Source organism: Bacteroides bouchesdurhonensis, from assembly GCF_900155865.1.
GTDB lineage: Bacteria > Bacteroidota > Bacteroidia > Bacteroidales > Bacteroidaceae > Bacteroides > Bacteroides bouchesdurhonensis.
Window position 1 is genome coordinate 3,364,002 of the sequence record NZ_LT707006.1, and the last position, 114,273, is coordinate 3,478,274.

The 114,273-nt window shown below is 47.0% G+C and carries 128 protein-coding genes and 3 pseudogenes (2 of these 131 running past the window's edge); 68 read left to right on the plus strand and 63 right to left on the minus strand.

The genetic code is table 11. The features are described 5' to 3' along the window. The 11 genes from CZ225_RS14235 to CZ225_RS14285 form a co-directional block, all read right to left on the minus strand. Positions 1–725, minus strand: partial view of a carboxypeptidase-like regulatory domain-containing protein gene (locus CZ225_RS14235; RefSeq protein WP_077154554.1) — the 5' portion only. 622 nt of this gene lie to the left of the window's left edge; only the first 725 of its 1,347 coding nucleotides appear in the window; its start codon is at positions 723–725; the stop codon falls past the left edge of the window. Between the two features lie 10 nt (positions 726–735). After that, a complete protein-coding gene (locus CZ225_RS14240; RefSeq protein ID WP_077154555.1) occupies positions 736–2,007 on the minus strand; it encodes a hypothetical protein in 1,272 nt (423 codons plus the stop codon). A 305-nt stretch (positions 2,008–2,312) separates the two neighbouring features. Beyond that, complete coding sequence (locus CZ225_RS14245; protein WP_077154556.1) at positions 2,313–3,281, minus strand: PCMD domain-containing protein; 969 nt, start codon at positions 3,279–3,281, stop codon at positions 2,313–2,315. A 17-nt stretch (positions 3,282–3,298) separates the two neighbouring features. Beyond that, positions 3,299–4,405 (minus strand): sulfotransferase family protein, encoded by a 1,107-nt coding sequence (locus CZ225_RS14250; RefSeq protein ID WP_077154557.1) that lies wholly within the window; start codon positions 4,403–4,405, stop codon positions 3,299–3,301. Between the two features lie 20 nt (positions 4,406–4,425). Next, on the minus strand, positions 4,426–5,886 hold the full coding sequence (cysN, locus tag CZ225_RS14255) for a sulfate adenylyltransferase subunit CysN (RefSeq protein WP_077154558.1): 1,461 nt from the start codon (positions 5,884–5,886) through the stop codon (positions 4,426–4,428). A 13-nt stretch (positions 5,887–5,899) separates the two neighbouring features. Next, positions 5,900–6,808, minus strand: a complete 909-nt coding sequence (gene cysD / locus CZ225_RS14260; protein WP_077154559.1) for a sulfate adenylyltransferase subunit CysD — start codon at positions 6,806–6,808, stop codon at positions 5,900–5,902. Between the two features lie 16 nt (positions 6,809–6,824). Next, the gene (gene cysC / locus CZ225_RS14265) at positions 6,825–7,442 is read right to left on the minus strand and encodes an adenylyl-sulfate kinase (protein ID WP_077154560.1); all 618 of its coding nucleotides are present in this window, start codon (positions 7,440–7,442) and stop codon (positions 6,825–6,827) included. Positions 7,443–7,458: 16 nt separating this feature from the next. Further along, positions 7,459–9,012: an SLC13 family permease gene (locus CZ225_RS14270; protein ID WP_077154561.1), complete on the minus strand. Its 1,554-nt coding sequence runs from the start codon at positions 9,010–9,012 to the stop codon at positions 7,459–7,461. 11 nt (positions 9,013–9,023) lie between these two features. Then, on the minus strand, positions 9,024–9,848 hold the full coding sequence (cysQ, locus tag CZ225_RS14275) for a 3'(2'),5'-bisphosphate nucleotidase CysQ (protein ID WP_077154562.1): 825 nt from the start codon (positions 9,846–9,848) through the stop codon (positions 9,024–9,026). Positions 9,849–10,100: 252 nt separating this feature from the next. Beyond that, positions 10,101–10,589 carry an SPOR domain-containing protein gene (locus CZ225_RS14280; RefSeq protein WP_073350192.1) on the minus strand — a complete coding sequence of 163 codons (489 nt, stop codon included), beginning with the start codon at positions 10,587–10,589 and terminating at the stop codon, positions 10,101–10,103. Positions 10,590–10,706: 117 nt separating this feature from the next. Next, positions 10,707–11,477: an SDR family oxidoreductase gene (locus CZ225_RS14285; protein ID WP_077154563.1), complete on the minus strand. Its 771-nt coding sequence runs from the start codon at positions 11,475–11,477 to the stop codon at positions 10,707–10,709. A 174-nt stretch (positions 11,478–11,651) separates the two neighbouring features. Between CZ225_RS14285 and CZ225_RS14290 the strand changes: the two genes are divergently transcribed. From CZ225_RS14290 to CZ225_RS14305, 4 genes are all read left to right on the plus strand, one after another. Continuing rightward, positions 11,652–12,902, plus strand: a complete 1,251-nt coding sequence (locus tag CZ225_RS14290) for a DEAD/DEAH box helicase (protein WP_077154564.1) — start codon at positions 11,652–11,654, stop codon at positions 12,900–12,902. Between the two features lie 76 nt (positions 12,903–12,978). Continuing rightward, positions 12,979–13,188: a YtxH domain-containing protein gene (locus tag CZ225_RS14295; protein WP_025075632.1), complete on the plus strand. Its 210-nt coding sequence runs from the start codon at positions 12,979–12,981 to the stop codon at positions 13,186–13,188. Between the two features lie 29 nt (positions 13,189–13,217). After that, complete coding sequence (locus CZ225_RS14300; protein ID WP_025075633.1) at positions 13,218–13,580, plus strand: phage holin family protein; 363 nt, start codon at positions 13,218–13,220, stop codon at positions 13,578–13,580. 3 nt (positions 13,581–13,583) lie between these two features. After that, on the plus strand, positions 13,584–13,841 hold the full coding sequence (locus CZ225_RS14305) for a hypothetical protein (RefSeq protein ID WP_077154565.1): 258 nt from the start codon (positions 13,584–13,586) through the stop codon (positions 13,839–13,841). A 48-nt stretch (positions 13,842–13,889) separates the two neighbouring features. Here CZ225_RS14305 and CZ225_RS24385 read toward each other — a convergent pair. From CZ225_RS24385 to CZ225_RS14315, 3 genes and pseudogenes are all read right to left on the minus strand, one after another. Then, a pseudogene (locus tag CZ225_RS24385) lies at positions 13,890–14,093 on the minus strand (AAA family ATPase); the annotation flags it as partial. A gap of 98 nt (positions 14,094–14,191) precedes the next feature. Further along, on the minus strand, positions 14,192–14,284 hold the full coding sequence (locus CZ225_RS23705; protein ID WP_159441774.1) for a smalltalk protein: 93 nt from the start codon (positions 14,282–14,284) through the stop codon (positions 14,192–14,194). Between the two features lie 40 nt (positions 14,285–14,324). Further along, positions 14,325–14,846, minus strand: coding sequence for an HU family DNA-binding protein (locus tag CZ225_RS14315; RefSeq protein ID WP_077154566.1), 522 nt, complete (start codon positions 14,844–14,846; stop codon positions 14,325–14,327). A 279-nt stretch (positions 14,847–15,125) separates the two neighbouring features. Between CZ225_RS14315 and CZ225_RS14320 the strand changes: the two genes are divergently transcribed. Next, complete coding sequence (locus tag CZ225_RS14320) at positions 15,126–15,461, plus strand: hypothetical protein (RefSeq protein ID WP_077154567.1); 336 nt, start codon at positions 15,126–15,128, stop codon at positions 15,459–15,461. A 73-nt stretch (positions 15,462–15,534) separates the two neighbouring features. Beyond that, a pseudogene (locus tag CZ225_RS24705) lies at positions 15,535–15,753 on the plus strand (nucleotidyl transferase AbiEii/AbiGii toxin family protein); the annotation flags it as partial. 14 nt (positions 15,754–15,767) lie between these two features. Here the strand turns inward: CZ225_RS24705 and CZ225_RS14330 are convergent. The 16 genes from CZ225_RS14330 to CZ225_RS24390 all read right to left on the minus strand — a co-directional run bounded on the left by CZ225_RS14330 (position 15,768) and on the right by CZ225_RS24390 (position 31,493). Then, the gene (locus CZ225_RS14330) at positions 15,768–16,160 is read right to left on the minus strand and encodes a WbuC family cupin fold metalloprotein (protein ID WP_077154568.1); all 393 of its coding nucleotides are present in this window, start codon (positions 16,158–16,160) and stop codon (positions 15,768–15,770) included. Between the two features lie 776 nt (positions 16,161–16,936). Continuing rightward, entirely contained in the window at positions 16,937–17,062 is a 126-nt protein-coding gene (locus CZ225_RS24590) for a hypothetical protein (RefSeq protein WP_262483209.1), read from the minus strand. Positions 17,063–17,073: 11 nt separating this feature from the next. Next, positions 17,074–18,270, minus strand: a complete 1,197-nt coding sequence (locus CZ225_RS14335) for a glycosyltransferase family 4 protein (protein WP_077154569.1) — start codon at positions 18,268–18,270, stop codon at positions 17,074–17,076. Between the two features lie 15 nt (positions 18,271–18,285). Continuing rightward, positions 18,286–19,140, minus strand: a complete 855-nt coding sequence (locus CZ225_RS14340; RefSeq protein WP_077154570.1) for an NAD-dependent epimerase/dehydratase family protein — start codon at positions 19,138–19,140, stop codon at positions 18,286–18,288. A gap of 4 nt (positions 19,141–19,144) precedes the next feature. Further along, positions 19,145–20,179 carry an ATP-grasp domain-containing protein gene (locus CZ225_RS14345; RefSeq protein ID WP_159441775.1) on the minus strand — a complete coding sequence of 345 codons (1,035 nt, stop codon included), beginning with the start codon at positions 20,177–20,179 and terminating at the stop codon, positions 19,145–19,147. Positions 20,180–20,191: 12 nt separating this feature from the next. Further along, a complete protein-coding gene (locus CZ225_RS14350; protein WP_077154572.1) occupies positions 20,192–21,415 on the minus strand; it encodes a type III PLP-dependent enzyme domain-containing protein in 1,224 nt (407 codons plus the stop codon). A gap of 9 nt (positions 21,416–21,424) precedes the next feature. Beyond that, positions 21,425–22,051, minus strand: a complete 627-nt coding sequence (locus CZ225_RS14355; protein ID WP_077154573.1) for a sugar transferase — start codon at positions 22,049–22,051, stop codon at positions 21,425–21,427. A gap of 81 nt (positions 22,052–22,132) precedes the next feature. Further along, a complete protein-coding gene (locus tag CZ225_RS14360) occupies positions 22,133–22,810 on the minus strand; it encodes a PIG-L deacetylase family protein (RefSeq protein ID WP_077154574.1) in 678 nt (225 codons plus the stop codon). Between the two features lie 16 nt (positions 22,811–22,826). Then, positions 22,827–24,020 (minus strand): glycosyltransferase family 4 protein, encoded by a 1,194-nt coding sequence (locus CZ225_RS14365; RefSeq protein WP_077154575.1) that lies wholly within the window; start codon positions 24,018–24,020, stop codon positions 22,827–22,829. Between the two features lies 1 nt (position 24,021). Then, on the minus strand, positions 24,022–24,912 hold the full coding sequence (locus CZ225_RS14370; RefSeq protein ID WP_394334022.1) for an ATP-grasp fold amidoligase family protein: 891 nt from the start codon (positions 24,910–24,912) through the stop codon (positions 24,022–24,024). A gap of 45 nt (positions 24,913–24,957) precedes the next feature. Next, positions 24,958–25,986, minus strand: a complete 1,029-nt coding sequence (locus tag CZ225_RS14375) for a glycosyltransferase (protein ID WP_077154577.1) — start codon at positions 25,984–25,986, stop codon at positions 24,958–24,960. Positions 25,987–26,024: 38 nt separating this feature from the next. Beyond that, a complete protein-coding gene (locus CZ225_RS14380) occupies positions 26,025–27,113 on the minus strand; it encodes a hypothetical protein (RefSeq protein ID WP_129585810.1) in 1,089 nt (362 codons plus the stop codon). A gap of 307 nt (positions 27,114–27,420) precedes the next feature. Further along, the gene (locus tag CZ225_RS14385; RefSeq protein ID WP_083714651.1) at positions 27,421–28,536 is read right to left on the minus strand and encodes a polysaccharide pyruvyl transferase family protein; all 1,116 of its coding nucleotides are present in this window, start codon (positions 28,534–28,536) and stop codon (positions 27,421–27,423) included. Beyond that, positions 28,533–29,717 (minus strand): Coenzyme F420 hydrogenase/dehydrogenase, beta subunit C-terminal domain, encoded by a 1,185-nt coding sequence (locus CZ225_RS14390; protein WP_077154579.1) that lies wholly within the window; start codon positions 29,715–29,717, stop codon positions 28,533–28,535. Before CZ225_RS14390 ends, CZ225_RS14385 begins: the two co-directional genes overlap by 4 nt. Beyond that, the gene (locus tag CZ225_RS14395) at positions 29,710–31,035 is read right to left on the minus strand and encodes an oligosaccharide flippase family protein (protein WP_129585811.1); all 1,326 of its coding nucleotides are present in this window, start codon (positions 31,033–31,035) and stop codon (positions 29,710–29,712) included. The genes CZ225_RS14390 and CZ225_RS14395 overlap by 8 nt, the downstream gene beginning before the upstream one ends. A 302-nt stretch (positions 31,036–31,337) precedes the next feature. Further along, positions 31,338–31,493: a hypothetical protein gene (locus tag CZ225_RS24390; protein ID WP_004314171.1), complete on the minus strand. Its 156-nt coding sequence runs from the start codon at positions 31,491–31,493 to the stop codon at positions 31,338–31,340. Positions 31,494–31,507: 14 nt separating this feature from the next. Between CZ225_RS24390 and CZ225_RS23910 the strand changes: the two genes are divergently transcribed. From CZ225_RS23910 to CZ225_RS14455, 11 genes are all read left to right on the plus strand, one after another. Next, on the plus strand, positions 31,508–31,918 hold the full coding sequence (locus CZ225_RS23910) for a hypothetical protein (protein WP_181981457.1): 411 nt from the start codon (positions 31,508–31,510) through the stop codon (positions 31,916–31,918). Positions 31,919–31,980: 62 nt separating this feature from the next. Continuing rightward, positions 31,981–32,316, plus strand: a complete 336-nt coding sequence (locus CZ225_RS14410; RefSeq protein ID WP_004310306.1) for a hypothetical protein — start codon at positions 31,981–31,983, stop codon at positions 32,314–32,316. 7 nt (positions 32,317–32,323) lie between these two features. Further along, positions 32,324–32,539, plus strand: a complete 216-nt coding sequence (locus CZ225_RS14415; RefSeq protein WP_005643957.1) for a hypothetical protein — start codon at positions 32,324–32,326, stop codon at positions 32,537–32,539. 11 nt (positions 32,540–32,550) lie between these two features. Beyond that, positions 32,551–32,772: a hypothetical protein gene (locus CZ225_RS14420; RefSeq protein ID WP_005643956.1), complete on the plus strand. Its 222-nt coding sequence runs from the start codon at positions 32,551–32,553 to the stop codon at positions 32,770–32,772. Between the two features lie 23 nt (positions 32,773–32,795). Continuing rightward, positions 32,796–33,215, plus strand: a complete 420-nt coding sequence (locus CZ225_RS14425) for a PcfK-like family protein (RefSeq protein ID WP_004310304.1) — start codon at positions 32,796–32,798, stop codon at positions 33,213–33,215. After that, positions 33,212–34,477 carry a PcfJ domain-containing protein gene (locus CZ225_RS14430; protein ID WP_004310303.1) on the plus strand — a complete coding sequence of 422 codons (1,266 nt, stop codon included), beginning with the start codon at positions 33,212–33,214 and terminating at the stop codon, positions 34,475–34,477. Before CZ225_RS14425 ends, CZ225_RS14430 begins: the two co-directional genes overlap by 4 nt. A 24-nt stretch (positions 34,478–34,501) precedes the next feature. Next, on the plus strand, positions 34,502–34,759 hold the full coding sequence (locus CZ225_RS14435) for a hypothetical protein (RefSeq protein ID WP_005827305.1): 258 nt from the start codon (positions 34,502–34,504) through the stop codon (positions 34,757–34,759). Between the two features lie 31 nt (positions 34,760–34,790). Beyond that, positions 34,791–35,009: a DUF3873 domain-containing protein gene (locus CZ225_RS14440; protein ID WP_008770680.1), complete on the plus strand. Its 219-nt coding sequence runs from the start codon at positions 34,791–34,793 to the stop codon at positions 35,007–35,009. Then, positions 34,949–35,254 (plus strand): DUF6956 domain-containing protein, encoded by a 306-nt coding sequence (locus CZ225_RS14445; protein ID WP_004310302.1) that lies wholly within the window; start codon positions 34,949–34,951, stop codon positions 35,252–35,254. The genes CZ225_RS14440 and CZ225_RS14445 overlap by 61 nt, the downstream gene beginning before the upstream one ends. A gap of 53 nt (positions 35,255–35,307) precedes the next feature. Then, the gene (locus CZ225_RS14450) at positions 35,308–35,616 is read left to right on the plus strand and encodes a hypothetical protein (protein WP_004310301.1); all 309 of its coding nucleotides are present in this window, start codon (positions 35,308–35,310) and stop codon (positions 35,614–35,616) included. Between the two features lie 116 nt (positions 35,617–35,732). Next, complete coding sequence (locus tag CZ225_RS14455) at positions 35,733–35,954, plus strand: DUF7688 family protein (protein WP_004310300.1); 222 nt, start codon at positions 35,733–35,735, stop codon at positions 35,952–35,954. Between the two features lie 62 nt (positions 35,955–36,016). Here the strand turns inward: CZ225_RS14455 and CZ225_RS14460 are convergent, their stop codons facing one another. The 18 genes from CZ225_RS14460 to CZ225_RS14550 all read right to left on the minus strand — a co-directional run bounded on the left by CZ225_RS14460 (position 36,017) and on the right by CZ225_RS14550 (position 49,674). After that, complete coding sequence (locus CZ225_RS14460) at positions 36,017–36,544, minus strand: glycoside hydrolase family protein (protein ID WP_005827312.1); 528 nt, start codon at positions 36,542–36,544, stop codon at positions 36,017–36,019. Then, entirely contained in the window at positions 36,541–37,047 is a 507-nt protein-coding gene (locus tag CZ225_RS14465; protein WP_005827314.1) for a DUF3872 domain-containing protein, read from the minus strand. Before CZ225_RS14465 ends, CZ225_RS14460 begins: the two co-directional genes overlap by 4 nt. Then, positions 37,047–37,946, minus strand: coding sequence for a toprim domain-containing protein (locus CZ225_RS14470; protein ID WP_077154581.1), 900 nt, complete (start codon positions 37,944–37,946; stop codon positions 37,047–37,049). The genes CZ225_RS14465 and CZ225_RS14470 overlap by 1 nt, the downstream gene beginning before the upstream one ends. Further along, positions 37,919–38,530 carry a conjugal transfer protein TraO gene (locus CZ225_RS14475; RefSeq protein WP_077154582.1) on the minus strand — a complete coding sequence of 204 codons (612 nt, stop codon included), beginning with the start codon at positions 38,528–38,530 and terminating at the stop codon, positions 37,919–37,921. The genes CZ225_RS14470 and CZ225_RS14475 overlap by 28 nt, the downstream gene beginning before the upstream one ends. A 2-nt stretch (positions 38,531–38,532) precedes the next feature. Then, the gene (gene traN, locus CZ225_RS14480) at positions 38,533–39,519 is read right to left on the minus strand and encodes a conjugative transposon protein TraN (RefSeq protein WP_005827318.1); all 987 of its coding nucleotides are present in this window, start codon (positions 39,517–39,519) and stop codon (positions 38,533–38,535) included. 69 nt (positions 39,520–39,588) lie between these two features. Next, on the minus strand, positions 39,589–40,944 hold the full coding sequence (gene traM / locus CZ225_RS14485; RefSeq protein ID WP_053397342.1) for a conjugative transposon protein TraM: 1,356 nt from the start codon (positions 40,942–40,944) through the stop codon (positions 39,589–39,591). Beyond that, positions 40,925–41,233 carry a TraL conjugative transposon family protein gene (locus tag CZ225_RS14490; protein WP_004308924.1) on the minus strand — a complete coding sequence of 103 codons (309 nt, stop codon included), beginning with the start codon at positions 41,231–41,233 and terminating at the stop codon, positions 40,925–40,927. Before CZ225_RS14490 ends, traM (CZ225_RS14485) begins: the two co-directional genes overlap by 20 nt. A 6-nt stretch (positions 41,234–41,239) precedes the next feature. Further along, complete coding sequence (gene traK, locus CZ225_RS14495; protein WP_004308925.1) at positions 41,240–41,863, minus strand: conjugative transposon protein TraK; 624 nt, start codon at positions 41,861–41,863, stop codon at positions 41,240–41,242. Positions 41,864–41,894: 31 nt separating this feature from the next. Next, positions 41,895–42,899 carry a conjugative transposon protein TraJ gene (traJ, locus tag CZ225_RS14500; RefSeq protein WP_004308926.1) on the minus strand — a complete coding sequence of 335 codons (1,005 nt, stop codon included), beginning with the start codon at positions 42,897–42,899 and terminating at the stop codon, positions 41,895–41,897. Between the two features lie 3 nt (positions 42,900–42,902). Beyond that, positions 42,903–43,532: a DUF4141 domain-containing protein gene (locus CZ225_RS14505; protein WP_004308927.1), complete on the minus strand. Its 630-nt coding sequence runs from the start codon at positions 43,530–43,532 to the stop codon at positions 42,903–42,905. 30 nt (positions 43,533–43,562) lie between these two features. Next, the gene (locus CZ225_RS14510; RefSeq protein ID WP_004308928.1) at positions 43,563–43,946 is read right to left on the minus strand and encodes a DUF3876 domain-containing protein; all 384 of its coding nucleotides are present in this window, start codon (positions 43,944–43,946) and stop codon (positions 43,563–43,565) included. Between the two features lie 37 nt (positions 43,947–43,983). Continuing rightward, positions 43,984–46,488 (minus strand): TraG family conjugative transposon ATPase, encoded by a 2,505-nt coding sequence (locus CZ225_RS14515; RefSeq protein ID WP_077154583.1) that lies wholly within the window; start codon positions 46,486–46,488, stop codon positions 43,984–43,986. Continuing rightward, entirely contained in the window at positions 46,485–46,817 is a 333-nt protein-coding gene (locus CZ225_RS14520) for a DUF4133 domain-containing protein (protein WP_004311206.1), read from the minus strand. Before CZ225_RS14520 ends, CZ225_RS14515 begins: the two co-directional genes overlap by 4 nt. Positions 46,818–46,827: 10 nt before the next feature. Next, a complete protein-coding gene (locus tag CZ225_RS14525; RefSeq protein WP_004311205.1) occupies positions 46,828–47,139 on the minus strand; it encodes a DUF4134 domain-containing protein in 312 nt (103 codons plus the stop codon). Between the two features lie 201 nt (positions 47,140–47,340). Continuing rightward, a complete protein-coding gene (locus tag CZ225_RS14535; RefSeq protein ID WP_005643920.1) occupies positions 47,341–48,081 on the minus strand; it encodes a hypothetical protein in 741 nt (246 codons plus the stop codon). Beyond that, the gene (locus CZ225_RS14540) at positions 48,078–48,467 is read right to left on the minus strand and encodes a DUF3408 domain-containing protein (protein WP_310591316.1); all 390 of its coding nucleotides are present in this window, start codon (positions 48,465–48,467) and stop codon (positions 48,078–48,080) included. The genes CZ225_RS14535 and CZ225_RS14540 overlap by 4 nt, the downstream gene beginning before the upstream one ends. Further along, positions 48,464–48,913: a DUF3408 domain-containing protein gene (locus tag CZ225_RS14545; RefSeq protein WP_004311202.1), complete on the minus strand. Its 450-nt coding sequence runs from the start codon at positions 48,911–48,913 to the stop codon at positions 48,464–48,466. Before CZ225_RS14545 ends, CZ225_RS14540 begins: the two co-directional genes overlap by 4 nt. 5 nt (positions 48,914–48,918) lie before the next feature. After that, complete coding sequence (locus CZ225_RS14550; protein WP_005643916.1) at positions 48,919–49,674, minus strand: ParA family protein; 756 nt, start codon at positions 49,672–49,674, stop codon at positions 48,919–48,921. 146 nt (positions 49,675–49,820) lie between these two features. Between CZ225_RS14550 and CZ225_RS23915 the strand changes: the two genes are divergently transcribed. The 4 genes from CZ225_RS23915 (at position 49,821) to mobC (ending at position 54,055) form a co-directional block, all read left to right on the plus strand. Continuing rightward, complete coding sequence (locus tag CZ225_RS23915) at positions 49,821–50,042, plus strand: hypothetical protein (protein ID WP_049100626.1); 222 nt, start codon at positions 49,821–49,823, stop codon at positions 50,040–50,042. 313 nt (positions 50,043–50,355) lie between these two features. Then, on the plus strand, positions 50,356–50,784 hold the full coding sequence (gene mobA / locus CZ225_RS14565; protein ID WP_077154585.1) for a conjugal transfer protein MobA: 429 nt from the start codon (positions 50,356–50,358) through the stop codon (positions 50,782–50,784). Beyond that, entirely contained in the window at positions 50,763–52,013 is a 1,251-nt protein-coding gene (gene mobB / locus CZ225_RS14570) for a conjugal transfer protein MobB (protein WP_077154586.1), read from the plus strand. Before mobA ends, mobB begins: the two co-directional genes overlap by 22 nt. A gap of 32 nt (positions 52,014–52,045) precedes the next feature. Continuing rightward, positions 52,046–54,055, plus strand: coding sequence for a conjugal transfer protein MobC (mobC, locus tag CZ225_RS14575; protein WP_005643908.1), 2,010 nt, complete (start codon positions 52,046–52,048; stop codon positions 54,053–54,055). 94 nt (positions 54,056–54,149) lie between these two features. Here mobC and CZ225_RS14580 read toward each other — a convergent pair whose 3' ends face one another. From CZ225_RS14580 to CZ225_RS14595, 4 genes are all read right to left on the minus strand, one after another. Continuing rightward, entirely contained in the window at positions 54,150–54,563 is a 414-nt protein-coding gene (locus tag CZ225_RS14580) for a hypothetical protein (RefSeq protein ID WP_005643906.1), read from the minus strand. Between the two features lie 5 nt (positions 54,564–54,568). Continuing rightward, entirely contained in the window at positions 54,569–56,023 is a 1,455-nt protein-coding gene (locus tag CZ225_RS14585) for an ATP-binding protein (RefSeq protein WP_004309736.1), read from the minus strand. A gap of 128 nt (positions 56,024–56,151) precedes the next feature. Further along, positions 56,152–56,763: an RteC domain-containing protein gene (locus tag CZ225_RS14590; protein WP_004309735.1), complete on the minus strand. Its 612-nt coding sequence runs from the start codon at positions 56,761–56,763 to the stop codon at positions 56,152–56,154. A 245-nt stretch (positions 56,764–57,008) separates the two neighbouring features. Next, positions 57,009–57,422, minus strand: a complete 414-nt coding sequence (locus CZ225_RS14595) for a dihydrofolate reductase family protein (protein WP_004315319.1) — start codon at positions 57,420–57,422, stop codon at positions 57,009–57,011. Between the two features lie 381 nt (positions 57,423–57,803). Here CZ225_RS14595 and CZ225_RS14600 point away from each other — a divergent pair, with 381 nt between their 5' ends. From CZ225_RS14600 to CZ225_RS14730, 25 genes are all read left to right on the plus strand, one after another. Then, the gene (locus tag CZ225_RS14600) at positions 57,804–58,949 is read left to right on the plus strand and encodes a site-specific integrase (RefSeq protein ID WP_004301355.1); all 1,146 of its coding nucleotides are present in this window, start codon (positions 57,804–57,806) and stop codon (positions 58,947–58,949) included. A 199-nt stretch (positions 58,950–59,148) separates the two neighbouring features. Continuing rightward, positions 59,149–59,853, plus strand: a complete 705-nt coding sequence (locus CZ225_RS14605) for a hypothetical protein (protein WP_004301353.1) — start codon at positions 59,149–59,151, stop codon at positions 59,851–59,853. Positions 59,854–60,053: 200 nt separating this feature from the next. Further along, positions 60,054–60,428 (plus strand): helix-turn-helix domain-containing protein, encoded by a 375-nt coding sequence (locus tag CZ225_RS14610; protein WP_005944205.1) that lies wholly within the window; start codon positions 60,054–60,056, stop codon positions 60,426–60,428. Further along, positions 60,406–61,506, plus strand: a complete 1,101-nt coding sequence (locus CZ225_RS14615) for an AAA family ATPase (RefSeq protein WP_004301351.1) — start codon at positions 60,406–60,408, stop codon at positions 61,504–61,506. Before CZ225_RS14610 ends, CZ225_RS14615 begins: the two co-directional genes overlap by 23 nt. A gap of 103 nt (positions 61,507–61,609) precedes the next feature. Then, positions 61,610–62,497: a toprim domain-containing protein gene (locus CZ225_RS14620; protein WP_004301350.1), complete on the plus strand. Its 888-nt coding sequence runs from the start codon at positions 61,610–61,612 to the stop codon at positions 62,495–62,497. Positions 62,498–63,408: 911 nt separating this feature from the next. Beyond that, positions 63,409–63,855: a hypothetical protein gene (locus CZ225_RS14635; protein ID WP_018452175.1), complete on the plus strand. Its 447-nt coding sequence runs from the start codon at positions 63,409–63,411 to the stop codon at positions 63,853–63,855. 1 nt (position 63,856) lies between these two features. Continuing rightward, a complete protein-coding gene (locus tag CZ225_RS14640) occupies positions 63,857–64,183 on the plus strand; it encodes a DUF4134 domain-containing protein (RefSeq protein ID WP_004301348.1) in 327 nt (108 codons plus the stop codon). Between the two features lie 54 nt (positions 64,184–64,237). Then, the gene (locus CZ225_RS14645) at positions 64,238–64,615 is read left to right on the plus strand and encodes a DUF4134 domain-containing protein (protein ID WP_004301347.1); all 378 of its coding nucleotides are present in this window, start codon (positions 64,238–64,240) and stop codon (positions 64,613–64,615) included. Positions 64,616–64,630: 15 nt separating this feature from the next. After that, positions 64,631–64,927, plus strand: coding sequence for a hypothetical protein (locus CZ225_RS14650; RefSeq protein WP_005944213.1), 297 nt, complete (start codon positions 64,631–64,633; stop codon positions 64,925–64,927). Between the two features lie 111 nt (positions 64,928–65,038). Beyond that, the gene (locus tag CZ225_RS14655; RefSeq protein ID WP_077154587.1) at positions 65,039–67,747 is read left to right on the plus strand and encodes a TraG/VirB4 family ATPase; all 2,709 of its coding nucleotides are present in this window, start codon (positions 65,039–65,041) and stop codon (positions 67,745–67,747) included. Positions 67,748–67,758: 11 nt separating this feature from the next. Beyond that, complete coding sequence (locus CZ225_RS14660) at positions 67,759–70,305, plus strand: coiled-coil domain-containing protein (protein ID WP_004301344.1); 2,547 nt, start codon at positions 67,759–67,761, stop codon at positions 70,303–70,305. Then, a complete protein-coding gene (locus tag CZ225_RS14665) occupies positions 70,302–71,027 on the plus strand; it encodes a hypothetical protein (protein ID WP_004301343.1) in 726 nt (241 codons plus the stop codon). Before CZ225_RS14660 ends, CZ225_RS14665 begins: the two co-directional genes overlap by 4 nt. A gap of 18 nt (positions 71,028–71,045) precedes the next feature. Then, positions 71,046–71,813 carry a DUF5045 domain-containing protein gene (locus tag CZ225_RS14670; protein WP_004301342.1) on the plus strand — a complete coding sequence of 256 codons (768 nt, stop codon included), beginning with the start codon at positions 71,046–71,048 and terminating at the stop codon, positions 71,811–71,813. Between the two features lie 12 nt (positions 71,814–71,825). Next, complete coding sequence (locus CZ225_RS14675) at positions 71,826–72,959, plus strand: hypothetical protein (RefSeq protein WP_004301341.1); 1,134 nt, start codon at positions 71,826–71,828, stop codon at positions 72,957–72,959. Positions 72,960–73,000: 41 nt separating this feature from the next. Further along, positions 73,001–73,396 (plus strand): hypothetical protein, encoded by a 396-nt coding sequence (locus CZ225_RS14680; protein ID WP_004301340.1) that lies wholly within the window; start codon positions 73,001–73,003, stop codon positions 73,394–73,396. A 3-nt stretch (positions 73,397–73,399) separates the two neighbouring features. After that, positions 73,400–74,014, plus strand: a complete 615-nt coding sequence (traK, locus tag CZ225_RS14685; protein WP_004301339.1) for a conjugative transposon protein TraK — start codon at positions 73,400–73,402, stop codon at positions 74,012–74,014. A gap of 12 nt (positions 74,015–74,026) precedes the next feature. Beyond that, the gene (locus CZ225_RS14690) at positions 74,027–74,407 is read left to right on the plus strand and encodes a hypothetical protein (protein ID WP_004301338.1); all 381 of its coding nucleotides are present in this window, start codon (positions 74,027–74,029) and stop codon (positions 74,405–74,407) included. Between the two features lie 10 nt (positions 74,408–74,417). After that, positions 74,418–74,900: a DNA N-6-adenine-methyltransferase gene (locus CZ225_RS14695; protein WP_052588035.1), complete on the plus strand. Its 483-nt coding sequence runs from the start codon at positions 74,418–74,420 to the stop codon at positions 74,898–74,900. A gap of 7 nt (positions 74,901–74,907) precedes the next feature. Then, on the plus strand, positions 74,908–76,059 hold the full coding sequence (gene traM / locus CZ225_RS14700) for a conjugative transposon protein TraM (protein ID WP_077155841.1): 1,152 nt from the start codon (positions 74,908–74,910) through the stop codon (positions 76,057–76,059). A gap of 11 nt (positions 76,060–76,070) precedes the next feature. Then, positions 76,071–76,874, plus strand: coding sequence for a DNA-methyltransferase (locus CZ225_RS14705; RefSeq protein ID WP_004301335.1), 804 nt, complete (start codon positions 76,071–76,073; stop codon positions 76,872–76,874). 28 nt (positions 76,875–76,902) lie between these two features. Further along, positions 76,903–77,754 (plus strand): conjugative transposon protein TraN, encoded by an 852-nt coding sequence (gene traN, locus CZ225_RS14710; protein WP_005944228.1) that lies wholly within the window; start codon positions 76,903–76,905, stop codon positions 77,752–77,754. Further along, positions 77,751–78,275, plus strand: coding sequence for a hypothetical protein (locus CZ225_RS14715; RefSeq protein WP_004301333.1), 525 nt, complete (start codon positions 77,751–77,753; stop codon positions 78,273–78,275). Before traN (CZ225_RS14710) ends, CZ225_RS14715 begins: the two co-directional genes overlap by 4 nt. 26 nt (positions 78,276–78,301) lie before the next feature. Then, on the plus strand, positions 78,302–78,958 hold the full coding sequence (locus tag CZ225_RS14720) for a hypothetical protein (RefSeq protein ID WP_004301332.1): 657 nt from the start codon (positions 78,302–78,304) through the stop codon (positions 78,956–78,958). A 13-nt stretch (positions 78,959–78,971) separates the two neighbouring features. After that, complete coding sequence (locus CZ225_RS14725; RefSeq protein ID WP_005944229.1) at positions 78,972–79,706, plus strand: DNA-directed RNA polymerase subunit alpha C-terminal domain-containing protein; 735 nt, start codon at positions 78,972–78,974, stop codon at positions 79,704–79,706. Positions 79,707–79,709: 3 nt separating this feature from the next. Beyond that, entirely contained in the window at positions 79,710–81,896 is a 2,187-nt protein-coding gene (locus tag CZ225_RS14730) for a type IV secretory system conjugative DNA transfer family protein (RefSeq protein WP_004301330.1), read from the plus strand. Positions 81,897–82,003: 107 nt separating this feature from the next. On the opposite strand, the gene CZ225_RS14735 is transcribed toward CZ225_RS14730, so the two are convergent. Next, a complete protein-coding gene (locus CZ225_RS14735) occupies positions 82,004–83,218 on the minus strand; it encodes a PDDEXK nuclease domain-containing protein (protein ID WP_004301329.1) in 1,215 nt (404 codons plus the stop codon). Positions 83,219–83,327: 109 nt separating this feature from the next. Between CZ225_RS14735 and CZ225_RS14740 the strand changes: the two genes are divergently transcribed. Both CZ225_RS14740 and CZ225_RS14745 read left to right on the plus strand, forming a co-directional pair. Next, positions 83,328–83,561 carry a putative DNA binding domain-containing protein gene (locus CZ225_RS14740; protein WP_234983058.1) on the plus strand — a complete coding sequence of 78 codons (234 nt, stop codon included), beginning with the start codon at positions 83,328–83,330 and terminating at the stop codon, positions 83,559–83,561. After that, positions 83,558–83,770 carry a Fic family protein gene (locus CZ225_RS14745; RefSeq protein ID WP_004301327.1) on the plus strand — a complete coding sequence of 71 codons (213 nt, stop codon included), beginning with the start codon at positions 83,558–83,560 and terminating at the stop codon, positions 83,768–83,770. Before CZ225_RS14740 ends, CZ225_RS14745 begins: the two co-directional genes overlap by 4 nt. An 89-nt stretch (positions 83,771–83,859) precedes the next feature. Here CZ225_RS14745 and CZ225_RS14750 read toward each other — a convergent pair whose 3' ends face one another. The 9 genes from CZ225_RS14750 to CZ225_RS14800 all read right to left on the minus strand — a co-directional run bounded on the left by CZ225_RS14750 (position 83,860) and on the right by CZ225_RS14800 (position 95,279). Continuing rightward, entirely contained in the window at positions 83,860–84,234 is a 375-nt protein-coding gene (locus CZ225_RS14750; protein WP_004301326.1) for a hypothetical protein, read from the minus strand. A gap of 33 nt (positions 84,235–84,267) precedes the next feature. Further along, complete coding sequence (locus CZ225_RS14755) at positions 84,268–84,540, minus strand: hypothetical protein (RefSeq protein ID WP_004301325.1); 273 nt, start codon at positions 84,538–84,540, stop codon at positions 84,268–84,270. 7 nt (positions 84,541–84,547) lie between these two features. Continuing rightward, complete coding sequence (locus CZ225_RS14760) at positions 84,548–84,823, minus strand: hypothetical protein (RefSeq protein ID WP_005944231.1); 276 nt, start codon at positions 84,821–84,823, stop codon at positions 84,548–84,550. A gap of 444 nt (positions 84,824–85,267) precedes the next feature. Further along, positions 85,268–86,995: a ParB/RepB/Spo0J family partition protein gene (locus tag CZ225_RS14765; protein ID WP_005944233.1), complete on the minus strand. Its 1,728-nt coding sequence runs from the start codon at positions 86,993–86,995 to the stop codon at positions 85,268–85,270. Between the two features lie 430 nt (positions 86,996–87,425). Next, positions 87,426–87,680: a hypothetical protein gene (locus CZ225_RS14775; protein WP_004301320.1), complete on the minus strand. Its 255-nt coding sequence runs from the start codon at positions 87,678–87,680 to the stop codon at positions 87,426–87,428. A gap of 7 nt (positions 87,681–87,687) precedes the next feature. After that, positions 87,688–88,443 (minus strand): ParA family protein, encoded by a 756-nt coding sequence (locus tag CZ225_RS14780; RefSeq protein WP_005944236.1) that lies wholly within the window; start codon positions 88,441–88,443, stop codon positions 87,688–87,690. Positions 88,444–88,802: 359 nt separating this feature from the next. Continuing rightward, a complete protein-coding gene (locus CZ225_RS14785; protein WP_005944238.1) occupies positions 88,803–93,776 on the minus strand; it encodes an N-6 DNA methylase in 4,974 nt (1,657 codons plus the stop codon). A 588-nt stretch (positions 93,777–94,364) separates the two neighbouring features. After that, positions 94,365–94,997 (minus strand): hypothetical protein, encoded by a 633-nt coding sequence (locus CZ225_RS14795; RefSeq protein WP_004301315.1) that lies wholly within the window; start codon positions 94,995–94,997, stop codon positions 94,365–94,367. Between the two features lie 57 nt (positions 94,998–95,054). Next, a complete protein-coding gene (locus CZ225_RS14800; protein ID WP_004301314.1) occupies positions 95,055–95,279 on the minus strand; it encodes a DUF7688 family protein in 225 nt (74 codons plus the stop codon). Between the two features lie 480 nt (positions 95,280–95,759). Between CZ225_RS14800 and CZ225_RS14805 the strand changes: the two genes are divergently transcribed. From CZ225_RS14805 to cobO, 4 genes and pseudogenes are all read left to right on the plus strand, one after another. Continuing rightward, entirely contained in the window at positions 95,760–96,482 is a 723-nt protein-coding gene (locus CZ225_RS14805) for a DUF6577 family protein (RefSeq protein ID WP_004301310.1), read from the plus strand. Further along, entirely contained in the window at positions 96,479–97,552 is a 1,074-nt protein-coding gene (locus CZ225_RS14810; protein WP_004301309.1) for a nucleotidyl transferase AbiEii/AbiGii toxin family protein, read from the plus strand. The genes CZ225_RS14805 and CZ225_RS14810 overlap by 4 nt, the downstream gene beginning before the upstream one ends. Positions 97,553–97,569: 17 nt before the next feature. Beyond that, positions 97,570–98,283 (plus strand): Dph6-related ATP pyrophosphatase, encoded by a 714-nt coding sequence (locus CZ225_RS14815; RefSeq protein WP_032931883.1) that lies wholly within the window; start codon positions 97,570–97,572, stop codon positions 98,281–98,283. A gap of 33 nt (positions 98,284–98,316) precedes the next feature. Further along, positions 98,317–98,835, plus strand: a pseudogene (cobO, locus tag CZ225_RS14820) (cob(I)yrinic acid a,c-diamide adenosyltransferase). Positions 98,836–98,983: 148 nt separating this feature from the next. Here cobO and CZ225_RS14825 read toward each other — a convergent pair. Then, a complete protein-coding gene (locus tag CZ225_RS14825) occupies positions 98,984–99,637 on the minus strand; it encodes a M23 family metallopeptidase (RefSeq protein ID WP_077154588.1) in 654 nt (217 codons plus the stop codon). Between the two features lie 219 nt (positions 99,638–99,856). On the opposite strand from CZ225_RS14825, the gene CZ225_RS14830 reads away from it, so the two are divergent. The 16 genes from CZ225_RS14830 to CZ225_RS14900 all read left to right on the plus strand — a co-directional run. Then, positions 99,857–100,615, plus strand: a complete 759-nt coding sequence (locus tag CZ225_RS14830) for a DUF4099 domain-containing protein (RefSeq protein ID WP_004301304.1) — start codon at positions 99,857–99,859, stop codon at positions 100,613–100,615. Positions 100,616–100,635: 20 nt separating this feature from the next. Continuing rightward, complete coding sequence (locus CZ225_RS14835; RefSeq protein ID WP_004301303.1) at positions 100,636–100,860, plus strand: hypothetical protein; 225 nt, start codon at positions 100,636–100,638, stop codon at positions 100,858–100,860. A gap of 16 nt (positions 100,861–100,876) precedes the next feature. Beyond that, positions 100,877–102,454, plus strand: coding sequence for a hypothetical protein (locus tag CZ225_RS14840; RefSeq protein WP_004301302.1), 1,578 nt, complete (start codon positions 100,877–100,879; stop codon positions 102,452–102,454). Between the two features lie 3 nt (positions 102,455–102,457). Further along, positions 102,458–103,846, plus strand: a complete 1,389-nt coding sequence (locus CZ225_RS14845; RefSeq protein WP_004301301.1) for a toprim domain-containing protein — start codon at positions 102,458–102,460, stop codon at positions 103,844–103,846. Continuing rightward, positions 103,843–104,340, plus strand: coding sequence for a PH domain-containing protein (locus CZ225_RS14850; RefSeq protein ID WP_004301300.1), 498 nt, complete (start codon positions 103,843–103,845; stop codon positions 104,338–104,340). The genes CZ225_RS14845 and CZ225_RS14850 overlap by 4 nt, the downstream gene beginning before the upstream one ends. Next, on the plus strand, positions 104,321–105,010 hold the full coding sequence (locus tag CZ225_RS14855; RefSeq protein WP_004301299.1) for a hypothetical protein: 690 nt from the start codon (positions 104,321–104,323) through the stop codon (positions 105,008–105,010). The genes CZ225_RS14850 and CZ225_RS14855 overlap by 20 nt, the downstream gene beginning before the upstream one ends. A gap of 14 nt (positions 105,011–105,024) precedes the next feature. After that, complete coding sequence (locus tag CZ225_RS14860) at positions 105,025–105,708, plus strand: hypothetical protein (RefSeq protein ID WP_004301298.1); 684 nt, start codon at positions 105,025–105,027, stop codon at positions 105,706–105,708. A gap of 14 nt (positions 105,709–105,722) precedes the next feature. After that, positions 105,723–106,388: a hypothetical protein gene (locus tag CZ225_RS14865; RefSeq protein ID WP_008759633.1), complete on the plus strand. Its 666-nt coding sequence runs from the start codon at positions 105,723–105,725 to the stop codon at positions 106,386–106,388. 24 nt (positions 106,389–106,412) lie between these two features. After that, positions 106,413–107,243 (plus strand): M23 family metallopeptidase, encoded by an 831-nt coding sequence (locus tag CZ225_RS14870; protein WP_004301296.1) that lies wholly within the window; start codon positions 106,413–106,415, stop codon positions 107,241–107,243. A 23-nt stretch (positions 107,244–107,266) separates the two neighbouring features. Beyond that, on the plus strand, positions 107,267–107,548 hold the full coding sequence (locus CZ225_RS14875) for a hypothetical protein (RefSeq protein WP_004301295.1): 282 nt from the start codon (positions 107,267–107,269) through the stop codon (positions 107,546–107,548). Positions 107,549–107,556: 8 nt separating this feature from the next. Further along, complete coding sequence (locus tag CZ225_RS14880; protein WP_004301294.1) at positions 107,557–109,356, plus strand: hypothetical protein; 1,800 nt, start codon at positions 107,557–107,559, stop codon at positions 109,354–109,356. A 27-nt stretch (positions 109,357–109,383) separates the two neighbouring features. Further along, positions 109,384–111,645 (plus strand): MutS N-terminal domain-containing protein, encoded by a 2,262-nt coding sequence (locus CZ225_RS14885; RefSeq protein ID WP_004301293.1) that lies wholly within the window; start codon positions 109,384–109,386, stop codon positions 111,643–111,645. Positions 111,646–111,657: 12 nt separating this feature from the next. After that, positions 111,658–113,214, plus strand: coding sequence for a glucosaminidase domain-containing protein (locus tag CZ225_RS14890; RefSeq protein WP_004301292.1), 1,557 nt, complete (start codon positions 111,658–111,660; stop codon positions 113,212–113,214). 20 nt (positions 113,215–113,234) lie between these two features. Further along, positions 113,235–113,399, plus strand: a complete 165-nt coding sequence (locus CZ225_RS23920) for a hypothetical protein (RefSeq protein WP_192923087.1) — start codon at positions 113,235–113,237, stop codon at positions 113,397–113,399. Between the two features lie 86 nt (positions 113,400–113,485). Then, positions 113,486–114,094 carry a hypothetical protein gene (locus CZ225_RS14895; protein WP_005944254.1) on the plus strand — a complete coding sequence of 203 codons (609 nt, stop codon included), beginning with the start codon at positions 113,486–113,488 and terminating at the stop codon, positions 114,092–114,094. A gap of 5 nt (positions 114,095–114,099) precedes the next feature. Beyond that, a protein-coding gene (locus CZ225_RS14900; RefSeq protein WP_004301287.1) for a zincin-like metallopeptidase domain-containing protein crosses the window boundary here: on the plus strand, positions 114,100–114,273 show its beginning. 1,515 nt of this gene lie beyond the right edge of the window; the window shows 174 of its 1,689 coding nt (coding positions 1–174); it begins with the start codon at positions 114,100–114,102; the stop codon falls past the right edge of the window.

The following is a 114,273-nucleotide window of genomic DNA, read 5'->3' on the forward strand; positions in this document are numbered from 1 at the left end:
CCGTTTACTTCATAATATACTTTTAAAGCCTGACCAGGTTTATCAGTGAAAGTAAACACCAAAGGCTTGTCAAATGAAGTACCGTCAGGTTTACCTTCCCATACACGGACTGCATCATTCTCTATTTCTTCTTCCTGTCCTTCACGTACCAATGTAATAGTTTTAACTTCTCCGTCAGGGAACAAGTTAGCCGGAACAAATACCTTATCCTCTGAAGGTTTTCCCTCACTATCTACACCTTGGAAAGTTTCCGTTTGATCTTCTTTACCAGCTACAATTTCAACTTTCTCACCTTGGATTTCATTTGATTTCAAAGCAAAGTCCATATGAGTAACAATTGTCTGATTATCAGCTTTTTCAAAGAAGATTGTAACATTAGTCTTTCTATCCTTATAACCTTCAGCTTTTACTGTTAAAGTATAATCTCCACGATCTGCATCAGTAAGACCAGACAAAGTAATGGCAAACTGACCACCATCTTTAGTCACTGTTGTAGCCTTCTCTGTATCCGCTTTGGTTAAAACAACAGACGCACCATTAATACCTGCCAAACTTGTGTAGTTATACACAGAGCCTGAAATAGTGTAAGTCACAGTTTTAGGAGTAGTATCAATCACTGTTTTGATGTCCTCCTTTTCATAGCAGCTTGTCAATGTTCCCAAGACAGCTACAAAGCATAACGCTAACTTAGCGCCTAGCCCGAAAAATTTACTATTCATTTTCATCTCAATAAAATTAATAATTCACTAATTCCGATTTAATAAAATATGGGTTTAAACTATTATTATGCATTATATTATCACTTGGTGACGTTCTATACGTCTTATAATAATTTCGCTCATTACCCGCATTGTACACCATTCCAAAATTTTCAGAAGGAGTCACCCGCGGAATATATCCTTTTCTCTTATATCTATATGGAGGCAAAGCAATCTGAAAACGGAAACCGGCATTCGCTCTAATCCCCCTATTTGCTTTTTCCCCATAAAATCCGATTGACACATATTTAAAATGACGTATCATATCACACCGGATACTTTTTTCACCTTGTATATGTTGAATCAACTTCACGCTTGTTTGTAAGTTATAATAAGGCCAAAAGAAATTGGCTCCTATATGCCAAGTCCAAACTTTCCTAGAATCAAAGTGACAAGTAAAGCCATCCCAATAACAAGCTCCTGTATACCCCACCCGTCCTTCAAAAGAAAAACGTTGATCCATTTTCAACACATGCCTAGCACTTAAATCAACCCCATAACGATTCGCCATAAAATGTCCAACTGACAATGTAGCCCATGTATTATAAGGAAGCCGTACCGTTTGTGATAAACTCACACATCCCGGATGAACCCTATCATAAACATTATGAACCGCCTCGGACATCATTTCAAATCCATCATTATATATAGGTATAACCATTTGTGCTGTTAATGACATACCCTTCCAGAAAGAGACCTCTATTGTAGGAGATAGATTGAATAACACCTGATACACTTGCGTAATCACCAAATTCTTCAATGACAACTCCGGATATACTACAATATCCACCTTAAATAAAGAGCTATTTTCTTTTTTTATCTTTCGCGCTTGTTTCCACGCATCACCTAAGTTGTAACTAACATTCCAATCTTGGCGACTTGCTTCCAGCAGACTATCTTTCTTAGTTGGTTGGTAAAATAGAGAAATCTGAGGTACATTATTATCCAGAACTATGATCCGACATGATTTACCATCTGGTAATCCAGTTTTTTGAATAACATCAACCGCTTTACCAATTCCGACACCTTGCAAACGATATGCGGAATTCTGTATCGTATATATCCGTTCATTATCATCTTCTGTACACCCAACATTTTCAAATCCCATCTTTACTAAAGTGCTAACCGTACCTTCCCCACTCTGGCAAACTCCCTTAAGAGAGAAGAAACAGAATAGAAAGAACACAGCATTACGCGTCAAGTCTTTAGTAATTAGGCATTTATTCATGTTTGAGTTGATATATCTCATTAGTTTTATTTTATATTCCCCCCTTCGTAAAAAAAATACAACGCAAAAATAGGCAGATTTTTAATAATGGCAAAGAAATTTATATGAAAAAATAACATATTGTACTATTTTTCTCACTGATTGACTATAAAAACATAAAATATAGGGATATCCCCCAATAAATAAGCGAAAGAGCGGGGTAAGATTCAGAATTAAAAACAAAAAAGAAGCTGCCGCGAATACCAACGCAACGATTGGTTTCAGTGACAGCTCCATTTTTAAGTTATTAGTTCCTTAAAATTCGAAAATCCACCCAAAAAATGACTTTAGTAGACCATTTTCACGTTATCAATCCATAATGAGTTACCGGGAGAACCTACATATGCTCCTCCATGACTCGACGTAAACTGAAGATACAAATGAGTAGGAACATCATTTTCATCTCCCCACGCAACCTCCTGTATAGGAACGCTTTCTCCTTTACTATTCACTGTATAGTTTTCCGTAACCCCCAAACGCATCATGTGTGACTTATATTCAGGGCGTTTTGTGATATCACCATACATAATTTCATACGTAGCATTGTTTTTCCAATCTGTAGTATGATAATAATAAGTCACCATGGTCCCAATACGCTTTGCGTATACGTTTCCATCCGCATCCTCCCAACGTTTTTGTAGAAACAAAATAGCAGCCGGAAAGTCTTTACCCGGCACATCTGTGATTTTACTGAACCCAGTAGCCCGAATACGATTCTTCCTATCAGACATCTTCACTTTATAATCAAACTGAAGAGCAACCGGCTTCTTCGTAAACGGAATTCCTGTTTGCAACATCTTCTGCGGATTTTTCGTACCTTTAATAGGTTCGTTCACAGATCCTGTGAAAATAGAACCGGCAGCCAGCACAGTTATATTAACCACCCCCAATACCTTCACACTTTCCATGCGCGTATCTAACCGGGCACAATAACCATTTCCTCTTTTCTCAGGAAAAACAGATGTGTTCGTTTTCGTAATACCCGCAACTTTAGCCATTACGTTCGAAGTAGCCCACGGCGAACCGCCCATGTTTTTATAAGGCTGATCCCCTTTGACCACAGCCGTCGGAGCTATTTCATATACATTCTTCGTATTTCCTCCGATAATTCCCGATTCCTTAATCTGGCGATCAACCCATTGGTCCATATTACCAAAAGGGAGCATTTCAACCACTGGCTGAGCCATTAAAGGTAAAGAGATAAAAAATGCCATAAAAACGACAAAATACAAGCGATGAACCATATTCTGAATCATTAATACCTTTCCTTTCTTTATAAGTTATAATCCCATTGTTTCAAAGCAAAGTCCCAGTTATCTTCTACCAATCGGATAGTTCGATCATCATATTTATACTTATTCTTTTTATATCCCTTCTTCCCACCAACATATTTTTCAATATCAGCCTGTGCTTCAGTAAAACCCGGAATAGAAAGAGATTTATAAATATTCTCCGTCATCCCCATAGCATCCGCCTCAAAATCTTCAAATTTCACTTCTATCAGATTGCCTTCAGGAATAAACTTTTTATCCGATTCATATTTATGATAAAGCTTTGCATAAATAGAAAGGATATTTTCCTCAATTTGTTCATTACTGATATCTTCCAATTTCAAAGGTTGAATCGTATTTGTAAAGAAACTACGAGTCGATTCAAACACCGTATACGGATTACGCATCAGATAAATAAATTTAGCGTTGGGAAACATCTTCACTAACTCCTTCACTCTACCCGTATGAGGTGGATTCTTGCTAAGGAATTGAGTCCCCTTGGTATTCCATAATGAAATCTTAATCAATTTAGTAAACACTTCCTCAAAAACTTTCAATTCAGTTTCTGTTATATCATTAAACAACAGATATTTATCTGCATACTCTTGCTGATACTTAGGAAGAAACCAAAAATTATAATAAGTATAAGGCATCATATTGGCCAATGCAAATTCCTCCTCCTGAGGAAGATCTACTGCCAATTCCATATTATCTGTCGGACGTTTATCCGGCATCAGCCAACTCATATTTTTTTTGAAGAAAGGCTGTCCCCACATCATCAAATGCGGAAACACCGTTTGATAAGTGGTATTATAGCCAAAATGTTTATCACAAGAAAAAACATTATGAACAAAAGTTGTCCCACTCCTCCAATGCCCCAGAATAAACACAGGATCATGCTCCAAAGGCTGATTTGCCAATAACTTCTCATAGCGTTTATTCTGTAACGAAGCCAGAGGAGACAATAACTGACACACCGCTTTAGTCAATCGATACTTTCCTTTATAGGCAGCATCAATTTCACGATTAGCAGTAATGGACTTAAACGTTTTCCAATCAGCCCCTACCAAGGTATTAATCGGAAGTTTATTAAATTCAAGTAATCCCATTTTATATAATTTCTCTATCTTTATTTTATCACCTTCACAGCGAAGCCCTGACGTTTTAATTCCTCTACGGTTTTTTCCACAGCCTCATAATGTTCAGGAGCAATTCCTAATTTCGATAAATCCAATACGGGAATATCATCCGTATTATTCATATCCTTCATCTCAACCCGATCAATAATCATACCTACAGCAGAAGTATTATTAGTAATCGGATCAATTAATATAAAAGAGCCACAAGACTTGTTCTTCTGATACGGATCAAAGAAAAGTTCTTTAGCAGTCGTCAGAACAACACGTGCTATCTGATTCAATTGCAAAGGCAAAGTCTCTTTAGTTAATTGGCCGTTCTCCAAAGATAAATGTTCCATCGTATTCACATCTACCTTATATTTAACCGAATCAATTCGCGTACGGCTCAGATTCGTAGTCTGTTTGATAAAGAAAGACTTATTAACATCCATCGGTTCTTCATCCATCCAAACCATCATTGCCTCAAAGTTACGATCTACAATAGGCAGATTATCAGGATGCACCAACATCTCACCACGAGAGACATCAATCTCATCCTCCAAAGTCAATGTAACAGATTGAGGTGGAAAAGCATAATCCAACTCACCGTCATAAGTAACGATACTTTTGATTTTCGAAGTCTTACCGGAGGGCAGTGCCATCACCGTATCTCCTTTACGTATAATACCTGACGCAACTTTACCGCAAAAACCTCTAAAATTAAGATTCGGACGAAGTACATACTGTACCGGAAAACGGAAATCTTTAAGGTTATGATCATTATCAATATGAACCGTTTCCAAGAAATCGAGCAAAGAAATACCTTTATACCATGGAGTACGTTCAGATTTGTCAACTACATTATCACCGTCCAAAGCAGATAACGGAATACAATTCACATCCGGAATACCTAACGGAGCTACAAATTTCTTATATTCTGCAACGATCTCATTAAAACACTCTTCAGAAAAACCGACCAAGTCCATCTTATTTACAGCCAACACCACATGCTTAATCCCCAGTAAAGAAACTAGGAAAGTATGACGACGCGTTTGCGTAATCACTCCCGTACGAGCATCCACCAGAATAATTGCAAGGTTAGCAGTAGAACCACCTGTAATCATATTACGAGTATACTGTTCATGCCCCGGAGTATCTGCAATAATAAACTTACGACCATTGGTAGAAAAATAACGGTATGCCACATCAATCGTTATTCCCTGCTCACGTTCTGCTTTCAAACCGTCAAGCAATAAAGCATAATCTATATGTTCTCCAGCATTACCAACACGTTTACTATCACGTTCCAACGCATCCAGCTGATCTTCATACAATTTCTTACTATCAAACAACAAACGTCCGATCAATGTCGATTTACCATCATCCACCGATCCGGCTGTCAGCAATCTCAATAAGTCTTTCTGTTCATCCTTATCCAAAAAAGCCTTTATATCTAACTTGTTTTCTGCCATCACTTACTAGAATTTAAAAATATCCTTCACGTTTTTTCTGCTCCATACTCGCCTCCTGGTCAAAGTCAATCACACGAGTTGTACGCTCACTCTTAGTTGTAGTCATCATCTCTTCTACAATCTCCTCAATAGTAGCTGCTTCACTTTCAACAGCACCTGTCAGTGGCCAGCATCCCAAGGTACGGAAGCGAACCATCTTCATTTCAATCTGATCACGATATTTCTCCGGCAAACGATCGTCATCCGCCATTATCAGATTACCGTCAATAGTAACAACCGGACGTTCTTTCGCATAATATAAAGGAACGATAGGAATATTTTCCAAACGAATATATTGCCAGATATCCAACTCAGTCCAGTTACTCAACGGAAACACACGAATACTTTCCCCTTTATGTACTCTGGCATTATAGATATCCCACAATTCCGGACGCTGATTTTTGGGATCCCACTGATGAAACTTATCACGGAAAGAAAATATTCTCTCTTTAGCACGAGATTTCTCCTCATCCCGACGTGCACCTCCAAAGGCAGCATCAAACTTATATTTATCCAATGAATGAAGCAAGGCTTGTGTTTTCATCAAGTCCGTATGCACTTTACTTCCATGCGTAAAAGGTCCTACCCCTGCGTGAAAAGCCTCCATATTACTTTCTACAATCAGATTCCAACCATATTTCTTTGCATATTCATCCCGGAACTGAATCATTTCCTTAAACTTCCATTTCGAATCGATATGCATTAACGGGAATGGTACTTTTCCCGGATAAAACGCTTTTTCAGCCAGACGTACCATCACCGAAGAATCCTTACCGATACTATAAAGCATCACAGGATTCTCAAATTCCGCAGCCACCTCGCGGATAATATGAATAGACTCAGCCTCGAGTTCCTTCAAGTGGCTTAATTTATATTCTTCCATTACTTTAATAATGCTTTTATTCTACTTCAACTGTTCTTTTCACCTTAGGCAAAACAAGTTCCAACAGACGTTTTACTGATTCTTCCAAAGTCAGCTTTGACGTATCTAATGACAAAGCCGGATGTTCCGGTATTTCAAATGGAGCCGATATTCCCGTAAAATTCTTTATTTCCCCTTTTCGTGCTTTGGCATACAAACCTTTCACATCACGTTTTTCACACTCTTCCAAAGGAGTACTCACGAAAATCTCTAAAAAATCATCCTGCCCGATAATAGTAGCCGCCATCTCACGAATATCATTATTTGGACTGATAAATGCGGCAATAGTGATAATACCACTATCTAGAAATAATTTAGAGACTTCAGCAATACGGCGGATATTCTCCACTCGATCATCTTCCGAAAATCCCAAATTATTATTAATTCCACTGCGGATATTATCTCCATCCAGAATTCTGCAAAGCAAGCCACGCTTATGCAGTTCCCGTTCCAAAGCAATAGCAATCGTACTCTTCCCCGAGCCACTCAACCCGGTGAACCAAATCATCACACTATGCTGACCTAACAGTTCTTCTTTGTCCTGCCGTGTCATCATACGGTCAAATATAGGATATATATGATTTTTCTCTTCCATCTATACAATTAGTTTATTAAAACTTCCAAATCATTGGAATCAGAATCACAGAAATTAAAAATGTTATAATATTAAGTGGCAGTCCAATCTTGACAAAATCCGTAAACTTATAATTGCCAATACCTTGAACAATTAGATTAGTCTGATAACCAATCGGGGTTGAGAAACTGGCAGAAGCAGCCATACAGATCACCACAAAGAATGGTGTCGGACTTACTCCCAATTGAGAAGCTATCGATAAAGCCAACGGAAAAGAAAGAGCAGCCGCAGCATTGTTAGTAATCAATTCCGTAAACAAATTAGTTATAATAAACAGCATAGCAAGCAACACATGTGGTCCGTAATCGTCACTCAATCCGATAATAAACCTAGCTACACTATCAGCCACCCCCGAATTAACCATCGCCTTACTAATTGCAAATGCACAAGCAATAGTAATAAGAATATCCCAGGAAATATACTTAGTATACTTACGAGCAGGGAAAATATTAGTCCACGCCATTATAATAGTAGTAATGGAAACAAAGAAAAACATATCCAGCTTAATATCCGGAAACATTTCTTTGGTTACAGGAAGCTCGCCTACCGTAGCACCAACGATCATCAATACCAATAAAATCAAAGCAAGCCAACGTTTCTTCTTACCTGCAGCATCCGGATCATTACCATTTGTCAACAGCACAAACACCGAAGACTCTCCCCATGTCGGAATAAACGTATCATCAGCCATTACCACAAGCGTATCACCTTCACGAAGCACTACCTCATTCAGATTCGCAACATACCGCTGTCCGCTACGAGTCTTTATCTCTTTCACTTCAGCTCCATAATGACGTTGGAAATTAAAATCACTTAGTTTTTTATTGATACCGGGGAAACGTGCACCCAACACAGCTTCCACGCGATGTAGCTTTTCTCCTTCTTCTATTTCCTCATCAGGAACAGCCATATCCGGACGAGCATCCGGTAAAAGTCGTTTGGAAAAAAGAAAAATATAAATAATACCGGCAATAGCAATAAAAATTCCTACTTTACCCAACTCAAACATGGCGAAACCTTCAAATCCCGCCTCCAAAATCATCCCATGCACCACCAGATTGGTAGAGGTCCCAATCAGAGTACAAATACCTCCGAGAATTGTTACATAAGAAAGTGGAATCAGAAATTTAGTTGCCGGAAGTTTAACAGACTTAGCCCAATGTTTAATGATAGGAGCAAATATAACAACTACCGGAGTATTATTAAGAAAAGCAGAAATAAATGCGACCGAAGGCAAAATACGCAATTGAGCCTTAAAAACAGAAGTACGCCCTTGTGGAAGTAACTTCTTAATCACTTGTCCCAATGTACCTGATTGGCGAATACCCTCACTCACCAAGAACAATAAAGCAACAGTAATCATACCTTTATTACTAAACCCTTCAAGCATTTCTTTCGGAGTCAGAATTCCGGCACACAAAAACAGGACTACTACAGAAAAAAGTACCATACCCGGACGCATCTTATCAGCAACCAGAGCAGCTACCATCCCTAATAAGGATAACAGTACAAATACAATTTCAAATGTCATATAAACATTAATTAGTGTTCTCTTTTTTTCTCAACGATGAACCACGGGTTCAATAAATCTTCCTTGTTATATTGGAGAGGTTCCTCTTTACCTGCTTGATATAATTCCATTCCGGCAGCCCTGGCTATCGCATGCCCGGCAGCTGTATCCCATTCCATAGTCGGAGCAAAACGCGGGTATACATCAGCTTTACCTTCAGCAACCAAACAAATCTTAATAGAACTTCCACTCGATATTAATTCAATAGCACCGTGTTTCTTCTTTAAATCTTTAATATATGTCTCAGTCTCAGATGTCAAATGTGAACGGGAAGCAACCACTACAAAATGATCCCGAACTTCCTTTACCGGTAACTTTTCCGATTTCCGTATCAACTGTTCCAACGTTATCATATTATCTTCCAAACAGCTAATCCCCTTACATTTATAAGCCCCTACTCCATCCACAGCAAAATAGAGTTCTTTTGTCACAGGAACATAAATCACACCGGCTACAGGTATAGACTCGTGCACCAAAGCGATATTCACCGTAAATTCTCCATTACGTTTAATAAACTCTTTTGTTCCGTCCAACGGATCTACTATCCATAAAGTATCCCAACCGCGTCTTACTGCATATTCCAGCTGCTTACCTTCCTCACTAAGAACAGGAAAAGGAGTCTCATTCAAAATTGAGACGATCACTTCGTGTGCTTTTCGGTCTGCTAACGTTAAAGGAGAATTATCCGCTTTCCTCTCTATTTCAAAATCCGATGTCGGATCATTATAAATAGAAAGAATTTTCTCGCCAGCTTTCAAAGCCGCATCAATAGCAGCCATCACATATTTTTGTTCCATCAGAATCTTTATATTAAAATTGACCTATCAATCAAGGTCATAAATCTCCTAAATTAAGAATTGACAAAAGTAAAAACTTTCTTTGCTAAAAAAGTTTCACATCCCTTTTTTATAACTTCTTTTAGTAGATAGCTAAATAAATCTAAAAATATATTCATACAACTCTAATAAAAAAGCAGTAACTTCCCAGTTACCGCCTTCTTATTCGGGAAACAATACACATTCCTCCCGATATATATTACCAAAAAGAAATTAATTAATACGATATAACAACCAAGCGTCCTTAAAACGGCTCGGATATTTAGCTTTGATAGCATCACGTGCCTCAGCAGCAGAAGGTTTATCAGCGAACGAGCTTGCAACAACACGATACATAGCTTTTTCAGCATTGAATACGATTGTAGCCTTATACCCTTGTGCATCCAACCAATCTCTCAGTCCCTCAGCATTTGCTTTCACGCTAAAGCTACCCACAATGACGCTGAAATCCTTCAACCCTTGATTACCGGAGATAACAGTAACCTTTTCCTGACGAACCCCAGAAGTATCCGTAGTCTTAGTTGTAGTAACAGGAGCAGTCACTACCGGAGTCACTTCTACCGGAGCCTCCACCTGCGGTTCAGCCAACTCTTGTTGTTTAGCTTTCTCATAAGCTTTTTTATAGGCGCTTTCGCTAGATTTACAAGAGGCAAATGCCAGCACTATGCATACCCCCATTCCTAATACGACCAATTTTTTCATACCTTTATACTCTGTTTTAATTAATAATTCAATGTTATCGTCTACTTATATTTAGTTTCCGGCAACAAAATAATAGAAATTTTATCATCCGGCAAAAGAAATCCAACGAAAAAACGTTTATTCCTCCTTCTTCTTATAAGAAATAGTTCCCGTTGCCTGATAAGTCGGCATCAAAAGCACTTCAGCTATTTGAATGTGTGCAGGAGCCGACGCTGCAAAATAAACCGTTTCAGCAATATCATCTCCCGTCAAAGGGCGAATACCTTTATAAAAATTATCAGCAGCCTGCTTATCACCCCTATAACGTACTACTGTAAAATTCGTCTCCACCATACCCGGCTTTATATTCGTCACCCTCAGCGGAGTATCTACCAGATCAATCCGGAGACCATCCGAAAGTGCCTTCACAGCCGCCTTGGTAGCACAGTAAACACTACCTCCCGGATATGCTGCGTCACCGGCAATAGAACCGATATTAATAATGTGTCCACGTCCACGCTCGACCATTCCCGGCACAACCAAACGTGTCATAGCCAACAAAGCTTTGATATTCGTATCTATCACAATATCCCATTCATCCAGATTTCCTTCAAATTCCTTATCCACTCCGATTACCAGTCCGGCATTATTTACCAGCACATCAATAGATTTCCATTCTTCAGGCAGAGTTTCCAATGCCACAGCAGCCTGTTTTCGGTCACGTACATCGAAAGGCAATATATACACCCGGACACCATTAGCAGCCTCCAATTCCGATTTCAATTTTTCAAGTTTCGACACAGTACGTGCATTCAAAATCAGATTCCATCCTTGAGATGCAAATTTACGGGCACAGCCTTCACCAATACCACTACTTGCACCGGTAATAAAAACAATCTTAGTTTCCATTATGTTCCATTTTACAATATCAAAAGGCAAAAATACGTCTTAACATTCATTGGTTAGTCCCGAAGCGTAGTTAAATAAGATTAAACCACTTCATAAAAAAATGAATACTTCTTACCAGATCGTATCTTTGTAGAATCATATAACAGAGCCGCGAGGCTCATTCAACTATTTTACATGAATTTTGAAAATTTGAATTTAATAGAGCCACTTTTAAAAGCTCTGCAACAAGAGGGTTACGCTACCCCCACTCCCATCCAAGAACAAGCCATTCCAATTGTACTTCATGGAAAAGATTTATTAGGTTGCGCACAGACTGGTACCGGAAAGACAGCTGCCTTTTCCCTCCCAATCCTACAAAAATTGTATAAGACAGATCAGAAGAAAAATATCAAAGCCCTGATTTTAACTCCGACACGTGAATTGGCTATTCAAATCGGTGAATGTTTCGAAGCCTACGGACGTTATACGGGAATAAAACATACCGTCATCTTCGGTGGCGTAAGTCAAAAACCGCAAACAGATGCTTTGCAGGGAGGAACACAAATACTAGTAGCTACTCCCGGAAGATTATTAGATCTGATAGCCCAACACTATATCTCTCTCAAATCGATTGATTTTTTTGTATTAGACGAAGCAGACCGTATGCTCGACATGGGATTTATCCATGACATAAAACGCATACTTAAACTACTTCCAATTCAACGTCAGACCCTCTTTTTCTCCGCAACAATGCCTCCTGAAATAGAGAAATTGGCTAATTCCATGCTAACCAATCCGGAAAAGGTAGAGGTAACACCAGCCTCTTCTACAGTAGACACCATTTCTCAATCCGTCTATTTTGTAGAAAAACAGCAGAAAAAAGACTTACTCATTCACCTGTTAAAGAATCCATCCGTCGAATCCGTGCTTATTTTTACTCGTACAAAATATGGTGCGGATAAGCTAGCACGTACCCTGACAAAAGCCGGAATAGGAGCAGAAGCAATCCATGGTAATAAAACCCAGAATGCACGTCAACGTGCGCTTACCAACTTCAAAAATCACACTCTCCGAGCATTGATTGCTACAGACATAGCTGCCCGAGGTATCGATGTAGATTTACTATCCCATGTCATCAACTATGAGCTACCCAATATACCGGAAACTTACGTTCACCGCATCGGACGCACAGGTCGTGCCGGAAACGAAGGAACAGCAATCTCTTTCTGTGAATCCGAAGAACTCCCCTATTTAAAAGATATTCAAAAGTTAATCGGCAAGAATATTCCGGTTGTTAAAGATCATCCCTTCATCACACAAGAAGGCATCAAAGCGCAGAACGAAAAGGCGGAAGAAATCAAAGTCAAAACGAAAGAAAAAAAATCATATCGTGGAAATCGGGCAAACGGAAATTACTGGCGGAGAAAAAAAATGAATAAAAACTAATTATTTTTTCATCATTAGAGAACAATATTCCGATAAAAATGTTATATTTGTGATATTCATTTAAAATTTTAAAGATATGAAAGGATTAAATGTATTAGCAGCTTTTCTAGGTGGTGCAGCCGTAGGCGCAGCCCTTGGTATTTTGTTCGCTCCTGACAAAGGAGAAGACACTCGTCACAAAATTGCAGAAATTCTTCGCAAGAAAGGTATCAAGCTGAATCGCAGTGAGATGGAAAATCTCGTTGATGAAATAGCAGCTGAGATGAAAGGAGAAATAGCAGAATAAAGTAACAAAGGATTAAAAACAGAGCGATCATGTTTGCAGACGATAAAAGTATTGAGAACTTTCAACAATTGTTTTTCGAGTTTAAGAAATATCTAGAACTTCAAAAAGAATACACTAAATTAGAGATTACCGAGAAGTTAGCCATACTTCTATCCACCTTAATTATGGTTTTAGTGCTTATTATTCTTGCCATGGTGGCTCTGTTTTACCTGCTTTTTGCATTAGCTTATATCCTGGAGCCTATAGTTGGCGGCTTAATGATAAGTTTTTCCATCATAGCAGGAATTAACATCTTACTGATCATCGCTGTGATTATTTTCCGCAAGCGACTCATTATTTCTCCAATGGTGAACTTCCTTGCCGGTTTAATTTTAACCGATTCAAATAAATAAGTTATGAGCACGCAAATCCCCCCAAAACTGACTTTAGATGAAATAGTCCAACGCAAAAAAAAGTTACGAGGTGAAATCCAAGTTCAGAAGCAGGCAATGATAGCCACTGTACGCAATATATTTTCTCCTCTCCCACCGGCGAATAATAAAACAAACGCAATTATGCGTTCATTCAATACAGGAATGGCAGTATTCGATGGTGTAATGCTGGGCATAAAGCTCATGCGGAAGATACGGAAATATTTTAGAAATTTGAGATAATGGATTCTTCAACAATCCATTTCTCCAAATCTGTTTGCAAGATAAGATCTACACGTCCTTCACTTGTATAATACCAAATCGCCTGTCATACCCCTTAATTGTAAGATATCTACTTTGGTAAATTACTGGAATAGGATTTTGTGAAGTCGAGTCAATACTATTTAAAACATCAGCATCAGTTTCTTCATGTGCCATACGATGTAAATCATAATGATCACGTTTCAGCAATTTGACTAAATAAGTCGGTGTACCTTATACAAAGATAAGTTTTTCTTTCTACAACACAAAGTAGGCGGGAAAGTTTTTCCCGCCTACACCTTTATTTAGTTATTGATTTGCTAACTACACAATCACAAAGTTGCCGCTTGCACTCCAAGCACCCCGGCAATGGCACCGGCAACAGCAATAATAACTTTTAATACCACACTCCACGTTTTCTTCATAGATTTTTTCTATTTTTAATTCAACAATTCATTTTATAGCTTACAATGTGGGATCCGGTGATTCTCCACTGTCATCACCGTCACCTTTGTCATCTCCCCCTTCACCTCCATCAGGATTTTCCGGTGTCACAATCGCATTGATTTTCTTCAGATAATCATCCAAACTAATCAAGTCAAGCTTCTCATCCGCACGACTAGCTGCTTTTGTGATCCGTAATTCTTTATTTGCTTGAAAGAAAATACGCACACTCTCCACACTATTGGCAGTAATATCCTTCGCCAGATCTGCACCTTTCGAACGAGCCGTCAGCATAAACACTCCTAAACCTTCGATATTTACCGACTTACCCTCCAGCAACTGTTCCTTCAACTTATCCACAAAGTTCTGAATGACACTTTTGATATCACCAACTGAAAGCGAAGAACGATCCTGCATCTTTTGCGCAAGAAATTTCAAATTAACAGTCTGACCTAAAGTAACCAAATGCGGATAAAATCTCTTAGGAGAATTAGAAACACGCGGATCCGATGGTCGCGTAACGATTTTGTAAATTACACTCATAATACGTTTTTTTTAAGATTTAAATTCAAGTTATTTTTTCACGTTTTGTTGATCAACGATGCAAAGGTGAAGCTTTTATTTTGGATGGGCAATAAAAAAAGCTCCGCAAGGAGCCTTTTTATTTAAACAAGTTATCATATCTCTCATATTCAATACATTATAAACCAGATATCAACTCAAAATCTTATAACTTTCAAATTTAATTCGCATAAATTCATTTATAAATTTGCTTACCTATTAAAAATTAATTAAATTTGTATATGTCTAAATATATAATATATGGCAGCAATAGATATTGTAAAGTCTGAATTATTAGCCAAATTAAAGCAAGAACATTGCTTTTGGTCCTTCAATGAAAATTCAATCAAGAACATCCCAGATGATATATTGATTGAAAAGACCTTGTTACATCTCGATTTAGAGGAAATCAATCAACTGTTTTTAATATATCCTTTTAAAAAAATAAAGCAAGTGTGGCTTGATTATCTTGTTCCACAGGAAGAGTATCTTTACACATTGAACCGCTTTTTTGCATGGTATTATTTTAAGGTAAAGAGACCAGATACTTATATAAAATCTATGGCAACTCGCCATCTTAATAAAATACTGTCATGAAAGGTCTGGCACCACACACAGCAAGTATTTGAAGCTGCTTCTAAATTGGAATGTATCAAGTCCTACATTTTAATACTCTATTTTAAAAAGTGGGGTCTTTATTAATGATTTAGTTTCTTTGGCACTAACATATTCTGGTCATAAATTGAAATCCAAGAATTTATTAGCAATGCTTACTAATGGAAGTCACTTTACAAGAGATGCCCTTTTTGAACAACTCCAACCCATTTATACACTAACAACGCTAGAAATTGAAAACTATATAAAATCCTGCCTACAGGAACAAAAATAATGATGGACCGATTATTAATACAATATATCTTCCGGTTGGAATGGAATATAAGGTCCGTCTTTTACTTCAAAAACTACCGAACCCTGCTCTAATACCTCTAATGTGTGCCATTGTCCGATAGAGATATGAACACCATAATTCCCATTCAAAGGATCTAATAAAAACGATTCCGTTTCAGCTCCCATCTCATTATAGAACATCACACGAATTTTTCCTCGAAGAAGCATATAAGTCTCTGCCGTATTACGATGACGATGAATAGGAAGTACAGTCCCTATTTCCAATGCATTCAATAAACGTTGAGCTTTCGCATCAAGAGAATCATGAAGATTAAAATTCATTCTCAACCGTTCACTCGCTTTTGCCTTCTCTGAAACCTCATCTAATAAGCTATTATCTATAATCATAATTTTATACCATTTTAATTTTCAGATATTCCTCATGTAAATCTTCTTTAAATGACACATACACTATTGCCAATACGATTATTATACAGAAATACATCCACTGATTGATTTGCAAAGATACTAATCCGACTGGAATTATCTTATGAAATCAGATAAATAATAATTTTTCTTCACTCATAGCTCCACACATCATCCACTGTTAATGGTTTGAATACTGCAACCTTTCGACATGATGTTACCAATTTCACCATCAGAAGGAACATAATGTAACTGCCCAAATAGCATAAGAAACAAATGATTTTTACAGTAAATATCCGAAAAGTCAAGCAAGTAATAGAAACAATTAATATCGCTCACACAAAAATTCCCCCCCTATTTTTTGATCTAACAGTACAAGCACGCATTGTCTAATCTTTTAAAATTATATACAGACCACAATCAAGGAAAGTTCCAGGAATATGCATAACGAAATCTCCAACAACCATTTTTCGGCTTCTGAGACCTATTCCGTATATGGAGAGGAAAACCATTCCTCTTCATTACATTTTCCACTGAGAGAGAAAATGCCCCTGTTCTGCCCTCAGGCTGGAGAGCAAGTTCCCACTATTTTTCCGCGGGTTTTGTACTTAAAAATATGATAATATACGTTATTCTATAACTAGAACGTCTGAAGAGACATTCCATAATCCACCGCCTCAGTTAGATACTAAATGTAAAATCTTTCAAAGGCTTCACAACTATACATTTTAATTCGTATCAAAGATATATACATCATTTTAAAGCCCACTAATTTGAGCACTCATCAATTTATTAACATCATTCCACTCAATGTTAGAGTCAAGGTTAACATCGATATTAAAACCAACGCCAAATTCCAACGGAGTCAAGAAATTTTTCTCCATATTGTTCACCATTATAGCGTTTGAACAAACTTTTCTAGAATTACTTCTTTGGAGTATTTCTCTTCGCAAATCTTACGAGACTTCATTCCCATCTCAACCAACACTGTCTTTTCAGCAACTGAAAGCGACTTCAAAAATATCAAAAGACCTTCTCTATCATGAGTATCAAAGCAATACCCCAAACCATTTTCCTTGACGGTCAATGCAATCTCACTTCTCAGGTCACCGATGAAAAGTATTGGTTTACCAGCAGCCATGATATTATATGACTTCGATGGAACTCCAAGACCATACATACCATCCACAAGCTTTATCAAAGCTAAATCACAAGCATTTAGCACATCATACTGCTGTGAACGAGAATAAGCTCCATTCAACATTATATTCTTCAATTGTTTCTCTTTAATGTATTTCTTGATATTCTCGAATTCACTCCCTGTCCCCCAGATACTAAACTGCAAATTCTCATTACCTGTTTCCTCTAGAATTTTAATAAACTCGCTCACGCCCTGAGCTTTACCTACATTACCAGCATATTCGATGACAATCTTATCAGTAGTAACAATATCTGTTTTCCGGGGTTGTATCGACACGATATCTCCCCAGTTCTCTATCTGTACCACTTTCTGCTTCTGAGCAGACTTAAATCCTAGGACCTTATTCTGCATCACCTCCGTCATGTCCCGTCCAAGACTTATCATTGTGTCAACAGTTGCGTAAGCTCTATTGAAAATACACCCCATTATCCTGTAAGCTACCAAAGGCAGATTCATATCTGTATAAAGTCCTTCTGGAAAAACATCATGCACCAACATCGTCAAATGAAACTTTCTACGTCTTCTCAACCAGGCTCCAAGTACTATCATGGGAAAAGGATTGCTTACCATCAGCACCTTGTCCTCCTTACGAACTGAACTATTCAGCACTTTGTATAGCCGATAACTCATCAGTACAAACTTCTTTATTCTCGACAATTTACAATTCTTGTCTTCCTCTATACCTTCTACTCTGATTAACTTGATGCCATCGTCCAAAATAAATTTGTTGTTGGCAACCTGTTTCTTATTCTTGTCATATACAGCCGGACCGCACACAACTGTCACATCATACTTCTTGGTCATCGCATTTGCTATCTCCCCCATAATGTAACCAGTCGATGTTTCTTCAGGTGGAAACAGTTCCGAAACCAACCATAGTCTTTGTTTCATTAATATCTTATTATGTTATGATTCGGTGTTCTTAATTGATTTTTCAAAGCTCACTATGCAATAGTCATAGTTAAAGTAGTCCGATAGTACTAGGGTGTAGTTGTCATTTCCCAATCCTCTACGTACCTTCTTTGATAGTTTCACTGCTATCCAGATAAACGGATTGAAGATGCTTGGAGTTGGTAACTTCCTGCCATGCACCTTGGCTATCTCATGAATAATATCGCAAGTCGAAACCAATTCTTTGTTCTGCGGAGTCAGCACACCGTTCAACTCCTTGTCTATCACCTTGCGAATAAACTCGCAGAGGTTGTCAATATATATCATACTCTTCTTATTGTGATAGCAAGGGAAGAAAGGCACTTTCAAAGCAAGTTTCACAACGGTGTTGTAGTTACCCTTGCAACCCTTGCCATAAACAAACGGCGGACGGACGTATGAAATCTTAAAGTGTTCATTTTCCAGCTTCTTCAGTCCCAAGTCACCTTGATACTTGCTGTCACCGTAAAAACTGGTCGGATTTTCAATCTCACGAATCTTCAAGTCATCACAACAATCGCCATAGACATTCATTGAACTAAAATGAATGAAATGCTTCACACCATTCTCTTTGCAGGTTTTTCCAATATTAATCGGTAAGTCACGATTAATGGCATAAAACAGAGGTTTCATATTTTCTGTTATATTACCTATATGAGCAAGACCGGCAGTATTTACTACAGTTGTATACTTAGTGTAATCCGCCTCTTTCCATTTGTTTTCTCTGGATGAGATTATATCAACATCATATTCGGAAGGAAATGCATCAAGCCATGCTTTGATTTTACACCCAATATAGCTATCATCACCAATTACAAGTACTTTTCTCATTCTTTTATGCTTTAGCAAACATTTCCAAGTATCTTCTGTGCATCTTAATACCATATTCAATATTGACTACTGGCAGTTCTTCTCCAATAAGTTGCTTGACACGAAGATAAGGCAGGTTCAGACCACCTTCTTTGAATATCTGCATAGTAGCAGCAATACGAGGATTAATCTCCATCAAGACAGGATGACCATTTTCGTCAAACTTAAAATCCAAGTCAGCATTACCATCCAATGCCAATGCACCGATTACTTTCTCTGCTATCTCGTATGCTTCGTCGTTTTTTTTCAATGTAGCTACCTGTGGTATACTTGCAAGATTTACGTTGCTTTCACGACCAGCCATATATAGAATCTTACCTCTGTCAGCCAATAGATCAACCGAATATTCCTCGCCAGGCAGATACTCCATCGCCATCATTTCAGGAAATGAAGGCTTCTCTGACAAAATACCCCTCAACTCATCGTATGAGATGAAGAAAGAGTTGGGTTTCTCATAGAAAAGAAGGTCGAACTTCGACTTAGTCGGATCAACAATTCTGATACCACGACTACCACTACTCTCTGTCGCTTTCAAGCAAACCGCTTTCTGAGGATAACCAATATATTCAAATGCCTTTTCAAACTCCTCAAGGTTTCTAACTGGACAATACTTCGGAGTTCTAAATCCGCGAACAGCCATGAACTCATAGAGTGACAACTTGTTATTTGATATTGAGATAGCATCACCATCAGAAACAGAAAGCACAGTACCGACAGCTTTAAACTCATTACGTCTTCTCTGTAACTCTTCCAATTCATTCGACATGAAAGGCATCAACACATCAACATTCTCGTTCTTACATATTTCAATCAGAGCATCCACATAGTGAGGATCAGAGGCTGGAGGAACCAAGAAATATTCATCTACCATCTGTAAAAGTGTCTCATCACTCTTCATATCCACACCAATCACCTTCACCTTTCGTTCCCCGTTATTATGCAGACAAGCTGCAAGACCTGGCATGAACTGCGCACCAGACGCAGTCGTAAGTATAGTCAAATCCCTCATAATTTAGAAAACATAAGTGGTGAATACATCGTCAAATTCTTCTCTGCGCTTGATTACACGGCTGTTCCCATTCTCATCAAGCTCACACATTGCACAGTTTGGAGCAATGAATGGTGGTTTAGAGTTGTTGGAGTAACCTCCCACATTAGCAAATACCACATAGTCGCCAACTCCTAGTTTACCGTTATAGGCAGTATACATCACATCATGCTCTAAGCAAGTATAACCTACAAAGTTTGCATTATTCAATTCTATCCGTTCTTCTGAGCAACATATAACGTCTATTGGTAACTGCTTCATCTGACAAATGTCCCCAATCATGTGTTTACTGCAATCCATCACCACAATATCCTGACCTTTGATACGCTTGATATTGTCAACACGTCCGACAAAGTCAATATAGCTGTTAATGATTGTTGTACCTGGTTCTGTAAAAAGAATAGGCTTCTTTTCTTCTGGCAACGAAGCATAGTGTTCAGCAAATGGAATGGCTACCGCAGCAGCATATTGCTCAAAAGATGGAATATTGTTACCAAATTGCTCAGCAAGCGAAGGTTTCATTACAGCAAACATTCCGCTTCCCAAATTTAGATACTTCGGTGGTTCTGGCTGAAAGTACTTATCAGCAAGGGTCAGCATAACTTTAGCTCTATTCTTCCATGCTTGAATGGTACGAGACTGACCGATATGGCAGTGAAGACCTTCTACCTTCACACCATTTTCTTTTAGCAAATAGAAAGCAAGATCAAGGTCTGAGCTATCGCTATCAATGCCGAAGCGGGAAATGAAGTGCTGACCAATATTAATGTTAACACGAATTCCTACCTTCAGCTGTTTCTCAGCATGTGCTTCTGCAATTGTACAAACTTTTTTCACTTCCTCTATGTTGTCAATATTAAGAATGCCACCAGCAAGCAGATGCTCAATACTAAGCTCAGTCTTATAAGGACCATTGTAAATGATTTTCTCGTTATTATAACCCAATCGTTTTGCCACGTTATATTCCATGTCTGAAACTACTTCGGCATAACCACCTAGTTGTTTAACAATCTCACAAATGACAGGTGTATAATTCGTCTTGTAAGAGTAAGCCAACTGATACTTAGGATACAAATTCTTAAAACACTCCTCAAAATGGAGATAGTTCTTCACAAACTCTTCCTTCTGAAACACATAAAGCGGTGAGCCATACTTAGCTACCAGTTCATTTATTTTTTCTTTGGTCATATTTATTAATTATTTTACTTCAAATCCCTGTTTTATTCTGTATTCCTTCAAATGTGGACGCTCGTCAATACCATAATTTTCATTTACACGTTTGAAGAGTATAATGAGTGTATAGAATACCACCTTCAAATCTAACCACAACGAAATGTTATTGACATAATCAACCTCATATTCAAACTGTTTTTCATATGTTGTGATTGGCTCTAACGATAATCCATCAGGGGGTATCAAACCACCACGAACTCTATGTCTCACCCTTTCGTTTTCTTTGAAGTATGGTAAGTCACAAGCTCTCAGTGGTCTCGGACCCACTATCGACATATTACCCATAAGTATTGAGAACAATTCCGGCAACTCATCCAATGATGTAGAACGCAACATGATTCCGAACTTGTTCAGTCGCTGCTGTTCACTGAGAAGATTGCCACTCCCATCTTTCGAATTAGTCATCGAGCGAAACTTATACATCTTGAATATCTTCTCCCCCTTACCAATCCTCTCTTGTGAGAATAGTATCGGATTTCCCATCCATATCCTCACACAAACAATAATGATGAGATAAAGCGGTGACAATATTACTATTGCAATCAGAGATAACAATATATCAAAGAATCGTTTAAAAAAATGTCTGTACATTATTTGATTTATCTAGTTTGAAAGTTATGAAGTTGAAAAGTGTACAAAAATAAACGGTAACGATGAATATAAAGAGAACAATTAGATTCTTTTTAAGACAACCTCAAATGCTTCCGCATAGTTTGTTCCGCTCTGTGCTCCACGATATGCAGCCAAACTTTTTATAGCTTCCTCTGAACGAGGATGAGGATATGGTCTCATTACTCCACGATAAGCCGCCAAAGCAGCAATCTTAACATTTACATTATCTCTCCCTACCTCAACAAACGTATTCGGCTGGAATCTGTTCATACTTGTGTTAACAGACCATTCTGTGGACGAAAGAACTTCCATAAACCAAAACTCCTTCAATGGTTTAACCTCAACACGACGCTGGAACAACCTTATTGCAGCCTGACAAGCCATACTTGTGTGCATGTGATCATTATTCGTGTCTGCAGGATGATGAGTAATTATCACGTCACAGTTACTTGCCACAATCGCTTGCTCAATAAACTGGACTAATGACAAATGAGTTGAATTGTTCATTTCGATATTAGGGAAAGTTCCCTTGTATTTATTCCTAATATCAAGTATTCTAGCACTTGTATCAAGGTCGTCATTCAACTCGTTATCTTCTGGACGAAAAGCACGAACCTTCGCTTCCGTACACATAATACAAATATCAACATTGTGACCTTGTGAAGTCAATTTCTTTATCGTTGCACCACATCCCAATACTTCATCATCAGGATGAGCAACTACTACCAAATAATTCATATCTTTTACTAAAAAATTATTTTATTTTTTCATTTTCAATCTTTAATCTCAACTGATCGTAGAAATCCTTGCGTTTTTTGTCTAAAATTTCCTTCTTAAATTCCTTACTACAATTGAAGTTGCGGACACTTGTCCCACAATATAAATTTGGGTCACAATACAGCAGAGTGACAATTCTCACTATTGCATTCACATCTCCATAATCGAACAGGAATTTATCCTCAATCAACTCTGGATTTCCTGAGACACGAGTAGTAAGACAAGGTAATCCCATTGCCATTGCCTCTATAACGACACGTGGCAGTCCTTCAGCCTTTGTTGGGAATACAGCAATATCAGCTTTACGTAGAACTTCTCTCATATTGCTGTAATTCATAAACCCTGTGAACTTAATCAGATCAGCCACACCTAACTTTTCTGCCATTTTGGTAAGTTTAGCTATGCCATCATGATAATCTTCGCCAACAAATGTAACTCGTACTAGAATGCCTTTTTTCTTCAGTTCTACAAGAGCAAAAATCAAGTCGTTATGTCCTTTTCGACTATTGAAATAAACTTGATTTGAGACATGAACAATGTCAAGATAATCCTTTTGAGGGAAACTACGTGATCTATAGAAGAAGTCATTAGGCAACTCAATAGATGAATAAGAAGAATTTATAGCATCAGGCAGATTTGACCAATAATGCGATTGTAAATAACATTTCGTAACTGGTGCTAGTCCGATCGCTTTATTACAAGCTACAATCATCTGTCGATGCAATATTCTCCAAAGAGCCCTTTGGAGAAATGAAGGATTCGACTTAATTTCATCTACACAGTCGAAAACGAGTTCTGCAGCATAAGGCAGACCTTTCTTCTGTGCAATATTGCACACGACCTGACCTGTTGTGCCAGGAATACGGAATATACCTAAGTTACATCCATTGCAAACTCCACGAAGTTGTCTCTTTACCTCAAAATATACCTTAGCATACTGTTTTGGACCACTGAAGTTTGTTATTGGCCATATTTCAATACGAGAATCAGAGACCTTTATGTTATTCTTTCCTAATTGTTTCTTATCAAAAACTTTGGAGCAACGTACCACCAATCTGACTTGATCAAAAGTCATAAGGTAACGTCGAACTAATGTATTACAAAAATCGCGAACGTAATATTCCTGTCCAAAGAAACAAACATCCTCATCACAAGCTACTAAAACTTTCATGCTACTTATATTTTGTAGGTAATTTCATCATACTACCAATTTTGTACTCCCATTCTTCTGGTTCAAGGGGAACAAAACCAGCATCGTGATAAAATGTCATTTCACCCAAATAGACCTGACCATTTATCAAATAAAAGTCAACTCTGACATTAGGTAGATTGAAATGTTTGGCTAGTTTTGAGCCAACTTCTTTCATTTCATCCCACTGCTTGAAATATGATATTACCTGATTTTTATTTCCAAAACCTTTGGATGTGATTGGAAGATGCTTGAGATTCATGTCGTACCAATCGAATTTTAAGGTATCTTTTCCAACAAATCTTTCTGTGGCATAAAACATCACTTTAGGTTCACCATTGAAAAACATAATTTTGTAATCAACCAATTCGCTACCATCATAGTTTTTCATAAACTTCTCTGCAATGAATCTTGGCTTAACATCGTAATATGCCCACTCCCTGTTGATTTTCCAATTTGTACGTGCAGAATTTTCAAGTCTCCTTCTTACTAATTCTATGTTTATTTGCGACTTATCTTCACAGATAAACACACCTGAGCCACCCCCTCCATTAACACTTTTCAACACGAACTGTTGTGGAAGAGTGTAAAAGTCTATATCTTCAAATTTATCCCATACACCAAGTGTAGGAATAAGATATTTCTCACCTATGACATCTTTTATAACACTTTTAATTTCTGCCTTATCCACTAAAGAAGTAAGGATAGGATTGCGATAATTAATTTTAAGCCAGTTAATTTTTTCATTAAAAGTCTGTGGATTATCAAGATGCAACTTCCTACCCATAATTAACCTATAACGAATCTTAAGATAAATTTCATCTGGCATCCATGTACAAGTTCTCGCAATAATTGCTGCTATAATTCTACTCAAAGTCATAATGTTTAACTTAATTAAACTATATTATTTTCTACAAACTTAGTCTCTTAATAACTCCAATATGTAGTTTTTTAAAGAATTGTAGTTTTCATCCCAATTATGATATTCTTTAACATAATTATATAACAAATCAACTTTCATACTAGCTTCTTCAGGCTTTGAAATGATCTCGTCTATTGCCTTTATCAGACTTTCTGCATCTGTATATGTATAAAAACAATCTGGTATATCTTTAAATGCCCAGAAGTTGTGAGGTTCTCCAATTGTAGGACATTTATAGGCAAATCCATCAAGCATCTTATTAAGAATGCCTGCGTGTTTTGGCATAATCATAAGATTGATGTCAATTTGGTCAAAGTACTCTTTCAAGTCCTTTACTTCGCCTATACACTTTATATTTTCATATTTGCCAAAGTAGTCTTTTTGAAACTGGTTCATACCTCTACCACATATCCTGAGTTCTATATTGGGGTTCATTTTTACTACATTTTTCCATACATACTCTAAAAAACATCGCTTTTCACGTCCAACAATTCCACTGTTCCAGCTAGACAAAAAACCAAGGATTATCTTCCCATCTTTGATTCTCTCAGCTTTGCTTACTGAAGGAAGATTTACACCATTTTGTATTACCATTATTTTGTTGGATGCATTCTTTCCAATTATTCTGTCGAAATAACTCTTATCACTATATGACACAAGCATAACCCTTTTATATCGATTAAAGACAAGTTTCTCCAAGAAACGATCTTGAATATACCTTAGATAATCAATGTTTCTGTCTTTGAACGACAATATTTTTTTCCCTTTGAAATAGTGGTATTGTGACAAGTCAATAAGCGAAATAGCATCTACCATTAACGATAATTGGCACTTCGATTTATCTCTTTTCATTACATCAATAGGTTCCAACAAACCATAAGGCAATATGATATCGTAATTCATCGCTTCATCTATATTGTCAATCATTGGTATATCAACACTAGGGAACTTCTTCTGAATGTTTTCAAAAATCACCCTAATACCTGTTGGTTTGAGATCACGTGAATAAAAGCATAAAGTTTTCATATAACAGATGCTGATTAGATGTATATTTGACCAAGGATTTATACAAGTTTTTTATAATAATATTTTGCTATCATGATTTTTATAATGATAGAGACTATAGATGACATAAAAAGAGAATCAATAAAAAAAGAAAAGGACCTAGCAAACACTAGAGTATAAAAGAAGAAAAAAAGAATTAATCTGAAAGGAGGCCTTGCTAGCATTTTTCTATTGTTATCACCGTAGAAACACATAAAGACATAAATTGCTACGAGGATAAAACACATAGGATAACCTCCCCATAACAACCCGTCACATAATCCTGTAACTCCAGAAGAGTGATGTACATTTTCGGGAACGCCATCAATCACTCTGGTCATATATGCAGAACCACCTCTTAGCCCCAACAGCATTGGAACATTTGAGAAATCAAAACTCCACATATCATTATCAATAACATCTTTTACTTTTACATAATAAATACCCGTCAAAAATGTACGTATATATAAAGAGGAGTTATCTTCATTTGTATTGCCTGCCTTTTTCACTGTGCTCATTAAATTTTCGACAGTCAACTGACCCGAATCGCGTGCTTGCTCAATAATAGGATACATAATAGATAGCGCAATCACTAAAGGCAGAATGTATTTGATTACAAACTTTCGATTTACATAATTTGCAAAAGCAAGCATGATAAACACGGGCAAGAAAGACAAAACAAAAGCACCTTTGCTATTTCTTACAAACATCTCCAACAAGGCATAAACTACAAATATGATGACTGTAGTTTTTTTTATCTTATTACCTTTAATTATCTGGTCGTATATAAACACTGCAAATATATAAGGATATAGGTTAGCTCTGTACTCATCAATAATACCATTAAGATGAAACGGAAGAACTGTTTTCGCATCAAAATGATCACCTGCAAGACCTAAAACAAGTGTTAGAAATTGAAGGGAAAAAACCAAAAAAGTAGCCCCAATAAAGTACCTATTTATTTTATTAGATTGAACTTTATTTGGCAGTGTCCGCTCTACGACAATATCTTTTGTTATTCTTGTAAACGATAATAGGATATTGAGCAATAGAAATATAATAAAAAACAGATAATTACCCCAAATTGCTAATTGTTTATATTCGCTCAATGTGATATAATTTCTAAAAAATCCAACACTTGATAATTCGAAAAATGAAACAACGTGTACACTACAGAAAATATACAATATCAAAAACATAGCAAACACCCTTGTTTGCAAATTTGTCACTCTCCTAAAATAATTTCCAATTAAAAACAAATTTAGGCCCGATATTAACACATCAGTTGTATCAAATTCATACTTTATGGTAAATAGAATTGTAAATGTTGAAAGGATAAGAAAAAGAATTTTTCTCATTATGCTGATTTAATCGTTGTATATACAGATTAGAAAGTTTTCCAAGAACACATTTGTATTAAGCGAGAGAACTTCTTAGAAAAGATATACTTTCTTCGCGAAGTTTATCTAGTTTTGTATCAACCTCATCCCAATCGATTGAGTAATTAAAACTATTATAACTTATTTCCGAGTAGCTCGCCAATGCTTTCCTCAAATTCATCTTACCCAGCAAATTCTTAATTCTAGCACCTCCTCTTCGTTCATTTTGAATTACTATAAACTTTTTATGATATAAAATAGAAAAAACAGTACCATGAAAAGAATCTGTTACTATATAATCAGCATCTCTGACCATTGAAAGCCATATAGACACACTGTCTGTACTTATGATATTCTCGTTAACACTTTTTATTATAACATCTTTATCTAAACCTTTTCCCAATAATTTTATTACTTTTTCTTTTTCTTGATTATTATCTAGTATGTATGCAAAAATATAAGGGCAAGAATTAACTCTGGACTCCTCAACTTTTGCATAGTCTTCTCGATTTAGTAACAAGGTCGGATCAAGAACAGATAATACATCTTTTCTTTCAAAGTAAGTCTTACACAATTGTATTCCACTATCTTCACGAACACTAACATAATCAAACATCCAAAGTAATTTTTTACATTTAATAGTTTGTTTATCAGTATATTCCCACTTAGAAGTTCCAAAAGAGGCCGCATAAGAAATTCTCCTCAAGTGCAGATCTTTCACATATTTAAGATATAAATCTTCAATCTTCCAATTATAAGCAGGTCGCCATGTCTGGTCGCTACCTACAATCAACGCTTCTAGACCGTTTTCTAAAACATCTTCTCGTTTATACCAAACTCGTTCAGAAGTACTTTTAATATATTTTTGTATAAAACTCTCCATTCCAATTTTCCGAGAATCTATAGATTTTTGAGATTCAGGTAGCCTGCTATGTGTGATAAAGGCTTTTATATAAGAAAGAAAAAATTGGATTAAAGTAATCTTACCAATTCTCAATGTTAAAGGTTGATGCCCTAATCTCAACAACACTTGCTGAAGGGCAAAATTCTGTAATACTCCTCCGTAATTTAATCCTAAAGGCTGTGTTAATATTCCAATTTTCATATCATATTCTAAAGTTTGAAAACTAATTTTAATTCGACCGTTTTTCAACACTTTATTCTATTCAATAATGCCCCAAAATACTTCTTTATGAATATAATGACTTTCCTCCAAGGAGAAACATAAGTGCAAGTCTCAATAATCAAATTAAAAGGCTCTTCTAGAATGTAATGTTTAAAGAAGAATTCTCTTTTCTCAGGCTTACTTGTAGAGCTGAAATATACAGGGTTGTTATATGTAGCCTCGCATAATGTTGTTTTCTTGCTTTCAAAATCACAACAATTGAAGTAGCTCTCTCCCTTATCCGTATTAATAATAGCTAAACCAACTCCTGATAAATCAAAGAAACTTGGGAAGAAACGTTTTACACCCCAGAAATCAGCTATGGTCAAATCCGACCTACTTGTTCCTCCCTTTGCTGGACAAGAATAACATGAAGGTCGAAGATAAAGGTCTTTTAAAAACCCCTTCATATATGGATTTTTAGTAAACGAATCTGAGGTCATAACTAATTTTTTATTTTCATCATCTAAAGAGTTTCCCCAGACAACAAAGCCGAATTTTTGCCAGTTGTGACCAGTTCTAGATTTTTCTCTAAAACTTATATCTGTTACTTCAAATTTACCAATAAATGTTTCGTTTAAATATTTTCTCCAAACGCCTGGACTTGGAACCCCGTGACAAATAAAGTCAATGGTAAAAAGATTATTATATTCTTTTCTGAGATACAGTTTCAATGCAGCTATTTGGCATGATGTACCTATGTACATAACCTCCTTATCTTCTTTTAAATATTTCTCTGTTTCGGCAAATGTATTCTCAACTCTGCTCTGCATGTACTTACTTCGCATCATCGGTTCAAGTTCTTCGAGTGTTGTTGCTGCTACATGGTGAGCTTCCCAATTTTCATCGAAAACAACACCAAACACGACTCCATCTTTCTCAATATTTTTCTCTGCCAACGCAATGAACAAGCCTCCAGAAGAACTTAACTCCCGTTTTTGTAGATTTCTATTTTTTACCGCATAAACCTTCAACGGTTCTTTCGTTTCTGCTTGATTAATTATAGGACAAACCTTCTCGCAAAGACCACAATCTATACAAATCTCTGTATCAACATGAGGATACAAGAAACCTTCTTCGTCCTCTTTCATGATGATGCATTGTTTTGGACAACGCTGCACACAAGCAGAACAACCACAACACTTAGATTTGTCACTTATTTCAATCATTTTTTCTTCTAACTTTTGATACAATCGCTAATACAGGAAAAGCGAAAAGTCTTCGCTCATTATCGGTAAGAACAAAATGCCATGCTAAAGGAATATAAACAGCCATGAAAGATACAGTAAATATCAATAAATCAAATATGCTGTCAATATCAAATAGATGTTTTAGACAAAGAAACAATATCGTAACAGTAACAGGTACAATACTCATTTTTATGATCTCTTTCCAAAAGCCTAAAATATCTATATTTTGTTTCCTTTGATAAAATATATTCATTATAACACCTTGCCCAATCACTAAAGCACCACCAATGGCTAGCGCACAACCTATGCCTCCGTATAGTTTAGATAAAGGAATCTGCAAAGCTAAACTTACTAATGCAATAGAAATATAAAGAATACTTCTAAACTTCATTTGATTACGAGCCTGTAGAATGCTAATACCTAAGTTCTGGATAAGTGGAGCAAGTAAAGAAACAAAGAATATTAATGTTATTATGAAAGCATCACTATATTCATCCCCTGCCCAGTAATAGATAAATTGCTTACCTATAACGATAAAACCGGAAATCACAAGACTTATTATAATATACTGTATTCGACCAGTTCTTATAAATAAGTCTGAAACCTCCTTCATATCTACCTCCTTGACTACCATGCTTGTTATCCTAGGAAGAAAAACTCCCGAGATTGCAGTTGAGAACATCATATACATTTGTTGCAACATAATTGCAACAGCAAACACCGACACAGCTACTGTTCCTGAAACAGCACCAAGAACGAACTGCCCCGTGCTCCAATATATTCTCTCCATTATAACATTCAAGAAAATCCAAAATGAATATACTATAATTTCTAGTAATAATGATTTCTCTATCTTCTTATAATGTATTTCAATATGAATTCTATTTTTACAATAGAAATAGTTTAGACCTAGTACTATAAAGTTAAAAGCAGTTTGAATTACAACCATAGCAATCGCCTTGTAACCAAAACATAGCAATGCAATCATTATTCCAGTACTAAGTATAGTTTTTAGGATTTGAACTACTCGTAAAAATATAAAATCCTCGTATGCTGTGATAATAGCACCGTAGATGCTAAGTGGGAAAGTCGCAGCTAGATTTATAACCATCAAAAGAATTATAACCTTAGTTCTGGAAAGTTCAACGACAGAAAGGGCTTCACCAAAGATTGCTTCAACATTAGAGTAAAGTACGATACCAACGAGTAGCGTAATTAACCCAATTGCATAGTATAGCATAGTGAAGTTACGAAAAGAGTGTAATTTATTGGAAATGAGCATTGGGTAATCGCTCATAATAGTAATAGGTTACGAATTAGTTAGTTATCTACTGCATTATTCTTCTGTGCGTTGCGTAACCTTCAAAGAACTCTTCGTATGCAAAAGTAACAATAAAACGGGAGATTTAGAAATGAATCTCCTGATTTTTTCTTCTCACACAAGTTTTTCCGTAAAAGCGATTTTATCCGTCAGCACACCATCGCCCAAAAAGATTTTGAACGAACGTGTGCCGACTGCCGCATAAGCGGAGAAAAGGGCTTTGCCTCACGCCTAAACAATAGTTTAGACTGATGAGACAAGGCCCCTTTCTTTTGTGCTTATGCCAAAGAGGTGCTTTTACGGGGTTTTGACGATTTTTCTTTTTTCGTTGTCCTTTTGAGCCGGAAGCGGAAAGCCGTGTATGACCGCACATTCCATAAATGGAACAAGCCGTCACTCACGGCAGACAAACCGGGAAGAATGATTTTATCCATCCGACCAAACACGTTTGGCCAAACAGATAAAAACATACTTCCTTGCCGATGGTTTGCCTGGTTTCACGCTACCGGCTATGTTCTTTTCTGTTGGGGATGTCTTTCTCACGGATTTCTCTTTTGAAGTTTTCCTGTCTAATCTGCCTCTACTTCCGTTTACCTCCATTTTCGCGCCTTTCAGTGAGCCGCATCAGGCAGTCATTTTCGTGCTGGGTGCAAAGGTAACTCCGGGATTGTACGGGAAAGCAAGGTCAAGCCTCCTGTTTTCTGGAAAAATCTCCAGCCCTTCGGGTAGTATTTTCCCGAAAAACCTTGCATTCCCTAATCCCTACCTTTTTAAGCACCCGAAACGAAAACGACCGATGCGACAGAAAGACGCATTAAAAAAAATGTCGGATAAACGAGAGGCAGATAAGATAGTTTGAAACTCAACTCCCTCAGCTCTTGAATCCGCATTAAAAAACAAAAAATCAAAAACAAAACGGATATGAGAACGGCAATAGCAACAAAATTCGTGGCATGGGAAGTACCAAGTTTGGAGAACCTGCAAGGCAGCAAGGTGTACGGACTTCGCACCAAACTGAACAATGGTGAGAAATTGAGCCGAGAGGAAAAGGATTGGCTTACACGCAACGTGAACAGCAACACCTATTTCAAGAGCGCAGTACCCTTGCAAGGTTGGATGTTTGACTTTTCCGACATTCTCCGAACCTACATTGTAAAGCAGTATGGACATTGGGCGGAATACAAGGCTACCGACAAGACCGCACTCCGCAGTTTCCTATACGGCAGGATAGACAGCATCGTGGAACTTAACAAATGATACGGCTATGACAGCAACGGTAAATTTCAGACAAATGGCGCAATACATAGGGCTTGCGATATGCACCCTAATCATGCGCACCGCCTTTTGGGTGTCCGGCATCCTTTGGTACATCGTCAGAGAGATAATAAACGGAGTGTTCCGAGTGGCAATAGGGGTAATCGTGGCTATTCTTTCCGTTATCCTGTTCTTCGGCTTCATTCTTTGGTTATTCACCCTTTAATCCCTACCGACATGGCAAAGAGAAGAAGCAAGACAGTGGAGCAACAATGCAGATACTACGAGGTGGGCAACATCTTCGAGTACATGGTGGAAACATACCTCAACGGCAATATGTCCGTGTTCCGTGGACTCTACCACGAACTGAACAAGAACGCACGGAAGGACTTTATAGACTTCCTATTGAGCGAGGTTGAGCCGATTTATTGGAGGGAGATTTTGAAACATACTATTTGACAACTCATAAAAACGACAGCGATATGAAAGGAACAGACCATTTCAAGAGAACGATACAGATGTATTTGGAACAACGTGCGGAGGAAGACACGCTCTTTGCGAAGAACTACCGCAATCCAGCCAAGAACATTGACGATTGCGTAACCTACATTCTGAACTATGTGCAGAAAAGCGGTTGTAACGGCTTCACGGACGGAGAGATATACGGACAAGCAGTACACTACTATGACGAGAACGAGATTGAGGTGGGCAAGCCTATCCAATGCCAAGTGGCGGTGAACCACATTGTGGAACTCACGGCAGAGGAAAAAGCAGAAGCACGTCAGCAGGCAGTCCGCAGATACCAAGACGAGGAACTCCGCAAGTTGCAGAACCGCACCAAGCCGACAAAGGCGAAAACAGAAACCCAAGTTCAACCCTCATTATTTGATTTTGGCTTATGAAACCGAGAAACAAATTTGAAAAAGCAGTTCTTGCCCAAAGCAAGAAACTACGCCCGATAACCCCGATACAGATAAATTGGGCATTCCGTAATTGCGTGGAGCATTATGCACACCGCTTGCCGAAAGGTCGTACCACTTGTATGGATTGCGGTCATAGTTGGGTAATGACGGAGCAGACCGAGCATTGTACGTGTCCCGAATGTGGAGCAAGTTTGAAAGTCTGCCTCACCTATCAGCGCAAGGTAAGACAAAAGCAGTATTTCACAACCCTTACCACAAGCGGAGAATACCAAGTGCTACGAATGTTCTTGCTTGTCGTGGGTATGGAGAAAGGGGTTAATGCCAAGTCCTATGCCCTTGAAATCGGGCAGTATTGGTGGAATGAACAAGGGCGTAAGGCTGTTGTTGCCATTCCACGCACATTGGGATGCTACATCGACACGTTCTCATTCGCTTCTCCTTTTGCTATCCGCAATGACAATGAAGCGTACCGCCATATCTCATATTCCCCGATATATCCAAGATATAAGGTGTTGCCGACGCTCCGCAGAAACGGCTTTAACGGCAATTTCCACGACATTGTACCCACCAAACTAATACCGGCATTATTGTCGGACAGCCGTGCGGAAACGCTGTTGAAGGCAGGGCAATATCCCATGTTGCGCTACTATCTGTACCACTCTTTCAATATTGGAGAGTATTGGGCTTCAATCAAGATATGTATCCGCAACGGCTATACTATTGAGGACGGCTCAATGTGGCGTGACACCATAGACCTCCTGCGTCATTTCGGCAAGGACACAAACAGCCCGAAATACGTTTGCCCTGCCGACCTCAAAGTTGAACACGACAAGTTGGTGGCAAAGCGCAACCTGCAAAGGAAACATGAGCGGACTGAACAGCAACGCAGGAAAGCGATTGAGGACGAGAAACAATATCTGAAAGCTAAGGGCATATTCTTCGGACTTGCCTTTACCGACAGCCTTATTTGCGTCAAAGTCATAGAGAGCGTGGAAGAAATGGCAGAGGAAGGAAGGACGATGCACCATTGTGTGGGCGGTTACCACAAACGAAAAGACTCCCTTATCCTATCCGCCACCATTGACGGAAAACGAATTGAAACGATAGAGGTGTCACTAAAAACTTTTGAGGTGGTGCAGTGTCGTGGCGTATGCAACGAGAACTCCGAATACCACGACCGCATCATCGCCCTTGTGAACAAGAACGCCAACCTTATCCGCCAGCGGATGAAAGCGGCATAATATCGACATCTAACAACTAACATTATGGAAGTAAGATTTGAAAGCATGGTTTTCCTATGGGATGATAAAATCCCCACGATGTTCCTTGAATTTATGAACCTCCTCACTCTTTGTCAGAGTGAGGAGCAATTAAGGGCGAGCGTCAAGGACTTTGCCGAGAAACACGAACTTGACAAGTTCTTCCTTTACGGCTTCGGCTCTCATCATTTCTACCTGCACCAACGCTACACGAGCGACCCCGAAATGGTGATGCAACACAGAGTGCTGTCTGTACATTTCTAATCATCTAAATAACAACGACTATGGCAACAAAATGACAATTAACGGAGTAAGCACCTGCCAATCGGCAGGAACGGAGAACTACGAGAAATTCCAAACGGGTATCGACAGACGCAAACGCACCCTTGTGCAATACGACTACCGCCACACGGACGGGGAACTTTTCTCTTGTGTCAAACCCACATTAGACGAATGTCGAGCCGCACGGGACAAGTGGCTAACGGCAAAGGAAAGGAAGGAGGAGAAGCGATGAACGAAGCAGGCTACCAAACGCTGATAGTCAAATTCAGCGAACCCATTACGGCATTGGACGGCATCTTTGACGATGCCGAAGCGTGGGGAGTTGATACCCTAAAGGGGTGGATAGACAGCTATGAAAGCAGCCGTTTCACTGCCATTGACAGCCATACGGCAGTCATCACGAGCGAGTATAGCATGGAATGTCTGAAAGAGTGGCTGGAAAAATGCACACCCATAACCGAGAAAACAGAATTTTGAACATTGGGGCGGTGTCCGCACCGCCCGAACCATAAACCTAAAAGACAACGGATATGATAGCAAAGACAATTTTAGAGCAGATTGGCGGCAGACGCTTTGCCGCCATGACGGGAAGCAAAGACTTCACAGACATGGGCAACGGCTTGCGCATGAGCCTTGCGAGGAACAAGACCAGTGCCAACCGCCTTGACATCATCTATGACGGAGGGGCAGACCTATACAATATGCGTTTCTACCGCAAGACGTTCAGCAAAAAGACATTCGAGAGCAGGACGAAGGACATTGAAACGCACGAGGGGATATATTGCGATATGCTGGAGGAAATGTTCACGATGGTAACGGGACTTTACACCCGCTTTTGAGGGGTGGGCGGCAAAAGCCGCCTACTTTCTTTCATGAGCATGATGGCGGATAAGAAAGTAGGCAAAGAAACCTTTGTACCAATCTACGATAGTATTCACAAAAACAAGTTTTAATCATGGAAACAATCAGACAGAACGGAAAAACCATCTTGTACAGCAACGACGGCATAAGCATAAAGATGGTTTTCAAGAACCTTACGGGCAGGAATTTTCAAGGTCAGGAATATACAGACTATATCCGGCATATCGCAATCGGCAGCATGGGATTTTCACCCGGTATCATAGAGCATTGCAGGGACGGTGAGGTTGCAGGCAAAGGGACAATCCCGAATGTATGAAAACTGAAACTCCGATGAAGTTGGCGGCTTCATCGGAGTTTCTTTCGTCAGACACTTATTCTTTATGGTACATACAGCAGCGCAAACTCAGCCTTCCTTCGTTTGAGCAGCATGGCGTGGCGTTTCCCCTTATAGTTACAGAAAGCGATATACTCCCGGTAGATGTTCCTGTCACCCGCCTCCAGCTTTCGGATTAGCGTGCTTTTGGGTATCTTCCCACTCCCCAAAAGACGGTACGGACCGACATTGTAGGCGAGCGTGGCAAGCAGAAGCGAATCCTTCCCGAACTGCTGGAACATCGCGCAGAACTTCCGCAGGTCTTTTCGCAGAAGCGCGTCCGCCTGCCGCTTCGTCATGGTGCGTGCCGAATACCTTTCCCCCGGCTGCAACCGATGTCCATATCCTACATACGGGTGATGTTTTTCCGAATGCCAGCCCTCAAAATACTTCGTGCATCGCACCGCCCTCTCAAATGGTGGCAGCCGGTAGATAGCCGCCTGCCCGTCCGTTCCCTCATGGCGTCTGTTCCGTGCGGACACGGAACAGACCGCCAGAAGCGAACAGAGGATAGCCATGAATACACGCATCATCGTGTAAGGGGCTTGAAGTTCCCGATGGGGACAACAGTGATAACCCCGTCATCCTTCACGTTTCGGTTGTTGAAGTCAAATTCCAACTCATAGGAGTTGCCGAAATTGTCCTCCACTACCACGATGAAGTTGTGCGCCTCGTCACCTTGCGCCGTGTAGTACAGCCGGAACTTCTCGTTTTCGAGCAGGTAGCGGTCATTGGGCAGGAAAGTGATGCCGTTGTCCATTTTCAGTGTGCCCTCACCCTCGAACTGGAAATACCGGATGGTATAGAGGGTATTGGCGAAATCGCCCGTTTTCTTCAGCTCACAGCGGATTTCCACCGTCTGCCCCTTTGTGACCTTGTTCGGCACGGGCATGGTTTCCACCGTGAAGGGATAGGATTGCTGGATGTCCATATCGTCGTCGCACGATACGAATGTGAATGACACTGCAGCGAACAGGCAGAGTGCCAACGCCTTGAAGATTGATGTTCTCTTGTTCTTGTTGTTCAGTATGTTCATTATTCTTTGATTTTTAGATTGTTGTTCTTTTGTTGTTTTCTTGATACTTGTTGCAGGTACTCGTTCAAGTCCTTGCAGCCTTGATAGATGCCGGAACGGTCTGTCACCTTTCCTCCGTAGCGTGTCCGCAGGGCTTCCATTGCCCTGCGTCCGGCTTCGTCTCGGTCGAGGTAACAGTCGATGCGCTCGTACCAGTCCAGATGTTTCAAAGCCTTTTCCACGTTGGCGACGGAGTTCAGCACAAGGCAGTCACCCGTTGCCAAACCGAGCGTGACGGCGGACAGGAAGTCCATAAAGCCCTCGAACACGCTGCACACGTCCGCCGGGATGTCCCCCGCCTTGACCAGCGACACGTCCTTTGGTGGTACGCAACCCTTGAAACGGCGGCTTCGGGTTTCATAGCCGCCCGACACGTTCGGAAAGCCGACGGCAAAGTACCGCTTACCACGCACGCCGTAGTTCAGGCGGCAGCAGTGGCGGGATGCAACGGCATAAGGGATGCCTCTTTCCTTCAAATACTCCGTCAGCGGAGAGCGGAGCAGCGGGACGGCTTCCACTCCCTCAAAGGCAGGTTCGGACGGTTCCGGCAGGTACAACGGCTTTTCTGCTGCGGCAAGCGGCATACGGGCGGTTTCCGCTATGAATCTCGCCTGCGCCATGAAATCCCCGCTTCGGGTAAACTCCCCGACAAGCGTGAAGATGTCGCCGCCCTTGCCCAAGCCGAAGTCGTACCAGAGCTGTTTCGCCACGTTCACACGGAAGGAGGGCGTGCGTTCACTGCGGTATGGCGCACGATACCACAGCTCGTTTCCGCTCCTTCGGACAGGCTCATGTCCCAGCCGTGCGAGAAAGTCCGCAATGGGTATCTGCCTCATATTCTCAATGTCCGTCCGTTCCATGCGACGTGTCTGTTGATGATTATCTTGACGCCCGCCCCGAACTGCGTATGGAACTTCCGTGTGTCGCCACCCCACAGCAGGCGCTCCCGGAGGTTGGCGAGCAGGGCGATACGGTCAGCCACGTAAAACTCCACATCGAGCGTCAGCGCACCGCCGTAGATGAAGGCGTCCCGGTCATGGAGCGTGGAGCCGTCATGCAGCACTTTCTCGCCCCAATTCACCGACTCATATCCGGCGAGAGCCGAAGCCCCCGCATAGACGAACACTATTTTACGGGCGTCGGAGAGTATCTTGAAATAATAACCGCCCTCCGCCGTGAACTGCGCCACAGGTATGGCGGTATCCTTGTACGGGTTGTTCTTCAAGAGGTATTCGCCACCGAACACCCACTTGTTACCGTTCTTCGTGTAGGTGGAGAGAGCCGCCCCGAAACTGTAACCGCCATTGTTGCCACTTAAACGCATACCGTCCACAAGGTTAGCTCTCAATTCGATGCCCTGCATCTTCGGCAGGCACCGCTGGGCGTGCGCCTGCCCCGTGAAGAGGGCAAGCGATGCGATGATGATTGCGATGTGCTTTCTCATGGTCAGCGCACTTGAAGTTCGTTGATGGTACCCGCACGTACCAAGTCCTCGTTCTCAATCACGAAGGACTGATGACGGCCTCCGTTCTTCTCGTTCAGCTCCACCACGAGGCACTTGCCGTCGGGGATGGTGAACTTCGCCATCGTGAATACCGTGCGCTCGCTCTTTCTGCCCGGCACACAGGTGGCATAGTTCTGCGCACGGAGCGGCAGGATGATCTGCTCCTGCACGGCGGTACGCTTCGCCACCTTCTTGTCCACGATTTTCCACGTGATATAGTCCACATCGAAAGGCACGTTGCTTTGGTTCCTGATTTCCGTGTGGAAATAGAGAAGTCCGTTGTGCGTGTAGATGCCTTTCAGAAGGTACTGGATGCCGAAACGCTTGCAGCCGATGTGTTTCACCTCACGCTTGTTCTGCTTGTAAATGGACTTCATGATAAGGCGCACCAGCATGGGACTTTCGCTACCCAGCTCTTTCAGATAGATTTCCTGCGCGTTGTTCGGACGGTTCACCGCCTCGCCGTCATGGATGAAGTCGCACATCTCCACGTTGAGCAGCAGCGGTTCGGCGGCGTACTTCACGTTGAAGGTGTAGAAACTCCCGTCCTCCGTTATCACGGACATATTGGTTTCGTTCGGGAAGTTCCTCACGGTCGCTTTCACGCGGATGACGTTCTCCGCTCCGTCGGCTTTACCCGCAATCAGGTCGGGCGAGCCTAAATCGACGTAGCGCACCTCCGAGGGGAAAATGACGTGGACGGTCTTGTCGTAGGTCACTTCCAAGCCGTGCGGGGGAACCATGCGGTCGAAGGTCAGCTTCTTTGTCAGCCCGTGATACAGATCGCCGTCCGCCTCCTTCTGCGGATAGACCTCCTTTGTCAAGGTCGGTTGTTCACTTCCGTTGTCCGTTACAACGGTTACGTTCTCCTGCGCGTTGGCAGTTACGATGCCCATAGCGAGGGCAAACATGATGATTACTTTTTTCATTCTACTTTGGATTTTAGTGGTAAATAAAAATTTGGTTGTTGTTTTTTTAGTCGTTGATTGTTATTGTTTTCAATCTCTGTCCTGATATAGCATGACCTTGTATCCGGATTTCAGATGCACCTTGACGGTACGCATCTTCTTGGCGATATACTGGCTCGTGCCTTGTATCAGCCCCTTGCCCAAGTCGGAGGCGAGCTGCGCCCCTGCGTTGGTGGAGATATTAATGCTGCTGCCCAGCGAGCCGCCCATGTTGGCGGCAACCTCCCTGACGGCGTTCATCTCCATCGAGTTTGGAATGAAGATGCCGGGCTGTCCGTCCGTGTCATACACCGCCAGTTCTACCGGTATAATCGTACCTGCGTACTCCAGCGAAGTAATTTCAATATCGAGTCGTTCGCCCTGAATCTTTGCCGTGCCTACCACCACTGCATTGCGGGGTATGATTTTGTCCGCCACTGCCATCGGCTCCAGCAGCCGTAATCTTACCGCCTGCCCGTCAGTCACACTCTGCGCCCCATAGACACACGCCGATATGGTGTTCCTGTCCGATACAGTCGTGACACCCACCGCCGTATTGAAACTGCGGTTGCGCTCCTGCGAGAAGGAGGCGACAAACTCAGCGTTGCTCATCGGCTGTGAGAGCGAAGATACCACCTGATGCGTTACCTGCCTGACAGGTGCAGCCGTGTTCTTTCCGGCTTTCTGCACATGGTAAGGTTCTGCCGCCTGTCCGACAGGTGGCTGTGTACCGTTCTGACCGCCCATGTACTTCGCCGCCAGCTCGTAGGACTTTTCCATGAGTGCCACTTGATCATCCATAGAGGATGCCTTGCCTTTCTCGGTTTCCAGTTCCGATTCCAGCGAGGCGATACGCTCCAACAGTTCGTCCATTTCCGCGTTGTCGTTCTTCGGCTGCTCATAGAAGTTGCCGAGCGTGGTATTGAGGTCGCGGTAGGCAGCTGCGGAGGATTGGATGGTTTTCGGAGCGGATGATTTTGCTGTTGCATCTTCCGCATTTCCGGGATTAGCAAGGTCGAAGTCCCTGCCGCCGTCCGTTTCCGCCACCTCGCGGTCGAACATATCGCCCAGTTCCTGCATGGCGCGGCTGCGGTTCTCCTGCCGTTCCTCCATTGCTCCCTGTTCGTAGGCTTTCGCCTTGTCGCCGATGATCTGGCGGTTCGCCTTGTCAGCGTCGGGCATTTCGATGTTGTAACCACCCGTTCCCGGTTGCTGCTCCTTGTCGGAAGACGGGGCGAATGTCAGCCACATAGCACCGATGAATACCAGCACTATAGCGGGCAGCACTATCATTTTCTGACGTTTCAGCCTTTGGGCTTCGGTCAGCGGCTTGCGCTCCTTCTTCGGTTTCCCGTTGTCGGGAGCCGCCTTGTTCTCGTTTTTAGGTTCATTCTTCGTCTGTTCCATATAAATAAGGTATTACATTATGATTGTTGTCCGGCTTTATGGACAGTTCCACCTGTCCGGCATGGTCTGTTACCATCCGGCTGCCGTCATTCCTGCCGATTTCATAGACGGCTTTGCCGAAGGTGTAGAGGGCAAGCACCGCAAAGGCGGCGAGCATCGCCAGCACGATGCGCCTGCGTGTCTTCGGGGGCAAACCGTCCAGATAGCCTTTGAGCCTTGCCACCAGCATTTTCTTTTTGTCGTGGAGCTTCCAGTACGCACGCCAAAATGATTTTTTGATTTTCTTCATGTCCGTTTACCTTTTGATGGTTTGTAAATCCTTGTTCTCGATGATGGTGAATCCCTCGATGGTGAAACCGTTGGGATTGTCGTCCGAACGGGACGAGTTCAAGAGGCGGCACGTAGTCACGAGGCTGCGCTCGGTGACGTTGCTCTGCCGGATGATCTTCTGCGTGGCGTAGGTCACGGCACGGTAGGGATAGCCGTTGAAATCGCACACCACGCTGTCCACCTTCAACACCTGATTGATGTTCCCGGCGATGATGCGGTTGTAGTACCCCTTCTCGGCAAAGTCCGAATAGTAGTTGTACACGCTTTTGTCCGCTAATAGCAGGGCGCGTTTCACGTTATGCTCTATCGCGCTCTTTTCGGGTGAGAGCGTGAAGAACAGCTCGTGGAAACGGCGCACGTGTTCCCTCGCTTCTGCCGGACGGTTCTGCGACAAGTCTTGCGAGAGAGCCAGCATCAGCGACTTGCCGTTGTCCAGCACGTAAATCTTTTCCCGTTGCCGCTCCGCGAAGCGGTAGGAACTCCACACGCTCCATACCGTTATTACGGCACACAACGAGAGGAAGACGATACCGAACAGGCGTATCTGCCTGAACGATGATTCGATGTTTTTAAGTGACTTAAATTCCATTGTTGTTTATTCGTTTTTAATTGTCAGTTGATTATTTCAGCAGCTTCCCGACACGTCCGACCACGTTTCCTGCGGCTGCGCCCGCCACGCTGCCCGCCATACTTCCGGCTCGTCCTGCCGTCTGGTTCACGTTGCGACCGTAGCTTCCCATGCCTCCGGCTTGGATAATCCAGCCTGCTACCGTGGGGATGGTGAAGTAACCAATGATGCCGATTATCATGAAGACGATGTACACCCCGTCGCTCGAATCCAGCGAGAAGTTCGGGTCAGCCTGCATCCGTTCGATGTCGCTTTGCAGCATCAGCACTTGTATCTTCGCCAGTATGGTGCTGAACATATCCGACACGGGCAGCCACAGATAGACCTGTATGTAGCGGCATATCCACTGTGTAAGCGTGCTTTGGAAGCCGTCCCACACCGATATGGCGAAGGCTATCGGACCGAGTATCGCCAGCACCACGAGGAAGAACGTGCGGATGGTGTCTATCACGAGGGCGGCGGCTTGGAACATCAGTTCCAGTATCTCGCGGAAGAAGTCGCGGATGCCCTTCTTCATGTTGTACATCCCGCGCTCGATGTACATCCCCGCCATCGTCACCATGTCGCCGGGCGACCAGCCCAGTTCTTCCAGTTGTTTGTCAAACTCCTCATTTGACACGAGGTAGGCGGTTTCGGGATTGCGCATCATCGCTTCGTACTCCAGTTTGTCCTTCTGCTCACGGTATCGGTTCATGTCCAGCGTTTCCGCCTCCAGCATCTTTGCCGTACCCTGCACGACGGGCGACATGATGCTGTTTATCGTACCCAGTACCACCGTCGGAAAGAACATGATGCACAGACCGATAGCGAACGGGCGGAGCATAGGGAACACGTCTATCGGTTCGGCTCTCGCCAGCGACTGCCATACCCGGTAGGCCACATAAAAGAGTGCGCCCAGCCCGGCGATGCCTTTCGCCACGCCCGCCATGTCCCCACATAGCGGCATCATCTGTTCGTAGAGCGAGCGCAGAATTTGGTGAAGGTTGTCGAAATTCATAGGCTACCAATATCTTTCGTTCATGTTCCCGTACAGCCCCATGATGCGGTCAAGGTCGTTTTTCTTCTTCGCACGCAGGTAACTCACGCTAATGTTCTTGTTGGTGTAGTAGCTCACGAGGTTGCGGTAACGCTTCATTTTGGAGTAGCAGCGTTCCACCACGTCCATGCGCTCCTTGTCCGTCATGGAGAGCGTGGTGATATTCACCACATTCTTCAGTTCCGTCAGCACATCGTTGGATTCCTCCAATAACTTGGTGTAGCCAAAGGCGATGGCTCCCAGTTCCTCCACCGTGAAGTTATCGTCACGCATCATCTTCTGGAAACTGGTCACATAGGTGTCGGTGATGTCACCCACCATCAGGATGGTCTGCTGCACCTTCCGGGCGTCCTTTACCAGATTGTTCACGGATTTGAGTGCGTCGTAATACTTCTTGCCCTGCTCGTAAATCTTCACGGTCTCTTGAAAATTTTTTATCATATTCTGGGCGGTCGTGGAAGTGTGTACCACGTTCTTCGAGGTGTTCACGATGCTCTGCGCGATGTTGGACGGGTCTATCACCGCCCACTGTGCGCTTGCCCTGCCGACTGCAAACAGGCACAGGCAGATAATAAGTGTTATTCTTGTTCTCATGTTACTTTGGATTTTAGTGGATTTCATTATTTATTGCTCGCCTATCGGATGGTCCGGTTTCGGGTTCACACGCACGTAGTCCCCGTTCGGCGAGAAGGTCAGGATGTCCGTCGCCTCGTTGTAGGACACGTCGATGCGGAATCCGGTGTTCATGAACAGATTGCCGTTCTCCTCCTGCAAGAGATAGGTTTCCGGCTTCAGCTTGCGGCGGATGCCGCTCCGCTTGAATACCGTCACCTTATAGGCTTCGCCCTCCTTGTAGATAAGCACGTCGGGCTTTCCCTCCACGCTCTCCCAGTTTCCGCAAAGCAGGTCGCGTCGGTTGTCCGTTATGTCGCAGGATTGCAGCACCATGACCGCCAGCCCGATTAAACACTTGCTGACTTGCAGCATTTTCGTTCTTGATATACTCATACGCATTTTCTTTTTTAGTTGATGAATCTGTTTCTATTTATTCCTTTTTTCTCCGCCTTTCGGCAAGCTGCCGGATGACGGCTTCAATGTCGCCGCCCAACTGTTCCGCCAGACGGTAAACCTCTACTTTTTCCGTTTCTTCGGTGGTGTACGCCAGATACTCTTCAGCACTAACTTCGGTGGCATAGACTGCCGACTGCGTGCCGCCCAGTCCTATCCACACTTCCTTGTAGAGCCTTGACGGGTTGTTCGCCATGTTGATGGAGAGTATCTGCGACTTCTCTTTCTCCGTCAGACCCAACAGGGACTGTATGGCATCAAACTTGTTCATGTACTTCCGCTGGTCAAGGAGTATCTTGCAGTCGGAGTTGTTGATGATGCTCTCCTTGACGACGGGCGAGGAAATGATGTCGTCCACCTCCTGCGTCACCACGATTGCCTCCCCGTAATACTTGCGCACGGTCTTGTACATATAGCGCAGGTACTCAGCCATGTTCGCCGAAGATAGAGCCTTCCAAGCCTCTTCCACTATCAACTGTTTCCTTACGCCTTTCAATCGGCGCATCTTGTTGATGAAGGCTTCCATGATGATGATGGTCACCACAGGGAAAAGCTCGCGATTTTCCTTTATACTGTCAATCTCGAAGACGATGAACCGCTTGCCGAGCAGGTCGATGTTCTCCGTGGAGTTGAGCAGGAAGTCGTAGCGTCCGTCCCGGTAATACTGCCGCATGGTGGTGAGCATATTGTCGATGTTGAAGTCGGACTTCTCCACCTTTATCTCACGTTCCGCCAGTTCGCGGCGGTAGTCGTCGCGCATATACTCGTAGAAGGTGTTGAACGAGGGGACGATGCTCCGGTCAGCCCTGATACGCTCGATATAGGCGTTCACCGCACTGCCCAGTTCGCCGCTCTCCGTCTTCGTCACTTTGTCGTCCTCCGACTTCCAGAGCGTCAGCAGCAATGTCTTGATGCTGTCCTTTTTCTCCACGTCGAACACGTAATCATCGGTGTAGAACGGGTTGAACGAAATCGGTTTCTCCTCCGTGTAGGTGAAGTACACGCCGTCCGCCCCGTTTGTCTTGCACCGGATCATCTCGCACAAGCCCTGATAGGAGTTTCCCGTGTCCACCAGCACCACGTGCGTACCCTGCTCGTAGTATTGCCTCACGAGGTGGTTCATAAAAAAGGATTTGCCGCTGCCCGAAGGACCCAACACGAACTTGTTGCGGTTGGTCGTGATACCCCGCTTCATCGGCAGGTCGCTGATGTCGAGGTGCAACGGTTTTCCCGTAAGCCTGTCCACCATCTTGATGCCGAAGGGCGAGAGCGAACTGCGGTAGTTGGTTTCCTCCGTGAAGAGGCACACCGCCTGCTCGATGAAGGTGTGGAAACTCTCTTCCGCCGGGAAGTCCGCCGCGTTGCCGGGCATCGCCGCCCAGTAGAGCGTCGGGCAGTCGATGGTATTGTGGCGCGGCACGCACTCCATGCTTGCCAGCTGGCTGCCCACATCGTTCTTGATATGCTTCAGTTCCTCCGCGTCATCGCTCCACGCCATGACGTTGAAGTGCGCCCGTACCGAGGTCAGCCCGTAGGAATGGGCTTCGTTCAGGTACTGGTCTATCCACTCGCGGTTGATGCTGTTGCTCCGGCTGTATCGGGATAGCGACTGCATATTCCTTGCGGACTTCTCGAACTTCTGCAAATTTTCCTCGCTGTTGTCGATAATCACATACTGGTTATAGATGTGGTTGCAGGAAAGCAGCAGCCCCACGGGGGAGGCGAAGGAGAGGCGACAGTCCGAGCGGTCGGTGGAGAGTTTCTCGTAGCGGATGTCGGTAGCCACCTTTCCTGGCATATCCTCCGCGTCGGAGAGGGTGTGCAGGCACAGGCGGTTGTCACCGATACGCATTTCTTTTGCCGAGAGGTCGATGTCCTGCAAGGTCGTGTCGCCTTCGGGCATGAGCGAGAAGTAACGCTCTATCAGCCCGGCGGACTTCTCCGTCCCGACAATCTCGTCGGTGGAGAGGCGGCGCAGCCTCACAAAGCCGCTGTCGTTCATGATGCGCTCGAACTGTTCGGCGGCCTCCATGAACTTCCCGGCGGTTTCCTTGTCCAGCTCCTTCGGGATGATATGTCCCCGGCACAGCGTACTGAAGTTGCTCTGCATACGGTTACGTTCTTTCGTCGTCTTGGTCAAGTAGAGATAGCAGGAGTGTTTCAGGTACGGACGCTCGTTGAAGTGGCGTTCAAAGGAACGGCTCAAGAAACTCATGTCGTCCTTCTGTAACTCCGGCATATATTTCTCCTTGATGAACCAATCCTGCTTATGCACGACGCAGAAGTACGGTAGCACCTTGATAGCCTTGCACCAGCAGCCGTGTATCGCCTCGTACTCTGCGCCCGTCACGGTGTAAAGCTCCGGCAGTTCCACCTCAAAAGCCACCGTGATGTCGGCGTCTTTGGAGATGATGCAGCCATGCTCCACCGCCAGCAGGGGGAACTTGTTTTCCAGTGTTGTCATTTTGGATGTATTTCTCATGTCGTTTCTTCCTTTCGTTGCCGTTTGAGTAATCGGGTGATCCGCCGTCGGTTGATAAGGTATCGGGGATGGCTCCTTGCCGCTCCCAATTTCATCAGCCCGTGTTCGCCGTACCGGGCGTTCAGCGCGAAGGTCTGCCATACGAGGACGGAAGACGATGCCGCGCCGAAGCCGATACATATCCACTGGTCGATGCCGACCATATAGAGGATGACGAACAGGACGAAGAGAGCCAGCAGACCTCCGCAGAAGATGAAGAGGTACTGAGCCTTCAAACCCTTGAACTCGACCGGACGGCCGATACCCTTGTTTATCGGGTATTCAGCCATACATTGTTTATTAAAGGAAGAATGAGCGCAGGATAGTGGCGGCGACAATCAAGAAGATACAAGCCCCGAACCACGAGGCGGCGGTCTTCGAGGTGTCCGGGTCTCCGGACGAGAATTTTCCGTACACTTTCACGCCACCGATAAGCCCGACTACCGCGCCGATGGCGTAGATTAATTTCGTGCCGGGGTCGAAATACGAACTCACCATAGAGGTGGCTTCGTTGATGCCAGCCAGACCGTTTCCCTGTGCGAAAGCGGAGGCGGTTGCGGCAATCATAAGTGCCGCAGCGATGATTAACTTTTGTCTGATGTTCTTGTTCATAAACTGTTCTTTTTTGTGCCGTCCAAAGGGTGGATAGTCCTTTTTCGGGCGGTTGATACTTGATTACTTTACTTTGGTTTTAGTGGTTGCCCGTTTGTTTCTACGGACTTGGGGCTGTCCGTTGCGGGTTGGCTGTACCTTGTACCGCCGTGCGCGTGGGTGTCGTCATTTTACGTTTTCATTTCCATTCTTTTTTAGTTGTTATACATAGTTTCGGAAGTCGAACTCCTCGATGTTGTCGGGAATCACGAACACCTTTTCCTTTTGTTGTGTCACGGTCATGTTCACCGTGTCCACGAAAACTGCCATCGCCTTTGCAATCCTCTCGCTCATTGCTTCATCGGTCAGGCGTTCCGTTATTCTTGTGAAAAGCTCTGTCCCGTCCAGTTCCGTCATGACCTTTCCGGCGTGTCGCATTTCCTCATCGGATGGTGATTCCTTCCGTATGGTGTGTACTGCCATGTCAATATCCTCGAAGCTACTTCCCGAAGCCTGCTTTTTGTCTGGTTCTTCATCCTCCGGTTCATCTTCTCCGTACTCCAGTTCCGAGGGCGGGATGCTCGTGAAGGTTTCATCGAGTTTGTCCTCCGGTACTTGTGTCGGGCGTGAGACGGTTTCCGTGTTTCCGTCGTCAAAAGTAGCCTCTTCCTCCGACAGCTCAATGCCTTTTTCCGAAGTGGCGGCTTCTTGCGTCGGTATGGCAGCGGTTGTCCGGGTCGATGCCATCTTGAAACGGCTCTTGCCAATGATGTCCGAGGTGTCTGCGTGAGGTATTTCCTTATCCTTTCCTTGCTCTGCCACCGTACTGTCCAATGACCGCCACAGCCCGGCAATATGTCTGAAGAAACGGATGAGCTTCGTGTCCATGATGCGGTCATAGAACAGCAGAAACAGAAACCACACGTTGCAAGCAACCGATACGATTAAAAACGCCTTTGTCATAATCTTACTTTTTGGACGTTTTCAATCTGTTCCATGTACTGCTGCCCGTATTGTCGGAAATGGTCGCGGAGGATGTTATCCACAAACTTGCCGATGCTCAAACCGTTTCCCATCCGACTGGTAACGATAGCGACTTTCTCATGAATTTCTCGGCTGATGTATATACATTGCCGCGTTTTGATTTCCGATGCTTGCAGGAAAGTCGAGAGCGGTTTGTCTCTGCCTTTATCCTTGCGGAAGTCAACGTCGGTATTTTCCTGCCCGTAGTCGGTTACACACTTTGCTGCACGGACAGCGGTTCTTTCACTCTTTCCTGTTTGCAGATACTCAGCCTGACGGTTCTTATTTGTTCTTTTCATACTTCTTTGTTGTTTTTGAGTGTTTATAAATTATAGGATTCCATGTGCCGTTTGAACGATTCGGCTATCTCGTCTTGGAACAGCGTGAAATGGTGTGTCAGCACGTTGTCAAGAAATGCCGCGATAGTCACTTCGTTGCCTCCGATTACATGAAGCATCTTCTGTATGCGGTCGTGGTACTCCTTGCGGATATAGACCTGCTTGCCGAGCCTTGCCGTGATATTGGAACCGCATATGAATACTGTGTCATAATCCAATTTTTCCGGCTTGCTGTTCCTGCGCCTGCGTTCCGGCTCCTCTTTGGAGTGCGAGGCGGGTGGAGAAACGGCTTCTTGTATCGCTTCTTTCGGAGGTGGGACAGGAGCGTTCCCGTCCGTGCTTCTCGCTTCCGGCGGAATGCTTGTATCGTCCAGTCGAAATGAGTTGATTACGGCTTCGCTGTCGATGTCCTCGATTCTTGTTTTCTTTGCCATGCCGTTCAGTTTTTGATGATGCCGAGAATCTCATCGACGAGTTTGTCGAGGTTGCTGCCGCGTACCAGTATTTTGTCCGCCGGAAACGCCGTGGAGCGGAATACCGCCTTGCGTTCTGCCGCCGTCTCCTTGCGGAAGCGCTTACTGTCCGGTAGATGTGTTTCCAGAATGGGCAGGGCGAACTCGGCACAGACCTTGTCGTATGCCTTGTAAAGTTCAGTCTTTTCGCGTCCGTCCACCATGTTCCACACGAGGTAAATCCCTTTGATGCCGGACTTGCCCGTGCTTATCATCTGTTCGTTGATGACAGTGGCGAACTTGATGGAACTCTCCATCACCACACGGTCGGCGATGATGGGCGTGAAGATATAGTCCATTTGGGAAATGGTCTGCACCACATCGGCATTGTTGATTGTTCCCGGCAGGTCGAAGAACACGAAATCGAGGTCGGGCTGCGCTGCCACCAGATTTTCGGCGGTCTTTACCGCATCTTCCGCACGGCTGCATCTGATGGTGTATGGGTTCTTCTTCAGTCGTTTGAGCTGCTCATACGCCAGCACCTTGTAATGCCCGTCCTCCATGACGGCTTTCATGTCACGCTTGCGCATGTCATGGATACTGTACTGCGGGAAATCGCAGTCCACCACGGCTACGTTGTAGCCTTTCACATAGTGCAGATAGCTTGCTACAAGCACTGTCAGGGTTGTCTTACCCGCTCCACCTTTCTGCGTGGAGATTGCCACATAAGTTGCTTCTTTCATTTTTTTGATAATTTATTTGGTTATACATCTGTCCGGTGGCGGTAGCGTATTGTCATTAGTACGTACGCACGCACTCCCATTCATTTATTTATTCACTCCTTAATCCGGCTGTGCCTGCGGGTATTCATCGGTTTGTCCAACCGTCCATGCTTTTATCCGTCCGCACGGACGTGTGCTTGGAAAACTATCTGAATACATACACCTGTTTTCAACCGTTTGGATTGATGCCCGGATTGCTGTCCGAACATCTGGCGGAAGGAGTGTATTTTCAGTCCCACATCCGAATCACACTGCAAATAAACAAGGATATTTTGGAACTTGTATCACTTCTCCGGCAAGTGGCAGCACGTTGCGCCGGTTGGCACTGATTGTCCGGGGCAAGCCTCTGTCGGACATCGCCTTAAGGGCGTAACTTTGCACCCGAACGGCAGGGTACGCCGCAGGTAGCGCAGCCCGGAGTTTGAAAGGAATCATCCCCAATCCGTCCCCGACGGATTTTTATGTTCACCTGAACATAGCAAGGTATGTTTTCAGCCGCTCAAAACATTTTGAGCAGCCACGAAAACGCCTTGCCCTTGCAGGGGGCGGGCTTACCCTCCGAAGTCGGGAAGCCTCTCAAACCTGCGGTGCTGTGCCTCAAAGCGGCGGCTTATGCCGTCAAACCGCTAAATCCAAAGTAATATGAGTGAAAAAAGAAGAAACAAAGGCGGGAGAAATCCCAAACTCGACCCGGCGGTGTTCCGCTACACCGTCCGTTTCAGTGAGGAGGAACACAACCGTTTCCTCTCCATGTTCGAGAAGTCAGGCGTAAACGCCAAGTCGGTTTTCCTGAAGGCGCACTTCTTCGGGCAGCCGTTCAAGGTGCTGAAAGTGGACAAGACGCTGGTGGATTACTACACCAAACTGTCCGATTTTCATGCGCAGTTCCGCGCGATAGGCACGAACTACAACCAAGTAGTGAAGGAACTGAGGCTGCATTTTTCCGAGAAAAAGGCGATGGCGTTGCTTTACAAGTTGGAGCAACAGACCGTCGAACTCGTAAAACTGAGCCGTAAGATTGTGGAATTTTCAAGGGAGATGCAGGAAAAATGGTCGCAAAAATCAGTGTAGGAAACTCGTTGTATGGCGCACTTGCCTACAACGGGGAGAAGATCAACGAGGCGAAAGGGCGGCTTCTGACAACCAACCGCATCTACAATGACGGTACGGGAACGATGGACATCCACCGGGCTATGGAGGACTTTCTCACTCTGATGCCCGTGCGGTCGAAGGTGGAGAAACCGGTGGTGCATATCTCGCTCAATCCGCATCCCGACGATATTTTGACGGACACGGAGCTTCAGAACATCGCACGGGAGTATCTGGAGAAGATGGGCTTCGGCAACCAGCCGTATCTCGTTTTCAAGCATGAGGACATCGACCGCCACCATCTGCATATCGTGACGGTCAGGGTGGACGAGAACGGCAGGAGCATAGACACCCGGAACAATTTTTACCGGAGCAAGCAGATAACACGCGAACTGGAACGGAAGTACGGGCTGCATGACGCGGAACGCAAGAATCGCCGTCTTGACACGCCGCTGCGCAAGGTGGACGCCTCTGCGGGCGACGTGAAGAAGCAGGTGGGGAATATCGTTAAGGCTTTGAACGGGCAATACCGTTTCCAAACGATGGGAGAATACCGTGCCCTCCTTTCCTTATATAATATGACAGTGGAGGAAGCACATGGCAATGTGCGCAGACGTGAGTATCACGGGCTGGTCTATTCCGTCACGGACGACAAGGGCAACAAGGTCGGCAATCCTTTCAAGTCCTCGCTGTTCGGGAAGTCCGTCGGCTATGAAGCCGTACAGAAGAAGTTTGCCCGTTCCAAGCAGGAGTTTAAGGAGAGGAAACTTGCCGACATGACGAAACGCACCGTCCTTTCCGTGCTGGAAGGCACGTATGACAAGGAGAAGTTTGTAGCCACCCTCAAAGGAAAGGGCATCGACACCGTACTACGCTACACGGAGGAAGGGCGCATCTACGGAGCCACGTTCATCGACCACCGTACGGGCTGCGTGCTGAACGGCTCACGCATGGGCAAGGAACTTTCCGCCAACGCCTTGCAGGAACACTTCACGCAGCCTTACGCTGGACAGCCGTCGATTCCGCTTTCCGTTATGGTGGAGGGACAAGAGGACAAACAAGGATATTCCGGAGGGGAATACGAGAACCATTCGGGTGGTATGAACCTGTTTGCCCCCGAAGGTCCGGCAGTGGACGCCGAGGAGGAAGCCTTCATCCGGGCGATGCAGCGCAAGAAGAAAAAGAAGAAGCGCAAGGGCTTGGGAATGTAATCGAAAATATCAACAATCAAAAAAATCAATGTATGTCACAACAAGAAGACGATTTGAGGGCGTTGGCGAAAATCATGGATTTTCTGCGTGCCGTGAGTATTATTTTAGTGGTCATGAACGTGTACTGGTTCTGTTATGAAGCCATACGGCTCTGGGGAGTGGAGATCGGCGTGGTGGACAGAATCCTGATGAACTTCAACCGCACGGCGGGGCTGTTCCGTTCCATCCTGTACACAAAACTGTTTGCCGTCCTACTGCTTGCCTTGTCCTGTTTGGGGACAAAGGGCGTAAAGGGTGAGAAAATCACTTGGGGAAGAATCTGGACAGCCCTTGCCGTTGGCTTCGTGCTGTTCTTCCTCAACTGGTGGATACTGGCTTTGCCGCTCCCGATAGAGGCGGTGACGGGACTGTATATTCTGACCGTCGGCGCAGGTTATGTCTGCCTGCTGATGGGCGGTCTGTGGATGAGCCGTCTGTTGAAGCACAACCTTATGGACGATGTGTTCAATAACGAAAACGAGAGTTTCATGCAGGAAACAAGGCTTATCGAAAGCGAGTATTCGGTCAATCTTCCGACACGGTTTTACTACAAAAAGCGTTGGAACAATGGCTGGATCAATGTCGTGAATCCTTTTAGGGCTTCCATCGTGTTGGGTACGCCGGGCAGCGGTAAATCCTATGCAGTGGTAAATAATTTCATCAAGCAGCAGATAGAAAAGGGCTTCTCGATGTATGTGTACGACTTCAAATTCAGCGACTTGTCCACGATAGCATACAACCATCTGCTGAACCACCCGGAGGGCTACAAGGTGAAACCGAAGTTTTATGTGATAAACTTCGATGACCCGCGACGTTCGCACCGTTGCAATCCCATTCACCCGGACTTCATGGAGGATATTACGGACGCTTATGAGAGTGCGTACACCATTATGCTCAACTTAAATAAAAGTTGGGTGCAAAAGCAGGGCGACTTTTTCGTAGAATCGCCCATCATCCTTTTCGCGGCTATTATCTGGTATCTCAAAATTTTCCAGAACGGCAAGTATTGTACATTCCCCCATGCGATTGAGTTCCTGAACCGCCGCTATGAGGATATTTTCCCGATACTGACCTCTTACCCGGAATTGGAAAACTATCTTTCTCCGTTCATGGACGCATGGCTCGGAGGGGCTGCGGAGCAGTTGATGGGGCAGATAGCAAGCGCGAAAATCCCTTTGTCAAGGATGATTTCCCCGCAGCTCTATTGGGTGATGTCGGACAGCGAGTTCACGCTGGACATCAACAATCCCGAAGAACCGAAAATACTCTGTGTGGGCAACAATCCCGACCGTCAGAATATCTACGGGGCCGCTCTCGGTCTGTATAACTCCCGTATCGTGAAACTCATCAACAAGAAAGGGATGCTGAAGTCGTCGGTCATCATCGACGAGCTGCCCACGATTTATTTCAAGGGGTTGGACAACCTTATCGCCACCGCGCGAAGCAACAAGGTTGCCGTGTGTCTGGGCTTTCAGGATTTCAGCCAGTTGGTGCGCGACTACGGTGATAAAGAAGCGAAGGTCGTGATGAACACCGTCGGCAATATCTTTTCCGGTCAGGTGGTGGGTGAAACCGCCAAGACGCTTTCCGAACGCTTCGGTAAGGTGTTGCAGAAACGGCAGTCCATTTCCATCAACCGGCAGGATGTTTCCACCTCCATCAACACGCAGATGGATTCACTCATCCCGCCAAGCAAGATTTCCGGCTTGACGCAGGGTATGTTTGTCGGTTCGGTGTCCGACAACTTCAACGAGCGTATCGAGCAGAAGATTTTTCATTGTGAGATTGTCGTGGATGCCGAGAAGGTGAGGCGCGAGGAGAAAGCCTACAAGAAAATCCCCGTCATTACCGACTTTACGGACGGGGACGGCAACGACCGCATGAAGGAAACGGTTCAGGCGAATTACAGGCGCATCAAGGAGGAAGTGAAGCAGATTGTTCAAGAGGAACTGGAACGTATCGCAAATGATGAAAACTTGAAACACCTGTTGCAGCAGAAATAACAGATTCCTTTATATATGAAAAAGGGGATGTGTCAAAACACCCCAAATATGAAAATTACCCCTGTCACAGATATCTGTAGCAAGGGTAATTTTGTTAAAAAGAGAGTTTTGACGCCCTCTTTTTATTCTCAGATTTGAGATGCTTGTTGATGGTGGTAATGGCAAGCGTCAGCAAATAATTTTTCAGCTCTGTATCGTCTTTAAGCAGTATGCTGTATTCTTCGGCAAACATTCTCAACAGTCTGGTTCTGAGTTTCGACATTTCTTCACCGAAAGGTATCTGTCGGTTTTCTTGCCAATACTCAATCACTACGGAAGATACCAGCCACTTGAACTCGGATTTCATCTCTTTGCCGAGTTTCTTGAAGCGGATTTGTTCGCTAATTGGCGGCTCGTTGTATGGCATCATGTCTGCCGGGTCATAAACGGATATACTGCCGATACCATAATCCATGATTATCGGTAAATCAGTTTTTACATCATTCTTATGTTTCTTCTTTTTAGCCATACCCGTTATTGTTGCAGGAAACCTTTACCTTTATCAGTAAGATAGTATTTCTGTTGCGGACTCTTGGAGCCTACGGGATAAAGTGAAAGGACCAAACCGGAATTTATTGCCGGATGGATATAGTTCTTTAAGAAATTCCTTTTATCTTTCATTCCCGTTTTCTCCATGATTTCTTTAGCAGAGAGAGTGTTGTTCCCAATAGCAGACAACAGTTTTCCTAACTGTGGGGTTACTGTGGGGTTACTATAGGGTTGCTGTGGGGTTGCTGTGGGGTCTTGTCCTACTGTAGTTCTTGTATAATGAAACACAATCCATACAGCATTGCCGTCGGTATGAAACTCCGGATCCGGAATACCGACACGGCGACATTCGTTTACCATAAGGGCTATGCCACGTCCCCAACTCTCCAATACTGCACTTTTGTACAGCACATTGGCTACTATCAGATTTTGTGGTTCGGAATTGTGGCCACCCAACAGTTTCTCAATGGTAATATCAGGCGGAAATGTTCCGCTGTTTTCAATCTCCACGCGGTCATCATAGATAGCAATCCCGACTGAACTGCCGGGGCGATGGTAAACACGATGTGCAAAAGCATTTATGCAACATTCTCTCAATGCCTTATATGGCACATTCAGTTCCTCTTCTCTGTACAAACCTTCAATTTTACCGGAAAGGGACAAATGCTTGAAGAAAAATGCCATTGCAGCATCCAGCAAGTTGAATATATTGCCTGTCACACGCTGATTATCTAAAAATTCATCTTTTGTCGTTCCTTTGAACCGGGCTAAACGGAGCAGACATTGGGGATAATGGTAGAAGTTTCGTCCGAATAGGACAACGGAAGCATTGTTCAGCTTTCCATCATTCAACAAGTCAAATTTTTCAAGGATGGTTCGGACATCCTCCTGCATAGAACCTTCCGGCAAACGTCCGCCTCTGATTCCTCCACGTACTGCGCCCAAGATTGCCGTTTCGTCAAGGTCGGATATTTTCAAGCTGGGATTTTGCATGGAATCCCAAGCATAGGTTCCGCCTCGCTGCATAACCAACAGGTTGTATATACCCTGCGGCATGGCAGATGTAACGCTCTCTATCCGTTGATAAGCCCTCCCCTTATAGGTGAACGGGCGCATATATCGTTGTTCTTCCGCTGATAAAGCTATAACACTTTTGTTCGTTCCCGGAATGTCTGTATAGGATATATCAATGGTCGCAAACGGCTCGATTCGTCTGATGGTTTCCGCAATATCGCGCTTCGTCTTGTCGCTCACTTCCTGACCGATAATCTTTCCCTTGTCGGTTACACCGAACAGCACCGTGCCGCCCGTACCGTTCAAGAAGGCACAAAGAGTTTCAATTCCACGCTCCAACTGCCCGGTAGTTTCTTTGAACTCAACTGTCCCGCCTTCGGCTCCGGCAATCAGTCCATTCAATATTTCGAGGTTATCTATTTTCATCCGTCATTGATTAATACTTGCAAAGTTAATGATTTTAATCGGCTTTCCGGCAGATAATAGAGTGATTGTAAATGAAGAAGGATAAGAAACCGTATAATCCGGCCGCTTATCCTTTGTTTGGCATTCGTTTATCTCCTCATCCGCTCCAATTCATCGTCATGTCGCATCTTCGCGTTCAGTTTGTCCTGCATCTTTTCAAGGAAGTAGGTGCGACTGTCGCTTTTCCTGCGTTTGATGTCCGTATAGAAGCGGTAGCAGTCTTTGGACTCCACACCGAAAAAAGAATAGAGGACAGGGGCAAGCTCTTTCAGCGAAGCCTTGCCGCCATTGATGCAGCCGGTGGCGTAGAGGGCATAGATTAGTTCTACCAACTCGACGGCATTACCGGTCCATTGCAGGGCTGGGACTGTGGCTTTGGTTTCGGATGTGGATGTTAGTGGTGGCACGGAGGTAATTGCAGAAGCGGATACCATCTTCTGCATCTTTCGGATGAATGATAACGCCTTGCGGATATACACAGTGACGACATTCTCCTCCGATGCCGACAAGTTCTGCGGATGGTGCTGTAATTCGATTTCGGCAAAAGCCAACGCCACAATAATATGCTTGGCATCATTGCCGCCGTAGCACAGGTTTATTACTTCCTGCACGAATCCGCCGTATGCCGTTTCCGTGCTACCGTTGTCTTTTCCGTTTATCAGGGCGAAAAACTGTGTTTCCGCCAATATGAGATGGTTCATTATCTTTTCTGTTTTGAGGGTTTACACTTGTTTATCAGTGTGCGCACACTGATATATGGGCAAATCATAGCCCTAAACACGAGAAAAGATTGTGAGAAAATTGTACTACATTGTTTTTCAGAAAGATAAAATTCAAAAATAATTTTATCCTTGATTGCATCCCTTGTGAAATGTGTTCAGATTCTGAACATGTGTTCACTTTCTGAACACGGAAATTCCGCCAAGATGTTCATAATCTGAACATTTTATGCCCGTGGCTCTTTATGATAGGTAAGCCGGATTACTCCGTCCCTATAAGTTTTGTTCTCCATAAGCCGCCAGTCATTCATAGGTAGTGCTGACTTGAAAAAATGCGCTCCGTTTCCGTCGATGGTTGGAACAACGTATAGTATGATTTCATCTATCACGTTCATCCGTAACAGTCCGTTGGCATATTCGGTATTCCCGGCAGTTACTTCCAACAAATGGCAAATGCTTCCACCTTCCTCTCTCCATTCTTGAAGCACGGATACCGAATAGTCGGATGTCAGCTTATACAGGGCATTGGCACGTATTTCATCCATACCGTAATCTTCGGTTTGAAGCAACCGCTTCCGGGGATGCAGTTTCATCGGACAGCCATCTATTGAGATAACGGCAAGTAATTGTATTTTCGCCATAACGTATTTCCTTTCCTTTTTGGCGAGGCAAAAAAGTAGCGTGCAATTCACACTACTTTCAAGCGATGGCTCTGGTAAAGCCTTTACGGAGAGTACGTGAATGCACGCTATGCGTAGGCATAGCATAAGCATCACGCAATCGTCTCCGTAGTTTCAATTTACCAGATTTACGCAGTATATATACAAAATGCAAACAACACCCAATAAAGTGATAATAAATAAGCTATAAATCAGTGTTTTATAAGCCTATTTTTATTTTCAGTTGTTTTCAGTACTTTCAGTGAATTGGCTCTTATTTGGTGCAATTTTGTTTCTTATTTGTTTCTTAATCTCGATACTTATCCGTATATTTGCAATAGGAAAAATGAGAAAGGAATCCCTATGGCACGAGTTAAGAATCATACAAAAGTCAAAGAGCCGATTCGTCTTCGGATGAAGCCGTTGAGCGATGGCAGCAAGAGTCTATATCTGGATATATACCGCGATGGAAAGCGGACGTATGAATACCTCAAGATGTATATTATCCCGGAGACGGATAATAATGCCCGTAGGCAGAATCAGGCGACAATGGATGCCGCCAATGCCATCAAGTCGAAACGTATTATCGAACTGACCAGCAATGAGGCAGGAATCGTATTCCGTAAGGACAAGACTTATCTGTTGGACTGGATGAAGGTTTACATGGAAGCCCAAGAGAGTGCGGGCAAGAAAGACGGCAACCAAATCAAGATTGCCATGCGCATACTGAAAGACTATGCCGGAGAAATGGTCACACTGGATCAGATTGACGGGGACTTCTGCCGGGGCTACATCACTTATCTGTTGACGGAATATCATCCGAAAGGCAAGGACATATCAAACTACACGCTTCACAATTATTACCGTGCGTTGAACGGTGCGTTGAACTCTGCCGTCAGGAAGAAAAAGATGAAGGCCAACCCTTTCAACGAGCTTGAGAAGTCGGAGAAAATCCGTAAGCCGGAGAGTATGCGGTCGTACATGACCATCGAAGAGGTACAGGCGTTGATTGACACTCCTATGCCCCACGAGGAATACGAGATAGTAAAATGCGCGTATCTGTTCTCCTGCTTCTGCGGATTGCGCATCAGCGATATAATCAAGTTGAAATGGAAAGACGTGTTCGTTGACCGGGGACAGTACCGTTTGGCCGTGTCCATGAAAAAGACCAAAGAGCCTATTTACCTGCCCCTCTCTCCTGAAGCGTTGAAGTGGATGCCGGAACGTGGGGGAAAATCATCGGAAGATAATGTGTTCGACCTGCCGTCCGCCAATACAATCAGGATGCAGCTCAAACCTTGGGCGAAAGCAGCCGGAATCTCCAAGCGGTTCTCCTATCACACCAGCCGGCATACATTCGCCACCATGATGCTGACGCTCGGCGCGGATTTATATACCGTCTCGAAGTTGCTCGGTCATGCCGACGTAAAAATGACACAGGTGTATGCCAAGATTATCAACAAGAAGAAGGACGAGGCAGTGAATCTTGTAAACGGTTTGTTTCACTAATTGACGGCACTATGTGGTTCATGTCTAATTTACAAACATCAATTTATGGCATTGCTCCGGTTGTGAACGCAACCGAAGTTAATGCTTTCATCACATATTATAAACTCAAAAAGGTAAATCGACATGAAAAGACCTGAAGACGGCCTTCTCTCTTTTTGGAGGGAGCCAACACCTGCAGCACTTCGCTGCGGAGAAGGATGTGGCGAATGAACTTTTCGCCCTGCTAACCGAAGCAAAAACAGTTTATCTCCACGATGTTGTGTCGGGTGGTAAACAGTACCACCGTTATGTGGACGATTTCGTAAACGGACACCGGTACATAGACTGCGACCATGCGGCCTGCCGGAACTGCCACGAAATGAACATCCACATCGTCAAGGGGCTGCTGACCGAGTACGCCCGTTTCGTCCAGATTTGCTTTGCTACGCCGAATTTCACGTTTGACGAGTGCATGAAGCTGAAACGGATGTATGATACCTCGGAATCGTTGCCTCCGCTCGGTCCGCCCCACATTGACCGACCGGCAGATCTCTCCCTTTCTTTTGGCTGTGATTTTACCCCGGAACAGATGGAAAGTATTGTGGCTTGTGCCAATACTTATCATCTGTTCTGTGTTTCTGTACGCATTGAAGACATGGAGGCTCTTTTCGCCTGTAAGAAAGGCTTTTCCATCCGAGTGAACAATATCCGCCGTGTGGTAATCCTGTTCGACGCGCTTCTTGAAAACTCGCTTATCCAGTCCCGGTGGCAGAATGTTCTCGGCAAGGGTGCATTCCTGCAGTCCAAGGACGGGACACGTTCCGTTTCGGTATCGACCCTGTCTTCCGCGCTGTCATCCATCAAGAACAACATGACATCGGTCGCATACGGCATCCGAAAGACCATTGACCGGCTGAAAGAATGACAGGAAGTGACAAGAAGCGAAGTATGTGAAAGGTAAAAGCATGAGAGTTGCAATGATACGCGCATAGTATCATTCCCCAAATCACGGCATCTTCGTTTACCGGACATACCTTTGACCTCCGTTAGCGCGCTGCATAACGGAGGTTGCATCTCCATTGTCAAAAATCAAACCATGTTATTATGCCGAATAGAATGACATTCATGGAGCGGATGAGCGGACGGCTCGCCGCCATCGAATCGGTACTAAAGAAATTGGAACCGGTCGAAAGTCTCTTGGAGCGTATCACGTTGCTGGAAAATACCATCTTCACGACCAAGAGAGTGTTCACGTTTCAGGAAGCCTGTATGTATATCGGGGTTTCTGAAAGTATGCTGTACAAGCTCACATCGAGCAAGGAGATACCGCACTACAAACCGCGCGGTAAAATGGTCTATTTCGCCAAGGAGGAATTGGACGAATGGCTGTTGCAGAATTATGAACCTACAGTGAACGAGGCCGTGCGCATGGCGACGGAAGCCGCCGCCACAGAACCGTTCCTTAATAAGAGACGCAATGGAAAACGAAAGAAAGACTGACCGCTCAGCCGATATGGGAATGGATGAACACCGCCTGTCGGACATCCTTCTGGCCTCGCAAATCAAGGCAACGGACATTTATGAGACCCCGCCGCAAATCATCTGGATAGACAACTCGACGATTGCCACGCTCGGCAATTTCAGTGCATCGACAGGAAAGGCAAAGTCGAAGAAGACGTTTAATGTCTCTGCGCTTGTCGCCGCTTCATTGGCCGGGAAACAAGTGTTGAACTACCGTGCGCATCTGCCCGAAGGCAAACAGCGGATTCTGTACGTCGATACGGAACAGAGCCGTTTCCATTGCCGCTCGGTATTGGAGCGCATATTGCGGCTGGCCGGGCTGCCCACGACAACCGACCCGGAGAATCTCGACTTCTTCTGCCTGCGTGAATATTCGCCGTCGGTGCGTGTCGAGGTCATCGACTATGCGCTGCGTCAGAACAAAGGCTATGGGCTGGTCATCATTGACGGCATCCGCGACCTGATGCTTGACATCAACAGCACCGGTGAATCGGTGGAAGTCATCAACCGGATGATGGAATGGTCTTCAAGGTACGACCTGCATATCCATTGTGTACTCCATTTGAACAAAGGGGATAATAATGTGCGGGGACACATTGGTACGGAAATGAGCAACAAGGCGGAAACCGTGCTTGTCATCAGCAAGAGCAACGAGAATCCCGGTATCAGCGAAGTCCATGCGCTCCATATCCGGGAAAAGGAGTTCAAGCCGTTTGCGTTCACCATCAACGAGACTGGGCTGCCCGTCATTGCGGAAGGACACTCGTTCGGAGAGCCCCCGAAGCCCAAGGCTCGGACGGGGTTCACGGAGCTGAGCATCGAACAGCACCGGGAAGCCCTCTCCGCCGCTTTCGGGGAAAAGCCTATCCGGGGATTCGACAACCTGTTGCAAAGCCTGATGGTCTCCTATGAGGCAATCGGGTTCAAACGTGGTCGGAGCGTCATGATAAAACTGATGCAATACCTGATAGACAACCTCAAGCTCATCATCAAACGGGACAAGCTGTTCTATTATGACATGACGCCTACCGAGGCCATGCTTTTTGATGAAGAATGATGCCGGGCGCGGGCCTGTATGATTTAGTTTACTTTAGTATTTATATATATAGGAAAAAACTAAACTAAACCATTTTCGTGAAACCAAGTGAAAGAAAAAAGACATGACCATAGCAGAAGCAAAACAAGTGCGTATCGTGGATTTTCTGGCACGTCTCGGTCACCATACGCAGCACATAAAATCGGGACAATACTGGTATCTCTCACCGTTACGGAACGAGCGTACCCCGTCGTTCAAAGTGAATGACCGCATCAATGAATGGTACGATTTCGGCGAGGCGACCGGTGGCGACCTGGTGGAACTGGCAAAATACATTTGCCGGACGGACTGCGTGAGCGAGGCCCTGGCGTATATAGAGAGGCTTGTGAATGGCGCATCACTACCGAGAACCCGTATGCTGACCGCTCCACCCCGACCGGTGGAGGCTGAAATGAAAGACGTGATCGTGATTCCACTCCGTCATCACGCCCTGTTCTCTTACCTCCAATCCCGGCTTATCGACGCGGACATCAGCCGTATGTATTGCAAGGAGGTGCATTACGAACTGCGAGGCCGTCATTACTTCGCTCTCGCATTCGGCAATATATCAGGCGGTTACGAGGTGCGAAACGCCTATTACAAGGGATGCCTGAATAACAAGGACATCTCATTGATAAGACATCTGACAGAAGAGACACAGGAAAACGTCTGTGTCTTCGAGGGATTCATGGATTTTCTTTCTTATATGACACTGAAACTGGCAGGCGACCGGACGGTCTGTCTTGCCATACCATGCGACTACCTCGTGATGAACTCGGTAAACAATTTGAAAAAGACGCTGGCACGTTTACAGGAGTATTCGGACATTCACTGTTATCTCGACAATGACCTTGCCGGGCAGAGAACCACAGAGACCATTGCCGGGATGTATGGCGGACGTGTCAGCGATGAATCTTGCCACTATGCGGAATACAAAGACCTGAACGACTACCTGCGCGGAAAGAAACGCTGATATTCAATGTTCTCTTTTGCCACCTAAAGCTCTCCACCACGAGAGCTTTTTTTAGTACGCTCGGCATGAGCATTGTCTAACGGGTGAAAGTCCTGAGCAAGCCCTAATAGCGGGAATTGCATAGTCAAAGGCAAGGGTGTCCATCGCGAGGTGGAATCTGAAGGAAGCTGGCGACAAATATCTGACCTAACGGACAGAAACTTTATATAAGGCATGTGACCGTGGATAAGATTGCTAAACAAATCAAAGTCCAATAGCTATTCGGAACGGTCGGTGTAAATGAAGTAGGTATAAGATGGAAAGACAATGCCCTTATCCGAGGAGGTCTCACGGACGCATGGTGAAGATGATGTATTTGATGTACCATGACGGAGTAAAGCTTGTCGTGAGAAGTCAGCAGAGGTCATAGTACCCAAGGCACGGGTTGCCTAAAGGGAAGGACTGAATTGTGCAGTACAATAGTAAATGACTGCTACCTTGAGAGTCTTTTGTCGTCAGATGTCCTAAAAGGAACTCTCTATTCACACGATAGGACGGAATCCGACAATAGAATAGAAGTGACGTATCTCGAAGGGATGGCTGAAAACAACTTGTTACACATCGTGAGGTGTAAAAGCACGAAACCGCCGTATGCCGAACGGCACGTACGGTGGTGTGAGAGGTCGGTAAACATGAAAATAGGAGATAAACACCTATGATTAGTGTTTACCTCCTACTCGATTGCCCCGATTTCTCCATTTCCCACCATAGAGACTGCAATATAGTACGATTTAATAGTTCGATTTTTGAAACTTACACAAATCTCATTAACGAAACAGATGTTTAATGCTCAATTATTTTATGGTTTTATATTTCGTGCGTTTCTTTGCAAAATCATACTAATACGAATTTTTAATATTCATACTAAATACATGAACTCATATTTCATTTTTGCCATTGTCCTGACGGTTGCCTACATCATTTACTACGCCGTCATCATAGCGCATGACCTCTACGGGAAAAAGGGGACGGACAAACCGGACGAGGAAGTTTTCGACCTCGGCGCACCGGAAGAGGAAGAGAGTGTGGCTGTCACGGAAAGCGAGAGCGGCTTCAGTATCGGTAGCGAGAACTACGAGACGGAAAGTACGGCTACCTCTTCCGAAACATCCCCTGAGGAGGACATCAAGGACAAACCGGGAACGGCGCAGGAGAAACTGGAACGGCTGAAGGCCGAGGCGGAGGAACAGATGGAAGAGACCACGCCTTACCTGTCGGACGCACGCACGTCGGAGGAGATGTACAAGGCTATGATTTCCAAGGGACGGTTAGACAACCGACCGGAAATAAAGTGGAACCCAATTCAAGACCGGTTGTGAGATGTCGAAAGCTAAAAAGATTCTATGTGCGCTGTGCCTCCCGTTCCCCTACACGGCTTTTGCCAAAAGCGGCAGCGTGAACTATAGCTGGGGAGCGGACGCGTTGGCCACGATGCACGACTTCGTGGTGACGATGATGCTCTATGTCCAGTATATCTGTTGCACCATAGCCGGGGTTTACGTCATCGTGTCCGTTTGTCAGATATACATCAAGATGAACACGGGCGAGGACGGCATCACCAAGTCGATAATGACGCTTGTCGGCGCGTGCCTGTTCCTGATCGGGGCATTCTATGTTTTCCCGGCTTTCTTCGGCTACCGCATATAACCTTACTTGTATCAGGTCGCAGACAAATAAAATATTCACTAAAAAAGTAAACGTATGTTTCAGAAAACCAAACAGCTGTGCCGCAAGGCATTCGGATTCGTCAACGGAATCCCTACCAAAGTAATGATGTTCTCCTTCATGCTGCTGTCCGGCATGGTGGCGAAAGCGCAGAACTCCGCAGGCGACTATTCCGCCGGTACGAGCGCATTATCCACTGTCGCCGATGAGATTGCCAAGTATGTGCCTATTATGGTGAAATTGTGCTACGCCATTGCCGGCGTTGTGGCCATCGTGGGTGCAATCTCGGTATATATCGCCATGAACAACGAGGAGCAGGACGTCAAGAAGAAGATTATGATGGTCGTGGGAGCATGTATCTTCCTCATTGCGGCGGCCAAGGCGTTGCCTCTGTTCTTCGGTATTGCCGCTTAAACATCAAGGATAAGTATGAAAAGCAAGGACGAACGCTATCCGGACTATCCGCTGTTCAAGGGACTGCAACGGCCTCTTGAGTTTTTGGGCATCCAAGGCCGGTACATATATTGGGCGGCGGTGACGACGTGCGGAGCCATTGTCGGCTTTGTCGCCGCCTACTGCCTGCTCGGTTTCATTGCCGGGCTTGTCGTGCTGGCTACCGTCGTATCGGTCGGTATCGTGCTCATCCTTCTCAAACAGCGGAAAGGACTGCATAGCAAGAAGGTCGCTCCGGGTGTGTATGTGTATGCCCACTCGCGCAAGATCTGACGAAAGAAAAACCATCACGGCAATGTGCATGGCTTTATTGATTGTTGAACGCGGGCGGGTTTGTCTTGAAGCAAGGCGAACCTGCCCCTATTTAATTACACGTATATCGAAATGACCCTATACATCATTTTATGTTTTGTCGCTTTGTGCGCGGGTATGGCCTTGTCGGTCTATGCGTTCGGTACGGGCGGCAAGCGCAAGCGAATCTTTCAGGACATCTATTTCTCAGCGGAGGAAACGGACGGTGTGGGTGTGCTGTACACCAAGACCGGCGAATATTCCGCCGTACTTAAGATAGAGAATCCGGTACAGAAATATTCGGCGGACATAGATAGCTACTACGACTTCACGCACCTGTTCACCGCCCTTGCGCAGACCTTAGGCGAAGGGTACGCCATCCACAAGCAGGATATCTTCGTCAGGAAACAGTTTGCAAGCGAACCGGCTGACGGGCAGGAGTTCCTGTCGGCGTCGTATTTCCGCTACTTCAAAGGGCGTCCCTACACGGACAGCCTTTGCTACCTGACCATCACGCAGGAGGCGAAAAAGAGCCGCCTGTTCTCGTTCGACAACAAGAAGTGGCGCGATTTCCTCGTGAAAATCCGCAAGGTGCATGACCAACTGCATGACAGCGGCGTACAGGCCAGGTTCCTGAACAAAGCCGAGGCGAGCGAGTATGTCGACCGCTACTTCGCCATGAACTTCAAAGACCGCACCGTGTCGATGACGAACTTCAAGGCGGACGATGAAACGGTGTCGATGGGCGACAAACGCTGCAAGGTGTACAGCCTTGTGGACGTGGACTGTGCCGCACTGCCCTCGATGATACGTCCGTACACGAACATCGAGGTGAACAACACGGAAATGCCGGTCGATCTGGCTTCGGTGGTGGACAACATACCGGACGCCGAGACGGTGGTCTATAACCAAGTCATCTTCCTACCCAACCAAAAACGGGAACTGGCGATGCTCGACAAAAAGAAGAACCGCCACGCGAGTATTCCGAACCCGAACAACCAGATGGCGGTCGAGGACATCAAGCGTGTGCAGGAGGTCATTGCCCGTGAAAGCAAGCAACTGGTATATACGCACTTCAACATGGTGGTAGCCGTATCTGCCGGTGCAGACCTGCAAAAGTGTACGAACCACTTGGAAAACGCATTCGGGCGCATGGGCATCCATATCAGCAAGCGGGCGTACAACCAACTGGAACTGTTCGTCGGTTCGTTTCCGGGCAACTGCTACACGCTCAATGAGGAATACGACCGTTTCCTGACCCTTTCCGATGCGGCGATGTGCCTGATGTACAAGGAGCGCGTGCTGCACAGCGAGGAAACACCGCTGAAGATTTACTACACCGACCGTCAGGGTGTGCCGGTGGCTATTGACATCACGGGAAAAGAGGGAAAGAACAAGCTGACGGACAACTCGAATTTCTTTTGTCTGGGGCCTTCTGGGAGTGGCAAGAGCTTTCATATCAACTCGGTCGTGCGCCAGCTCCATGAGCAGGGAACGGATGTGGTCATGGTCGATACGGGAAACTCATACGAGGGACTGTGCGAGTATCTGGGCGGCAAGTATATCAGCTATACCGAAGAACGGCCTATCACGATGAATCCGTTTCGCATCAACCGGGAGGAATACAACATCGAGAAGATAGACTTCCTCAAGAACCTTATCCTGATGATTTGGAAAGGGTCGGACAGCCAAATCCCCGAAATTGAGTTCCGCATTGTCGAGCAGATAATCATAGACTACTATGATGCCTATTTCAACGGATTTACAAGATACACCGACGAGCAACGGGAGGTACTGCTGAAAAACCTGTTTGCGGCGGCCAGCCGAAAGAACCCAAACAAACCACCCAGAGAGGTGGATGAGATGGTGCGCAAACAGATAGAGGTGCTTGAGGCACGGCGGGCGGCCCTCAAAGTGACGGAGCTGAGTTTCAACTCATTCTTTGACTACTCATTCGACCGTCTGGAGCAGATCTGCACCGAAAACGACATCACGACAATCAGCTACTCGACCTATTCGACCATGCTGCAGCCGTTCTACAAGGGCGGTGCGTATGAGAAAATTCTCAACGAGACAGTGGATTCGGCACTGTTTGACGAGACATTCATTGTCTTTGAAGTGGATGCAATCAAGGAAAATAAGAAACTGTTTCCCATTGTCACACTGATTATCATGGACGTGTTCCTGCAGAAAATGCGCATCAAGAAGAACCGTAAAGTCCTTGTCATCGAGGAAGCGTGGAAGGCCATTGCCAGCCCGCTCATGGCGGAATACATCAAGTTCATGTACAAGACCGCCCGTAAATTTTGGGCTTCTGTTGGCGTGGTGACGCAGGAGATACAGGACATCATCGGCAGCGAAATCGTGAAGGAGGCCATCATCAACAACTCGGACGTGGTGATGCTGCTGGATCAAAGCAAGTTCAAGGAACGCTTTGACGAAATCCGAAAGATTCTTGGTCTGACCGAGGTGGATTGCAAGAAGATATTTACCATCAACCGCTTGGAGAACAAGGATGGGCGCAGCTTCTTCCGCGAAGTGTTCATCCGCCGGGGGACGACCAGCGGCGTGTATGGCGTGGAAGAGCCGCACGAGTGCTACATGACCTACACGACCGAACGGGCGGAAAAGGAGGCACTGAAGCTTTACAAGAAGGAACTTCGGTGCAGCCACCAGAAAGCTATCGAGGCATATTGCCGGGACTGGGATGCCAGCGGTATCGGGAAGTCCCTGCCTTTTGCACAAAAAGTAAACGAGACGGGGCGTGTGCTCAACCTCCGTCCCGTGTATGAATCCAAATAAGCATTGCAGCCATGAAACGACTACTCCTTATCCTGACCATCGCCTCGGTCGCACTCTGCCAGACGGTTCACGCCCAGTATTACAGCGTGAACTACGACACCCGTACCGTTGCGGCGATGGTGGCCGCCTTCGGTACGGAAGCGGTCGCCGAAGGGTACTACCGGGAGCAGGTCGATGACATCCTCAAGCACTACACGGCAGCGGAGGTCGCTACCGCCGGGATATTCGCGGCCAAGTTCTTGGAGCATAAAGCCCTGAGCGACCTCGGCATCTGGAACAGCCGCACGGAGAACTACTACTACCGGCGCATCTACCGGATGGTGGCGGAGAAAATCATGCCCAAGATATGGGTGGTGGCGAAGCAGATGCTCCATTCGCCGCAAACGGCTATCTATTGGGGCAGTTACCTGATGAAAGTCTGCGACGATACCAAAAGTCTGTGTATGCAGTTCGAGAGCGTGGTGACCAACAGCACGCTGACCTTTTCGGACATCGCCTTTCTCGAAATCAATCCGGAGATTGCCCCCTTGCTAAAGCTCTCCGAAACGGGAAACATCGACTGGCAGCGGATGATGGACAACTTCGCCCACATACCGGGCAACTTCACGCACGAGAACCTGAAAAGCGACCTCGACAACCTTTATAACACGGGTGTCGGCCTTGCAACGGCAGGCATTGCCAATCTCGGTGACGCCCTGTTGCAAAGCAGCTCGTTCCATGACCTGATGGGCGGAAAGGTTGAAGAAATCGGCAACCTGTATGAACACTACGGGAGTCTATTCGAGCAGGCGGAACATGACATCGGCGGCTTGCTGATTGACATGGTGGGTGGTCCGGACAACGTGGCCGGTCTGTTCAACTTCAGCAACTACAACCTCACGGCATGGATGACCGACTACCTGGACGAAGCGATGGGGAACTATTACACGCAGCGGTGGTACATTGCCCGGCGTGACCAAGGGAGCGTATCGCTGTGCGACTACTATCCTCCGACGGACGACAACAGCATCCTGAACGGGGGCGCATGGGTGCGGTTCAACACGAGCGACCCGAATTTCTATCCCAACGCCTCGCAACGGGAACAGGTACTTGCCAACTCGGAAGGATATGCCGGTTGGTCAAGAAACCGCGTGCAGCAGTTGAACAACCAGAACGACGGGTTCAGCTACAGCATCAACTATTGGATGAGTGCCTATATCATCAGCAAGAAAAACAAGCAGACCAAAAAGGCATACGCATACGAAATCCATGTGAGCAAAAGCTGGAATAAGGAAGAAGTTGTCTATGAGGAAGTCTTCGATTCCTACTCGATGGACTTGAATACGTTTCGGGCGCAACTGAATGTCCGACTTGCGGAGTTCAACGAAAACGAGGACGGCTACACCTATTATATATCTTCCGGTACGCGGAACTATTACCAAGCAACGGACGCCGCCAAATTGAAGGGATGCGAGAGCGTGACCATCAGCGTGACCTGTTCCGACGGGGTTACGCTCGGACAGGGCTCGACACAATACAAGTGCCGTAAATGCGGCAGCTCGTTGAATGCCCACACCAAGGAGTGCGCCATGCAGACCTCGGTGACGGAAAACAACCTCGACCTTTCGGAACTGGATGCGCTGTTGAACGAGGCAAACAGCCAAGCGGCCAATCTTGAAGCGCAAATCGGGACATTGGAAAACGAGAACGCTGTCCTGCTGAAGAAAATCAGTACGGCGAGCATTGAGGATGCGGCGGCTTACCGACAGCAGTATAATGCAAACAAGACACGGATAGACCGTCTGAAAGGCGAACTCGCGGAGTGGAAGAAGAAACAGTCCGACTATGCTCAGGCGAAGTCGGAAGCCGCAGACGACAACAGCGTAGCGACGGATGACTATTACCGCATTCCAGCTATCATGCAAGACTGCAAGGCTGCCTACGGCCTGACATGGCAGGACGGCGGATCGTGGAACGGCTATTCGTATGTGCGCAAGGCGACAATGCCGAACATCAACGGCATCATCACATTCAAGGCTACGGTCTCGATTGCCCGCAAGCCGAAATATTTTCTCGGCATCAAGATTCACCGTGCCATCATCCAAATCCAATGGGAACTGACCTCGGTCTATACGGACACGCACGTCGCCGATGTGCTGACACTCGATCCGGGGCTTTCGGATGCGGAGAAAACCAAATTAGTGAACGACCGCATCGCCGAAATCGCCCGTGAACACCCGTCCTGCAAAATCACGACGGAATACGCCCGCAGCACACCGCTGGAGGAAACTCCGTCCGGCGACGTGTACCATCTGCTGTGGTCGAGCGACCGCCTCGAAATCGCGAGGGAGGTGGACAGCAGAATCACAAGGATATACGCCGACTTGGTATCGCTGGAAAAGATGATGCACTACAAGCGGAGCATCCTTGACGTGATGAAGGATGTGTTGCCCGGACTGGACACGGACGAAGGCCGCAGGCTGACGCTCGTGGAGGAATGCCATGACCGCTGGGTGGAGAGCGCACGGACGTTTCGGAACGATGGCGGCAGAAACGGCGGAAAGGAGGTGCGGCCATGAAACGCATTTTACGGATAGCCGCATTGCTGCTCTTCCTGCTGCCCGGTATCGCCAAGGCGCAGTGGACTTTCGATATAGTCTCCGTCGAAGCCTACATCAACGACCACAAGAAGCAGCGCAGCCTGTTGTTGGCCCGCAGTACCTTGGAGTACAGCAACAAACTGTTGCACGAATACAGCTGTAAGGAAGTCGGGGGCTATAAAGAGCTGAATATCGACCTTGACCGGTACACCCGTGCGTTCGATGTCATCGACGTCATGTACCAGTCGTTGCGCACGGTGCTGAACGTCAAGAATACCTACACATCGGTCAGCGACCGTATCGGCGACTATAAATCATTGTTGGAGGATTTCAATGCGAAGATATTGAAACGGGGACGCATCGAATCCGCAGATACCCTGATTATCTCCATCAATGCGAGGGGGCTGAGGGCGATTGCCCGTGAGGGGGAACAGCTCTACAAGTCCGTGAGCGACCTCGTGCTGTATGCCACCGGAGCGGCAGCCTGCTCGACCTCCGACCTGCTGATGGTGTTGGAGGCCATCAACCGCTCATTGGACAACATCGAGCGGCATCTGAACCGTGCGTATTTCGAGACATGGCGGTATATACAGGTGCGTATCGGCTATTGGAAGGCAAAGGTATATCGCTCCCGCACCATGCGGGAGATTCTCGATGACGCCTTCGGGCGTTGGCGCGGAGCCGGAAGACTGGATTATTAACGACAAAAAGAGAAGAATATGAACAGAAAACTATTACTCATGGCGGTGGCGGTCACCGTAACGACAGCCGTACACGCACAGTATGTAACGTACAACCATGATTCGCCGAAGCAGAATCAGGTAACGGTCATGGAGACCGGTACGGGCGCACTCTCGCCCGACCTCTATTATTCCGTGCTGCACAACAAATACAAGAAGTCGGCAGCGGCCAAAAACAAGCTCTCGTTCCGCACGCTTGCCGGTATCAATCTCTACAACCAGGTGGACGAAGCGGAAGCCATTGATTCGGCCTTGGTCAAGCGGGCGAAGGTCGAGGCGTTGAACGTTGCCGACCGGCAGGTGGACATCGCATGGCTTGCCGAGGGCGATAAGGTCAGCGGACAGATGGAGCGGTTCCGGCGCAACATCGACCGTATTCTCCTGTCCGGTGGCACTCCGGCCGACAAGGAACGGTGGACGGAATACTACCACGTCTATCAGTGTGCCATCAAAGCCACGAAAGACGCCTATATGCCCAATGCCCAGCGAAAGAAGGAGTATCTGCGCATTTACGAGGATGTGGCACGGCAGAACGAGATTTTAGTGGGCTACCTTGCCAAGCGTCAGAACGCAACGGTGACGAATGCACTGCTGAACGCAACGGACAACCGTACCCTGCATAAAGGCGGTATTGTCCGCAATGCCATGAGCCGGTGGCAGGAATCACGCCTTGCGGTGCGTGGTTCGCAATCGGGCAGCAACGGAAACGGCGAAGATGACAACGAGAGTGTAAACAGAGGGAAATAAAAAGACAGGGCTATGGCAAACGGAGATATACTTTCGGATTTCGGCATCAACCTGTTGGAGGAGGAAATAGATGATGTCATCTTTCAGACCAACGAGTTTCTGACTGACGCGACTTTTACCGGTGCGCAGGGACCTTTTTGGTGGATATTGCAGATGTGCATGGCACTCGCGGCACTGTTCTCCATCGTCATGGCGGCAGGTATCGCCTACAAGATGATGGTAAAGCACGAGCCGTTGGACGTGATGAAGCTGTTTAGGCCGCTTGCCGTGTCGATTATCATCTGCTGGTGGTATCCGCCTGCGGACACGGGTATGGCGGGGAGCCGGAACAACTGGTGTTTTCTCGATTTCCTGTCCTACATCCCTAACTGCATAGGTTCGTACACCCATGACCTGTATGAAGCCGAAGCTTCACAGATATCGGACAGGTTCGAGGAAGTTCAGCAGCTCATCCATGTGCGTGACACGATGTACACGAACCTGCAGGCACAGGCGGATGTCGCCCACACAGGCACATCCGATCCCAATCTGATAGAGGCGACAATGGAGCAGACCGGTGTGGACGAAGTGACGAACATGGAAAAGGATGCGGCGAAGTTGTGGTTCACGTCTTTGACGGCAGGTGTCATCGTGGGGATAGACAAAATTATCATGCTGATTGCCCTCGTGGTGTTCCGAATCGGTTGGTGGGCTACGATTTACTGCCAACAAATCCTGTTGGGAATGCTGACGATTTTCGGGCCGATACAGTGGGCGTTCAGCATCCTGCCAAAATGGGAAGGTGCTTGGGCGAAGTGGCTGACACGCTATCTGACGGTGCATTTCTACGGGGCGATGCTCTACTTCGTGGGCTTCTACGTGCTGCTGCTCTTTGACATTGTATTGTGCATCCAAATCGAGAACCTGACGGCGATAACCGCCAGCGAGCAGACGATGGCCGCCTACCTGCAGAACTCGTTCTTCTCGGCGGGCTACCTGATGGCGGCTTCGATTGTAGCTCTCAAGTGCCTGAACCTTGTTCCGGACTTGGCGGCATGGATGATACCGGAGGGCGACACGGCATTCTCTACCCGAAACTTCGGCGAGGGCGTGGCACAGCAGGCGAAGATGACGGCAACCGGAGGGTTGGGCGGCATCATGAGATAATCCGCAAAAGATAATATAAACCCAATAAAAATCATAACAACATGAAATTGCAAGAGAAAATCAAAAGCTGGTGCAAGGATGAGAAATTTATGTCCTTTGCACAGGAACGAGCGAGAAAAGAGGTTTGCGAGGTGGCGGAGAACCACCGCATCGACCCGCAGTATGAAGAACTGGACGAAGCCTTCGAGTACGACGACCGGTACATCGCCCCCTTAGTGACGTACCTAACGTACAAGCTGCGTCTTGCCCTGCTGCAGCGGAACGCTGGTAAGCGCAAAAGAGGAATCTGGTGGGTGCTTGTCCATGTGGAGATGCAGGGCTATTACGTGGAGATATTCTCGGCGGAGTTCGAGAATCTTTTGACGGAACTTCGGGATGCGGTCATACCCATGCTGCACACGGAATATGTACAGATGTTGAACGGTAAAAGGGAATAACCGATGGTCATCAAGAATTTGGAAAACAAAATCAGACTGGTGGGCATCATCTGTACCGCTTTTCTCGTGGGATGTGTCATCATCAGCTTGTCAAGCATCTGGACAGCCCGGACGATGGTCTCGGATGCGCAGAAGAAGGTGTATGTGCTGGACGGCAACGTGCCTATCCTCGTGAATCGCACGACAATGGACGAAACGCTTGATGTGGAAGCCAAAAGCCATGTGGAGATGTTTCATCATTATTTTTTCACGTTACCGCCGGATGACAAATATATCCGCTATACGATGGAAAAAGCGATGTATTTAGTCGATGAGACGGGGTTGGCACAATACAACACGCTCAAGGAAAAGGGTTTCTACTCCAACATTTTGGGTACGAGTTCGGTGTTCTCCATCTATTGCGACAGCGTGGCTTTCAACAAGGAGAAGATGGAGTTCACCTACTACGGACGGCAGCGCATCGAGCGACGGAGCAATATCCTGATGCGTGAACTGGTGACGGCAGGACAGCTCAAGCGTGTACCCCGAACAGAGAACAATCCGCATGGGCTGCTTATCGTGAACTGGCGTACCCTGCTGAACAAGGACATCGAACAGAAAACGAAGATCAACTACTAAACAACGGAGTTTATGAATATCAAGGGATTCAGGCGGATGCTCTTCGGTGAAAAGATGCCGGACAAGAACGATCCGAAATACAAAGACCGTTACGAGCGGGAGGTGTCCGCCGGACGAAAGTTCGCCCAAGCGACACGTATCGACAAGGCTGCCGCCAAGGTACAGGGATTCGCCAACGCGCACCGGATACTTTTTCTGGTCATCGTCTTCGGTTTCGCTATCGGAGGGTTCACTTGGAACATCTATCGCATTACGATGGCATACCGCAACAGCCGGCCGACACGCACGGCGACGGAAATGCAGGATTCGGTGCTGCGGGAAAGACACAAGAGGCTGCAAGGGGGTGAAATAAGGGAAAATCGGAACGAGAACAAGAAATATGAACCGCAATAAAGGAGTGCTTATGAATACACGATTTGAAAAATCAGTCCGCTCGTCGGACGAATGGTACACCCCGAAGGAGGTGCTGAAAGCGTTAGGCAGGTTCGACCTTGACCCTTGCGCCCCTGTCCATCCGTTGTGGCCGACCGCCGAGGTCATGTATGACCGGGACATGGACGGATTGTCCCTGAAATGGGAAGGGCGTGTATGGCTCAATCCTCCGTACTCGCGTCCCCTTATCGAACAGTTTGTCCGAAAGTTGGCGGAACACGGCAACGGCATCGCGCTGTTGTTCAACCGTTGCGATTCCAAAATGTTTCAGGACGTCATTTTCGAGAAAGCGACGGGCATGAAATTCCTGCGCCACCGCATCCGGTTTTACCGCCCGGACGGAACACGCGGCGATTCTCCCGGTTGCGGCAGCATCCTGATCGCATTCGGAGTGGAAAACGCAGAAGTGCTGAAAAACTGCAGCATTGAAGGCAAGTATGTACAACTCAATTAAAAGATGTATGATGAAGATATTTGATAAAATCAATTTCAGGGAGCCGAAGTATATGCTTCCGGCTGTCCTGTATATCCCGCTTCTGGTTGCATCGTACTTCATCTTCGACCTGTTTCAGACCGAAACGGCGGAGATTCCGGACAAGACGCTGCAGACAACGGAGTTTTTGAACCCCGATTTGCCGGATGCCCGGCTTAAAGGCGGTGACGGCATAGGCAGCAAGTACGAGAACATGGCCAAATCATGGGGTAAGATACAGGATTACTCCGCAGTGGATAACATAGAACGAGATGAACCCGATGACAACAAGGAAGAATATGAATCGCAATACACGGTGGACGACATCGCCATGCTCGATGAGCAACAGCAGGAAAAGGCTGCGGCAGCGCAAATTGCCGATGCCAAGACGCGCGAGCAAGAAGCTCTCGCGGAACTGGAGAAAGCCCTTGCCGAAGCAAGGTTGAGAGGACGCAATGAGGTATTACCGGCGACCGATACGGACAGTACCGCATCGGCGCAACCCCCGACGGCAACCATAGAGGTTAAGGGAAAAATAGAGGAAGAGAGCCGTTCGGTAAAAGCCCCGTCAGAGAACGAACCGCCCAGCGAAGTGGTACGCAAGGTAAAGACGGCTTCGGATTACTTCAATACGCTTGCGGTCAATGCCCGTGAACCGAAACTGATAAAGGCCATTATCGACGAGGACATCAAAGCGGTGGACGGCTCGCGTGTGCGGTTGCGTCTGCTCGACGACGTGGAGATCAACGAGTGCGTGGTCAAACGAGGGTCGTATCTGTATGCCACCATGAGCGGCTTCTCGTCGGGGCGTGTGAAGGGGAACATCACCAGCATTCTCATCGAGGACGAACTGGTGAAGGTCAGCCTGTCCCTTTACGACACGGACGGCATGGAGGGGCTTTATGTACCGAACAGCCAGTTCCGGGAAACGAGCAAGGATGTGGCAAGCGGTGCGGTGTCGGGGAATCTGAACATGAATACCGGCAGTTACGGCAACAGTCTCTCGCAATGGGGAATGCAAGCCGCTACGAATGCCTACCAGAAAACGAGCAATGCCATCGGCAAAGCTATCAAAAAAAATAAGGTAAAGCTGAAATACGGCACTTTCGTCTATCTGGTGAACGGACGTGAGAAACAGTAAAAACGGAAGCCATGATAGAGATTGACAACATATATAATATGGACTGTATCGAGGGCATGAAGCTCATGGCGAACGGCAGTGTCGATGCCGTGATAGCGGATTTGCCTTACGGCGTGTTGAACCGTAGCAACAAGGCGGTACACTGGGACAGGCAGATACCGCTCGAAGCGTTGTGGGAACAGTACCGCAGGATCACCAAGCCGGGAAGCCCCGTTATCCTCTTTGCGCAGGGCATCTTCTCGGCGCGGCTCATGCTCTCGCAACCCCGGATGTGGCGGTATAACCTCGTGTGGCGGAAAGACCGGGTAACGGGTCACCTGAATGCCAACCGGATGCCGCTACGCCAGCATGAGGACATCATCGTGTTCTACGACCGTCAGCCGGTATATCATCCTCAGATGATGCCGTGTCCACCGGAACGGAAAAATCATGGACGGCGCAAGACGGACGGTTTCACGAACCGCTGTTACGGTGAAATGAAACTGGCTCCGGTGCGTGTTGCCGAAGACAAGTACCCGACCTCTGTCATTTCCATACCCAAGGAACACAAGACAGGAGCATTCTATCATCCGACACAGAAGCCGGTAGCCTTGATAGAGTACCTGATGCGCACCTATACCAACGAGGGCGATGTGGTGCTGGACAACTGCATCGGTTCGGGTACGACCGCCATTGCCGCCATCCGCACGGGACGGCATTACATCGGATTCGAGATTGAACCGACGTATTGCGAAATTGCCGGACGACGGATTCGGGAGGAACTGGAACGTGGTCATGGGATTAAAGAAAGCGAAATAAGGGAAATAAAGAAATAAAAAAATAAAAAATATCAACAGAAACGATATGAACAAGAAAATAATTATAACTGCATTTCTTCTGGCGGCAGGACTTTTTGCCACACGGAACGCACAGGCTCAGCGTACATACGAAGAGATGGAACGGCTGACTGTCAATGAACAGGTAACGACCGTCATCACAGCCTCGGAACCGGTCCGCTTCGTGGATATTTCCACAGACAAGGTGGCGGGCGACCAACCCATTGAGAACATCATCCGGTTAAAGCCCAAAGAGACGGGACACGAGGACGGTGAAGTGCTGGCCATCGTCACCATCGTAACGGAACGCTATCGCACGCAGTATGCACTCATCTACACCACGCGGATAAGCGAGGCGGTGGCAGACAAGGAAATTCAGCTACAGGAACGGGATGCCTACAACAATCCTACGGTCTCGATGTCCACAGCCGACATGGTGCGTTTTGCAAGACGGGTGTGGAACTCGCCCGCGAAAATCCGCAACGTGGCGACCAAGGCGCACCGAATGGTGATGCGCCTGAACAATATTTACTCGGTGGGCGACTACTTCTTCATCGACTTTTCCATCGAGAACAAAACGAACATCCGTTTCGACATCGACGAGATACGGGTGAAACTGTCGGACAAGAAACTTTCGAAGGCAACTAACGCGCAGACCATCGAGCTGACTCCTGCCCTGGTATTGGAACACGGCAAGACGTTCAAGCACGGCTACCGGAACGTGATTGTCGTGAAAAAGATGACCTTTCCGAACGACAAGCTGCTGACTATCGAAATGACGGAACAACAAATCAGCGGGCGCAATATCAGCCTGAACATCGACTACGAGGATGTGCTGTCGGCCGATTCATTTAACACCGCTTTATTGGAGGAGGAATGACGATGAAAAAGACGTTGAAAACAGTTTTGTTACTGATGCTTGTCTGCATAGGGTTTGCCACCAATGCCCATGCGCAACGCAACGGCGGCCGCCTCTCGCTCGGCGTGGGATTGCTGTATGAGAACGGCATGGACGTAACGCTTGCTTACGAGCATGAAATGAACTACCGTCATGCGTGGGAGTTCTTCGCCAACGGCTATCTGAAATGGACGGAATGTAAATCTTGCGGTCATATTTGTCCGGAATCCTTCTGGCGCAACTACCGCACTTATGGTTTCGGTGTGGCGTACAAACCTTGTGTGGTGCGTGGACGCAACCATTACGGCAACTTGCGTATCGGAGCTTCGGCAGGGAGCGACACGAACAAGTTTCTTGCCGGAATCCATGTGGGTTACGAGCACAATTATGAGCTGCGGTCGGGATGGACGCTGTACTGGCAGGTCAAGAGTGACATGATGATAAAAGGGGCGGATTTGCTGCGGACAGGTATCGTGCTGGGTGTAAAACTGCCGATAAAATAAAGGAAAAACAAAAAAACGGAAATGACATGATACGAAAGATTCAATGGATTGCAATGGTAGTGGCGGCGGTATTGTGCGCTGCCTGTGACGCCCATATCGACGTACCCGATACGGCGGTACGTCCGGGGCATATTCTCTGCGAGGACGGCACGGCATTGTCCTATGCGCAGTATGAACAATCGGGGAAGCGGGCAATAGCGGTTGTCTTTGATACCGAACGCCGTGAAGGAACGGAAGGGAACGGCTATGCGGTTTACCTGTGGGACATTGCTCCGGCGGCATTCGCCGACAGCCTCGGTGTCGCACAAGGGACGTCGGCCGACATCGGGGCATTGGACGGGAACATGAACACCTTTGCGCTGTACGACACAAGGGAGACGGCTTCGCCTATGGCGGAAGCGGTCTTTGACCTGTGGCGGTACGGACAGAGTGCCTATATCCCGTCGGTAGCACAGATGCGGTTGCTGTATGCTGTCCGGGAAACCGTCAATCCTGTCATTGAACGGTGCGGCGGTCATCCGTTGCCGTTGGATGAATACGATTGCTGGTACTGGACATCGACGGAAGTGTCCGGACAAGAGACGGCGAAAGCGTGGCTTTACTCGACAGGAAGCGGCGCGATGCAGGAGACACCTAAGACACAGGCGCATAAGCTGCGGCCTATAATTACCATGAACAAATAAAATGTGCAACGATATGAATATAGATATGCTTTTCTGTATAGTATTGATGGTATTGGGGGCTTTCCTCATATACTATCCCATCAAAGATGAATCACCTCGGCAAAAACTGAAAAAGCTCGCCGATTCTGTTGCGTCTGATAAAAAGGACATTGATTATCTGATTCAACGCTTCAGCTACCTTTTGGATAACATGGCGGCAGACAATGGGAAAGGTTCGGCTCTGAGATGCCAGATTGCCAAATTGGAGGAAGTTGTCAAGGAGTTGAACGGCAAACGCAAGGAACTTGAGTTAAACAACCGGTCGATGACGGATGTTAATGACGAATTGAAGCGAAGCAATGCCGAACTTTTAAGGAAGGCTTCTGAATTGCGTGATGAGATACAGCAACAGGAAATTAAAATCCAACAGCAGGAAGAATACATCAATTCTGTCCAGAGAGTCAAAGAAGGGCTTGAGATAGCCTTGGACAACATTCAGGCAGAAGAGGTGCATTATCTCTCACAGCCGATATTCAGCATGAAAATGACGCCTATAGTCAGAAGCAAACTCGAATCTCATGGGATATTGTATGTCGGCGACCTGATTCAGCTCAACGAGGAATATCTCATGGAAATCTGGGGTTTAGGACCGGTAGCACTTGAAAGAATAAAGACGAAACTGAACGAAAACGGTGTGTGGTTCGGTATGGATGTCATACGAATCAACGACCGTTGGTATCGTCGGAAACAAGAATTAACAACGGATTGATTCATGGAAGAGAGCAAAGAATTACAAGGGTTCTACAAGATATTCCGTGCGGTCATCTATATCTCCGTGCTGATGGAGTTCTTCGAGTATGCCATCGACCCTGCCATGCTCGACCACTGGGGTGGCATACTGATTGATATTCACGGGCGCATCAAGCAGTGGATGATTTACAATGACGGTAATCTTGTGTACAGCAAGATTGCGACGTTCCTGCTTATCTGCATCACCTGTATCGGTACGAGGAACAAGAAGCATCTGGAGTTCGATGCCCGGAGACAGGTGTTATATCCGCTAATCAGCGGACTGTTCCTGATTGTGTTCTCCGTGTGGTTGTACCATCATCCGATGGAAACGAGGCTCTACACGTTGCCACTAAATATCATCTTCTACATGGCGACCACGCTTGTCGGTGTGATATTGGTACATATCGCACTGGATAACATCTCGAAGTTCATCAAGGAGGGACTGGGTAAAGACCGGTTCAACTTTGAGAATGAAAGTTTCGAGCAGAGCGAAGAGAAGGTTGAGAACCAGTATAGCGTGAATATACCGATGCGGTACTATTACAAAGGTAAATTTCGCAAGGGATGGGTGTCGATAAGCAACTGTTTCAGAGGAACATGGGTAGTCGGAACTCCGGGCAGCGGTAAGACGTTCAGCATCATAGAACCGTTCATCCGCCAACATAGTGCCAAGGGCTTTGCGATGGTGGTCTATGACTACAAATTTCCGACACTTGCCACTAAACTTTACTATCATTACAAGAAAAACCAGAAGCTCGGAAAACTGCCCAAAGGGTGCAAGTTCAACATCATCAACTTCGTGGATGTGGAGTACAGCAAACGGGTGAACCCCATTCAGGCAAAGTACATCAATAATCTTGCGGCGGCGAGCGAAACGGCGGAAACCCTGTTGGAATCCCTGCAGAAAGGCAAGAAAGAGGGAGGCGGAGGCAGTGACCAGTTCTTTCAGACTTCTGCCGTGAACTTTCTTGCCGCCTGTATCTACTTTTTCGTGAACTACGAGCGGGAACCCTACGATGCAAACGGAAAGAAACTATATGCGGAGAAACGGCAAGATCCGCAGACGAAGTTCTGGAAGCCGACGGGTGTCGTTCGTGACCGTGAGGGTGGCAGCATCGTGGAACCTGCCTATTGGCTGGGAAAATACTCGGATATGCCGCATATCCTTTCATTTCTCAATGAGAGCTACCAGACTATTTTTGAGGTACTGGAGACGGACAACGAGGTCGCGCCGTTGCTCGGCCCGTTCCAGACGGCCTTCAAGAACAAGGCAATGGAACAATTAGAGGGTATGATTGGTACGCTGCGTGTCTATACCAGCCGTTTGGCCACCAAGGAATCCTACTGGATATTCCACAAGGATGGGGACGACTTCGACCTGAAAGTTAGTGACCCCAAGTCACCCAGTTATCTGCTGATAGCCAACGATCCGGAAATGGAAAGTATCATCGGAGCGTTGAACGCTCTGATATTGAACCGTCTCGTTACCCGTGTGAACACCGGGCAGGGGAAGAATATTCCGGTCAGCATCATCGTGGATGAGCTGCCGACACTGTATTTCCACAAGATAGACCGACTGATAGGTACGGCGAGAAGCAACAAGGTAAGCGTAACGCTGGGTTTTCAGGAGTTGCCGCAGTTGGAGGCTGACTACGGAAAAGTGGGAATGCAAAAAATCATCACGACAGTGGGCAACGTGGTAAGCGGTTCAGCTCGCGCAAAAGAGACACTGGAATGGTTGTCGAATGACATTTTCGGCAAGGTAGTACAGGTCAAAAAGGGCGTGACCATCGACCGGGATAAGACGAGCATCAATCTCAATGAGAATATGGACAGCCTTGTACCCGCCTCGAAAATTTCGGATATGGCGACGGGATGGATTTGCGGACAGACGGCCAGGGATTTCGTGAAGACGAAAACCGGTACAGGAGGCTCGATGAACATTCAGGAATCGGAAGAGTTCAAGACTACAAAGTTCTTCTGCAAGACGGATTTCGATATGAAGGAGATAAAAGCGGAGGAAGCGGCCTATGTACCGCTACCGAAGTTCTACACCTTTAAGTCGAGGGAGGAACGGGAACGCATCTTGTATAAAAATTTCATACAAGTCGGACAGGATGTAAAAGACATGATAACGGATGTACTGAACAAGCGTGGGGCGAAATAAATCAAAATCCCTGCAATAATCACGAAATTATTGCAGGGATTTTTATATTCAATTTCAGTTACCCAAAATCTTGTGGGCATAAAGCCGGTTTTACGGACGTAAATGAATTATCTGACAGTTTCCGATTTGGAATCGTTTTCCGATAGCAGATTTTGTAATTTGTCGATGTCCGGTAGAGTCTTGCGCAGATTCTCCGGCATTTCTTGGGCTGTGCGGTATGTCGCCACGCCCATAGGCTTATCATAGTCGCGCACCATGATTTCGACAAACTTGCGGTTGGCATCCTGGCATAGGACAATACCGATTGAAGGGTTCTCGTGCGGTTTCTTGTCGGTCATGTCATACACCGTCAGGTAGCCGCTAAGCTGTCCGAGATAATTCGGGCGGAACTTGCCCCGTTTCAACTCCACGATTACGCTGGCATTCAGTTCTCTGTTGAAGAATACAAGGTCAGCAAACATTTCTTCTCCGGCAACTATCAGGCGATGCTGACTGTCGATAAAAGTGAAGTCGTTTCCAAAACGGAGAATGAACTGCTTGATATTGGTTACGATTTGGTTTTCGATGACCTTTTCGTTCCAGTCCTGTTCGCGTTCTCCCACATTCTCCAGATTAACCATTTCGAGCATATACTCATCCTTGAACGCCAATATCGCTTTTACGGCATAAATGGCTTCGGGCAGCACTTGAAGGAAGTTGCTCGGCAAAGATCCGCGATTTGAATAGATGTCTTCTTTCAAGTAATTTTTGAGAGAGGATAGCGACCACGCATTTTGAGCGGCACAATGGATATAGAACAACCGTTCCGCGATGTCTTTTGAACGAGTCAGGATTTCAATATGATGTGAAAAGCTGATCTTGACAAAATCGTCCCAGGTAAATTCGGTATTGACCGGTTGCCCGATAAGTTGCAGCAGTAGATGCTCGTCAATATCCAATTCGCCCAACGCTGTTGGATGAATTAAAGCCGTACCCTTTTCCGACGAATGGTTTTCCAATTCGCCCAACACTGTTGGACGAATTAAAAACGTCCTCCATTCCTCATAGAATGAGCGCATCCGTTTCAACCCCGATTCAGAAAAGCCGTGCAGACCGGGCAACTCCCGTTGAAGGAGCTTTGATATGGTAGGCAATGCTTTAGTACCCCAACAGCCGATGCGGGAATTTTCAGACACGAATTTCCCCACTCCAAAATACAACGAGAGAGTTTCTTTGTTGACCGCAGCCGCACTTCTATACCGGCAGCGTTCGATGGCATGTTTGATTATCTCTACTGCCTCTGCATATTGTGTATAATCCGATGGGATAACCTGTTGTTCCATATACATACGTTTTTGTGCCGCAAAGGTACGAAAAATACGGGATATACAGGGCAGAATGCCAACATATTATAGTGCCGCGTGGGTCTTATTCGGTATTTTTAGCGTTCCGGTGTCTTGCACTCGCTTTGCTGCCAATCTACTCACTCAGATGTTCATGCGTCTGGGGCGTGCCGAGAAAGCTGGTAGCGGTGTGGATAAGATTGTGAGCGGTTGGCAGTCTTTGGGTTGGCCGCTTCCTACTGTAGCCGAGGAAACACGTCCGGACTATGTTGTGCTGACCTTGCAGTTAGGGATGAAAACCCGACAAGAAAACCCGCAAGAAAACCTCGCAAGCAGGATTTGAGAAAAGAGCAAATCTTGGAGTTCTGTGTTGAGCCGCAATACCTATCTGATATTTTGCAACATTTAGGATTGAAAGATAGGGAAAATCTTATGGAGGTCTATATCAATCCGATGATTGGTACAGGGGTATTGGAAATGACGGAGCCGGACAATCCCACAAGCCGTAACAACGGTAAAAGTGGAACAAGGACTTCAAAAGTGAGTTTATAATAGGATATTGCGGCTTGGACGCATCCAACCGCACACGAAAACACCGCCCACGTAGAAAAATGGGCGGTGTTATTCGGTCGCTCGCTTATTCAGGCTCGTGTACCGCTTAAAAGTACGGCAAGTTGCCGGTCGCAGAATTTGTCGTATTCCTCTTTGTCCGTACCGCTTTCGACGGCTCGGTCAATGACATCGCCCAACTCGTCGAAGCATACTTCCTCATTGACGCACTCCGCACCGTTCTCTTTCAGCAGATATACCTCATAATAATCGGAGCCGTTGAGTGCGATAACGACATTTCCGGCGTGCAACCGCCCGTTTACTTTAATCCGCAATGCCGGCAAATCCCGGAATACCGTAGCGACAAAATCGCCGATTCCCCACGACATAAGAATGGGCATGGGTGTAAGTGATACCAATTGTTCTTTGATGGTCTGTGCGATGTGCATTACATACTCTTTATCCATAACTTTGATTTTTAATATGATTATTGATTTATGTTAGTTGAACCATTCGGGGTTATCCTCTTTTAATTCCGTGATGAGTTCATCGTCCGGTAATTTGAGGGTTTTCGCATCGGTGAAAAAGAAAACCTCGTCATATATTTGTTCGGCTTCCTTACTTGCAAAACCTTCGTTTTCGTCCTCGAAACTGCCCGGATGAAGTGCATCGAGCAGAGCGGTAGAGCCGATAAGTAATTCTTCACCTTCGTTGGATTTCACGATACGGCAGATGTAGATATTGCCGTCAAATTGTAGTTCTTTCGTTTTCATACATCTGTTATCTTAATGGGATGTGTTTCCCGTGAGCCTTGAGGTATTCCATGATGCACTTCGCTTCCTCGTGCGATGCACGGTTGCGGTCGTCGTAGTTGCGTGTCTCGTCCGCCATGACCACGATACACTCTTTTACCAACCTGTAAAGGCTTTGCTGCAGTGTGGGGTGCATTTCGGGGATAGCGGCTGCAAACCGTTTGGGGTTGAAGCCGTAATCGTTCACTGCCCTTTCCCAGTCTTTGGCGAGCTGGTACTCCTTGCTTTCCTTGATGTTGTCCATAATCTTGAATTTTAATGATTTGTTTTTTTCTTCCCTCCGTTCGGTTCCTTTCTGTCGGAACCGCTTTGGGATTTTATGGATGCGGTACACGGTTGTCGGTACAGCTTCATACGGAAGGCTTTTCCTGCCAATTACTCTTTCTGAGGAAAGGAAGAATTTGCAGGAAATTCACTTTAAGCCGCCGGATCAAGCGCGACGGCCGACCTTTGCATCTGATAAAACCAAACCGGGGCTGACAGGGGACGAAGCCGGGGAAACGCTATAAAAGGGAAGTTGAAAATGGTAAAAAAGAGAGGAAACGGAAGCTATGAATGGAAGAAGGGCGGGTGGTGACGGGTTCGTCAGAAAGTTAGAAGAGGTACTTGGGTCCTTTGTCCGGAGCATACAAAAATGAATAGAGGGCGGATTTCTCCCTCCCCCTATCCGTTATGACAACAACATTTGTCAGGCAGCTATTTCTTCCGCTTGCGGTTCGGTCTGTGCTTCCGCTTCGGGTTGCGGTTCATCGGGTTGTTCCGCTTCCTGCGTGGCTTGTTCCTGCAAAGCGGCTTTCTTTTCCTCGATGCGTTGGTGTCGCTTTTCGTACACTTCATTATATCCGTCTTGGATATTGGCAAGTTCTTCGGGCATATGCTTTTGAGCGAAGTCAAGCAACAGGGAGGCTGTGGCGTTGTTACCGAATGCGTCCTTGAAATTGGCAATCAGATAATCCCTGCGGATAACGGCTTTCTGCTTGGCGGTAAGGTTCTCGATGATGCGCATTTTGTCCTCGCTCGTAAGGTAGTAATAAGAGCCTTTATCTTCAATTCCCACCTCATTGAAATGCTCTTTGCGGAGTGAGGAGAGCAGGAAGAAATACACCATTTTCTCCTCGTCCTGCCCAAATTTGCGCTCTGACATATCGACCTCTAAAATCCGCTTTTTGGTGTCTTCAACGGTCTTTTCGAGGGCAATCTCCTTGTTGCGTTTGTCCTGCTTTTCCAACTTCTCGATAGGTGAAAGCGGCATTTTGGTTGCCGTACCGTTTGCGGTTGTAGCGGTATTTGCAACATAGCACAGTGTAATGTCGTTGCTCTCAATACGGAGATAGAGGGAGATTTCTCCTGCTTCGCTTCGGGTGCGGATTGCTTCGCATTTCTCGGTGTAGCCGTTCAATTTCTGCTCGTAATCCTTTACTGCTTCCTCGTATTCCTCGGTGGTATCGTAATCCTCTTTTTGAGGAGCTTGGGGGCATTCGGGGTATTTCGTTGCATAGGTTTTAAGACTTTCCACCTCGTAGCCTATAGCGGTAAGTCGGTCGACGACGGCTTCATTGTAATTGTAGCTTTCGTGGCAGAGGGGAACGGCAGGGTGCTGTTCCATGAGCCGCATAGCCTTTTCGGTAAGGTGCGATGTGTTCATTTCCACAAGACAAGCACGGTTGGCGCAATTTCCGCAACTACCCTCACAGAATAACATCATGTTATTGGTATTGTGGGGACATGAAAGACAAAGGGTTTTGTCAAATGAATAGCGATTGAGGTCTGCGGTATATTGCCGTTCGATGCTCTGTGCCACCTCGGAGGCTTTCATGCCTCGCCAACTATTGTACTGCACCCCCTCTTTCAGATGTTGGTCGTACACCTCACGCTGTATCTCTTCCCCATAACGGCAGATTTCACTTGCCACGCTGATTGTGATTTCGTCCTGTTCCAACAGCACGGCGATTTCGGGTATCAAGGAAACGAATTTAAGTCGTGTACGGATATACGCTTCCGTCTTGCCGAACTGCACGGTCAAGGATTGGACATCGTGGCGACCGCTGTCTATGAGTTTTTGGTAGGCATTGGCTTCCTCAATCGGGGTAACATCCTTGCGATGCAGGTTCTCGGTGATTGCCATTTCCTCGGCTGTCTCGTCTGAAATTTCCATGACGGTAGCCGGAATTTCCGCCAATTCAGCCATGAGGGAAGCACGGTATCTGCGTTCTCCAAAGACAATCTCGAAACGGTTGTCCGCAATAGGGCGCACACCGATAGGCTGAAGCACTCCCTGCTGACGGATGCTCTCGGCAAGTTCCGCAAGGCTTGTCTCGTCAAAGTTCTTGCGTGGGTTGTAACTGCTCGACTGAATGTCTGCCAATGCTACCGATGTGATGTTCTTCTCTACTGCTTGAACTGCTGTTGTTGCCATAATCATAAAATTTAATTGGTTGATATTTGTTTTGTTATTTTTCCCTCTTTTCGGTTCTTTTTTCTGCCTGAACCGCTTGGGATTTACAGATGCTTCAAGGGACTGACGAACAAGCTATTTTCAACGCTTTTTCCGGAAAATTACTCTTTCACGGAAAGGAAGAATTTTACGAGAAATGCACTTCAAAGCGATGAAATCAAGCGCGGCAGTCCAAATTTGCGTCTGGAAAACCAACCGGCGATGGCAGGAACGAGACCGGACAAGCGGCAAGAGGAATGGATAGAAAGGGGAAATGCAGCATTGCAGCTATAAGAGGCGAATAGAGCAGGAGAACAGCCAGGGGTATAAACGGGAAAACCGCTACCTTGTGGACATGTGCCATAAGATAGCGGTATGGTATAAAAGTTGATTGGGCGGATTGCCGCCCCGGTTATTTCTCGTGCTTTTCCAAATACTCTTTCATCGCCTCGTTCACAATATTTCGGAGCGACATATTCTTCTCGATAGCGAGGTATTTCATCCGGGTATGAATACTCTTGTCGATAACAAAATTGCAATGCACGGCAGGTTCTTTTTCCGCTTTGACCGGTGCAGGCTCTTTCTTTTGCGTGGACTTCCCGGTGGATGACAGCAAGCCGTCCAGTCCGCTTCTCATGCCGTTTTTCAATGAATCACTTTTGCTCATATCGTCTTTACTTTAATTTCAACACTTCTTTTGCTAACTCCATGTAGTCCTTTGCCCCGTTGCTGTTCTTGTTGTATTCAAAGATGTTCAGACCCTTTATCGGAGCTTCGGCCAATGCCACATTGTCCCGGATGACGGTCTTGAACACTTTGTCGCAGAATGATTCGTTGATGAGTTCCGCAACACTCTTGTTGAGCGTCTTGCGCTTGTCAAACTGTGTGATGACAATTCCGCCGATGTTCAGATTCGGGTTCAAACGGGTTTTGACAATCTCGACCACATTTGTAATCTTCGCCATTCCGCGCATGGCGAGGAATTGCGCCTGTACCGGGATAATCAAGAAATCCGCAGATGTAAGTGCGTTGAGTGTCAGCAAACCCAGCGAGGGCGGACAGTCAATCAGGATATAGTCGAATTTACGGGTTTCAAGCAATTTTGCAATCAGCCCTTTCAGTATTAATTCCCGCCCCGGCTCATTGATAAGCTCGGATTCTGCCGCTGACAAATCAAGGCAGGACGGTACAACGGAAAGGCCATTATTTAACTCGAATACCGTTAACGGGTATTCACCTTTCATTGCTCCGTACACCGTCCGTTCCTCTTCGATGGAGAGACCGCAGGATTCCGTGAGGTTTGCCTGACCGTCCATGTCGATGAGCAGTACACGCTTTTTCTTCTGCTGCAATGCGGCAGCAAGATTGATGGTGGTGGTCGTCTTTCCGACACCGCCCTTGTGGTTCAAAACAGCGATTATCTTTGCCATAAATTCCTATCTTTATTTCTGATACAAAGATACTACTATTTTTAGTATTTACTATGATTAGTGTGTACTATTTTACTACTTTATTACATTTTAGTATCGTAGTATCTACTACTATACTAAAATACTGATTGACTAAATGTAGTGCATACTATCCTTTGCAACGGGAGATTTCCTGATATCCTACTTTACTAACATTAGTATGTACTACATTTAGTATCGACTGTATAGCAGTGAAGTAAAGCCTATTTGGGAGGTGTATATAAATGGATATTGCCGCCATCAGATCGGAGTACAAGAAAAATCCCCCTGTCGAGTTATCGCAACCGAACAGAGGGAAAAGGTTAAGATATGATTATGGTTTAAGCGGCCTTAGTAGTAGGTTCGTATTCGGCAGCCGTTGTTTCGGATGGAGTTAGAGAGCGTTCCGCATCCTTGAGACTTTCGTCAATCTTCCGCTGCAGCTCCTTGCACTCCAGTTTGAGTTTTACCAATTCATCGGCTTTGCTCCACTGGCGGCCAACGATGTCCTGCAATATGGGGATTTCGCTTTCAATCCGCTCCACCGTCTTTTGTTGCTTCTCAATAAGTGAGGGCAATTTGTTTAGTGTAGCCTGCGGATATTGAGCAGATTCCACGAAGCCAAGCGGTAACGCACCTGTCAGTCCACAACGGTATTTAAGCCCGCTTGTCCCCTCGACAAAGAACGTGTTTCGGTCAAATGTACCGTTTATGCTGTACTCGCTGCGTACCAGCAAATTCAGCCCTGTAAACGTGCCAATCGTACCATACGCTCCGCTACGGTAGGTTTTGGCGATGCGGTGTAATTCCCGGCCTGTTTCCTCGGCTGTAGCTTGTGGCAGGTTGAGAAGTTGTGTTACTTTTGTCCCCTCGTAAGAGTTGAAGTATTCCCAATCCTTGATGAAACCGGCCTTTGTACGCTGTGTCTTTGCCATATCTTCCTGTCCGGCGGTTATTTTCCGCTCGGCACGGATGCGTTCTTTCTTGAAAATGGTCTGTTCCTTTTCCAACTGCATAATCTTGTTGTCGAGTTTTGCCTTGTTCAGCAAATCGGTGTTGCCGGAAAGGATTGCCACGAACTCGGCGAAGTTCATGCCGTTGTCCTCGTCCATGCCGCCCTCGTCGATACGGCGCACGGCGATTGTGCCGTTATTGATTTGGTTGATGAACATCTGCTTGTTTTTCAGCAAATTGAATTTGTAGGCATCAAGTGTCTTTTCCGTGCCGTAAATCACCACATCCACCACGTTGCCGCCCCACAGTTTCACGGTGTTGCCCTTGCGTACCGCCCTGCCGTTGCGCTGCTCCATGTCAGCCGGTCGCCAGGGAATCTCCAAATGATGCACCGCTACAGCCCTCTGCTGGGCGTTCACCCCTGTTCCTAACATGGTGGTGCTGCCGAAAAGCACACGCACCTTGCCGTTGTTCATGTCCTCGAACAGGCGTTTTCTTGCCCTTTCGGTGGTAGCACACTGGATAAACTGCACTTCATCGGTCGGAATACCGAGGTTCACCAACTTTTCTTTGATGTCGGTATATACGTTCCACTCATTCGGCTTGTATGTGCCGAGGTCGCTGAACACGAACTGCGTACCCCGGTTTTCATTTGAGCGCATATAATATTCATAGATTGTTCTTGCACAGATTGAAGCCTTGTTTTCGGCATCGTCGCTGAACTTGTCGCCCAACAAACGCATATCGAGAGCCATTTTTCGTGCCACATTGGTAGCTACCAACATTTTTGCCTTGTCGAGATTGTCGGGTTCGGGCGTATCAAGTCCCAAATCCTCCCACTGTCCGCTGTGTGCAAAGGAAACCAAACGGCCTATCATTTCCTCCTGCTGGATAGTGGGCGCATGAGAAAGAAAGCGCACATTTTTATCCGGTACATCGAGGTTTATCATGTCGGCGGTGCGGTAGTCGGTAATCTCACGCAGGAACATTGCCAGTTCCGGCACTTTGATGTAGGTGCGGAAACGCTCTTTACGCTTGATTGCACCTGTCACGTTCAGTTCATAATCGGCTGTTTTCTGCGTAAATATCGCCGCCCACGCATCGAAGCAAGAAATCTGCTGACGTTGCAATTCTCTTGGTCTAAGGTACTTAAACATCACATACAGTTCGGTCAGGGCGTTCACAACCACCGTGCCCGAAAGGAATGTTGCGCCGAGGTCACGTCCTGTCCGGTGCTGAATGTCACGGATGGCAAACAGCAGGTTCATCGCCCTTTGCGAGCCTTTGGTATTGCCGATACCGGCAACCCTCGTGTGGCGTGTCTGAAATATTAAGTTCTTGAAAATGTGGCATTCATCGACAAATATGTGGTCTATGCCCATCGAGTGAAAGTCCACCGCATCGTCTTTCCGCTCGTTGATTTTCATTTTCAATTCCTTAAGTTTGGCTGCGAGGTTCTGTTTGCGCTTCTCCAGACCGTCCTGCATCTTTCCGCTGCGGTAGCGCATGGTGGATTGTTCCAAGACTTCCAAATTGCGCTCCACATCGGCCAGTTCTTCGGTGAATATATCTATCATGGTCTGTTCCGATTGCGGTATCTTGGCGAACTGGTCGTGTGTCAGAATGATGCAGTCCCAGTTGTTGTTCTTGATTTTCGAGAATACCTCTTTGCGGTTAGCAGGAGTGAAATCCTCTTTGCCCGGATAAAGCACCTTTGCCGAGGGGTAAGCCTTGCGGAACGTGTCGGCTATTTCGTGAACATTGGCTTTCAAGCCGATAATGAGCGGTTTCTGCACCAATCCGAGGCGTTTCATTTCGTAAGCGGAAACGCACATTATCATCGTCTTGCCCGTGCCTACCTCGTGCCAGCAGATACCGCCGCCGTTCTGCTTAATCATCCAAATGGCATCTTTCTGTGAGGGATAGAGGCTGTCATACGGAAAATTCTCGAAAGAGAGCTGCGGGAAGGTCTGTGCCGAGCCGTCATAATGCGGACGGACATAGCAGTTAAACCGCTCGTTGTACACCCTTACCAATTCGTCCCTTACCTCTATCGGCTGACAGTCGAGCCACTGGTTGAAACGGTTTCTTATCTCCTGTATCTTGGTGGCCGCTTCCTGTATGGCTTCCTCGTCCGGCACTCGTACCGCTTCGCCGTTCCGCTCTATCTCTTTGGTTATTTCGGGAACGGTGTCCTGCAGGGCGTGTACGAACAAATCCTCTCCGTTGTAATTCTTTACGGAATAGGTGTTATAGACTACAGGGGAATATCCTTGTAGCCGCACTAAATAGGTGTCGTTCACGTCAAAATACATCACATCGGTTTCCGTTCCGAAAAGTTCTGTGGCAAAATCGGCGTACAGCTTCGTGTCAATCCAACGCTCGCCCATGTTGATGTCGAGTTCCTCGTAGGGTATCGCTTCGGGTATGGCTTCCTCCAATGCCTTTACAGCGGTTTCCGTCCAGTCCTTTTCCTTGCCTGTGAGATCGGGAAGATAAGAGCCTGTTTCCTTGCTTTTGGCGATGACGTTTCCGGCTATGAACTTGCCTTTGTGTTCCCATTCTCCGGTGGCAGGGTTATAGAATATCTCGCCTTTGAGGTCGTCGATAACCTCGTCCTCGTCCTTGCCTGTGGTCTGCATCAGATAGTCCATATCCACACAGCCGTAAAAGTTAAGGCAGCTTGCCAACGCTTCGCCCGGTGTCAGTTGCACGGTCGTGTCTATCTTCTTGAACGCTACAGGCTCACGCATGATGTCGGATTTGAATATGTCGCCCTTGACCTGCATTTCAATCGTGAACACTTCCACGCCGAGGCTGTCAAGCATGATAAACTCCTTGTTGTCATTAGAGTGGAAAAAGCCCCATTTGGCGACAAAAGCATCATAGCAAGCGTTCAGCCGTTCACGCAAATGCGGCTGTTCCGTCTGTTCCTCCTGCTCTTTGATTGCAAGTTCAAAATATGCCTTGCGGATAGAGAAATAGTCGTTAGCCCTCTCCGTGTTCACCTTGCCCTCGTCCACCGGGACAAAATCGGTGGCCGTCTCTTGGTATAGTTCGGATTTGCGGTATCGGATAATGCCCACCTGCCCCTCAAACAGTACCATTGCACCCTCTTTCATCCACGCTTCCGGCTCGTCCGTATAGGCTCGTCTGCCTTTTGGTGGCTGCTTAACGGCCACACTGCCGAAAAGGGACATTTGCGTGTGTATGCCGTCCTGTCCCTCACTTGTGAAAAGGCTTTTGCGGAAATAGCGGCCAAAGTCGAGTTTGAGCAATGCGGCGAGATACTGCGACATGGCGTTTTCATCACCCTGCCACTGGTATTTGCGTACATACTTGCCGTACTGGTTCATCGCAATGCGGCTGCCTGTGGCGAGGGTGGTTTTCGGTAATGTGAAAAGTTTGTTGGCGTATTCGGTCATTGCGCCTGTCGTGTCTGCCTTTTCCCTGCCGACCTGTAAAAAGAGCTGTTCCCTCTGCGAGAGTGCCGCCTTGTGAGTATGCTTTTGGAAGATCAGTAAATCGCTGCCTACCTCGATGCCGCTTGTGTACATGAAAAGCGTGTCGGGCATACGGATAGCACTAATCAAATCGGCATGGTTCACAAGGTATTCACGCACGAATTTGTTGCTTGGTGTATCGGCCACACCTCTTGATGTGACGAAAGCCAGCAGGCCGCCCTCGTTCAAAAGCTCCAAAGCCTTGACAAAAAAGTAATTGTGTATGGTCTTGGTAGCCTGCTCGTATATGCCGCCTTTCTTCCAGAGTTCCGCATCGAACACACGGAAGTTACCGAAAGGGATGTTGGAGGCTATGACATCGAATTTCGTATGTTCAAAACCCTGTTCGTCTATCGTTTCAAACCCGGCTGTCCGTGTAACCGTGTTGTCATTCAGCAGGGAGAGTATCAGACCCGAAACCGGGTCTTTTTCAATGGCATAGCCGCAGGTGTCGGACATGGCTACCGGGAGGAAACCGCCAATGCCTGCACTCGGTTCGAGGAATGAGCGCATTTGCAGCTCATTGTCCTTGAATGTGGCGTGTATCTGCTTTGCGACTACATCAATAAGGAATTTCGGGGTGTAGAACGCTGTCAGGACAGAGGCTTTCATGGCTTCCGTGAAATAGGGATAGGTGTCGATAAGTTCCTGCAACCGCCTTATCGGTTCTTCCATGTCGCCACTTACAGGCTTGTCTGTGCCGATGTTCAGCACTTCTTTGATACCGCCAAACCCCGAATATTGGGATAAGGTTTCTTTTTCCTCTGGTGTGGCTTGTCTGCCTTGAATGTGGATTTGTAACGCTGTCTTTATCGCTTCCACGTTTGCCACCAATGATTTCAATTTGTTGTAACTCATATTTAACCTTTCTTTTTATTTCCCTCTGTTCGGTCTGTTTGCGACCGCCGGGAAGATTTTTCTGCTTTCGGAAGGTGGCGAGGGACAATCGGACAAGGCTGAACCGGAAAAATACGCTCGACAGAGGGAGAGGAAGATTTTTGCGTGTCACTCGCGGCGGCACGTCGGCATTGGCAAGATTGGCACGGTCGGTTACCTTTGCGGAAAATTCTATCCCGTAGGTCGCACGGCAGCGGACTTGGGTTTAATGGGAATCCGTTAGAAAAGGAAAGATTATGGGTAAAAGAGTGAAGCGGTCAGCCGGGACGGACTTTCCGACGGACTGTCTTGGGACTACAGAGGGCAGGATTTATCCCGCCCCCTGTAATGCCAAGTCTGTCCGTGTCCGTCCTTTTGCAAAAAGGGGCTTCACACACTTTATGTAACATGTTACACAAAATGCGTGAGGTTGCTTGAAGCAAACTGGCCGCAGGATGTAAGGCTATAAGAGGGAGAACAGGAGTTTTATAAAAGGTCGTTGGTCGATCGGAACAACAAACCGTACCGAGACTTTGCCCGATACGGTCTTGTCGTTGCCCTGCATATAACTCAGTCTATGTCATAGCCTATCATGTATTCATCGTTGATAAGCAGATAATAGTAGCCGTTGCCACAATTCCGGTACTCTTTGCTGAATCCTGCCGCCATATCGCCATTTTCGCGTGGCTCGCACCACAGCGTACCGTCATAGCCGCAAAAGTCGAAGCGTCCGGTGGAAAACTTTTCACCTTGCTTCAGTGCCGTTCTGAAACGAGCCATATCCCAACTGCCGCAATACTTCTCGATGGTGGCAAGTCCGATACACTTGCCGTCGATGCGTGTGCCGGTCGTGATGCGGTTCTCGTAGAGGGATTTATCCAAATCGGCATTAGCGATTTTGCGAAGCCAATCATTCGTATGCGTGGCAAGCCGGGCAAGTTTCTGGTATTTCAAGACCAGTTTCTTTTCTATGTCCGCTGCATCTTCGGGAGAGGATGACGGATAGTATATCTTCTCAATGCTTGCCCAATCTGTGAAGATGTACCCGCTTTTGCGTTTTCCGAGTGCGATAATGCCGATGACGTTTTCGTTGCGGTTGATAAACAGCCGTCTGCGTTTTCCTGCAATCCTTACATATAAGGATGTAGGATTTTGTTCGTTGCGTAGATAGGCTTCTGCCGGATGAATTGTTGTTGTTTCCATATCTGTATAAATTTGTATAAATTTTGATTTTTGCTGTTCCTATTTTGGTTTACCTGTTCAAAGTTCCGGGATTGTGCCGTTCTTATATAGAACACCGTTCCGATAATGGGACACGATACCCGGCTTAAGTCCCATTTCCTCAAAGGCTATATGCCTGATATAGTCCTTGTATTCTTTGCCAATGAAATTCTTTCCACAAAGGTTGTTGAAAATCATAGGGACGGAAAAACCGTCTTCGCTCGACAATATCACTCTGCCGTCTTGTCTAATTTCTTCTACCATACTTGTTTACTTTTAATTGGTTGAACTATCATGCTGATTTTTATTTTTCCCTGCTTTCGTTTGCCGTGCAGGTTTGTTTTCAGCTTTTTGAGGCAGCCAGAGGATGAAGCTGTGGCATCATAAGCCAAACCCGGATAGAAAACCGACCGTGCAACAGTCTGTTTTCGTCATCCGAATGCAATGCGGCTTGGCGATTATGCGCTTCGTCCTACATTCGCCGACGAAAAGAGTAAAGAATGACCTGCCGATAAACGAGATGTGACAACAATAAAACAGGAAAATACGATTTGGTAAATTGTCATTGTACAATATTGAACAATCACTAAATATCGGCACAATTTTAATTTAGTGCCGATATTTAGTAGATGATGACAAAAGGTTATTTACATATAGATTGTTTTAAATAAATACAAATTTTCGGCACTATTCAGAAATAGTGCCGAAAATTTGCTATATTTGCAGGCAAAAACAGGATATAATATGAGTAACAAAACAACGACATCCATACTTGAATACGCTGAAGTACACCGTGATTTCAGCATGGATGACTTGTTTGCCTATCTTCACGAAAAGGTTGGCATAAGCAAGTCTTCCTTGTCATGGTATCTGTTCAAGCTCGTGAATGAAAATGCATTGGTCAGAACCGGACGCGGAATGTATGCTAAAGTCATGAAACAGTCCTTTGTTCCTAAACTCATAGGTGAAGTAAGAGAAATTTACGATTCGTTGCTGGTCAATTTCCCATTTGCGAAGTTCTGCGTCTATCAGGGGGATATTATCGCAACCTTGCAGCATCACCTTTCTTCCAACCGTGTTGTCTATGTGGAAACAGACAGGGATTCGGCAGAAACGGTTTTCAACTTTTTGAAAGACGGGAACCGTGACGTCTATCTGCGACCGGACAAAGATATGATTTACCGATATGTAGATATGGACAGCCGTGTCTTTTTTGTGAAAAATTTGGTCTCGGAAGCTCCTTTGCAGAAAGTATCAGATGTACCGATGCCTACACTGGAAAAGCTGTTGGTGGATATATTGAGGGATGCGGATTTCTTCTACCTACAAGGCAGTGAAAGCGAGCATATCTTTGAAAATGCCTTTAATCTGTACGCTGTCAATCGAAATCGGCTATTCAGGTATGCCGGCAGACGTAAGGCAAAAGAAGAAATATTGTCCATATTAGAAAATCTGAACATAAAATGATAAAGAAGGAGTGTTTTACGGCAGAATGGATCGAACAGGTTTCATCCGAATTGCACTATAATGATAAAAATCTGATAGAGAAAGTAATCCGTGCCCTGTCCCTGCTTGAAATGCTGGTTAAAGCCGGGTGTCCACTGGTTTTTAAGGGAGGAACGGCACTTATGCTCATACTTGGGAAATCTGCTCATCGTCTGTCAATCGACATTGATCTTATCTGTCCCCCTGGAACCAACATTGAAGACTATCTGAAATCATTTGCCGATTTCGGCTTCATCAATCTGGAACTTGTGGAACGCAAGCAACGGGATGATGCGGATATTCCCAAGAGCCATTCCAAGTTTTTCTATCAGATTGCATACCGAAATGACACCGATGCACAATCCTATATCCTGCTGGATGTACTCTACGAGGACATTCATTATTTCCGTACCCAACAAATAGCTATCAACTGCCCGTTCATACGGTTGGAAGGAAAACCATTGATGGTAACAGTCCCGTCCGCAGAAGATATTTTGGGCGATAAACTGACGGCTTTCGCTCCCAACACAACTGGAATACCTTATTACAGGAATGGAAGGTCCTGTTCGATGGAGATAGCCAAACAGCTTTATGATGTGGGGCGGCTGTTTGAAAATGTTTCAGACCTGCAGATTACCAAAGAAGCGTTCCGTAAGATTGCGGTGGTCGAACTTTCATACCGGTCTTTCGGAACGGACATAGGGCAAGTTTTCAATGACATCCGCCAAACGGCACTTTGTATCTCCACACGGGGAAAAGCCGGAGAAGGAGACTTCGACCTGATACAAGACGGAATCATCCGTGTCAAATCATTCATGTACAAGCAGCGTTATCTGATAGACCATGCCATTATTGATGCAGCAAGAGCGGCTTATTTAGCCACGTTAATTGAAAAGGGAATCAATGAAATAGAATCTTATTCCAACAACCCTGCCGATATAAAGGATATGGTCATCCGACCTTCGCTGCCCAACAAACTGAATAAGCTGAGAAGCAACCTACCGGAAGCCTACTACTATTGGGCAAAAACGAGTGAGTTATTGGAAGCATGAAGTTTTACGAACATCGAATGGAAAAGATAAAAGCCGTATTCAACTGGAGCGGGGGAAAAGACTCCGCGCATGCCCTTTGGCGAGCTCGTCAATCGGAGCTATACGACATCGTTGCCCTGCTCACCACAATCAATCGTGACTCGCAACGCTCCAGCATGCACGGTATCCCACTCCCCTTGCTTCAGGCACAAGCAGACAGTATAGGTATTCCCCTGCATATCGTGAATCTCACACCCCAGGGGAACCTTGAAAATTACGCAGAGGCCATGACTTGCGCAGCCCTACATTTCAAGGAGCAAGGAGTAACCCATTTTATTTTCGGGGATATTTACTTGCACGATGTCCGTGCCTACAGGGAGCGACAACTCGCACCACTCGGAATAGAGGTTGTGGAGCCGTTATGGGGAGTAGTCTCCTCGGAAATCGTCATGCAGCAATACCTCGCTTCCGGACTGAAGACGGTCATCGTGACCACGCAAGCCGATGGCTTGGGAATGGATGCCATCGGTCGCGAGGTAGATGCCGACTTTATTGCCTCTCTCCCCAAGGAAATGGATCACAACGGAGAAAACGGAGAATACCACACGTTCTGCTACGACGGACCGATATTCTCCTCACCCGTACTTTTCCGACTGGGAACTCCCTTTAGCCAAAGTTATGACATCCGGCTTGAGGATGGCACGATTCAAACCTATACTTATTGTTTTGCCCATCTTTCCGCCGAACCATAACACGGATTACATTTGCAATCATAAATCAACAATATGGAAAACAAAGGATATATACATGTCTATACTGGCAACGGGAAAGGAAAGACAACGGCCGCATTTGGGCTTGCCATTCGAGTTTTGTGTGCCGGAGGAAGCGTCTTCATCGGACAATTCGTAAAGAACATGAAATATAATGAAACCAAGATCTAACATCTGTTTAACAACGTCCGCATCCAGCAATTCGGTCGGGGGTGCTTTATTGAAAAGAAGCCGGCACAAGAAGATATTGACGCAGCTTATGCGGGATTGGAAAGCTGCAAACAAATTCTCGCTTCGGGAGAGTATAATCTGGTCGTGCTCGATGAACTAACCATTGCCCTGTATTACGAGTTGCTTTCTATTGAGGAGGTATTGACGGCGATTTCTCGACGACATTCCGGGACAGAGTTGGTAATCACGGGACGGTACGCTCCGGCAGAATTGATCGACATAGCCGACTTGGTCACGGAGATGCGAGAAGTCAAACATTATTACACGGAAGGCGTCCTCTCCCGCAACGGGATAGACCGTTAGAGTCCGATCTCCCTACTCGGTCTTGGTTTCACAATCATTCAAATAAAAAATTACGATAAGTTCCAAAATGAAAAGTTCCCTGTTTTAATCGAAAACCACATCACCTAATGACACTCTTTTCGATTAGCGTTTGGCGACATAAACACTCTTACAACAGTCTGCTCAAAGCTGAAATGCACTCCTGCTGTGTAGTCCGGATGTAATCGAAAACGACCGACGGATCGACACTCTTGCCATTTAGCTTGCAGGTTATGTGCAAGTGCTCGCCTGTACTTCGTCCGGTCGAGCCGGTAATACCGACGGCATCACGGGGACGGACTACCGTACCCTTGGCGGTCAGCACCCGTGAAAGGTGGCAATAGCTGACGGTGTAATTTCCGTGCCGCATGGTCACATACTTGCCGGACGTCTTGTCCTGTCCCACTTTGACGACCACCCCCTCCATCATGGCCAATACCTGCTCGCCCCGTGCGTGCAGGTCGATACCGCCGTGAAACTTCCTCTTTCCGGTAAACGGGTCTTTCCGGTAGCCGTATGGTGATGTAATTCTGATGCGCTGCAATGGATAAGACACACTGAGATAACGGTCAATCCACAACTTCTTACTTTCATCGGCAGGTTTTGTCGAAGTCTCCTGTACAGGAGCCATGCTTTCGGGTGTCGGCTCCGGCTTTTTCATACCCTCCTGCAAGGCTTCTACCTTGTATCTTTCTGGTGTCTTGGCAATCGTGTTGAACTGCGCCTGAGCGGGCATCGTGCAGAATGAAACACCCGATATTGCTATCAGTAAAATTTTTCTCATTCGGCAAAGTTATAACGGGAGTTTTCATGTCGGAAACAAACAGCCGTCATTTCTTGTATTGGTTTGATATTTTGCGTCTATTAGTACGATTTGAATTGAATAATCGTACTAATGAAGATAAAAACAGCATATTATAACCATTTATATAGCTGTATTTTTGTCCGTCATAATAAGATGTCTCTATCTTTGTATAGTACAATTTTATAATATGAATATAGTATGAAAAAAGTTCAGATTGAATTTGATGAATTACCTTTTCCGACACTGGAACGATTCGGTCTCACACGGGAGATGATTGAGGATTTGCCGATGCGTGTGTTGGACGACATCTGCGATGGTCGGCATTCTCCCGTGCTTCCCGTGCGTGTCACGGACGAGCATGGCGGGCAAATAGAGAGCCGTAGCCGCTTTGCCTTTATCCGCATGGACAACGGTCAGGTGGATGTGGTCTTCTATCCGGCACTGAAATCCTCTCCGTTGGAACGGTATGACGAAGCGCAGCAGAAACAGTTGCTCGACGGCAAGGCGATTGTCGCCGACGTGGAAATGGCGGACGGCCGGAGCAGCAAGGCTTTCGTGCAGATTGACACCGAGACGAAACAGGTGATGTATGTCCCCACGCCCATCATCGCACGCAACCTGAAAGTGCTGGCCGAGGTCATGCGCCTCGGTGCGGTGGAGGTAAACGGGATGCAGCACGGCGAGCCGCTGACGGTCGTCGTGGACGGCGAGTCTGCTACAGTGGGCATAGACCTTCATGCCAAGACCGGCATCCGCTTCTGTTCGGGCGACGCGCAGCAATGGCGCAACCAGCCCAAGCGCGAGTGGGACAAATACACCTTCGGGTGCTACGGTTGCTGGATCATGGACGATGACGGCAACCTTGACTACGTTTCGGAAGAGGACTACACCGAGGAGTTGTGGAACGAACAGAAGAAGAGCGGCGAACGCAACCGTGCGGCAGCCCTCCACAAGTAAAAACAATCAATCCGTAGATTATGGCACAAAACGAATATTATCCCGAAGAGGTACTTGTCGGGAAGATGCAGAGCGGCGAATACGGCTGGCTCGATTACGTCAATCATTTCTCCGCCGACTGGCAGGAGGAATACGCCCGTTACTGCGAGGAAAAGGGGCTTGCTGTCGGCAACGAATCCGCTGCCGAGTTTGTCCGCTTCAAGGACGAACAGCTGGAGGCAGCAATGGAACGCGGCGACGCATAACGAAAACAATCCGACTATGGCGATACGAACGAATACCAATCCCCGGCAGATGGACTTGCAGCCCGAAATGCGCAATATGCTGATGCGTAACGGCCTGCAAGCCCATGTTGCGCTTGATGGTTCAGGGTATCGGCTGATTGTGCAGGGGCATAATTCTCCGCTGCTGGTCTATCCGATAAGCGAACGTCAGATGTTGGCACTCACGGACTGGGGAACCAATACGGCCAACAAGAAAGCCTACAACGTGCTCACGAGCATCGTGGGCAAAGACTTCTATATGCCAAAGAACTTCGTCCATGCCCGCAATGCCAACGGGCGTGTGGCTATGGGGCTGCACGGCTACCGCATCGGCATCGGCGAGTACGGTCGCATGGGACGGATGGGAATGCCCCCGCCGTTCCTCGGCTGGACGCCACGCAACCAGTGGGGCTTGCACCTGCGCAGGGTCGGCGGCCAACTGTTCTTTCCGGGGCCGTCCATCGTACCCGAACGTCCCGACGGGCGCATGAAGCCCGGCGAGTTGCAATCGGGCGGTTACGGATTCTATTACAAGGGGCATCAACAGGCGCAACCCGTACAGCAACGGGACGTTCTGCAGGACTTGCAGGCGGTCATCACGCCGATGGTCAGCCGTCCGCGCAGCGGGGAACCGGCACGGTCGTACAAGGAGCTTATAGCCTCTCCGGTCTATTTTTCCAACGAGAAATTGGCGGAGTGCCTTGCCTCGCACGGTCTTGTCGTGGATGCGGAAAGGCGGACGCTGACTGTGCAGTCGGAAAGCGTCCAAGCCGATATGGTCTATGACCTGACGGAAAAGGAAGTGAGGACACTGGTTGCCGCACCCATCGAGGAACAACCCGTAGAAAAACGTCTGGAACTGCTGAACGGCATTATCGGGGCTGACTTTTCCGACAAAGTGACGATGGAGGCTCTCAACAGCGATCAACGCATCGCTATCGGCCTGCATCCCGAAGTACAGCAGGATTTGGAACAACGCCAACGGCAGGAGCAGGAGGCTTTCATGCCGGTGGAAACCTCGCTGCAACAGCAAGAGGAATCCATACAGGGCTATGTCGGTGCGGCAGTGGACGGGCGTGACCTCCAGTTTCTGAATGAAAACAAGGGATGGTATCGGGAAGAGAAGCACGGGCGGGAAGTTGAAGTGAGCCAGATAGCCGTTCAACCGGCACAAACCGAGGGGAAATACAGGATGACCGCTGTTATCGACGGTCAGGCTATCAGCCATGAGATAACCCAACGGGATTACGACAAGTTCCTTGCTGTGGATGATTATCACCGGATGAAGCTCTTTTCCAAGATTTTCAGCGAAGTGGACATGAAAACACGCCCGGAAGCACAACGGGGGCTCGGTACGAAAATCTTTGCCGCCCTCACCGCAGGTACGGTAGTCGCGGCGGGTGTCGCGCACGGCATCCACCATCACTGCCATGCCCCGGAGTTCTACGGCGAGTGTTTCGGCGGTCCGCCACGCCCGTACATCAAGCTGGGGGTCGATACACCGAGGGATATGGCCATCCGTTGTTTCGAGGCAGAGATGAACCGTGAAATCAATGATATGAGAATGGGGAGGTAAACCATGAGAGAGGGCGAACTGACTTATGACGATTTTCTGCGCAGGCTGAACATTCAGGACGTGCTTATCGACGCGGGCTATCACCTGAACCGGCGCGACGGCCTGCGCTATCCCTCGTATGTCCGGTTGGACAGCGAGGGGCGGCGCATCCGCAACGACAAGTTCATTGTCACGCAGCAAGGGAAATGCTGTTTCAAACCGCAACAGCAGAAGTCGTATAACATCATTTCCTTTATCAAGGAGCATCCGCATTTTTTTGCGGAATACCGTACAGGCGTGTCTCCCGACCGACTGGTAAACCTTGTCTGTAACCGGTTGCTGAACCATCCCGTCGCTGACCGGGACATCCGGATTATCCAGCCTAAACGGGATGTGAAGCCGTTTGACATGGCGGATTACGACATTCACCAGTTCAATCCGCAGGATCGGGCGACACAAAAGAAGTTCTATCCGTTCTTCAAGCATCGGGGCATCGACCTTTACACGCAGTATGCCTTTCATCGGAACTTCTGTCTGGCGACGAAGCATCGTGAGGACGGCATGAAATACACCAACCTCGCCTTTCCGCTGACCGTTCCGAAAGATACGGGACAGGTTGTCGGTCTGGAAGAGCGAGGCCGCCCTCGCATGGATGGCAGCGGCAGTTATAAAGGGAAGGCGGAAGGGAGCAATTCGAGCCAAGGGTTATGGATTGCCAGCCCAGCCAAAACTACGCTTACCGAAGCCAAGCATATCTACTGGTTCGAGAGTGCATACGACGCGATGGCCTATTACCAGCTTCATCAGGCCAACGACAAGGATTTGCGGAAAGCGGTCTTCATATCTACCGGCGGTAACCCGACGGTGGAACAGATGCGGGGTGTCCTCACGCTCTCGCTTCCTGCCAAGCAACACATCTGTTTCGATACCGACCTTGCGGGAATCGAGTTTGCCAAGAACCTGCAACAGGAGATGTACCGGGTTGTCCGTTCCACCATCGAGGAGACACCGGAGCGGAAGCCTTATCTGGATTCCGTTACTGACGGCAAGAACCTCGATGAAGGTGACATAGACCTGTTGCCCGACGCTTTGCGGTCGAGCTACGGGAAATATGAATCCGCATGGGAAGAAGCCATGTCGATGCGTTCGAGCGGCCTGTGCCATCCGGACGACATACGGGAACAGACGGATATCATGAACGGAAATTACAAGGAGTTCCGTGAAGGATTGCGGGAGTTCCTCGGTCTGGACAAGGCGAATGACGCCTCTTTTGTCCGTGAACAGCCTACCTATCCCAACAAGGACTGGAACGAACAGCTTTTGGCCGAGCAGAAACAGGAAGAGACGGTCGATGAGACACAGGCGAGAGAACAGTCACCGGAAGAGGAACAACAAACACACTTTCGCCGATGATGACCGATGCACCCACAGGACATTTCCAAAGTATCGTGCTGCAACCGCACGCCGGACAGTTCGTTATCGACGAGCTGCCCGCAATCGTATTGTGCTGTGCAGCATGGGTGTATGGTGGCATGGAGGGACTGCCTCTGACAGCTCTTGCCGTATCGGTTGCCGCATTGCTTGCTTTGGTATTGCTGTACCGTTTCATCTATCTGCGCCGGACACGCTACCACATCGGTAGCGAGCAGCTTATCAGCAGGCATGGGGTGCTGTCCCGGAAGACGGACTACATGGAACAATACCGTATCGTGGACTTTGTGGAACACCAAAACCTCATGCAGCAGCTTTGCGGATTGAAGACGGTACGCATATTCTCGATGGACAGGAATACGCCCCGGCTTGATTTGGTAGGTATCAGACACAACTTCGATGTGGTAACGCTTATCCGGGAACGGGTCGAGTATAACAAACGAAAAAAGGGAATATATGAAATCACGAATCATTAGCCTGGTCATTTTTGCCGTCTGCATGATGCCACACTGGGCGAAAGCACAAATCACGGCATCCAATCCGTTGGAATGGATGGCGTTGGCCGAGGGCAACGAGGTCATCAATGACCAGATAGAGAAACAGATAAACGGTCAGACGAAGACAGCGATGCTGCAGAACAGCATCGCCGCCGAGTTCAACCGCATTCACAAATGGGAGAAGCAATATAACAGCTATCTCAAGACGGCAAGCGGCTACGCTTCGTCGCTGAAAGCCTGCACCCACCTCTACAACGACGGCGTGAGAATCTTTCTCACGTTAGGGAAACTGGGCAACGCCATCAGGAACAACCCGCAGGGCATCATTGCCTCCATAAGCATGAACAACCTCTATATCGAGACGGCAACGGAACTGGTATCGGTCTTCACACTCCTGAATGACGCAGTGGCCAAGGGCGGCAAAGAGAATATGCTCACGGGAGCGGAACGCAGCAAGACCCTGTGGGCGTTGAACGACAAACTTTCGGCTTTCAGCCGGAAGCTACACCTGCTCTACCTGAGCATACGATACTATACCCTCAATGACATGTGGAACAATGTGACGGCCGGGATGCTCGACCGCAACAATGGGGAGGCGGCACGGATGGCCATGACCCGTTGGCGCAGGGCTGCCGTCCTCGCACGATAAAAACGGAACTGACAATGAAACGGACGATTTGGATAGGCATCTTATTGTTGTGCATCGGCATCGGCAAGGCACGGGCGCAAAACGACCCTGTACTGGCCGGAATGATCCTGCTCTATACCGACAAGGCGGAAAAGGAGCTGAAGAAACAGGAGAAAGTCATGCTGATGCAGACCACCGGACACCTGTGGACGAAAGAGGAAGTGAAAGCCACGACCGACCTGCAACGGGAGTTCAACAGCTATCTGGACTCTTTCCGGTCGATAGTCTGCTACGCGGCGCAGATATACGGTTTCTATCACGAAATATCGAAGCTGACGGATAACATGGGTGACTTTACCAGACAGGTGAGCCGGAACAGCTCCCATGCGTTGGCCGTCGCCCTCTCCACGCAACGAAACCGGATTTACCGGGAACTGATCATGAACAGCGTGGAGATTGTGAACGACATCCGCATGGCGTGCCTTTCGGACAACAAGATGACGGAGAAAGAGCGCATGGAAATCGTATTCGGCATCCGTCCGAAGCTCAAGATGATGAACAAGAAACTGCAACGGCTGACCAAGGCGGTGAAGTACACGACAATGGGCGACATCTGGCGTGAAATCGACGAGGGAGCACGTCCGGTGGCCGGCAAACGGGACATAGTGGAAGCTGCCAAGCGACGCTGGCGGCAGATTGGAAGAAATGTAAGACCTTAAAAAACAGACAATGTATGGGCGTTTGGAGTACACTATTGAAATATGGCGGCAAGGCCGCAAAAGGTGTCGGTACGGCAACGGCGGCTACCGGCAAAAGTATGGGTAAGGCAGTGCTGCACCCTTCGCAGACCTTGCGTGGTGCAGGACAGGCAGTCAAGACAGCGACTATCGGCGGTGCGGTCGGTTATGTGGGCTGGGAGAAGCTGACCACCGACAAAAGCGTGGTGCGTATCGTGAGCGATGCCGTTGTGGGCGAATCCGTCACGGATACCATTGCAGGCACGGCGGACGGCGTGCGTGAACTAACGGGCAAGGCCGGAGAAGCCGTCAGTTCGGTCAGCGGTGCGGTAACCGGCATCGACAACAAACTGAACGGCGTGTCGAACTTTTTGCGACAGGCCTCCGGTGGCGGAGGTCTTGATATGTTCGGCAACTTTTTCCGCAACCTTGGCAGCGGCAACGTGTCAGGGTTGAGCATCGCCGGACTGGTTGCGGCGGCGTTCCTCATATTCGGACGCTTCGGCTGGCTGGGCAAGATTGCCGGCGCATTTCTCGGCATGATGCTCATCGGCAACAATGCGGGTGTCTTCCGCACGCCGGAGACAGAAAACGTGCAACGTACCCGTACACCTGACTTTTCGGCAGGGGAACAGGCACATGGCGGAGGAATGAGAAGATAGAATACGAATCAAAATGGAAACAGCATGAAATATACAGAAGAAATGATCCTGCAATCCGATAGCGGTTATTGTATGCCTTTCGAGGAACAGCAGGGCAAAGACGTGGAGCTGTCGCTCGGCTACGGCGAACAGACCGACCCGGTGACGGGCGAGAAATTCTTTCATCACGGCATTGACTTCAACGTGCGGTGCTATATGCTTTCCGCCCTTGCCAGCGGCATTGTGTCGGGCGTGGGCAACGATTCCGGACACGGCATCTGCCAGACCATCCGCTACGGGGAATATGAGGTGACATACGGAAACCTGTCCAATGTCTTCGCCCAATTCGGACAGCGTGTAAAGGCCGGACAGACGGTAGCTTTGAGCGGTGACAAACTGCACATGACCGTCCGCTTCAAGGGCGAGGAACTGAATCCGTTGGAATTCTTGACAATGCTGTACGGGAATATCCAGGCAATGCGTCAGGCCGGCGGACACGAAACCGACTATCCCTCCGGTGTAGAGATGGAACTGGGAACCGATTATGACCGGGATAAGAGAGAGATAGAGGAACTGATGCTGCGCTTCCTGCCGCACTATATGGAGGATTTGCGGCATGGAGCATACACCTTGCCCCGAAATACGGAGCAGTCGCTACGCCACATCTTCACGGTGGGTGCGATGAAGGAGTATTTCTACGAGAATATGCCGAGCATGGCCAATCCGCTCGGACTGGGACATAAGGCCATGCCGCTGGCCTGCAAGGTGCAGAACCTCCTGATTGCGGATTTCCTGCATTACCTCGCCCTGCGGCATGATGTGTACCTCTCCACTGCGGGCAGTGACATAAAAAAAAACTCCATGACGAAGCCCTGACCTATGGCGGCATCATAGACCCGTTGGCGGAACTGGACATCGACATACAGAGTTTCGACATACCGAGGCTTGTCACGGTCTATCCCGACCGGGCGGGTGTGCGCTGGTGGACGAAGGCATGGTTCAACAACAGGGAAGAGGGCGAGACATCCGTCGAAATCGAACGGGAGCAGGCGATACGGTTCATGCAGGACAACATCGAAAAGGACGCATGGCTGGAAGAGTTCTTTCCCCGGCAGATGGAGGTTTACCACAACGCCATCGAGCAGACGAAAGAACAGTTATTGAAACAGATAAATATATAATACACAATATGGATGGAATCAAACATAGCCGGCAATTCGCAGAAATGGAACGCCTCGTGAGCGACTATTTCCACTGCCACCTTGCGCCCGTCATGTCGAAGACACAGGCTTACCTCACGAAGAAACAGGGCGAGGAAATGAGGGAGTATTCCACCTCTTTGGGCGGCATACTCAGCGCGATGGCGTCTGCGGCACAGCCGATGGGCGACCCGTACCAGGTACTCAAGGTCACGGGCGAATGGAACTCGAAGACAACGGAGGACTATATCGGAATGTGCAAGGCGGAGATTACCGGCTCCAAAGAGATACAGCAAGACCTCGCATACATGGCCGGGCAATGGCGCGATACTGTCGTGCAGGAAATCGGGCGCAAGCGTTACGATGAACTGTCGGAACAATTAGGCGGCGACCTTGCCTATGCCTATATGGACTACCGGGTGGAGGAACTGATGATCGACCGGCTGGTCAAGGAGCGTATGCCGAAATCGTCAGCCGACTACATCATCCGCAAAGCCGCAGAATCAAGCCTGCTTGGACTTTCGCAGACCTTCAACCGCTCGCCGCTTGCTGTGGAAATCGAGGCACGGGGCGAAGCCGCCTACCGTCCGAAAGGATGGGAAAAAGGCGCGGGTCGGGTACTGGGCGCAACGGCAGATACCGTGATGATGGGAGGCGTGGGTTCGTGGGCAACACTGGCGAAGTTTGTCGGGGCGGACGTGGCTATCTCGGCAGTCGCCTCACGCTTCGAGCCTGAAAAGCCTGATACGCTTTCTGTGGAAGAGTGTATAAGCAAAGGGGTGTTCGGCAGCGAACGGAACGTATTTACGGACTTCCGCAAGGAGGCTGCAACGGTACAGACGGGTGACAGTGCGCTCATCGTGGCCGCCAACGAGCGGTTGAAGAAGAAAATACCGGTGATGGATTTCAGTTTCCCGAAGTGGATGCAGACACCAAAGTTTACCCCTTTCCAAATGCCAGAAATACCCGGACACCCTGAAAAGAAGAATGAACGTGCCGAACGGTACAAGGATGTGCCGCTGGTCGTCGCTCCCGGACAGGAAGAAGCCTATTTGAAGCATTTGGAGAAATATAAGAATGCAACGGCTGTAACTGCCAAAAAGGAATCAACGCAGCCGGAGACGGAACAGAGGGAAAAAGTGGAGAAAGAGGAACGGCAGGTGGTTATTCCACGTGAGGAAGAAAAGCAAGAGAGAGAGGCTGTGCAGACCAACACGAACGGATGGAGCGGATTGCTCAGTACGTTGGGATTAGAGGGATTGGGCGATATCACGGGCAACCTCGGATATGTCATGGCCATGCTGCCCGACATCCTGTTGGGGGCTTTTACCGGCAAGACACAATCGTTGCGCTTTGGGGACAACCTGCTGCCGATAGCGAGTATTGTGGCCGGTCTGTTCGTGCGTAACCCGCTGCTGAAGATGCTCCTTGTCGGTCTGGGCGGCGCAAACCTGCTGAACAAGGCGGGACACGAGGCTTTGGGGCGACCCATGCCGTCCGCTGCCGAACAGACGGAGAACCAGTACCGCCGTTATCCCGATGAACCGCTCAATCCCCGTATTGTGAACCCGGTACTGCAAGGCAGTACGCTCATCGCCACGATAGACCGTGTGCCTTGTACCATCCAGCTCACGCCGACCGTCGCGGAGGCTTACCGTGCAGGGGCATTGCCGCTGAACACGCTGGCGAACGCCGTGCTTGCCAAGAGCGACCAGTTGCGCCATATCGCTTCGCAGAATTACGATGACGGACAGCGGGAAACGGTCGTGCGTACACGGGGCATCCAATAATTCCATGAACAATAAAAGCATGATGATATGAAAGAAAAGTCGCAAATCGAGAAGAAAGCCGAGGCAAGGCAGGCGGAACTGCTGTCTGCCGCACTGAGCGGGGCGTCGAACGCTGGCGGCCATTGGCTCAACGTATCGGGCAAGGGATTTCCCCGGCTCTATCCGCAAGGGGTCTCGGCCAGCCCGTTCAATGCCCTCTTTATGGCCTTGCATTCGGACAATAACGGATGCAAGACCAACCTGTTCACGCTTTACAGTGAAACCAAGGTACGGGGTGCTGCGGTGCGGGAGCATGAGCAGGGCGTACCGTTCCTGTTCTATAACTGGAACAAGTATGTCAACCGGAACAATCCGGATGAGACCATCGACCGTACCGCCTATCTCCAATTGGACGAAGAGCATAAGGCACAGTTCAAGGGTGTCCACAACCGGGAGATCCGCACGCTTTTCAATATCGACCAGACGACGTTGCCCTACGTTGACAAGCCGGCTTACGAGGATGCGGTAAAGCAGGATGGCAGTGTTCAGGAAAGAGGATATACCGAGGCGGACAACCGCAGGTTGCGCACCCGGTTCAACGACTTTCTATTGAAGATGCGGGACAACCTCGTTCCCGTGCGCTCGGACGGTAGCGGAGTTCCTCATTACGAGACGGACAAAGATGCGGTCTATATGCCGCGTCAAAAGGATTTTGAACATTACCACGATTATATGCAGGAAGCCTTGCGGCAGATCGTGAGTGCTACGGGGCATCAACAGCGGCTCGCCCGTGAAGGCATGGTCATGAAGAACGGCGTGGCCCCGTCGGAGGATGCGGTAAAATATGAAAGGTTGGTCGTGGAACTGGCTTCGGGTATCAAAATGCTGGAACTGGGACTGCCCGCCCGTCTGTCCGATGCAAGCCTGAAGACGGTGGATTACTGGTGCCGGGAGTTCAAGGAAAATCCGTGTATGATGGACGCTCTCGAAAGCGACGTGAACAATGCGCTTGATGTTATCCGAAAAGCGGAACGGGGCGAGAAAATTGAGTACGCCACCCTGCGAAACAGACGGCAGACCACGACCATGCAGGAACAGATGCACAAGCATTACTTTGTGGCGAATGAAATCCGCCAGCACCCGGACAAGGCGGCGAAAAGCATCGTCCTCGTCATAGACCGGGAGGCAAAATCGGCAGATGTCATTTTGCCGGCAGGAGCTTCGACCGAGGCGAACAACGAGATTCCCGGCATGAACAAGGGACGTATCGAACGGGCATTGCAGAAAGAGGGTATCGAGCAGGTGCGTTTCTATAATACTGACGGTGCATTGGGCTACAGACCCGATGACAGCTATTTCAATGAAAAAATGGTGACACTGGCCCGGTTAAGGAACTACACGTTGGAAAAGCTCTCCACGCTGGACGTGTCGGAGGCGGTCAGACGGGCGAATGAGGTCGGGTTCGATGCCGTGCAGATGATTCAGGACGACAAGAACCGTTGGGCACTCTATATCAAGCCGGAAAACAAGGAGGGGTACAGCGTCTATCCCGATAAGGAGGATGTGAACCGTTTTTTCTCCACGCTCAAGCAGGCGATGGACAACATCGACAAGGTACGGATGGAGCTGGCGCACAAGTATTATGCACTGGCGGAGGTCAAGCCCGACCTGAAAGTGGATTTGTTCGGCAGCGATACGCCGGAGATTGACCTGAACCGTATTCAGCGTGTTGCCATCTTCAAGACCAGGCAGGATGGAATCCAGTGTGTGGCAACCATCGACGGACAAAAGCTGCAGCCCCGCAGCGTCACTCCACAGCAGTGGCAACGGATGTGGGTGGCGGAAGACCGGGACGGCTACAAGCGGCATTTGGCGGCCACGCTGTTTGCCGATGTGCTGCAAAAGGGACAATCCGTCGGGGAACAGAAAGCGGAAGAGCAGGTACGGCAACAGAATGAGACGGTGCCGGAAAATCGGTCGGAAGAGACGAATGATGAAAATATGTCTCCGAAACGGCAGTTTTGGGACAACCTCAAGGAAAAGCATCCCGACGCCCTGTATCTGATTCGTGCAGGAGAAGTGTACCGGCTTTATAATGAGGATGCGGCAAAGGGAGCAAAAATACTGGGAATTACGGTCAAGGAATATCCGGAACATGGATTTTCGACTTTCGCAGAGTTCCCAAGGACGCAACTGGACAGCTATCTGCCCAAACTTGTCCGTGCCGGTGAGCGTGTCGCCATCAGTGAGATAGAGCTACAGGATAAACGGCAGGACGAGCAGGAAACACATAGGGGTATTCATAGATAAGGAGTGACGATTATGAGCAAGAATCAGGAATATGCACTGCAATACGCGGATTATGCGATGGCACAGATGCGCAGGTATGGCATTCCGGCTTCCGTCACATTGGCGCAAGGCATACTGGAAAGCAGCAACGGACAGAGCCGTCTGGCGAGGAACGAGAACAACCATTTCGGCATCAAGGCGACACCCTCGTGGATTGCCGGAGGCGGCAAATACGGAATCTACACCGATGATAAGCCGAATGAAAAGTTCTGCAGCTATGACAGCGTGGGTGATTCATACGAGCATCACTCCCGCTTTTTGAAGGAGAACAGCCGCTATGCCGGTTGCTTCAAACTCTCCCCGGACGATTACAAGGGCTGGGCACAAAGCATTGAGAAAGCCGGTTACGCCACAGGCGGCAAGTATGCCGAGAACCTGCAAAAAATCATTGAGCAGAACGGCTTGCAGAAGTATGACAGGCAGGTGATGCAGGAGATGGCGGCACAAGGCAGGCAGTTCGGGGTAGAACACAATCCGCTCCAGACCTCCGAAGGTGCGGAACATGGAACGGGGTATTCGTTCCCGGTGGAACGGGAGGAATTTCTGTTCATTACCTCTCCGTTCGGAACACGGCAAGACCCGTTGGACGGCACAAAGCAACAGATGCACAAGGGCGTGGATATACGTTGCAAAGGCGATGCGGTACTGGCTACGGAGAACGGCGGCAAGGTCGTGGCGGTAAACCAGAACAAGAATACGCCCGGCGGCAAGTCGCTGACGGTGGAATATGCCCGGACGGACGGCAGCAAGGTACAATGTACCTATATGCACCTCAAGGAGATTTCCGTCAAGGTCGGCGATACGGTACAGGCCGGCGGACGGCTCGGCACATCGGGCAATACGGGAACACGGACGACCGGGGAACATCTGCATTTCGGTGTGAAGAATATCTATGCCGACGGGACGAAACGGGATATAGACCCTGCGGCGTATCTGGCTGAAATCGCACAGAAAGGACATATCAAATTGCAAATGCTGCACAACGGGAATGACCTGCTCGCCAAATACAAGGCGGCGGAAGATACCGTGCCTGAAAAGAACCTTTCGCCCGACGGATGGATGAAAAAACTCCTTTCGTCGGAGGATAGCGGTGTGGGAATGTCGGGATGCAACGACCCGATTGTGGAGATGGCGATGACCGCTTTCGCCTCCCTGATGCTGCTGGCCACACAGATTGACAACCGGAACGAAGAGGAACAGAAGGCGATGATATCCACCGCGATGGATCTTCGTACCATCGACCTGAAGCCGTTGTTGCCGAATATGAAGAACTGCGACCTGACTATCGGCGAGAACGGCAAGGCCATTCTGAAAGCGGACAATGGGGAACTGCGTGTCTCGCGGGAGCTGACCGCTTCCGAGCTGAACCGGTTGTCTGCCACGTTGAACAACGGCACACTCACGGAAGAGACCAAACGGATGCGTGTAACCGGTATGCTGAATACGGTTATCCTGTCGGAAGCGGCCTCACAGAATTTCGAGCAAGAGATGTCCCGGCAACAGGGACAGACGGAAAACCTGCGAAGATAAAGGCATGGCGATATGGTAAAATGCGTGATGATACAGCTATGCAAATGTCTGGCGGGAGTCTCCATCCTTGCGTTGCACGTCCGGTTCTGCTACCTGCTGTTGGGGTGGATCGGGACGCTCGTTGTCGTGGGCGTGCAATTAGCCATCGCCGGATGGATGGTCTGGGCGATGATACGTGCGCCTGACTGACCGTACCCTCCAACAGTTCAACATCAATCAACCCATGTATCACTTGTCGGATGATCCATGTATCATTAAAGACAAAAAACAGATGATTAAATGTAATGTTACGGTATGCGGCGTTATCGGCCGCGATGCGTCGGTTCGCAAGAACAGAGAGGAAAAGGAGTTTATGGCATTTCCGCTCCGGGTACAGATTCCGGCAACGGGTGGACGGCATACTATCGAGGTGGATGTCCGCAAGGAGTGCAGTCAGGAAGAAGCCACCGGTTATCGGAACGGCTCCCGTGTGGAAGTGAGGGGTACGATGTATCTCAAACGCCGGGGTGACAAGCTCTATTTCAACCTGTTCGCCGATGAAATCTGCAATGCCGCTACGGATGATGCGGATTGCGTCAAGGGTGAGCTGGCATTTCGTGGTAAAGTCGGCCAGAATATCGAGGAGAAAAGGGATAAGAAAGACCAGCCTTATACGGTGTTCTCGGCGTTCAGTGCGGAGAAGGTCGATGACGGCTTCGAATACCAGTGGGTGCGCTTCTTCTGTTTCGGCAAGGAGCGCGATGCGTGGCTACAGCCGGGTATAAAGGTGGATGCCATAGGTGAAATGAACCTGTCGGCACATAACGGGAAAATCAATCTTTCCTGCAAGGTGGAGGAACTGACGCAATATGTGGCGGATTCGTCTAACTATAATCAGTAAGTAATATGGCCGGTTACAGAAAGAAGAATGCCGACGGACCGAACAGCGAGGACAAGGCTCTCGACCTGTTCGCCGAAATGATGATCGAGAAAATCGAGGGCATTCAAAAGGACTGGAAAAAGCCTTGGTTTACCGAGGGTGCGTTGCAGTGGCCTCGCAACCTTCACGGGCGCGAGTAC

What these genes read in the sequence shown, in the direction of transcription:
- CZ225_RS14240 (WP_077154555.1), bottom strand. Translation starts at nt 2,007, where the DNA reads ATGAGATATATCAACTCAAACATGAATAAATGCCTAATTACTAAAGAC.
- CZ225_RS14245 (WP_077154556.1), bottom strand. Translation starts at nt 3,281, where the DNA reads ATGATTCAGAATATGGTTCATCGCTTGTATTTTGTCGTTTTTATGGCA.
- CZ225_RS14250 (WP_077154557.1), bottom strand. Translation starts at nt 4,405, where the DNA reads ATGGGATTACTTGAATTTAATAAACTTCCGATTAATACCTTGGTAGGG.
- cysN (WP_077154558.1), bottom strand. Translation starts at nt 5,886, where the DNA reads ATGGCAGAAAACAAGTTAGATATAAAGGCTTTTTTGGATAAGGATGAA.
- cysD (WP_077154559.1), bottom strand. Translation starts at nt 6,808, where the DNA reads ATGGAAGAATATAAATTAAGCCACTTGAAGGAACTCGAGGCTGAGTCT.
- cysC (WP_077154560.1), bottom strand. Translation starts at nt 7,442, where the DNA reads ATGGAAGAGAAAAATCATATATATCCTATATTTGACCGTATGATGACA.
- CZ225_RS14270 (WP_077154561.1), bottom strand. Translation starts at nt 9,012, where the DNA reads ATGACATTTGAAATTGTATTTGTACTGTTATCCTTATTAGGGATGGTA.
- cysQ (WP_077154562.1), bottom strand. Translation starts at nt 9,848, where the DNA reads ATGGAACAAAAATATGTGATGGCTGCTATTGATGCGGCTTTGAAAGCT.
- CZ225_RS14280 (WP_073350192.1), bottom strand. Translation starts at nt 10,589, where the DNA reads ATGAAAAAATTGGTCGTATTAGGAATGGGGGTATGCATAGTGCTGGCA.
- CZ225_RS14285 (WP_077154563.1), bottom strand. Translation starts at nt 11,477, where the DNA reads ATGGAAACTAAGATTGTTTTTATTACCGGTGCAAGTAGTGGTATTGGT.
- CZ225_RS14290 (WP_077154564.1), top strand. Translation starts at nt 11,652, where the DNA reads ATGAATTTTGAAAATTTGAATTTAATAGAGCCACTTTTAAAAGCTCTG.
- CZ225_RS14295 (WP_025075632.1), top strand. Translation starts at nt 12,979, where the DNA reads ATGAAAGGATTAAATGTATTAGCAGCTTTTCTAGGTGGTGCAGCCGTA.
- CZ225_RS14300 (WP_025075633.1), top strand. Translation starts at nt 13,218, where the DNA reads ATGTTTGCAGACGATAAAAGTATTGAGAACTTTCAACAATTGTTTTTC.
- CZ225_RS14305 (WP_077154565.1), top strand. Translation starts at nt 13,584, where the DNA reads ATGAGCACGCAAATCCCCCCAAAACTGACTTTAGATGAAATAGTCCAA.
- CZ225_RS23705 (WP_159441774.1), bottom strand. Translation starts at nt 14,284, where the DNA reads ATGAAGAAAACGTGGAGTGTGGTATTAAAAGTTATTATTGCTGTTGCC.
- CZ225_RS14315 (WP_077154566.1), bottom strand. Translation starts at nt 14,846, where the DNA reads ATGAGTGTAATTTACAAAATCGTTACGCGACCATCGGATCCGCGTGTT.
- CZ225_RS14320 (WP_077154567.1), top strand. Translation starts at nt 15,126, where the DNA reads ATGGCAGCAATAGATATTGTAAAGTCTGAATTATTAGCCAAATTAAAG.
- CZ225_RS14330 (WP_077154568.1), bottom strand. Translation starts at nt 16,160, where the DNA reads ATGATTATAGATAATAGCTTATTAGATGAGGTTTCAGAGAAGGCAAAA.
- CZ225_RS24590 (WP_262483209.1), bottom strand. Translation starts at nt 17,062, where the DNA reads ATGGAGAAAAATTTCTTGACTCCGTTGGAATTTGGCGTTGGTTTTAAT.
- CZ225_RS14335 (WP_077154569.1), bottom strand. Translation starts at nt 18,270, where the DNA reads ATGAAACAAAGACTATGGTTGGTTTCGGAACTGTTTCCACCTGAAGAA.
- CZ225_RS14340 (WP_077154570.1), bottom strand. Translation starts at nt 19,140, where the DNA reads ATGAGAAAAGTACTTGTAATTGGTGATGATAGCTATATTGGGTGTAAA.
- CZ225_RS14350 (WP_077154572.1), bottom strand. Translation starts at nt 21,415, where the DNA reads ATGACCAAAGAAAAAATAAATGAACTGGTAGCTAAGTATGGCTCACCG.
- CZ225_RS14355 (WP_077154573.1), bottom strand. Translation starts at nt 22,051, where the DNA reads ATGTACAGACATTTTTTTAAACGATTCTTTGATATATTGTTATCTCTG.
- CZ225_RS14360 (WP_077154574.1), bottom strand. Translation starts at nt 22,810, where the DNA reads ATGAATTATTTGGTAGTAGTTGCTCATCCTGATGATGAAGTATTGGGA.
- CZ225_RS14365 (WP_077154575.1), bottom strand. Translation starts at nt 24,020, where the DNA reads ATGAAAGTTTTAGTAGCTTGTGATGAGGATGTTTGTTTCTTTGGACAG.
- CZ225_RS14375 (WP_077154577.1), bottom strand. Translation starts at nt 25,986, where the DNA reads ATGAAAACTTTATGCTTTTATTCACGTGATCTCAAACCAACAGGTATT.
- CZ225_RS14390 (WP_077154579.1), bottom strand. Translation starts at nt 29,717, where the DNA reads ATGATTGAAATAAGTGACAAATCTAAGTGTTGTGGTTGTTCTGCTTGT.
- CZ225_RS14395 (WP_129585811.1), bottom strand. Translation starts at nt 31,035, where the DNA reads ATGAGCGATTACCCAATGCTCATTTCCAATAAATTACACTCTTTTCGT.
- CZ225_RS24390 (WP_004314171.1), bottom strand. Translation starts at nt 31,493, where the DNA reads ATGGATAAAATCATTCTTCCCGGTTTGTCTGCCGTGAGTGACGGCTTG.
- CZ225_RS14410 (WP_004310306.1), top strand. Translation starts at nt 31,981, where the DNA reads ATGAGAACGGCAATAGCAACAAAATTCGTGGCATGGGAAGTACCAAGT.
- CZ225_RS14415 (WP_005643957.1), top strand. Translation starts at nt 32,324, where the DNA reads ATGACAGCAACGGTAAATTTCAGACAAATGGCGCAATACATAGGGCTT.
- CZ225_RS14420 (WP_005643956.1), top strand. Translation starts at nt 32,551, where the DNA reads ATGGCAAAGAGAAGAAGCAAGACAGTGGAGCAACAATGCAGATACTAC.
- CZ225_RS14425 (WP_004310304.1), top strand. Translation starts at nt 32,796, where the DNA reads ATGAAAGGAACAGACCATTTCAAGAGAACGATACAGATGTATTTGGAA.
- CZ225_RS14430 (WP_004310303.1), top strand. Translation starts at nt 33,212, where the DNA reads ATGAAACCGAGAAACAAATTTGAAAAAGCAGTTCTTGCCCAAAGCAAG.
- CZ225_RS14435 (WP_005827305.1), top strand. Translation starts at nt 34,502, where the DNA reads ATGGAAGTAAGATTTGAAAGCATGGTTTTCCTATGGGATGATAAAATC.
- CZ225_RS14440 (WP_008770680.1), top strand. Translation starts at nt 34,791, where the DNA reads ATGACAATTAACGGAGTAAGCACCTGCCAATCGGCAGGAACGGAGAAC.
- CZ225_RS14445 (WP_004310302.1), top strand. Translation starts at nt 34,949, where the DNA reads ATGTCGAGCCGCACGGGACAAGTGGCTAACGGCAAAGGAAAGGAAGGA.
- CZ225_RS14450 (WP_004310301.1), top strand. Translation starts at nt 35,308, where the DNA reads ATGATAGCAAAGACAATTTTAGAGCAGATTGGCGGCAGACGCTTTGCC.
- CZ225_RS14455 (WP_004310300.1), top strand. Translation starts at nt 35,733, where the DNA reads ATGGAAACAATCAGACAGAACGGAAAAACCATCTTGTACAGCAACGAC.
- CZ225_RS14460 (WP_005827312.1), bottom strand. Translation starts at nt 36,544, where the DNA reads ATGATGCGTGTATTCATGGCTATCCTCTGTTCGCTTCTGGCGGTCTGT.
- CZ225_RS14465 (WP_005827314.1), bottom strand. Translation starts at nt 37,047, where the DNA reads ATGAACATACTGAACAACAAGAACAAGAGAACATCAATCTTCAAGGCG.
- CZ225_RS14470 (WP_077154581.1), bottom strand. Translation starts at nt 37,946, where the DNA reads ATGGAACGGACGGACATTGAGAATATGAGGCAGATACCCATTGCGGAC.
- CZ225_RS14475 (WP_077154582.1), bottom strand. Translation starts at nt 38,530, where the DNA reads ATGAGAAAGCACATCGCAATCATCATCGCATCGCTTGCCCTCTTCACG.
- traN (WP_005827318.1), bottom strand. Translation starts at nt 39,519, where the DNA reads ATGAAAAAAGTAATCATCATGTTTGCCCTCGCTATGGGCATCGTAACT.
- traM (WP_053397342.1), bottom strand. Translation starts at nt 40,944, where the DNA reads ATGGAACAGACGAAGAATGAACCTAAAAACGAGAACAAGGCGGCTCCC.
- CZ225_RS14490 (WP_004308924.1), bottom strand. Translation starts at nt 41,233, where the DNA reads ATGAAGAAAATCAAAAAATCATTTTGGCGTGCGTACTGGAAGCTCCAC.
- traK (WP_004308925.1), bottom strand. Translation starts at nt 41,863, where the DNA reads ATGGAATTTAAGTCACTTAAAAACATCGAATCATCGTTCAGGCAGATA.
- traJ (WP_004308926.1), bottom strand. Translation starts at nt 42,899, where the DNA reads ATGAATTTCGACAACCTTCACCAAATTCTGCGCTCGCTCTACGAACAG.
- CZ225_RS14505 (WP_004308927.1), bottom strand. Translation starts at nt 43,532, where the DNA reads ATGAGAACAAGAATAACACTTATTATCTGCCTGTGCCTGTTTGCAGTC.
- CZ225_RS14510 (WP_004308928.1), bottom strand. Translation starts at nt 43,946, where the DNA reads ATGAGTATATCAAGAACGAAAATGCTGCAAGTCAGCAAGTGTTTAATC.
- CZ225_RS14515 (WP_077154583.1), bottom strand. Translation starts at nt 46,488, where the DNA reads ATGAGAAATACATCCAAAATGACAACACTGGAAAACAAGTTCCCCCTG.
- CZ225_RS14520 (WP_004311206.1), bottom strand. Translation starts at nt 46,817, where the DNA reads ATGGCTGAATACCCGATAAACAAGGGTATCGGCCGTCCGGTCGAGTTC.
- CZ225_RS14525 (WP_004311205.1), bottom strand. Translation starts at nt 47,139, where the DNA reads ATGAACAAGAACATCAGACAAAAGTTAATCATCGCTGCGGCACTTATG.
- CZ225_RS14535 (WP_005643920.1), bottom strand. Translation starts at nt 48,081, where the DNA reads ATGACAAAGGCGTTTTTAATCGTATCGGTTGCTTGCAACGTGTGGTTT.
- CZ225_RS14545 (WP_004311202.1), bottom strand. Translation starts at nt 48,913, where the DNA reads ATGGCAAAGAAAACAAGAATCGAGGACATCGACAGCGAAGCCGTAATC.
- CZ225_RS14550 (WP_005643916.1), bottom strand. Translation starts at nt 49,674, where the DNA reads ATGAAAGAAGCAACTTATGTGGCAATCTCCACGCAGAAAGGTGGAGCG.
- CZ225_RS23915 (WP_049100626.1), top strand. Translation starts at nt 49,821, where the DNA reads ATGCTTTTATCCGTCCGCACGGACGTGTGCTTGGAAAACTATCTGAAT.
- mobA (WP_077154585.1), top strand. Translation starts at nt 50,356, where the DNA reads ATGAGTGAAAAAAGAAGAAACAAAGGCGGGAGAAATCCCAAACTCGAC.
- mobB (WP_077154586.1), top strand. Translation starts at nt 50,763, where the DNA reads ATGGTCGCAAAAATCAGTGTAGGAAACTCGTTGTATGGCGCACTTGCC.
- mobC (WP_005643908.1), top strand. Translation starts at nt 52,046, where the DNA reads ATGTCACAACAAGAAGACGATTTGAGGGCGTTGGCGAAAATCATGGAT.
- CZ225_RS14580 (WP_005643906.1), bottom strand. Translation starts at nt 54,563, where the DNA reads ATGGCTAAAAAGAAGAAACATAAGAATGATGTAAAAACTGATTTACCG.
- CZ225_RS14585 (WP_004309736.1), bottom strand. Translation starts at nt 56,023, where the DNA reads ATGAAAATAGATAACCTCGAAATATTGAATGGACTGATTGCCGGAGCC.
- CZ225_RS14590 (WP_004309735.1), bottom strand. Translation starts at nt 56,763, where the DNA reads ATGAACCATCTCATATTGGCGGAAACACAGTTTTTCGCCCTGATAAAC.
- CZ225_RS14595 (WP_004315319.1), bottom strand. Translation starts at nt 57,422, where the DNA reads ATGGCGAAAATACAATTACTTGCCGTTATCTCAATAGATGGCTGTCCG.
- CZ225_RS14600 (WP_004301355.1), top strand. Translation starts at nt 57,804, where the DNA reads ATGGCACGAGTTAAGAATCATACAAAAGTCAAAGAGCCGATTCGTCTT.
- CZ225_RS14610 (WP_005944205.1), top strand. Translation starts at nt 60,054, where the DNA reads ATGGAGCGGATGAGCGGACGGCTCGCCGCCATCGAATCGGTACTAAAG.
- CZ225_RS14615 (WP_004301351.1), top strand. Translation starts at nt 60,406, where the DNA reads ATGGAAAACGAAAGAAAGACTGACCGCTCAGCCGATATGGGAATGGAT.
- CZ225_RS14620 (WP_004301350.1), top strand. Translation starts at nt 61,610, where the DNA reads ATGACCATAGCAGAAGCAAAACAAGTGCGTATCGTGGATTTTCTGGCA.
- CZ225_RS14635 (WP_018452175.1), top strand. Translation starts at nt 63,409, where the DNA reads ATGAACTCATATTTCATTTTTGCCATTGTCCTGACGGTTGCCTACATC.
- CZ225_RS14640 (WP_004301348.1), top strand. Translation starts at nt 63,857, where the DNA reads ATGTCGAAAGCTAAAAAGATTCTATGTGCGCTGTGCCTCCCGTTCCCC.
- CZ225_RS14645 (WP_004301347.1), top strand. Translation starts at nt 64,238, where the DNA reads ATGTTTCAGAAAACCAAACAGCTGTGCCGCAAGGCATTCGGATTCGTC.
- CZ225_RS14650 (WP_005944213.1), top strand. Translation starts at nt 64,631, where the DNA reads ATGAAAAGCAAGGACGAACGCTATCCGGACTATCCGCTGTTCAAGGGA.
- CZ225_RS14655 (WP_077154587.1), top strand. Translation starts at nt 65,039, where the DNA reads ATGACCCTATACATCATTTTATGTTTTGTCGCTTTGTGCGCGGGTATG.
- CZ225_RS14660 (WP_004301344.1), top strand. Translation starts at nt 67,759, where the DNA reads ATGAAACGACTACTCCTTATCCTGACCATCGCCTCGGTCGCACTCTGC.
- CZ225_RS14665 (WP_004301343.1), top strand. Translation starts at nt 70,302, where the DNA reads ATGAAACGCATTTTACGGATAGCCGCATTGCTGCTCTTCCTGCTGCCC.
- CZ225_RS14670 (WP_004301342.1), top strand. Translation starts at nt 71,046, where the DNA reads ATGAACAGAAAACTATTACTCATGGCGGTGGCGGTCACCGTAACGACA.
- CZ225_RS14675 (WP_004301341.1), top strand. Translation starts at nt 71,826, where the DNA reads ATGGCAAACGGAGATATACTTTCGGATTTCGGCATCAACCTGTTGGAG.
- CZ225_RS14680 (WP_004301340.1), top strand. Translation starts at nt 73,001, where the DNA reads ATGAAATTGCAAGAGAAAATCAAAAGCTGGTGCAAGGATGAGAAATTT.
- traK (WP_004301339.1), top strand. Translation starts at nt 73,400, where the DNA reads ATGGTCATCAAGAATTTGGAAAACAAAATCAGACTGGTGGGCATCATC.
- CZ225_RS14690 (WP_004301338.1), top strand. Translation starts at nt 74,027, where the DNA reads ATGAATATCAAGGGATTCAGGCGGATGCTCTTCGGTGAAAAGATGCCG.
- CZ225_RS14695 (WP_052588035.1), top strand. Translation starts at nt 74,418, where the DNA reads ATGAATACACGATTTGAAAAATCAGTCCGCTCGTCGGACGAATGGTAC.
- traM (WP_077155841.1), top strand. Translation starts at nt 74,908, where the DNA reads ATGATGAAGATATTTGATAAAATCAATTTCAGGGAGCCGAAGTATATG.
- CZ225_RS14705 (WP_004301335.1), top strand. Translation starts at nt 76,071, where the DNA reads ATGATAGAGATTGACAACATATATAATATGGACTGTATCGAGGGCATG.
- traN (WP_005944228.1), top strand. Translation starts at nt 76,903, where the DNA reads ATGAACAAGAAAATAATTATAACTGCATTTCTTCTGGCGGCAGGACTT.
- CZ225_RS14715 (WP_004301333.1), top strand. Translation starts at nt 77,751, where the DNA reads ATGACGATGAAAAAGACGTTGAAAACAGTTTTGTTACTGATGCTTGTC.
- CZ225_RS14720 (WP_004301332.1), top strand. Translation starts at nt 78,302, where the DNA reads ATGATACGAAAGATTCAATGGATTGCAATGGTAGTGGCGGCGGTATTG.
- CZ225_RS14725 (WP_005944229.1), top strand. Translation starts at nt 78,972, where the DNA reads ATGAATATAGATATGCTTTTCTGTATAGTATTGATGGTATTGGGGGCT.
- CZ225_RS14730 (WP_004301330.1), top strand. Translation starts at nt 79,710, where the DNA reads ATGGAAGAGAGCAAAGAATTACAAGGGTTCTACAAGATATTCCGTGCG.
- CZ225_RS14735 (WP_004301329.1), bottom strand. Translation starts at nt 83,218, where the DNA reads ATGGAACAACAGGTTATCCCATCGGATTATACACAATATGCAGAGGCA.
- CZ225_RS14750 (WP_004301326.1), bottom strand. Translation starts at nt 84,234, where the DNA reads ATGGATAAAGAGTATGTAATGCACATCGCACAGACCATCAAAGAACAA.
- CZ225_RS14755 (WP_004301325.1), bottom strand. Translation starts at nt 84,540, where the DNA reads ATGAAAACGAAAGAACTACAATTTGACGGCAATATCTACATCTGCCGT.
- CZ225_RS14760 (WP_005944231.1), bottom strand. Translation starts at nt 84,823, where the DNA reads ATGGACAACATCAAGGAAAGCAAGGAGTACCAGCTCGCCAAAGACTGG.
- CZ225_RS14765 (WP_005944233.1), bottom strand. Translation starts at nt 86,995, where the DNA reads ATGGCAACAACAGCAGTTCAAGCAGTAGAGAAGAACATCACATCGGTA.
- CZ225_RS14775 (WP_004301320.1), bottom strand. Translation starts at nt 87,680, where the DNA reads ATGAGCAAAAGTGATTCATTGAAAAACGGCATGAGAAGCGGACTGGAC.
- CZ225_RS14780 (WP_005944236.1), bottom strand. Translation starts at nt 88,443, where the DNA reads ATGGCAAAGATAATCGCTGTTTTGAACCACAAGGGCGGTGTCGGAAAG.
- CZ225_RS14785 (WP_005944238.1), bottom strand. Translation starts at nt 93,776, where the DNA reads ATGAGTTACAACAAATTGAAATCATTGGTGGCAAACGTGGAAGCGATA.
- CZ225_RS14795 (WP_004301315.1), bottom strand. Translation starts at nt 94,997, where the DNA reads ATGGAAACAACAACAATTCATCCGGCAGAAGCCTATCTACGCAACGAA.
- CZ225_RS14800 (WP_004301314.1), bottom strand. Translation starts at nt 95,279, where the DNA reads ATGGTAGAAGAAATTAGACAAGACGGCAGAGTGATATTGTCGAGCGAA.
- CZ225_RS14805 (WP_004301310.1), top strand. Translation starts at nt 95,760, where the DNA reads ATGAGTAACAAAACAACGACATCCATACTTGAATACGCTGAAGTACAC.
- CZ225_RS14810 (WP_004301309.1), top strand. Translation starts at nt 96,479, where the DNA reads ATGATAAAGAAGGAGTGTTTTACGGCAGAATGGATCGAACAGGTTTCA.
- CZ225_RS14815 (WP_032931883.1), top strand. Translation starts at nt 97,570, where the DNA reads ATGGAAAAGATAAAAGCCGTATTCAACTGGAGCGGGGGAAAAGACTCC.
- CZ225_RS14825 (WP_077154588.1), bottom strand. Translation starts at nt 99,637, where the DNA reads ATGAGAAAAATTTTACTGATAGCAATATCGGGTGTTTCATTCTGCACG.
- CZ225_RS14830 (WP_004301304.1), top strand. Translation starts at nt 99,857, where the DNA reads ATGAAAAAAGTTCAGATTGAATTTGATGAATTACCTTTTCCGACACTG.
- CZ225_RS14835 (WP_004301303.1), top strand. Translation starts at nt 100,636, where the DNA reads ATGGCACAAAACGAATATTATCCCGAAGAGGTACTTGTCGGGAAGATG.
- CZ225_RS14840 (WP_004301302.1), top strand. Translation starts at nt 100,877, where the DNA reads ATGGCGATACGAACGAATACCAATCCCCGGCAGATGGACTTGCAGCCC.
- CZ225_RS14845 (WP_004301301.1), top strand. Translation starts at nt 102,458, where the DNA reads ATGAGAGAGGGCGAACTGACTTATGACGATTTTCTGCGCAGGCTGAAC.
- CZ225_RS14850 (WP_004301300.1), top strand. Translation starts at nt 103,843, where the DNA reads ATGATGACCGATGCACCCACAGGACATTTCCAAAGTATCGTGCTGCAA.
- CZ225_RS14855 (WP_004301299.1), top strand. Translation starts at nt 104,321, where the DNA reads ATGAAATCACGAATCATTAGCCTGGTCATTTTTGCCGTCTGCATGATG.
- CZ225_RS14860 (WP_004301298.1), top strand. Translation starts at nt 105,025, where the DNA reads ATGAAACGGACGATTTGGATAGGCATCTTATTGTTGTGCATCGGCATC.
- CZ225_RS14865 (WP_008759633.1), top strand. Translation starts at nt 105,723, where the DNA reads ATGGGCGTTTGGAGTACACTATTGAAATATGGCGGCAAGGCCGCAAAA.
- CZ225_RS14870 (WP_004301296.1), top strand. Translation starts at nt 106,413, where the DNA reads ATGAAATATACAGAAGAAATGATCCTGCAATCCGATAGCGGTTATTGT.
- CZ225_RS14880 (WP_004301294.1), top strand. Translation starts at nt 107,557, where the DNA reads ATGGATGGAATCAAACATAGCCGGCAATTCGCAGAAATGGAACGCCTC.
- CZ225_RS14885 (WP_004301293.1), top strand. Translation starts at nt 109,384, where the DNA reads ATGAAAGAAAAGTCGCAAATCGAGAAGAAAGCCGAGGCAAGGCAGGCG.
- CZ225_RS14890 (WP_004301292.1), top strand. Translation starts at nt 111,658, where the DNA reads ATGAGCAAGAATCAGGAATATGCACTGCAATACGCGGATTATGCGATG.
- CZ225_RS23920 (WP_192923087.1), top strand. Translation starts at nt 113,235, where the DNA reads ATGCGTGATGATACAGCTATGCAAATGTCTGGCGGGAGTCTCCATCCT.
- CZ225_RS14895 (WP_005944254.1), top strand. Translation starts at nt 113,486, where the DNA reads ATGATTAAATGTAATGTTACGGTATGCGGCGTTATCGGCCGCGATGCG.